The sequence below is a fragment of the Delftia sp. PX-1 genome, from assembly GCF_055797465.1.
The window spans coordinates 2867933-2981858 of record NZ_CP184763.1; the positions used below are offsets into that span (position 1 = coordinate 2867933).

The window sequence follows — 113926 nt, forward strand, 5'->3', positions numbered from 1 at the left end:
GCGCCAGCAGCGGCTGCCTGCCGGCGGCAGTTGCTGATGCGCGTGCAACGGGTCTGCCACATGTCCATTCCTTTTCCTTCTCGCAGGCAACGCGGCGCAGGCCTTATCGAGGTACTCGTCGCCGTGCTGCTGGTGGCTGTGGGGCTGCTGGGCGCCGTGCGCATCCATGTGCGTGCCATTGAATACACCGTGGATACCGAGCGTCGCCAGATGGCATCCATGCTGGCTTCCGAGCTGCTGGAGACCCTGCGGGGGGACACGGCCACGGTCCTGGACGCGAAGGGCGCGCCCGTGGCGGAACTGGGCGGCTACCAGAAGCTGGAGGGTGCCGCGATGCCCGCGGCACCCGTGGCCTGCCAGCCTTTGCCGCAGCCGCGGGCGCAGCGCCTGGCCTGCTGGGGCGAGCGGGCCCGCAAGCTGGTGCCCGATCTCACCGCGGACCGCATCGACACCTCCTTCGCCGTGAGCGCCGATGCCGACGGCCTGGTGTCCGTGACGGTGGCCTGGCCGGTCAAGAAAGGCCAATGTCTGGATGGAAGCGACAATGAATTTTGCACATTCACGCTGCGGTCGCGGCTTTGAGCGCGGGCCGGGCGCACGGGCGTGCCGCATGCGCATGCCGTCCCAGGCGGGCCTGTCCCTGGTGGAGATTCTGGTGGCGCTGGCCATCGGCCTGTTCCTCGTGCTGATTGCCACCACCATCTACATGCAGGGGCTGTCGAGCTTCGGTTTTCGCGTGGGGCAGAGCGAGAACCTCGGCAACAGCCGGCTGGCGCTGGCCGTGCTGGACTCCGAGTTCTCCAAGGCAGGCTACAGGAGAGACCCTTCGCAGGCGATGTTCGACGCATTTCCTGCCGATTCCTCGCCCCATCCCAACGGCTGCCAGTTCGCCCAGGGACAGGCGCTCTACGCGGCTGACGCGCAGACCATCTGCCTTCGCTTCCAGCCCCGGGACGCTGCGGAAACCGACTGTGCGGGCACGCCGGCGAACCTGGGGGCCGCCGGCCCCTATGACGCTCCGGCGCCGGCGACCGGCATGTTCGCGGAGAAATACACCGTCGAAAGTGGTGTGCTGGTCTGCCGGGCCGCGCAGGAGGTTGTGCCGCTCGCCGATGGCGTGCGGGCGGTGCATTTCGAGTTCGGCATCGATCGGCAGACAGCGCCCGGCGCGATACGCAGGGTCGATGCCTTCACGGCCACGTTGCCCGGGCAGCAGGAAGCCATCCGTTCCCTGCGCCTTGCCCTCTTGCTGGAAAGCTCCGGCAAGGTGACGCAGGGCATGACCTCCACCGTCTGCGAGCGTTGGGCGCAACTGGGCGGCGCCCGGGCCCGATGCGATGCGAATGCCGGCTCCCTGCTGCAACTGGCCACGGGCACGCTCACCCTGAGGAATCTGATGCCATGACCGCGCTGATCGGAGCCCGGAGCCGCCGCTGCATGTCCTGTGTCCTGCACGGGCGCCAGCGCGGCAATGCCTTGCTGGTGTCCATGATCATGCTGCTGCTGGTGTTGCTGCTGGCGGTGGTCGGCATGCGCGTGGCCACGCTGGAGGCACGCATCGCCGCCAACATGGTGGATAGCCAGCGGCTGTATGAAACCGCGGATGGCACGCTGCGAGAAGGTGAGCGCAAGCTGCTGGAGCATGCCGTCGCACTCAAGCCTTGCAATGGCGCCAGCACTCCGGTGGCCGAGGGCAGCGGCATTCCCTGCTCGGTGTCCGATGTGCGTACGGACTCCATCGGGCTCGGTACGGATTTTCGGACGACCAAGGCCAAGGCGGCCGGGTTTCAGCAGCCCGATGGGTACTGGTATCCCCGATACATCACGACCGCCTGTCCCAAGTCGGGTAGTGCGACGTCCGCGCTGGATGCACCCGCCACCGGCTGCACGGACTTCTATGAGGTCAATGCCCAGGCCACGGAAAAGTCGCAGGCCCAGGCCTGCGGAGCGCATGCGCTGTGCCTGCGGTCCAGCGTCAACATGTTCATAAAGTAAGCAGGGGGAGGGAGCTTCAATGGCTCGCATTGCAAGTTGGAAGACCAGGCATGGCCCGAGGGGGCGCCAGGGCCGGGCACGCGCGTGGCCGGCCCTGGCGCTGTGGACGTGCGCATTGGCACTGGCCAGTACGCCGGCGCATGCCCAGGGGCGCGCGGACACCGTGCTGTCCCAGATGCCGCTGTTCGTGAACCAGGCGCTGGCGCCCTTGAACATGCTGGTGATGGGGCGTGACCACAAGCTGTACTACGAGGCCTACAACGATGCCTCCGACCTCAACGGCGACGGTGTGATCGATGTCGGGTACAAGCCGGACCAGATCGACTACTACGGCTACTTCAACAACAACGTCTGCTACAGCTATTCCAAGGGTGTTTTCGTGCCCTCGCAGGCAGCGACCGGAAGCAACAGGAAAAAGTGCTCGAACCACTGGAGCGGCGACTTCCTGAACTATCTGGGCACATCGCGCATGGACGCCATACGCCGCGTGCTCTATGGCGGCATGCGTGCGGAGGACACGGCTTCGCGCACCGTTTTGCAGACCGCCTACATTCCCAGGGATGCGCACAGCTGGGGCAAGGCCTATGACCCTGCGCGGGATGCCAAGGTCTACAGCATTTCGGACTATGCGCCGCTGCGCCCGCCGGCGGTCGGCACGCGCCATCTGTTTGCCGTCACCACGTTGGGGGAGGCCGCTGGCGTCATCACCCAGTTGCGCGTGCTCAATGACTCCTCGTTCCAGATCTGGGACTGGGTGTCCCAGGAGGGCTTTGCAGGGCAGAGCAACTGTGCAGGCGGCAATTCGTGCGCGCGGGCCAGCAGCAGGATCACCGACTACAACCTGCTTGTGGAGGCCTGCTCCAGCAGCAATGTCCAGTTGCTCGAGGCCAGCTGCAAGGCCTATCCCAACGGTGGCAAGACCATCTACAAGCCCACGGGGCTGCTGCACGACTTCGGGGAGAACGGGAAGATGTACTTCGGCCTGCTCACAGGCTCGTACGAGAAAAACATCGCCGGCGGCGTGCTGCGTCGCAATATCGGCAATTTCGCAGAGGAAGTCGACCCTCAGACGGGCCAGTTCAAGACGGGTGTCAATGGCGTGGTCGCCAACATAGACCGCCAGCGGCTGATCGGCTACACCGGCGGCAAATACGTGGAATGCGGCTGGATCACGTCCGGCCCCATCAGTTCGCTGGACAAGCCTTCGAAGTGCGCCATGTGGGGCAACCCCATCAGCGAAATGATGTTCGAGACCATGCGCTATTTCGGCGGCGCGTCCCAGGCCCTCGGCATCTATGACTACGCAGGCGGCTCCTCCAAGGATGCGTCCCTGGGCCTGTCCAAGCCCGCCTGGGAAACGCCCTACAGGGCCAAGGCCGAAGGCGGGGGCGGCTACCAGTACTGCTCCCGTCCCGTCATGACGGTGCTCAGCGACATCAATCCCTCCTACGACGGCAAGCTGCCCGGCAGCCGCTACGCGAGCGTCGGCGCCAGCGCCCTCAATGGCTTCAATGTCTCAGACGAGGTGGCGGCCATCGGCTCGGCCGAGCGCATAGACGGGAAGAACTTCTTCATCGGCCAGTCAACATCGGCCAATGCCGACCAGGCTCCTTCGGTCAAGACCATTGCAGACCTGTCCTGGGCGCGCGGCCTGTCTCCCGAGGAGCCCAGCAAGGAAGGCACCTACTATGCCGCAGGCGTGGCCCGTTTCGGCGCCAGGAATGCCATCTTCGGCAACAGCCAGGGCAAGAATGCGCTGAGGACCTACTCCGTGGCCATTGCGTCACCGCTGCCGGAAATACGCTTTCCGATCGGCGGCAAGCGCTTTGTGACCATTGCGCCGTTTGCCAAGACCGTCTCCGGCAGTGCCGGTGGCAGCACCGTGAACAATGCGGTCTTCACGCCGACCAACCAGATCGTCGACTACTACGTGGTCAACATTGCCAACACGGGCAAGGCGGACATCGATGCCTCGGTCAATGGCGGGCGGCCCTATGCGGAGTTCCGCATCAACTACGAGGACGTGGAGCAGGGCGCCGACCATGACATGGACGCCATCGCGCGCTACACGATCGCGCTGCAGGCCGATGGCACGGTGAAGATCGACATGGTGTCCGAATACGCCGCTGGCGGCCTGGGGCAGCACATGGGCTATGTGATCTCGGGCACCACCAAGGACGGCATGTACCTGGAGGTGCGTGACAAGGACACCGCCTCGGCCTACTACGCCTACAACACGCCCCCCAATCGCGATCCGGGCTACTGCCGGGGCAGCATCTCGGCCCAACAGCGCACGGAATGCTCGAACCTGGGGCTCACGGCCACCCGCAGCTTCACTCCCGGCAATGCGACCGACGCGGGCAGCTTCCTGAAGGGCCCGCTGTGGTATGCCGCCAAGTACGGCGTGCCGGACCGCGACCCCTCCAAGATCATGGGAGATCCGGACAACTATTTTCTGGTGACCAATGCCGGCACGCTCAAGGACCAATTGACCAAGGCGTTCAACGACATCCTGCAGAACATCAGTTCCGTGACGGCGGTCAGCGTGGACATGCCCACGGCGACACTGGGCGAAGGCGCCGACCTGTACCGGACCACGTTCGAGGTCCAGTACTGGAGCGGCGATGTCATCCGCGAGAAGCTCACCACCAGCGACAGAACGCTGGTGTGGAGCGCGGCGGAACTACTGTCGGAGCGGTCCGCCGATGACCGCAAGATCTACTACCCCAGCAGGACCGGCAGTGCCGTGTCGCTGAGCCCTTTCACGTACTCCAGTCTCAGCGGGCAGCGTTCCGATGCGTCCTGGCTGGCCGTGCTCAACACGGACCCGGCCACGAACTCCGCCGATGGCCAGGCCAAAAAGCGCATCGAGTTCCTGCGTGGCGAGGTGCGCGATGACTTGCGCGTGCGCAAGCCCCTGGCCAGCGGAAAGCCCAATGTGCTGGGCGACATCGTCAATTCCTCGCTGGTGCGGGTCAAGGGCGGCCTGTACCGCGCCTCCGCTGCGGACAAGCTGGAGGGCAGCACCACCTATGCCGCCTTTGCCGCGAAACAGGCTGCCAAGGAGATGCTGTATGTGGGCGCCAACGACGGCATGCTGCACGCCTTCGACGCGGCATCTGGCAAGGAGGAGTTCGCCTTCATTCCATCGGGGGTGAAGAATTCGCTCAATGTCCTGACGTCCCGGTATGGCGCGGGCGGCGCTCCCCACCGCTACTTCGTGGACGGGACGCCCGTGGTCTCCGATGTCTACTTCGGCAACGCCTGGCACAGGGTGCTGGTCGGCAGCCTGGGCGCGGGCGGGCGGCAGGTCTTTGCGCTGGACGTCACGGACCCCACCTCCCCCCGGTTGCTGTGGGAGTTCGGGGTTGAACAGGACGAACGCATGGGTTACTCGATGCCCACGCCCGTCGTGGCGCGGCTCAACGACGCCGGCCGGTCCAAGGGCAGGTGGGTGGTATTCCTGTCCAATGGCTACCAGGCGTCGAACAGCGCCTCCGGCGAGTCCAGCCTGTTTGTGCTGGATGTCTCCAGTGGCGAGGTCATCCGGCGCTTTGATTTCGCGGCAGGCATGACGGCCGCAGAGCTGAGCGCGCTGCCTGCGCCGAAGAACGGCCTGTCGCGCGCCGCCGTGGTGGACAACAACGGCGATGGCAAGGTGGACGTGGCCTATGCCGGTGATCTTGCGGGCAATGTATGGCGCGTGGACCTGGCCAGCGGTGCCAGCGGCTCATGGAATGCGCAACTGTTCTTTGTGGCACGCGAGTCCGAACGCAGCGGCGGCAAGCGGCTGTCCATCACCACCGCCCCCTACGTGGTGCGGCACTCCAGCGGCAAGGGCGATGTGGTGGCCTTCGGCACGGGCCGCTTCATGACGGATGACGACAAGCTGGACATGCGCCGGCAATCGGTGTTCGGTGTCTGGGATCGCTACGGCACACCCGCCACGACTGCGCCGCAGCCGCTGCCTACCGCCGGCAAGGGGCGCGGGGATCTGCAGGCCCAGCAGTTCACCCAGGTGAGCGGCTTTCCGGGCAAGTTCGCCCTGTCGGCCAACCCGGTCACCTGGTACAAGGACGCCACCAGCACCGCCGACTCCAATGTGCACAGCTGGGGCTGGTACGTCGATCTGCCGCGCGACGGCGAAAGACTGGTCTACGACATGAGCCTGTACGGTCGGGGGCTGGTGTTCACTTCCATCCGGCCGCCGCTGGGCGACCCCTGCTCCGCGGGCCTGGCCAGCACGATCTACGCCATCGATCCCGACACCGGGGGCAAGACCGACTATGTCGCCTTCGATGTGAACGGCGACGGCATCTTCAACGCCTCCGACAACCTGGCAGGCCAGCAGGTCAACGGCCGCGAGGTGGGGCCGGGCAGGCCCACCATCAGCGGCGCGAAGATCTTCGACTCCAGCGGAAAGCCAAGCGGGGCGGGAGACCCAGTCAAGACCGGGGGCGACGATATCAACAGCGGAGTGGACCGGGGGCGACAGAGCTGGCGCCGCCAGCCCGCGAACCCGTGACCGCCATGCCATCCACTACACACAGGGGCCTGCCGGCCCCGGCCGTCTGGCTGGCCCTGCGGGCCCCCGAGGAGAAATGCGTGCGCAGCAAGCTACATGGATTCACGCTGATCGAGCTGATGATCACGGTGGCGGTGGTCGCCATTCTTTCGGCGATCGCCTACCCCTCCTACCAGGAATACGTGCTGCGATCGCGGCGCGTGGAAGCGCAAAGCCTGCTGGGCGAGGCCGCCGCCCGGCAGGAGCGCTGGCGGGCGCAGAACGGCGGCTACACAAGCTCCGTCGCCAACCTCAGGCTGCCCTGGGGGGACAAGTCCGAGAACGGCCACTACACCCTGACGATGGCCACGGCCGCCAATGACGGCGGCTACACGCTCAAGGCCACGCGCACAGGCCGCCAGGCATCGGACAGGCGCTGCGGCGACTACACCCTGAACGCCCTGGGCGTGAAAGGCATCTCGCCCCTGGGAACGGTGGAGGACTGCTGGCGCTGAGCGCCACCGGGGCCGGGGTCTCAGTCCTGCGCCTCATCCACGAATTCCACCATGGCCGCCGATACCTTGGGCAAGCGGCCTCGTACCCGTGCCGTGCTACCGCAGTCAGGTGCGTTGCGAATCCAACTGCTCACCGTTCCTGGCCACTTCCTGCGCCTTGGAGTAGCTTTCGATCAGCAACTGGTACGGCGGGAAGACTGCGCTGTAGGCCTGCGCCCACTGCAACGCGTCCTCGCGGTTCCAGGTCTTTTGCACCTCCGAGCACACCGCCGCCGTGTCCATCGGCACGACACCAGCCTGCACGATGCGCGCCAGCGTGATTTCCTGCGCCATTTTCGAGTAGGTCCCCGAGGCGTCGATCACCGCGAAGACCTGGTAGCCCTCGTGCACCGCGGCGATGCTGGGAAAGGCCATGCAGACGCTGGTGATCGTCCCCGCGATGATGAGCTGCCTGCGCCCGGTGGCCTTGACGGCAGCGACGAACTCCGGGTTGTCCCAGGCGTTGATCTCGCCCTTGCGCGCAACGTACCGGGCATGCGGGGCGTACTGGTGGATCTCGGGGATCAAGGGGCCGTTCGGACCCTGCGGCACCGATGCGGTGGTGATGACCGGGATCTTCGCCAGTGTCGCTACCTTGGCGAGTGTGGTGGCATTGGCACGCACCTCGGTGAAGGGCATGTCCTTGATGGTCTGGAACAGGCCGCTTTGATGGTCGATCAGCAGCATCGCCACATTGTCGGGATCGATGACCGGGCGGGCGCCGTTGAAGTTGGCGATGGTTTGGGGTGTGCTCACGGTCTTCTCCTCAATTGCCCTGGCTGAACGTGGTGTGGCTCGTGATCAGGTTGCGGTAGTCGGGGATGTGGTTGGAAAACAGAGTTCCCAGCCCCTGCACGTCGTTGCGCCAGTCGCGGTGCAGTTCGCAGGCAGCGCCGAACCAGCTCATCAGTTGCACGCCGGCCTGCGACATGCGATTCCACGCCGCATCGCGGGTGATGGAGTTGAAGGTGCCGGAGGCGTCAGTGATCACGAAGACGTCGAAGCCTTCCTCGATGGCCGACAGTGCGGGGAAGGCCACGCACACCTCGGTCACCACGCCGGCGATGATCAGTTGCTTCTTGCCCGTGGCCTTCACGGCCTTGACGAAGTCCTCGTTGTCCCAGGCGTTGATGTTGCCGGGCCGGGCGATGTAGGGCGCCTGGGGAAACTGGCTCTTGAGCTCCGGCACCAGCGGTCCGTTGGGGCCGTTCTCGAAGCTGGTCGTCAGGATGGTGGGCAGCTTGAAATAGCTGGCGATGTCGGCCAGCGCCAGCACGTTGTTCTTGAACTTGTCCGGGTCGATGTCGCGTACAAGGGAGAGCAGGCCGGTCTGGTGGTCTACCAGCAGCACGGCGGCGTTGTCCTTGTCCAGGCGGACGTAGGGCTTGGTCATGGTGAATCTCCTTGGGGTTGCAAAGTGCCCGGGATGGGCGGTTCAGGCGCAGCCTTGCACGACCGGGGCAGCAGGCCCCGGCTGAACAAAGCCGCGTCGGGGGAAACATGCAGGGCTCCCGGCGGGAGCCCTGCGGCGCTCAGTGCGCCATCTGGCCGAAGCGTCCGCTGTTGAAGTCGGTCATGGCCTGACGGATCTCGGCCTCGCTGTTCATCACGAACGGGCCATAGCCCACCACCGGCTCATCGATGGGCTCGCCGGACAGCCACAGCACGGTGGCGTCGCTGCTGCCCTCGATCTCCACGCCGCTGCCGGCGCGCTCCAGGTGCACCAGTTGTCCTTCCCGCGCGATGGCGCCGTTGACCAGCACCGAGCCGTGGAGCACCACCAGGGCCAGCGTGTGGCCGTCCTTCGCGTCGAACCGGCCCACGCCGCCATGGCGGATGCGGATGTCCCACACGTCCATCGCCGTGAAGGTCTGCGCCGGGCCGCGGTGGCCGCCGAACTCGCCGGCAATCACCCGCACACGGCCCGCGCCTTCCGCCAGGTCCGCCCAGGGAATCTGCGCATCCAGCAGCGTCTGGTAGCCCGGCGCGGTCATTTTGTCCTTGGCGGGCAAGTTGACCCAGAGCTGCACCATCTCGATGGTTCCGCCGCGTTCGGTGAAGGCGCGCGAGTGGAATTCCTCGTGCAGGATGCCGCCGCCAGCGGTCATCCACTGCACGTCGCCGGGGCCGATCAGGCCGCCGGCGCCGGTGGAGTCGCGGTGCTCCAGCTCGCCCTGGTAGACGATGGTCACGGTCTCGAAACCACGGTGCGGGTGCTGGCCGACGCCGCGCGGCCGGTCGGTCGGCCCAAAGGGCGTCGGCGCCGCGTGGTCAAGCAGCAGGAACGGGCTCAGGTGCTTGCCCAGCCCGTCGTAGCCGAACAGCGAGCGCACCGGAAAACCGTCGCCTACCCAGTGCATGCGGGGGGCGCTGTAGACACCGAGGATTTTCTTCATGCTGATCTCCTTGTGTCGCCGAGACAAAGGTCTTGGCTGACGGATAGAGAATAGGATTTGAACGATGAACGCGGTAGTCGTTAATATTTGCCATCAGAGTCCTATCTGAGGAACGATGAAGGCGGTGTGCAATGAAAGACCTGAACGACCTCTACTACTACGTGCAGGTGGTGGACCACGGCGGCTTTGCGCCCGCGGGCCGCGCGCTGGGGATGCCCAAATCCAAGCTGAGCCGGCGCATCGCGCAGCTTGAGGAGCGTCTCGGCACGCGCCTGATCCAGCGCTCCACGCGGCGATTTGCCGTCACCGAGACCGGCCAGACCTACTACGGCCACTGCAAGGCGATGCTGGTGGAGGCCGACGCCGCCGACGAGGCCATCGCGCTGACCCACGCCGAGCCGCGCGGCATCGTGCGCATGACCTGCCCGGTGGCGCTGCTCGATGCGCGCATCGCCGACATGCTGGCGGCCTTCATGGCCGCGTATCCGCGCGTGGAGATCCACCTCGAGGAAACCAACCGCCGCGTCGACGTGGTGGGCGAGGGAATCGACGTTGCCATCCGCGTGCGCCCGCCGCCGCTGGAGGACAGCGACCTGGTGATGCGCATGCTCGCCGAGCGCGGGCAATGCCTGGTGGCCTGCCCGCAGCTGCTGACAGGCGGCATCCCCCAGGTGCCCGCCGATCTGGCAGGCCTGCCGAGCATGGACCTGGGCCTGCCGCAGCACGAGCATGTGTGGCACCTGATCGGCCCGGACGGCATGCAGGCGGCCATCCGCCACCGGCCGCGTCTGGTCACGCGCGGCATGCTGGCGCTGCGCGCGGCGGCCTTGGCGGGGGTGGGCGTCGTGCAACTGCCCTCGATGATGGTGCGCGAGCAGATCGCGCGCGGTGAACTGGTCCACGTCATCCCGGGCTGGGCGCCACGGCGCGAGATCATCCATGCGGTGTTCGCCTCTCGGCGCGGGCTGCTGCCGGCCGTGCGGGCGCTGCTGGATTTCCTGGCAGAGCGGTTTGAGGCGCTGGACGAAGACTGAGCTGCCGGCAAGCCCCATGGTGGCGGTTGCAGCAGCTCATGGCTGCATCTCGCCTTGTGGGGCACGGCTCTTGCCGCATGTCCGTTCAATGCGGGTGTTGGTGTCTGGATGGCATGCGCTTGGGTTGCTGCACCCAGACCTTGACCTTGTATTCGCCAGCCTTTTCGAACTGCAGCGTCAGATCGAAGCGATCACCCTCGCGCAAGGGCTGCTTGAGATCGATCAGCATGAGGTGGTGTGACTGGCCATGGCGCAACTGCACCTCCTGGCCTGCGGGCAGTTCGATGAAGGGCACTTCGCGCATGCGCATGATGTCGCCCTCCATCTTCATCTCATGCAGTTCCACGCGTGCGGCCGCTGGCGTGCTGGCCCCGATGAGCCGGTCGGCGTTCTTTCCCTTGTTCCTGATCCCCCGCAAATACGCCGCCCCGTTGCTGGAGCCGGCGATGGAGGGCGTGGCGTAGGGGTGGTCTATGACCAGGTCTCCCGCCCGGAAGTCATGGGCCCGTGCCGTCAGCGGCAGTGCCAGGGCACAGCCCATGCCCAGCAGCATTCCAAGCGCCTGGCGGCGAAGCATCGTGGTCATTTCCAGTTCCTTTCCAACAGGGCATCGGGGGTCCAGATCAGCCGCAGGCCTGCCACCGTATGGCCTTTGCCGGCAATGTGCTCGCGCCCGGCTTCAAGCGCGATCAGAACGCTTTTGACGGGGCGCCAGCCGGCCATGGCCGTGAAGCGGCGCGATGGGTTGTTGGGCAGCAGGTTGGCGTCCGTGGCCACCAGCAGGGCGCCCGGCCCGCTGACGCGATTGGTGCTTCTGAGCCATTCCTGGCGGGCACCGAATTCCCAGTGCGCGTGCGGCTGCCAGAGCACCTCCAGCCAGCCGCCCAGGGTGCGGCCCTGGTAGCTGGTGTCGCCGTTCTGGGAATAGAGGCTTCCGCTTTCGCGCCGCCAGATGCCTGCTGCGGTGAGCTTGACGCCCTGCAGCGGCGTGGTCCAGGTGGCGCTGGCCCCGGCCAGGTCCACGGTGCCGTCGAAGCAGGTGATGTCGCGCAGGCTGGCGTTGCACTGTGGCGCCGTGTGGATGTGGCCGCTGTTGGAGCGCTGTACATAGGCGCCGCGGCCCTTGGGCTGCATCCGGCTGTAGAAGGCGTCAGCCTGCACCGATGTCCAGGCGGCGCTGGCATGCAGGACGGGCGCCCAGGCGGCGTTGTCGCTGCCGGGAAAGCGCCGGGCGCGCCAAAGCCCCAGGTCAATGCCCTGCAGCCAGGACATGGCGCCTTGCAGGTGGGGACGCCAGGCGGCGTTGATGCCATCCTCGATCCAGTCGCCGTTGAAGGCCGCCCGCTTGGCCAGCGGCATCTGGCCGTAGCGGTCGAAGTGCCCGGCACGCGTGAGCACCTGCCCCATGGGCACGCGGTTGCGGCCTGCGCCCAGGGTCAGCTCGGCGTCTGAGCCGCTGCGCGCTTCCATCCAGGCGGCCTCCACGTGGGCCGGGTCGCTGCCGTGCCAGCCCATCGCGATGTTGGCCCCCAGTTGGGGAGATAGGCGCAGGCCGGCGCCCAGGGTGCCATGCTCCAGCCGCCAGCCGCGCTGGTCGTCAGGCGTGTCGCCCAGGCCCAGCGTGCCGGCCAGCTTGGGCGCCGGCAAGGTGGAGTCGCCATGGAGATAGGCGGCCACCGCCGCCATGTCGATGCGCAGGCCGTTGGTCTGCGGTATGCCGTCATCCAGGGTGTGCGCGGCGGCGCTGCCTGCCGCCAAGGCGATGGCGATGACGACGGCGATGGCCGCTGCCAGCGGTGTGCGTTGCGCGAGGAAGCTGCGTTGCATGCTATTGGCCTGCCTGCTGTGCAAAGGGATCGGCGAGCCTGGGGTTGGTGAGCAGCTCATGGTCCGTGAGGGTTTTGAGAAAGGCCAGCAGGTCGGCGCGGTCGTCGGCCGTCAGGGCGATCTGGTTGATGAAGTCGTTCTTGTTGGGGTTGGCGCGCCCGTCGCCGGCATGCGGGCCGGAGGTGATGTTGCGGCCACCGGCCGCATAGAACTGCAGCACTTCCTCCAGCGTCGCGATGCTGCCGTCATGCATGTAGGGGCCGGTGACTTCCACATTGCGCAGGCTGGGCGCGCGGAACTTGCCCATGTCCTTGAAGAGCTGGGTCAGTTCGTAGACGCCCCGGTTGGGCTCGGGGAAGGCGCCGGTGCCGCCGATGTTGTAGAGGCCCGTGTTGTGGAACGGGGTCTCGACGATGCGGCTGCCCGCGTGCACGATCTGGTCGTTGAAGTTGAAGCTGCTGTGGCAGTGGAAGCATTCGGCCTTTTCGCCGAAGAACAGGTGCATGCCGCGCTGCTCGGCCGGGTTCAGTGCCGTGCTGCCCTTGAGGTACTGGTCGTATTTGCTGTTGCCCGAAAGAATGGTGCGCTGGAATGCCGAGATGGCGTGGATCACATTGCCCCAGGTGATGGGCGCTGCCTGGCCCGGGTAGGCCCTGGCGAAGCGCGGGCCGTAGCCGGTGTCGGCAGCCAGCCGCGCGAGGATTTCCTCCTTGTTGTTGTCGTTGACGCCCATCTCCACCGGGTCCGTGCCGAACAGCGGCGTCTCCATCTGCTTTTCAAGCGTGACCAGCGAGGGGTTGGCCCAGGTCAGCGTGGCGTTGTAGACCACGTTGGCCAGGCTCTGGGCGTTGCGCGGATGTGCGTGCCCCGTGGAGCCCAGTGAGGTCGTCAGGCCATCGGTGAAGGCCTTGGACTGTATGTGGCAGCTCGCGCAGGCCTGCGTGCCGTTGCCCGACAGGCGCCTGTCATAGAACAGAAAGCGGCCGAGCTCGGCCTTCTCCGCCGTCATGGGATTGGAGTCGGGCACCTTGGGCGTGGGGAAAAAGGAGGGCAGCACCCAGGACCAGCCCGTGCTGCTGCCGGAGTCATCGTGGACGGCGGTGTCGCCGCCCCCGCAGCCCGCCAGGGCGATGGCCCCGGCAAGGCCGCACAGGGCGGCGGTCCATGCCGCCACCCGCCGAAGCGAATGAGGCTTGTGCATTACTTGGCCTCGGTACGGAACACGGTCTGGCCGCTGCCTTCATTGATGGAGCGGCCCGTGGTCAGATCGATCTTGAGCGCGCTGAAGATGGGCACGCATTCCGGATCGGTGGCCCCGGACATGCAGCCGGCGGCGCCGCCCAGGTCTTCCTTGACGTTCGAGCCCTGCAGCAGCTGCGCAATGTCCAGCACCACCTTCTGGGTGCCGGCATTGAAATCGCCGAACCCGAAATCCATGCGGTCCGGACGCGCGCAGCTGACCGTCTCGCCGGTCACGGGGTTGCCCGTGCAGCCGGTGGAGCCCAGGTGCACGTAGAAGGTCTTGCCGGGGGCGGCCGGCGCGGGGCGGGCCACGCCGCCCACGGGGTTGACCTCGATCTGGGCGAACTTGCGGCCGGCCTGCCACGACCAGGCCAGGGCCTGCACATCGAGCGGCTTGGGCGCGACGGCATAGTCGGTGTGGTTGACCGAGGAGGGCACGCCCACGGTCATCCTGATGCCCTTGTACGTGCCTGCGGGCACCGTGCCCCGGACCTGCGTGTTCTGCGCCTGCGTGCCTGCGTCGGCGCATGCGCCGGTGCCATCCTCCAGGTCGATCAGCGTCACCTCCTTGGTCTGCCAGTCGTTGACGTCCAGGGTGACGGCCACGGCCTCGCCCTTGTCATTGATCAGCGAGACGCCGCTGACGTAAAAGCGCAGGTCATGCAGGTCCACCGTGGCCTGGCTGGTTCCCATGCCGGGGATGGGCGTGCCGCATTTGGCGGGCAGGTTGCCGGCCTTGGCGGCGAACTCGATGGCCACGGGCTGGGGGCCCGTGGGCGTGGTGGGCGTGGTGGGCTGGCCGTTGTCACCGCCTCCGCCGCCACCGCAGGCGGCCAGCAGCAGCGGCAGCGCGGTGGCGATCAGGGCGAGGGGAAAGCGGGAGTTGTCAAAGTAAGTGGTACGCATGGGTAAACGGTTTCTTGGTGCCTGCGCTGGGGCCATGGCTGCGCGCAGGCGTGGGTAACCCTGCAGGCTGCGACACGGGTCGCGGCTTGGCATGGGAAAGGAATTCGGGAATGGGCGACGGCATGCCGCCCGTGCGGCCCTTTCGGGCTTCAGGGAAGGGGAGGCGCCCTGGGGGGAGTGCTCAGCACCACGCGCAGCACGGTGTCCCGCGGGCGCAGGGCCTGGGGCGGCAGCGGGGTGGGAGGCGGCGGCGCGGCAAAGCGCAGGTCCGCGCGGGACACATCAGGAGGGGCATCGCCCACGACCCGGCACAGCGGGCAATGCGCCTGGCCGGCTGCCGTGGTCTGCTCCTTGGCTTCAGGCTCCCCCGCAGCAGATGCCGGTTGTGCCTGCTGCAGGCCCAGGGGCGTGCAGACTTCCATGGCCAACCGCGCCAGCGGGTCGCCACTGCCCTGGCCCGATGCCAGCACCATCGCCAGGGCAGGGTGCACAAAGGCGAACAGCAGCGCCGCAGCCATCCAGGCGGCAAAGCGCCGTCCCTGGTCGCGCCGCTGTCGTGCGCCCGGCAACGCCCACGGCCAGGCGGGTGGCCCGAAGGCCACCCAGCGCTTGATGGGGAGGCTGCTGCAGCGCATGGGCCCTGTGTCAGTGCTTGTGATCGTGGCCCGAGGGCGCCGCCTTGGTGGCCAGCGGGCGTACGGGCGCCTGCACCTGCACGGATTCACGCTTGCCGTCCTTGCCTTCGATGATGAGGGTCAGGGGCACGGTCTGGCCTTCCTGCACCTGCTGCTTGAGGTCCAGCAGCATCACGTGGTAGCCGCCGGGCTTGAGCTCCACGGTCTTGCCTGCCGGCAGGGCGATGGACGGCACCTGGCGCATCTTCATCACGTTGTCCTGCATGGCCATCTCATGGACTTCGACGACCGGCGTCAGGGGCGAAGTCGCTGCGACGAGCTTGCTGTCCTGGGCGGCCTGCAGTTTCAGGAAGGCGCCGGTGGCCTTTTGCTGCGGCACGGTGGCGCGCACCCAGGCATCACTGACGCTGACCTGGGCATTGGCGAATCCGCTGATCATGGCGGCGGCGAGGGCAAGCAAACGGACGTGGCGTTTCATGGGTTTCTCCTTCGTTGGCAAAAATGTCGTGTGTGTCGGGTGCGTGCCTGGTGCGCGACTGGTACGCGACTGGTGCGGTGGACGGCTGGAAGGTGTCCATCAGAAGCGCAGGTTCATGCTGGCATAGACGCCGCGCCCGTCGGCGGGCGAGTAGCCCGAGGAGCCGCTGTCATACCAGGCGTAGACGTACTTGCGGTTGGTGACGTTCTTGACCTGCAGGCCCAGGTCCATGGTGTCCGAGAGCCGGTAGCTGGCACCCAGGTTCAGCACGGCGAACTTGCCTGCGCGGCCCTGGGTATTGGTGCGCTCCAGGTAGTAGTCGCCCTGGGCATTGCCCCAGGCCGACAGCTTCAGCCGGTCCGTGGCCTGCCAGTCCACGCCGGCCGAGACCAGGTAGTGCGGCACGTTCTCGATTTCCTTGCCCAGGGTGGCGGGTGCGCTGGGGTCGGGCGCGGTGATGCGCGCCAACTGGTGGGAGTAGGCGATCCAGGCGGTGGTACGGGCATGGGGCTTCATGTTGAGCTGTATGTCGTAGCCCTTGCGCAGCGTCTTGCCCACGTTGCCCAGGCCGCCCGGGTCGGGCAGGCCGTCCACGCCCAGCACCCGGGCCACCTCGCCCGAGGCGCGCTGCTCCCAGTAGGCCACGCGGCCGTTGAGCCAGGGCAGGGGAGAGAACTTGACGCCCGCTTCCCAGCCATCATTGATGGAGGGCCTGAGGTTGCGATCCTGCGTGCGGTAGGCGTCGATGCCCGAGCCGATCTGGAAGGTCCGGCCCCAGTTCGCGTAGACGCTGGCCTGCTGGCTCAGGGTGTAGGCGATGCTGATCTTGGGCTGCTTGATCAGGCCGTAGTCATGCACGGGCGCGCGCGTGCCGGCCAGGCGGTCGATGAAGTGGCCATCCACGTCGTCAATGCGCAGCGCCGGGATGATCCGCAGGGCTTCGATGGGGCGGATCACGGCCTGCACGTAGGCGCCCTGCGTATGGAGGTCGAAGTCCCAGTCGCGGAACTGCGAGGTCCGCACGCGCTCCGTGGTGCGGTAGCGCTGGCCCAGGTTGCTTTGCCGCTGGGCGTCCAGACCGCCTTCGAGCGTGAATTCATGCGCCCAGGCCACCTTGGGGCGCCAGGTCAGGGTGGTGATGGCGCCTTGCTGCTGCTCGTCGTTGTAGCGCTCCTGCTGCGATCCCGCTGCCGAGAAGCGCACCCAGCGCTGGTTCTCGTACTGGTTGGCGTAGACCTTGGCAGACAGCGACAGCTCGGGCGTCAGTTCGCCATCCAGGTGGGCGCTGAGCTGGCCGGTTTCCCGCTCGCCACGGTCGGCCGCCGCGTAGGCCGGGGAGCTGCGCGGCGCCTTGATGGCTTCTTCGTAGCTGAGGTAGCCCGACTCCAGCGCCTTGTTGCGGTAGTAGCGCGCGATCACGCCGGTGCGCCAGCGGCCATCGTCCGAGGTGTAGAACCATTTGCCGGACAGGGACAGCTTGCGGGCATCGGCATGGTCCCGGTAGCCGTCCGAATCGCGCCAGGCCAGGAAATAGTTCTGGCTCCAGTTGCCGCTCTCGATGCCCTTGGACACCTGCAACTCCTTGGTCCCGAAGCTGCCCACGGTCACGCTGGCACGGCCCTCGTTGCCGCCCGTGCGGGTGATCACGTTGGCATTGCCGGCGATGTTGTTGAGGCCGTAGCGCGCGTCATTGGTGCCGCGCACGATCTCGATGGCCTCGATGTCCAGCGGGAAGACAGCGTCCAGAAAGGGCATGCCCCCGGCGTTGTCATTGCTGGGGATGCCATCGATCAGCAGCTTGACCGCATTGATGCGGCCTTCGCCGTTGAAGCCCCGGAAGGAGAAGCGCCCGGCATCCGTGCCCTGCTTGAACTGCGTGACCTGCACGCCGGGCGCCTTGGACAGCAGCTCCCAGCTGTAGTCCACATGCTCGTTCTCGAGGATGTCCGCGCCCACGATGTCCACGGAGCTGAACACGCTGCGTGTGGACAGCGGGCCGGAGGCCTTGGAGGTGATGCTGATGGTGCCCAGCGTCAGGGCGGAGTCGTCCTGGCTCAACGGTTGGGGGGCGGCCAGGCCCTGGGCATGGGCCGCCGAGGCCAGTGCCAGGGCGATGGACAGGGCCAGGGGGCTGCGCGAGAAGGAGAGGGAGACAGACATCACGTGAGGCAGACGGTGGATGGTGTGGAGGATGCGATCGGCTCAATGGGCCGGATGTGCGGATGGGGGATGCTGGCCCTGAGCGTCCATATGGACCATGCCGTCGAACAGGGACAGCAGGGCGCGGCGCGGGGCGGGCATGGCGGACTCGGCCTGCACGACCTTGCTGGCCAGACTGCGCGCGGCCGATGCAGACAGGCCAGCCATTGCCAGCATCTTGGGGTCCTTGAGTCCATCGCCGCCACAGACGGCCACCAGCCATTGGCCCTGCGCGTCGCGCCGCAGCAGGGCCCGGCCACCGCGATCGCCTTGTATCCATCCGGCGACCGCATGGCCGCCTTCGATGGAAATGGGCGCTACCTCCAGCCTGGCCTCGGGCTTGTCCCAGGTGGCCATCATGGCGCTGCGGATGGCCGCCGCATCAGCCGATCCGGCCGTGGCGGGGGGCGTCGCGCCCGAGGCCGCCGCCATGGCGGGCAGGCCCAGGACCAGGGCCATCGACAGGGCGATGCTGCTCAAAGAAAGATGTCTCATGCGTGCTCCTTGTGCGGGCTGTGCGGGCGGGGGATCAGAAGCTGGCCGCCACGCCGATCTGTGCCGAGCGGCCGGGCATGGGGTAGCCGGGGCGATAGGCGTAGTTGCGGTCGAACAGGTTCTCCACGGCCAGGAAAACCTCTCCCTTGCTGCCCAGGGCAGGCACCGGATAGGCCACTCGCAGGTTGGCCACGGCAAAGCCGGCCACGCGCTCGGTGTTGGCGGCATCGGCGCCCCGCGCGCGGCTCAGCGCCCAGACTGCCGACTGGTACTGCGCATCGAAGGCGACCCGCACCGGGCCGGCCTTGCCATTGACGCCCAGCGTCAGCGCGCGGCGCGGGCTGTAGGGCAGGTTGTCCATGCTGGGGTCCAGCAGCGTCAGGCCGGCAAAGCCCGACCAGCCGCCGCCCAGCGCCTGGCGCAGCGACAGCTCCATGCCGCGCATGGTGTAGCCGCCCAGGTTGATGAACTGCGGCGGGGGCGGGACATTGGGCGGAAAGCCGAAGACATAGCGGTTCTTGACCTTGTCGTGGAAGATGCTGGCGTCAAGCTGCGTGGCCTGCGACAGCGTCCACTTGAAGCCCAGTTCGGCGTGGTCCATCTCCTCGGCGGACAGCTGCTGCCACGTGGAGCCCAGGGCCGGAATCAGCGATGCCAGCAGCGGCGTCTCCAGTCCGGGGTAGTTGATGCCGCGCGACAGGTTGGCGTAGACGGTGAACTGCTCCGAGGCCAGCGACAGGCCCGCATGGGGGGCCGCCTTGGAGCTGAACTGGCTGTGGTCGTACATGCGCAGGCCGGCAGAGGGCACCAGGCTCCATGTCGCCGACAGCGGGATCTCCTGGCTGAGTCCCGCATAGGGGGAGGTGATCCTGAAGGTGGGCGCCTGGAAAAATCCCTGCGGCGCTGGTGCGACGCGGTTGAAAGCGGCATCGCCCGAAATGCGGTCGTGGTCCAGGCCGGCAGTGACGGTGGCCCCCTTCCAGGGCGAGAACTGTTCCTTCCAGCGCAGGCCGCTCATGCGGAATTTGTTGATGCTGTCGCCGTCCGGCGCGGGCTGGTCCAGCCAGTCGCCACGGCCATGGTTGCTGTACAGCTTGAGCTCGCCCCGCCAGTCACCATGCACGTGGGACACGGAGCTGCTGAACATGCTGGCCTTGGTGTTGTACTGGGGGGCTTGCGCCGCAGCGGCAAGCCGTGCGTCGCCAGGGTCCCTGGCCTTGTTGTCCACCTGCAGGAAGCTGGCCGCCACCGACCAGTTCGCATCCAGCCTGTAGCCAATGCGCCCCATGAGGTTGCTGAGCCGGCCATCCGCATTGGCGCGGTGGCCGTCCGAGCGCGCAAAGCCCTGGGCCAGGCTCCAATCCAGGTTGCCGCTTCTGCCCAGCAGACTGGCCTGTTCGGTGAGGGTGCCGTAGGAGCCCGCCGAGATCCTGGCATCCCCGTGCACGCCGTCCTCGGTGGCGCGGCGCGTGAGCAAGTCGATGGAGGCGAAGTTGTTGCCATTGACCTGGGGCTGCGGGCTCTTGTAGACCGTGATGGACTGCATGCCGTTGACGGGCAGCAGGTCCAGCAGGGGATGGCTCCACAGTCCCATGTAGAACGGCAAGCCGTCCACATAGGTCTTGATCTCGCTGCCGGGCCGGCTCACACCCATGCCGCGGATATAGACGGCGCCGCCCTGATCGCCGCCAAAGGCACCCACGGGGTTGTAGCGCGAGATCTGCACACCGGGCGTGCGGCGCAGGGCCGAGGCCAGGTCCACCGCGTTCTGGTCGCGCAATTGGTCCTGGGCGATCACGGCCGAGTTGGAGGAAAACGCATCCAGCTCCATCTCTTCCACCACGGGGCGGGCATTGACGGTGACGGGGGCCATCTGAGGCTCCTGGGCATGCGCGCCGGCAGCCAGTGTGAGAAGGGCCGAGGCGATGGAGGACCTGTGGAAAACGGCCGGAATGCAGGTGAAGCGTTGGGCAAGCATGGGTGTGCACGCAGTCCGTCTGAACTGCGCAAATCATTGTTGGACGATCTAGGGCAGGCCATTGCCCGTGCGCCGCACCGCCGGCCTGGTCACAGGCGGGCGCAATGGGGGCTTGGGGCAGGCCAGGAAATGACCTCGCAACTGGCGTGGCGCAAGGCCTTGCCATGGTGTCGCGGCCAAGGCAGCCGCGCTATCGATGCGAGGGAATCAGGCCTGTGCGGGAGGCCCGCGGGGCGGAAGCGGCGCGCCGACCAGGGCTGCGATATGGGCCGCTGCAAACGGATGCAGGGCTGCCGCCAGAGGATGGGGTTGTGCCACCGTCAGGCTGACGGGAGGCAGAGGCAATGCAGGGGCCAGGCACATCGAGCAATCGAGCGTGTGCTGACCTGGCGCCTGGGCCTGGCCCTCGTCGTCAAGAACCACCATGGTGATGGCTCCGCCGCTGGAGCAGATGAACTCCATGGTCTTGGGGTTGACGAAGGGCGAAGCCCCTGCAACACCCAGCGTCAGCAGGAACCACGCCAGGGCGAGGCGCTTCCAGAATGACGATGTGCGAAGGGTGTGCATAGCCCGCGATTATGGCGGCGATATCGGACCGACAGCAACCATCTTGCGCAATGCAGGAGCAGGACGGGTGGCAAGACAGTTTTGCAGGGAACTCACAACAGCTTGCCAGGCAGTTGCCTCGCTCAACAGGCGATGGCCCCGCAAACCTTGCGCAATTGCCTGATGCTGCCCTGCCTTGCATGCCGCGCAGTACTTCAGGAGCCGGCCGTTTGCGGCGCTTCCAGCACCATCAACGCATCTCCCGCAGCTACAGCCTTTCCAGCTTTGCAATGCACGGCAGTAATCTTGCCGGCTTGGCTGGCTACCACTTGGAACTCCATCTTCATCGCTTCCAAGACCAAAAGTGGTTGCCCGGCTTCGACCTCTTGGCCTACTTCGACGAGAAACTTCCAAACATTGCCGGACATGTCGGCAGTGACTGTGTTGGCATCCATAGGGCCGGCGACAGACTCAGCCGCGCTTTCGCTCGAATCGGCTTTTACGTCGCTTTCCCAGAGTGCCACCTCGTTTGCGTAGGCCTTATGCTGCTTCTCCCTGAAGGTGTTGATCTCCTGCGCGTTCTGCGCAAGTTCTCTTTCGTACTCAGCCAAGTCAAACACTGCATCTTCTACGCGTGTCTGTGCCCGCCCCGCGCGGAAGTCCACACGGAACTTGTCCAGCTCAGTCTCGCTGACCGGGTAGAAGCGCACCCGGTCGAAGAAGCGCAGAAGCCAGGGGTCAGCGCCGAACTGGCCATTGCTGAGAAATCTGTTCCAGATCGGCACGGTCCGGCCGACGAGCTGGTAGCCGCCGGGCGAGTCCATGCCGTAGATGCACATGTACACGCCACCGATGCCCACCGTGCCCTCGGCCGTGTAGGTGCGCGCGGGGTTGTACTTGGAGGTCAGCAGCCGGTGACGCGGGTCCAGTGGCACCGCGCAGGGGGCGCCCAGGTACACATCCCCCAGTCCCATGACCATGTAGCTGGCGTCGAACACCGTCTTGCGCACATCTTCGCGACTGCCAAGTCCGTTGATGCGTTGAATGAAGTCCACGTTGTTGGGCAGCCAGGGTGCTTCGGATTTCACCGTTTCACGATAGCGTTGCACTGCGCCCAGGGTGGCCGAGTCCTCGAAGGCCATGGGCAGGTGCACGATGCGGCTGGGCACCTTGATGCCTTCCACGTCTGGAAGCTGTTTTTCCAGCGCGATCAGCTTGCCGATCAGTTCGGACTGCGCGATCACCCGGCTGTCGTAGTGGATCTGCACCGAACGCACGCCCGGCGAGAGTTCCTGCACGCCGTCGACCCTGGCGGCCTTGAGCGCCTCCATCAACAGGTGGATACGCAGCCGCAGACGCAAGTCCAGCACGTTCGGGCCGTATTCCAACAGGATGTACTTGTCGCCAGCCTGGCGATAGGCCACGGCGGGGCGGCTGCCCTCGGCGGGCAATTCGGCCAAGACGCATTGCGAAGCCGTGGCCAGTGCAGTGGACAGGCTCTGAGCGGGTCGCTCGGTCTGCGGGCGCAGCAGGCGAATGGCCTCGTCCTGCGCCTTCTCCAGCGCCAGTGCCTCCTCGAAGCCTATGCGCCGGAAGCGAATCGTGTCGCCCGGCTTCACCTGTCCCACTTTCCACAGTTCCGCTTTGACGATGGTCGCTGCGCAGACGAAGCCACCCAGGCTCGGACCGTCGCAGGTCAGGATCACCGGCGTGTCGCCCGTGAAGTTGATGCTGCCGATGGCGTACACGCAGTCATGCACGTTCGACGGGTGCAGTCCCGCCTCACCGCCGTCGCTGCGTGTCCATTCAGGTTTCGGCCCGATCAGGCGCACACCCAGCCGGTTGGAGTTGTAGTGAACCTGATAGTCGGTGGCGAAGAAGGCCGCCATGCTGTCTTCTGTGAAGAAGTCCGGCGCGCCATGCGGGCCGTAGAGCACAGCGATGTCCCAGTGCTTGCCATAGGCTGGCACCAGTTCATGGGGAGGCGTCGCCGGCACATAGGCGGGGGCTGGCGTGCTGCAGGCGGCCAGGTCGGGCCGGCTGACGGGCAGCACGTCGCCCACGCGCAGCGTTCGTCCTGCGTGGCCGCCGAACTGGCCGAGCACGAAGGTGGATTTGCTGCCCAGGTAGTCGGGCACGTCGATGCCGCGCCGGATGGCCACGTAGCTGCGGCACCCGCTGGTGGCCTTGCCGATGCGAAGCACTTGGTTTGCGCGGACGGCGATGGGCTTCCACCAGGGCAGCGGGTCGCCGTTGTCGAGCGTCGCGAGGGCTGGCGCACCGGTGAGTGCAATCACCGCGTTGCCGTGGAACTTGAGCGTCGGACCCTGGAGCGTGCATTCCAGTCCGGCCGCGCTTTCGTGGTTGCCGACGATGCGGTTGGCCAGGCGGAAGGCATAGTCGTCCATCGGCCCGGACGGCGGCACGCCGATGTCCCAGTAGCCGGTGCGTCCCGGGTAGTCCTGGACCGTGGTGTAGGTGCCAGATTCCAGCACCTCGACCACGGGCGAGACGTATTCGTAGCGGTCCAGCAATCGCGTGGACACAGTGCCGGTGACGAACTCCTGGCTCTGCAAAATGCTGCGCAGGTAGTCCAGGTTGGTGGCGCTGCCGTGCAGGCGCGTCAACTCAAGGGCCATCAGCAGCTTGTGGCGCGCTTCCTCTCGGTCAGCGCCGTAGGCGATGACCTTGGCGATCATCGGGTCGTAGTTCGCCGACACCTCGGTGCCGGTCTGCACCCAGGTGTCCACACGCACGCCTTCGGGAAACTGCACGTCGGTCAGCACACCGGGCGCGGGCTGAAAGCCACGCACGGGATTCTCGGCATAGACGCGCACTTCCATGGCGGCACCCTTGGGTTCAGGCAGGTCGTCGAAGGATGGAGGCTCACCAGCGGCGATGCGAACCATCCACTCCACCAGGTCCAGCCCCGTCACCTCCTCGGTGATCGGATGCTCGACCTGCAGCCGGGTGTTCACCTCCAGGAAGTAGAAGGCATCGCGCGCGCCGTCGTAGATGAATTCCACCGTGCCGGCCGAGACGTAGCACACGGCCTCGCCCAGCTTCACGGCAGCGGCCAGCAGCGCCTTGCGCGTGGCTGGCGGCAGGTGCGGTGCCGGGGTTTCCTCGACCACCTTCTGGTTGCGCCGCTGCAGCGAGCAATCGCGCTCTCCCAACGCCACGACGCGGCCTTGGCCGTTGCCGAAAATCTGTACTTCGACATGGCGCGCATCGGCGATGAAGCGCTCGATGAACACACCGCTGTCCTTGAAGAAGTTCTGGCCGAGGCGCTGCACCGAATCGTAGGCCGCGATCAGCTCGGCCTCGTTGTCGCAGCGCGAGAGGCCGATGCCGCCGCCGCCCGCCGTGCTCTTGAGCATCACCGGATAGCCGATGTGCTGTGCAGCTGACTTGGCGTCCTCCAGACTTTGCAGCAGGCCGGTGCCTGGTGTGAGCGGCACGCCCGCCGCCTCGGCGATCTCGCGCGAGGTGTGCTTCAGGCCGAAGCGCCGCACCTGGTCCGGTGTCGGGCCAACGAAGACGATGCCCGCTGCCGCACACTGCTCGGCGAACTCGGTGTTCTCGGACAGGAAGCCATAGCCGGGGATCACCGCCTCGGCCCCCGTTTCTCTGGCGATCTCCAGGATGCGGTCGCCGCGCAGGTAGGTTTCCGCCGGGCTGCTGCCGCCATCGCTGTTCAAGGGCACGGCCACGTCGGCCGCTGCCACGTGCAGGCTGTCGCGGTCGGCGTCCGAATAGATGGCCACCGAGCGCACGCCCATCTTCTTGAGGGTGCGGGCGATGCGTACCGCGATTTCTCCACGGTTGGCAATGAGTACGGTCTTGAACATGGGCGGACTCCAGGCAATGCAGCGGCCTGGCCTGTCGCGCAGGCCGCTCGAAAAGTAGATGGTCAAAGGGGAGGGCGGGGTTACTTGCGAGCCATGTAGGCGCGCCAGCCTCCGAGCGACGTAATGTCTTCGGCCCCTTGTGTGGCCCACGCTTCGCAGACGAAGCCCTGCACTGTGCGGCCGTCGATCAGTTCCAGCGTGCCGATGCCCAATGGCGAAGGGATCAATGCCACGAAGGAGCCGTAGCGCTCCACCGGTATCGCCCACAGTTCCACGGCGATGGGTGCGCCATCGCCCGTGCGCACCAGGCCGGGCTTGGGAGGCACGGTGCCGGGCAGCGCGTAGAAGCGGTACGCGGCCGAGGTGTGGGTGCTTTCCAGTAGCGTGGCGCCGCGCTCGATGAGCTGGCCGTTGAGCGGCATGCCTGACAAATGGGCACCCACCACAGCGACGACGACCTGTCCGTCCAGATTGGTTGATGCAGGTGCGTCGATGGGCGGCAGGTCCTGCTGCGAGGCGCCACGTTTCCAGGGGGCGGCCGCCTGCCAGCGTCGGCCGAACTCGACCAACCGTGCCTCATGCCAGCCGGGCGCGATCAGAGTGATTCCGGCGGGCAGCCCGTCGGCGCGCATGCCAGCGGGCAGTGCGATGGCGCTCCAGTCGAGCAGGTTGACGAAGTTCGTGTAGATGCCCATGCGCGAGTTCAGCGTGACTGGATCGGCCTGCAACTGCTCAATGGTGTAGATACTGGGTGCCGTGGGCACGAGCAGGCCGTCCAGCCCCTGCATCAGCGCCTCTGCCTTGCGTGCCAGCGCCATCCGGCGGTACTCGGCCTTGTAGGTGTCCACGGCGCTGAAGTTCTTCGCCTTGTCCACAATGCTGCGCACGACGGGGTGCACGACCTCGGGCCTGGTGTTCATGAGGTCCTCGATGGCCGCGTAGCGCTCACCGACCCATGGGCCTTCGTACAGCAGCGCCGCGACCTCGAAAAGCGGGGCGAAGTCGATGGGCCGCAGTTCCACGCCGATGGCTTCCAGCCGGCGCAGCGCATCGCTGTACACGCGCTCGGCATTCGCATCGCCGAACCAGTCGGGCGATGCCGGAATGCCCAGCACCGGCTTGGCAGGCCATGCAGCGGGACGAGCAGGGGCGCTGCGCGAGTACGCATCGGTGGCGTCGAAGCCGCCCATGGTGCGCAGCGCCGCATCGGCATCGCCGACGCTCAGTGCCATCACCGTGATGCAGTCCAGCGTGCGGCAGGCCGGCACGAGACCGGTGTTGCTCACCAGGCCACGTGTCGGTTTCAAGCCCACGAGGTTGTTGTGACCAGCAGGCACGCGGCCGGAGCCGGCCGTGTCGGTGCCCAATGCGAATGGCACCAGGCCGCGCGCCACTACCGAAGCAGAGCCCGAGCTGGAGCCCCCGCTGATGAATTCGGGCTTGAATGCGTTGGGCACGGGGCCATAAGGGGAGCGCGTGCCCACCAGGCCGGTAGCGAACTGGTCGAGGTTGGTTTTTCCGATGGCCACGGCGCCTGCCGCCTCCAACCGGTCGACGACCGTTGCATTGTGGGCTGGCAGGAATGCGAACTCGGGGCAGGCGCAGGTCGTTGCCAGCCCTGCCACATTGATGTTGTCCTTGACGGCAAACGGTATGCCGTAAAGCGGGAGTTTGGACAAGTCTCCACCGACCGCTTCCCGTTGCTGTCCAAGTTGTACCAGCCGTGTGTGCAGGCCTTCCGTGGACAAACGGGAAATCCAGGCGGTATCACTGTCCTTCAGACTGGCTAGCAGAGGCACCAGAAGATCTGAGGGCGCTGTGCCACGTTGGTAGGCGGATTGCCAGTCGGCGAGGGTCCAGAACGCTGTGTTGGTCATATTTGATCGGTAGGTTGAGCGATGTGGAAGCCACCAGCTTGATCACAAGCGGAGAAGATTTCCGAAGCTTGTCCGCATTTTTGGCTTCTTATTGCAGCCAGTATTACGAAATAAAAAAACTTCATACATACGTCAAATAACGTATGGGTCGGTGAGCAGGTGTGCCGGTTGCGCTCTAGGCTCACTCTCCCCAGACAGGTAGTCCATGCAGCGATTGAGTATTTCCATCGATAATGAACTGGCCGCAGACTTCGAATCATTGATTGAGTCGCGGCGTTACAGTAATCGCTCCGAGGCATTTCGGGACTTCGTGCGCCGTGAATTGGGGCAGGAAAGATTGGCGGCGAAGCCAGATGCACCTTGTGTGGCGTCACTGAGCTATCTGTACGATCACCACGACCGAACGACCGCTTTACGATTTTTGGACATACAACATAACCACCAGGTGCTGACGCTGGCATCTACCCACGTACACCTCGAGCACGCCCAATGCATGGAGACTGTGATTCTGCGCGGGCCAGCGAACGCTGTTAGTGAATTTGTAAATTCCATCCTGGCGGAGCGAGACGTAAAAATGGGCAAGTTCACTTGATGGCGTAGCGCCTTACTTGCTACTTCGGTCTGTGTTGGCGTATTTCGGTGTGTTCCAATATGGCCGTTGAATTGATATCATTTATTAGTTGGATGGGTCTTTCTTTTTATAGTTGATAAGAGTGGTTGAATTTCTTGGATGGGTGTTAAGACTGAATATTTTGTGTAAATGGAATTATTTTTTTGTTAATGATTTTAGCTTTCGGTGGCTCGGCCTGAATTTCCTGAAGGCTCTCTCGTGCAGCACCCCAAGGGGGATGTCGTGTTTTACTAAATAAGTGAGAACATATGCTTTTAAATGATCTCTTTTTTGTTCGTCTGCGCGATTAATCATTCCTATAGCATCTTTTTTGTATCGGCTTCTGTTTGCATTGCAATTCCAATATATTCCTCTCCCTTGTGTAATATCCTCAGACCAGGATTTGCCCAATTTCTGAGCTATGCTAACATCTTGCTGATGTTTGTGTCCGTTTAAAAGAAGTAGTATGTGAGCGTGGTATCCTTTGGATATGCCATATTCTATTTTCAGAATGTAGGCCAGTCTGCTGTTGACGTATGTCTTGTTCATGACGCCTAAGAAAATACTCAGATGTGTTAAAAATTCTTCTAAATTGATTGGGGTTTCATTTTGATGGTTGCTCCTGCTTTTTATCAAAAATGAAGAAATTCCCTTTGCATATCCTAGATCAATTCGGATGGCCAGCACCTTGGAAGAAGCAGCGAAGGCTTCGTTAACTAGGTTGCAGGCAGTTGTAAAGTTGGCATTGCGAAGTCGGTCGCGGGCAGAATTCTGTTTGGCGAGAATACTCTGAATTTCTACAAGTTCACGCACCAGATCGAAATACGGGGAATATTTTTGCCAGTCTTGGTGGTAGTCGACAGTCTCGATGTCAGGCCAGATCCAGTGATTATCATTCTTTCCACTCCAGAGATGATATGTCGACAGAATCAAGAACAGTAGTTCCAAAAACTTCGCCAATGCCGGTGGAGGTTGGAGGCGTTGCTGAATTACTGCATGGCGCAAATTTTCGTTTTCGACGAATAACTGCTGGATGCGCATTGCCATATCTAGAGCATGACGGACCCAGTCCAAGGCTGTTTGCGATGGTCTAGTAGTGACCCTAGTGTCCGGATCAACAGCTTTCAGTAAATCAAGTGAGTTAACTGATGAACGCATGAACTGCTCCGCTTGTACCAATGCTTTTATCAGCTCAGAAGCCTGGGGGACGAGCAGAGTTTTGTGTATATGATTTTCTTGGTTGTTCTGTATGCTGTTTGCTAAGGGTAGATCCAGAATACAACGTTGCTCCATGAACTCTTGGATAAAGTCTTCATCATCCTTGAAATAGTTTGAGCTGTTTTGCAAGGTGGGGGAATATATTTCCCCTTTTTTTGCCGTAATTTTGATTAAGTAGTCGAATAATAAGTGCGCACATGATGCTTTTGTTTATTTAAACTGGTGCGAAATATTTTGTTGCGTATGTATTAGGTGCTAAATTATTTTCAGCGGATCATGAGCTTTTGCGTTATTGAAACAGTGTCAATGCATGTGTCAGCAATTAGCCGAGTGTGGAAGTGGTAAATTGCAGCCTGCAATAGTTGCTGATCAAGGCTGTCAAACATATGCTGATCACGTGAAATGAAGCGATATTCTCCTTCGAAGAACTGCAGATTAGACTCCAAGCTTTTGCCGTTTACGCATGCGACAGATTCCCAGATTTTTTTAATTTCCATGGTGGCTTCTGCGCGGCTTCTGTCAGAACCTGGAATGAGCGCTGTCAGTGGCAGCTGCCACTGTCGGGACAGGTCCGAATAAGGCGTCAACAGAACCTTCGCATCACGGAATGTCGGATTGCAGCGCATGGCTTCTTGAAAAGCCGCAACGTTTTCCCGGACGATGTTATGAGTTGGAGTACCGAAACCTCTGGCCAACTGGTTAGGTGAACTGTAGATTAGGTCCGCTCTCAGTAAAAAACACTTGTGTTTTTTTGCGTAAGAGGTCCACGATTCTAGAAAATTTTCCGCGCAGGAGAGGTGCCCGTTATTCCATTTTTTTATGGAATTCTTATTGAATGGTAGAGAGTGCCATTCGTTCATTTTTTGCGCTATGAGGTTGCGTTGACTCTGCTCTGTACTCAATACTTGATGTTCCTCCCAACTCTGGTGCTTAGGAAGGAGGTTATTTTTATATATTGCAATCCCTAATTTAATTAGTTCAAGAGTGGCGGGATGTAATACATTGGCGCGTTTCAGCAGGGAGTCGCATGAATGGCTTTCTCTTATGAATAAGCGCAAGGCATCGAAGTGAAATTCGAAATCAATTCGAGGGGTATAGAGGTTGGCGCAACTATAGCTGGACCGAGCTGGCTCGCGCCGGACGCGGTAAGGCATTGTCTTGCGTTTGCAAAGATGGATTGCTAAATAAGTGATTGCAACCAACTGGACTGCAAGGTCGGGATAAAAGTTGTCGGGAATGGAGGCCGAAACCTCGAATTCTGTCGCCCGGTGCTTTGTCAAAGTTGACTTATGACGTCCATAAATTTCAATTTCATTAGGAAAGTATTTATTTTGCTGAGCGTTATATTTTTCTTCGAAGGCTCGCATTGCTGCATCAAAGATGTATTTTGTCATTGTGATTCTTAATAATCGCACTCATATCCACTTATGTTGTTTTATCGATGTAAGTGGGTCGTTGATCGCTCAATCATTGAGATTGCCAATGATTTCTAACGCGAGGGCTGATTGGTGGGTGTGCGCTGACGAGAGTCGAGCCAAGTTAAAACTTCGTCAAGATGCCAGCCAATTGCGCTGCGTGGCGTATTCCCAAGACGTACGGGCCGAGGAAAATCCGAGACATGACGGGGCGAACGAGGGTTCAGAATGTCGTAGACGCTCGAGCGGCTGCGGCCGATGAGGCTAATGAGTTCAGGGAGGCGGATGATGCGGCGCGTGACGGCCATATTTTGGTCCAATGCAAGATAAATCTTCCCGCCTTAGCTCGCGCTAGCAGCGGGGTCTCTTGCAAGGACCGGCGCAACCCTAGATAAAACCGCAATCTCCTGGCTTAGCTTCCGTAAGAGGCCAAGCGAGGCTGTATGCGTGCGCCGAATAGGATGAAGCACCTTGAACGGTGCAGAATTCATCCTCGCGGCCAGTACCGTAGCACAAGTTGGGCAGCGTGTGAAGTGGGTTGACTAGGCACTTGCGAGTCGAAAGACTTCGTCGAAGTCGTAACACTGTGACCGACAAACCAGGTCATGGCCTTTGCCTAGGTGTCGCACTCCTGCCAAACTTGGTGGAGCTTGCTACGGAGCCTCTCATCCTCGGTGCCGGTCAAGACTTTCTTGCCCGCCAAAGGGCTTGCCACTGGAGTCGCCGCGCAACCGGGTCAACCCCGGTGGAGAGTGAGAGGCTGTGACAGTGCTCTTACCGCGATGGTGAGGACTCTCTCTGCTGCCGGAGCTGGTCAAGATAACCTGCCCATGTCTCCATGAGTGAGCGCCTTTGCTCCATGTACTCTGCACGGTCGTACGCTGCACCAAGGGGCCCTGCCTTTCCATGAGCTAGTTGCGCCTCCACTACGTCGGATGCTATCCCTGGAAGACGCTCTGCAAGCAGGGTGCGGGCCATTGCTCTGAATCCATGAGCTGTCATCTCGTCCCCGCTGTAGCCGAGGCGGCGAAGTGCGGTATTGACGGTGTTTTCGCTCATCGGTCGCTCACCGCTGAGCAAGCTGGGGAAGACATACTTCCCATGGCCTGTGAGTGGGCGAATCTCCTCCAGGATTTCGAGGGCTTGGCCAGCTAGGGGTACCAGGTGAGGCCGTCCGTTGAGCTTCTGGGATCTGGTCCTCTTCATGCTCATTGACGGGATAGTAAGCATCGCTTGCTCAGCATCAATCCACGCCCATTCCATGGAGCGGATGTTGCCTGGGCGTTGAAATAGAAGAGCTGACAGCTGCAGAGCTGCCTTGGTAGTGGGCTGCCCCCTGTACTCGTCTATTGAACGTAGAAGCTCTCCAGCTTTGCTTGGCTCGAGGACTGCTGCCATGTGCTTCACCACGATTGGCTCAAGAGCACCTTGCAGGTCATAGACCGGGTTGCGCTCACATCGTCCCGTCTGGATGCCGTAGCGAAACACCTGCCCTGCTGTCTGGCGAAGCGTGTGGGCAGTTTCGCGTGCGCCTCGTTTTTCGACCTTTCGGAGCACGCTTAGGAGCAGGGGAGGGGTAATCTCAGGAAGCAACATGCGGCCCACATGCGGGAACAGATCCTTGGACATGTTGCGCAGCCACTTCTCCGCGTAGGTGTCGCTCCATGCGCCGCACTTGATGCCATGGAATTCACGCGCGACAGCCTCAAAAGTGCTCTCCTGGGCATGGGCGAGGGCGAGCTTCTGGACTTGCTTTGCAAGGCTGGGGTCGATGCTGGATGCGAGCTGTTCTCTGGCTTCATCGCGGCGACGGCGGGCCTGGGCGAGTCCTACAGTGGGATACACCCCTAGTGCAAGCGTCTTCTGCTTGCCTGCAAAGCGGTACGCCATGCGCCAGTACTTGCCAGACTCCTTCACGTGCAGGTACAAGCCGTGCCCATCGGAGTGCTTCGATCCAGCGCTCTTGCTGGGGTCGTGTCTTAGGGCTTTGATGAAGGTGTCTGTCAGGGGCATTCAGGTCGTGTTGGTATCTTGCGTGTCAAGTACACGGGATACCAACAACGATACCAACAAACATCCTGGATGTCACCGGATGCCGTTGGACGGCTTTGAACGCTGGATGTCCTTGAAGCCCAAGGCCAGCGCCTATTCTTGGACTTCTTTGAACTTCTTGGGATGCCAGGATGGCCTGCCCGGAGGGACTCGAACCCCCGACCTATTGCTTAGAAGGCAATTGCTCTATCCGGTTGAGCTACGGGCAGGTATGGCCGCTGACGGGCCAGCGCGGATCATACCCGCAATGGGCGGGCGCTCAGGGCTTGGCGGCGTGCCCTGGCGCCCTTGCCGTCATTCGGCGTCTTCTTCTTCCTCGAACACCACCGAAGGGGGGGCCATCACGCGCGCCATGTCGCTCAGCGTGGGCACCAGGCCGCGTGCGAGGTAGCTGTAGGGCGTGTCGGGCTCCAGCGCCGCAGCGGCAATATTGGCCATGGGCTGGTTCATCGACAGGTAGTAGCTGCCCACGGGTGCTTCGACGGCGCCGCGCGTGAGCGCATAGGCGCCGCTGGCGGGCGTGGCCGAGCGGGCCTCGTTGTACGAGTCGGCCAGCAGCTGGCCGGGCTCGGCCACCTTGAGCACTTGCAGGCCCAGCAGGCGCAGCCTGTCCACGGCGGTCTGGGCGCTGGCGGACAGCCAGTAGCCGCAGGAGCGCGGGCGCGACAGCGTGGTGCGGGCCTGCAGGGAGGCGTTCCAGTCCACGCGCACCTGCTGGTCGGCACCCGTGTCGGGCTGGATCATGGTGAGCGTGCGCTGCTCGGGCGTCTGCTCGGCCTGGACGGCGAGTTGCTGGTGGCAGGCGAGAGAGGCGGTCTCACGCGCCACGAAGGCCTGCACCTGGGTGAGGTCCTTGGCGCGCTCGGCGCTCGAATGCAGCATGCGTGTGGCGGCGGTGACCAGGGTGTGCACGCGCCGCTGGATGTGGGCGCGGCCCAGGTCCGAGCCACGGCTGCTGACCAGATAGCCCACCGAGTTCTTGAGTCCGCTGATGTTGCGCAGCGAATCGGGCGCCAGGCTGCCCATGGAGATGGACTTGTCCTGCAGGTCCTGGCTGGTGGTGTAGTACCAGTCGCTGCTCAGGCCGGCTTGCGACAGCGCGGTGCGCAGCGGTGCCGTGTACCACTCGCGCGCAGCCTTGGTCACGAATTCATTCTGGTTGGCCGTGGCCGAATACTGCAGCAGGGCGTCGTAGCGCTGTATGGCCTGGTACTTCTGCAGGAAGATGCTGGCGGCCGGGAATTCCTGCAGGTCCACCACGGCGACGGGGCGGTAGTCGCGTGCCAGCGTGGCCAGGGCCTTGGCCTCCGGCGTGTTCAGGAGCAGGTGGTCATGGGCGATGTCGGTGCCATCGGCTGCATTGCGCGTGCCGGCTTCCACGGCATCGGGGTTGGCGCGCGGCACGAGGATCACGTTGATCTGCTGCAGCAGCGGCTCCAGCAGGCCGCCGGGAGCGAGTTCGCGGGCAATGATGAGCAATGCCTCGGTCCCTGCAGGCTCGTCGCCATGCTGGCCGGCCACGAGCATGACCGTGGGGCGGCGGCTGTCATACAGCGCCGACGGCTGGATGCCAGGAGCGCGCGTGGCCACCAGGGCCTGGATGGGGCTGCCGCGCTGCGAGCTGCCGGGCTGCACGATTCCCAGGCGCGTGTCGCGGCCCAGGGATTTGCTGGCCTGGCTGTTCAGCCAGGAAGACAGTTCGCTGGCCGTGGTGAACTGGTTGCGCTGCGGCGCCAGGCCGGGCGTGTCATAGCGCGTGGCCGGGTCGGGGAAGCGCGCCGCCACGGCCGCGTTGTAGGGCAGGGGGACGAGGTTGTTGGCCGGTGCGATCGGCTGCGTTGTCGCCTGGGGCACCACGGGTATTTCCGGGGCCGGGCGGGTGGGCGTGGCCACCTGGGGCTTGGAGGACGTGGGCCAGGGCGGCAGCGGCGTGCTGGAGCAGGCGGCCAGCAGTGCGGTGCATGCCAGGGCCGACCACCGCAGCCGGCCCTGTGGCAGCTCCGGATCGGGGCGCTGGCTGGAGGGTATGGCGGGTGGAGTCAGCAGTGTCATGGCGTGGCCTTGAGGAACCAGTCGTGGGGAATCTTGGGGAATCCGGGAAAAGGGGTGCGGCCTTCAGTCGCCGCAGGCCGCAATGCTATCGGGATGATAGCCATGCAGGCTTGCGGCGCGCTGTCGGCTGAAGGCGCAATCTGTGCAATGCAAAAGGGCTGCAGCCCCGGGGAGATGCAGCCCTTTGGGCTGGTGCAATGCCCGGCATGCCGCCTGGCACGCCGGGTATTCAGTGCAGGTCAGCGACCGTAGCCGCCGCGCGAGGAGCCGCCACGGCCACCGCCGCCGAAGCCACCACCGCCGCCGCCGCCACCGCGGTTGAAGCCACCGCCGCCGCGGCGGCCGCGTTCGGCCATGGTGTCCACGCTGGTGCGCATCGGGTCGGGTTGACCGCCACCGGCGCCGCCGCGCGGTCCGCTGCTGCGTGCATGGCCGAGCTGCGTGCCCAGGTGGGCATCAGCGCGCGGGGGCTGGTCGTCGAAGCGACGGCCACCGCCGCCTTCGCCGTCAGGACGCGGGCCGCGACGGGGGGCGTTCTGGGGACCTGCCTTGGGGCGGTGAGCCGCGCCGGAGCCGTTGCCCGGACCGTCGAAGCGGTCACGGCGCGGCTTGTTGTTGGCGCCTGCGCCGGCGTGGTTGCGGCCACGGCCCTGGCCGCCTGCGCTGCCTTCGGAGCGGCCTTCGTCCGAGCCTGCCTTGGGTGCTGCCTGGCCACGGCCGCCTGCACGACCGCCGCGGTCGGGCTGGGCAGCCTTGTTGGTGCGGATGCGGTCCATCATTTCCTGGCGCGCAGCCTTGGCGGCGGCCTGCATGACGTCACGGCTGGGCGGCTTGCCCGCGCCGCCCCAGATGGTCTGGCGGCCCATGGCGATGGGTTCGGCCACTTCGCCTTCTTCCGGGCCGAAGCCTTCGAGCACCTGCACGGGGATTTCCTGCTTGGTGAAGCGCTCGATGTCCATCATGAAGCCTTCTTCGTCCATGCACACGAGGCTGACGGCATGGCCTTCGCGCCCGGCACGGCCCGTGCGGCCGATGCGGTGCACGTAGTCTTCGGAGACGTTGGGGATTTCGTAGTTCACGACGTGCGGCAGCTCATCGATGTCGATGCCGCGTGCAGCGATGTCGGTGGCCACCAGTGCGCGCAGCTCGCCGGTCTTGAAGCCGGCCAGTGCCTGGGTGCGTGCGCTCTGGCTCTTGTTGCCGTGCAGCGCCATGGCGCTGATGTTGTTCTTGGTCAGGAATTCGGCAACGTTGTTGGCGCCGAACTTTGTGCGCGTGAACACCAGAACCTGGCTCCAGTTGTTCTCGTTGATGATGTGCAGCAGCACCTGCTTTTTCTTGCCGCGGCCCACGGGGTGGATCACCTGGGTGATGCGCTGCACGGTGGTGTTGCTGGGCGTGACCTGGATGGACTGCGGATTGCGCAGCAGGCCGTTGGCCAGGTCGCGGATCTCGTCGCTGAAGGTGGCCGAGAACAGCAGGCTTTGCTTTTCCTTGGGCACCAGGGCCAGCACCTTCTTGACGTCGTGGATGAAGCCCATGTCCAGCATGCGGTCGGCTTCGTCGAGCACCAGGACTTCGACGGTGGACAGGTCCATGAAGCCTTGCTGCTGCAGATCCAGCAGGCGGCCCGGCGTGGCGACCAGGATGTCCACGCCCTTCTTGATGCGGTCGATCTGGGGCTTCATGCCCACGCCGCCGAAGATGACGGTGGAGTTGATGTCCAGGTACTTCGCGTAGCTGCGCACCGATTCCTCGACCTGCGCTGCGAGTTCACGCGTGGGCGTCAGCACCAGGGCGCGGATGCCCTTGCCGCCGAACTTGTTGCGCGGCACCTGGCCTTGCGAGAGGCGGTGCAGCATGGGCAGGGTGAAGGCCGCGGTCTTGCCGGTGCCGGTCTGGGCGCCTGCCAGCAGGTCGTGGCCGGCGAGCACCGCCGGAATGGCCTGTGCCTGGATGGGAGTCGGGTTCTCGTAACCCTCCTCAAGCACGGCCTTCAGAATGGCGGGAGCCAGATTCAGTTCTTCAAATGTCATGTGATCAAAGATGCGCCCGTCCGGGGCGCTGGGTATCAGCCTGCCGAGGCAACCAGGGCGGTTGCCGGACCAGTCGTAGGCGGATGAGGTTCAATGTCGGGAGCCTGGAAAACAGCGTCCATCGTCCCCAGCTGGAATGCTGATGTCACGGGCAACTGGAACCCGCAACGCAGGGTATTGTCGCATGCGCCGATAATCACGGCTGGCGTGCAACCGATTTGTTGCCCGGTTTTTGCAGAAATCAACGATTCAAGTACTCGGACCAGAATGGCTCAATACGTTTTTTCGATGAACCACCTCACCAAGACCGTGCCGCCCAAGCGGCAGATCTTGAAGGATATCTCTCTCAGCTTTTTCCCGGGCGCCAAGATCGGCGTGCTGGGTCTGAACGGCTCTGGCAAGTCCTCGCTGCTCAAGATCATGGCCGGGGTGGACAAGGAATTCGAAGGCGAGGCGCTGCCCATGCAGGGCCTGTCCATCGGCTATCTGCCGCAGGAGCCTCAGCTCAATCCAGAGCACACGGTGCGCCAGGCTGTGGAAGAGGCCATGGCCGAAGTCAACGCGGCCCGCGCGCGCCTCGATGAAATCTACGCCGCCTACGCCGAGCCCGACGCCGACTTCGACGCGCTGGCTGCCGAGCAAGGCGAGCTGGAAGCCAAGATCGCCGCTGCCGGCACCGACTCCGAGCACCAGCTGGAGATCGCCGCCGACGCCCTGCGCCTGCCGGCCTGGGACGCCGTGATCGGCAAGCTGTCCGGCGGCGAGAAGCGCCGCGTGGCGCTGTGCAAGCTGCTGCTGTCCAAGCCCGACATGCTGCTGCTGGACGAGCCCACCAACCACTTGGACGCCGAGTCCGTGGAATGGCTGGAGCAGTTCCTGCACCGCTTCACCGGCACCGTGGTGGCCATCACCCACGATCGCTACTTCCTGGACAACGCTGCCGAGTGGATCCTGGAACTGGACCGTGGCCACGGCATTCCCTACAAGGGCAACTACTCCGAGTGGCTGATCCAGAAGCAAAACCGCCTGGAGTCCGAGCAAAAGGGCGAGGAAGCCCGTGCCAAGGCCCTGAAGAAGGAACTGGAGTGGGTTCGCCAGAACGCCAAGGGCCGCCAGGCCAAGTCCAAGGCCCGTATCGCGCGCTTCGAGGAACTGAGCGATTTCGAATACCAAAAGCGCAATGAAACCCAGGAAATCTTCATTCCTGTGGCCGAGCGCCTGGGCACCCAGGTCATCGAGTTCAACAACGTCACCAAGAGCTTTGGCGACCGCGTGCTCATCGACAACCTGACCATGAACATCCCCGCTGGCGCCATCGTCGGCATCATCGGCCCCAACGGCGCCGGCAAGTCCACGCTGTTCAAGCTGATCGCGGGGCGCGAGCAGGCCGATTCCGGCGAAGTCATCGTGGGCCAGACGGTCAAGATGGCCTATGTGGAGCAGACGCGTGACGCGCTGGCCAATGACAAGACGGTGTGGGAAGACATCTCGGGCGGGCTGGACATCATCAACGTCGGCAAGTTCCAGATGGCCTCGCGCGCCTACGCAGGCCGCTTCAACTTCAACGGACAGGACCAGCAAAAGAAGGTCGGCAACCTCTCCGGCGGCGAGCGCGGCCGCCTGCACCTGGCCAAGACGCTGATCCAGGGCGGCAACGTGCTGCTGCTGGACGAGCCCTCCAACGACCTGGACGTGGAAACCCTGCGCGCGCTGGAAGATGCGCTGCTGGAGTACGCGGGCACGGTGCTGGTGATCTCCCACGATCGCTGGTTCCTCGACCGCATCGCCACGCACATCCTGGCCGCCGAAGGCGATTCGCAGTGGGTGTATTTCGACGGCAACTACCAGGAGTACGAAGCCGATAAGAAAAAGCGTCTGGGCGAAGAAGGCGCCAAGCCCAAGCGCATGCGCTACAAGGCACTGAAGTAAGCATCAAAGGCAAGCCTCAAAGCGCCTCCGGCACGGGCTGGAGCCTGTATTCTTCGGGCCATGAATCCTCCACCCGTTTCTGTTGCCGCGTTGCAGGCCTGCCTGGTGCAGGCTGTCCGCGGCTCGGAGGCGCTGATCCTGCGGCTGCTTCAGCGCACGGCTCATGCCATGGAGCAGGCCGAGCTGCCTGGCTCCGGCCTGCCGCGCCGCGCTGAAATCCCCGAGGCGCTGGAATTGCTGGCCCGCCACCGGGCCGCCATGCTCAAGGGTTATGGGCTGGCGCTGCTGGAATGCTTTGGCCAATCCGGTGGCGCTGCCGCCTGGCCGCCGGTGCCGGGCATCTCCGGTGCGTCCGGTGTGCCCGGCACCACCGATTTCGCCTCCCTCTCCCTGCTGGATGACTCCGTGCTGCAGTCGCAGCTGGCCCACCAGCGCCTGCTGCAGCATGTGGCGCCGCAGGTGGAGATCGCACTGGCCGAGCTCGATGCCCTGGTCAGCGCCATCCAGGGCCTGGACCGTGTCCAGCCCGAACGCAACCCGCTCAGGCCCCACAACTATGTGCAGGCGCTGCAGCGCGTGATCGACGACACCGGGGTCGAGCCCGAATGCGCCGCCTGCTGGCTGGGCTTCATGCGCGAGCATCTGGGCGCATTGCTGGTATCCGAGTACGGCCATGTGGCCCAGTCCCTGCGCGACCAGGGCGTGCAGCCTGCCGCCTATGGCGTGGCACCGCCGCCCGAGCCGGGCCGGCGCCAGACCGACATGCCGGGGCCGAACCGCTGGCGTGCGCCTTCACACTATGGCGATGCCGTGGCACAGAGCCGCGCCTACGGCGCCTTCGGCCAGCAGGCGCAGGAAGATGAGTTGACGCGGCGCCTGGTGGCCGCCCTGCTGTCCGACCCCCGCTGGATGGATTCACACCGCGAGGCGCCCGCTGCGGCGCCTTCTTCCATGCTGGCGCTGGCCCAACCATCCGCCTATTCCGTGCCCGGGCAGTTTGCGCCGGCCATGGACGGCGCAAGCCGGCTGCAGACCACCGCCTGGCAGGGCAGCGAGACGGCACCCACCGTGCTGGCGGCGCTGCCCGAAGGCTGGACCTCGCTGAGCTGCATGGCGCTGGAGTCCGTGCAGCACCACTCGGCCCAGCTGGAGCAGCTGATGCAGGCCCTGCAGCCGCAGGAGCCGCAGGAGCCGCAGGAGCCTCCCCCGGGCGCGCGCGCCGACGACGGCGCGGCGCTGCATACGCTGCAGCGCATGATGCGCTTCATGGCCGCCGACACGCGCCTGCTGCCTTCCGTGCAGCGCACGGTGGGCCGGCTGGAGCCGCTGCTGCAGCAGCTGGTGGTCCAGGACACGCGCTTTTTCGAGGACCGCAATCACCCTGCGCGCCAGTTGCTCGACGAGCTGACGGCGCGCAGCCTGTGGTTCGACAGTGAATCCGCACCGGGCTATGGCCAGTTCCTGCAGGTGGCCGATTCCGCTGCCATGCGGCTGGCGGCCCTGCAGCGCGCCGATGCATCGGCCTTTGCCACGGTGCTGCAGCAGCTGCGTGACGGTTGGGGCGGCAGCGGCATGCAGCCCGTGGGCCCGAGCGAAGCACCTGAAGATGGCACGGTGACCGGCCCCGTCTCGGCCGCGCTCCGGCGCGTGGAAGGGCGGCGTGCGGACCCGCGCTGGCCGGAAACCGCCATGCCCCGGGCCGAGCAGATCGCAGCCGCCATCCGGCGCCTGCCCAGTGCCCAGGGCGTACCCGATGACATCCTGGAATTCGCCACGGGGCCGTGGGCCCAGGTGATTGCCAGCGTCCAGGAGCCTGTGGACGGCAGCGAGGCCCGCGACCCCGGCGGCTACCTCGCCCTGGTGCCCAGCCTACTGTGGAGCGTGTCCGCACACGCCGGCCGCGATACCGACCGGCTGGTGGCGCTGGCGCCGCGCCTGCAGGCCCGGCTGCGCGCCGGCCTGCGCAGCGTGGGGCGCACGGAGGAGGAGATCCAGGCCTTTGCCGCGCGCCTGGCCGGCCTGCACCAGGATGCGCTGGATGCCGGTGTGGTCCGCCAGCCCATAGAGAGCGTGGATATTTATCTGGACTCCGTGCCGCCCACCGTCTATGGGTCGGACTCGGTGCTGGCGTCCCTGCCTTCCCGGTTCGATGCTGCCGGGCCAGGCCAGGCCAGGCCCGTCCAGGCAAGGCCCGGCTCCTCGGCAGCGCGCCTGCCACAGTCGTTGTTCGGCGTGGCGGCCTCCATGCCGGTGCCGCTGGATGTGCCGCAGCCCATGGCGAACGATATGGCGCACGAGATGGCCACCCTTACCGAGCAGGATCTGGAGCTGCCCGAGGCGCTGCAGGACGAGCTGCCTGCCCCCCCGGCCGTTGCGGCGTCGCCGACCAGGATGCCTGGCGAGCCTGCCGGGCCCCAGGTGACGCCGCATGCGACATCCGTGGCACCTGCACCTGAACCTGTGGCACCCGTGGCGCCCGTGGTGTCCGAGGACTGGGCGCTGGGCACCTGGGTGGAGCTGTCCAATGCCCGGCAGAGCATCCGCACCCAGCTGACCTGGGTCAGCCCGCAGCAGACGCTGTTCCTGTTCACGGCCACCGATGGCAGCACCCAGTCCATGACGCGCCGCATGCGCGACAAGCTGCTGGCGCAAGGGCAGCTGCGGCGCGTGGACTGAGGCGCCTGCCGGACATGCGCCGGTGCCGATGGGGACGAATCGTGCCCAATTCGGGCGTTGCGGAGGTTGAGGCTTGAGGCGCGTCAAAAAGACAATGTCCTGCATCGATGCGCCCCGGATCATGGGGCGCATCACCACCGAATAGACCCCACCAGCAGGAGACAGGAACCATGGCGCGTTTGAGGATAGGCATCGTCGGAGCAGGCATTGGCGGATTGGCGGCAGCCAATGCGCTGCACCAGGCAGGGCATGAAGTATTGGTGTTCGAGCAAAGCCGGCAGTTCCTGCGCGTGGGCGCGGACATCAACCTCACGCCCAATGCCGTGCGCGCCCTCGATGGCCTGGGCGCCGACATCGCCGCCGCCGTGCGTGCCAGCGCCGCACGGCCCACGCACCGCATCAGCCGCAACTGGGACACGGGCGAGGAAACCTCACGCCTGACCATGGGTGACGAGGCCGAGCGCAAATACGGCGCGCCCCAGCTCACCATCCACCGCGCGGACCTGCTGGCGGCCCTGGCCGATGCCTTTCCGCTGGACCAGGTGCAGTTGGGCAAGCGCGCCAGCCAGATCACGCAGACGGGGCAAGGCGTGGACATCGCCTTCACCGATGGCAGCGAAGTGGCCGAGCTGGACGTACTCATTGGCGCGGACGGCATCCACTCCGTGGTGCGCGCGGCCCTGTTCGGCGCCGAGAGCCCGCGCTTCACGGGCGTGGTGGCCTTCCGCGCGGTGGTGCCTACCGAGCGCGTGCGCCATGTGCCCGACATCCAGGCCTTCACCAAATGGTGGGGCGCCACGCCGCAAAGCCAGATCGTGACCTTTCCGCTGAACCAGGGGCGCGATACCTTCATCTTTGCCACCACGGCCCAGGAATCGTGGCATGAGGAATCCTGGACCACGCCGGGCAGCGTCGAGGAGTTGCGCGGCTTCTATGCCGATTTCCATCCCGACGCGCGGGCGCTGCTCGACGCCTGCGACACGGTGCTCAAGACCGCGCTGTACGAGCGCGATCCCCTGCCGGCCTGGTCGCAGGACCGCATCACGCTGCTGGGCGATGCCTGCCACCCGATGATGCCCTTCATGGCCCAGGGTGCGGGCATGGCCATCGAGGATGCCGTGGTGCTGGCGCGCAACCTGGACGCTGCCCAGGGATCGCAGCAGGTGCCCGCTGCCCTGGCGCGCTACCAGGCCATGCGCATGCAGCGCACCAGCGAGATCCAGATCGGCTCGCGCGGCAACAACTGGCTGCGCGCCGGTGGCAATGCCGATGGCGTCTACGGCTACGACGCCTGGGCGGTGGCACTGCAGGCCTGAACCCGGTCAGGGCCGGCAGGCGGCCAGCTCCCTGGCACAGGGCAGCTCCAGCCCTTCGGCCGTGGTCAGCGACTGCGCGGCCAGCACGGCGCGCACCGTGGCCAGGGCCACGGCCTCGGCGGCCATGGCGGACAGGGTCAGCATGCCCAGCGAGTGCTCGGCCAGGCCCGTGCCCAGGGCGAACAGCGTGTCGCCATCGCTCATGGTGTGCACGGGTCGTATGGCGCGTGCCAGGCCGTCATGGGCCACCACGGCCAGGCGCTGGGCCTGGGCCTTGGTGATGCGTGCATCGGTGGCAACCACGCCGATGGTGGTGTTGGTGCCTGCCAGCAGCGGCCGGGGCTCTTCGCCGCGCAGCAAGGCACGGCAGGTGTCGTGCAGCTGGCGGCCATCGGGGCTGCGCGCGCCGGCCAGCAGCACGCCGCTGTGGGGATCGACCACATCGCCCACGGCATTGCAGGCAATCAGCGCGCCCACGGTGACGCCGTGCACGGTGAGCGAGGCCGTGCCGATGCCACCCTTCATGGCGCGATCCATGCCGAAGACCTTGCCCACGCAGGCGCCCATGCCGGCGCCCACATTGCCCTCGGCAGGCCGCGCGGCGCTGGCGGCCTGGCAGGCCGCATGGCCGGCATCGGCACCCGGGCGGATGCGGCTGTCGCCCACCGCCAGGTCGAACAGCACGGCGGCCGGCACGATGGGCACGCGGCCCACGCCCACATCCAGCCCTATGCCCTGCTCGTCCAGCCAGCGCATGGCGCCGCTGGCCGCGTCCAGCCCCCATGCGCTGCCGCCCGAGAGCATGACGGCATGCACCTGCTGCACCAGGTTGGAGGGATGCAGCAGGTCGGTCTCGCGCGTGCCGGGGGCGGCGCCACGCACATCGCAGCCCCCCACGGCGCCGCCGCGCGCCAGCACGACGGTGCAGCCCGTGGGGCGGCGGGCATCGGTGTGGTGGCCTACCTCGATGCCCTGTACGCGGGTGATGGAGCCGGGGTCTGAGTCGGTGCTTGGCATGCGCTGCTCTGCTCTGTGATGGACAGGCCTTCACCTTAGCCGAAACGGCAGCCCTGCACCCGGTCTTCAGCGCAGCACTTCCAGCTGCGTGACCACGAAGGCGCCCTGGTCCTGCTCGGCGCGAAAGCGCACCTTGTCGCCAGCCTTGAGGGCGGGCTCGGGTGCTGCCACGCGCAGCTGGAAGACCATGGTCATGGGCGGCATGCCCAGGTTCTTGAGTTCGCCGTGGCGCAGCGTGACCTTGCTGGTGCGTGCATCCCAGCGCGTGACCTCGCCTTCGCTGAGGTCCTGGCTGGCGGCGGCGGGTGCGGTTTCGGCAGATTGCGCGCCATGCGCCGCATGGTCGTGGGCCGTGGCCTGGGCACAGGCCCAGGCCGGGATCAGCGCGGCGGCAAGTGCCAGGCGCACGGCAAGGGCGGTACGGGACGTACGGGACGTACGGGAAACAAGGAGGACTGTGTTGTGCATGGTGTGCTCCGGGGGTCAGCGGTAGCTGGTGAAGGTGCGGGTGGAAACGTCGCTGTTCATGAGGTTCTTGGTGATGAGCAGCACCTCGTAGGGGTCCTTGCGGCCGCCGTACTCGGGGCCGTCCATGCCGGGGCTGCCCACGGGCATGCCGGGCACTGCAATGCCCACCGCCTTGGGCTTTTGCCTGAGCAGCTTGTGCACGTCGGCCGCAGGCACATGGCCTTCGAGCGCATAGCCTTCGACCAGGGCCGTGTGGCAGGACCCCAGGCGCGCCGGAATGCCCAGCCTGGCGCGCACTGCGCTGTTGCCGGTGTCGTGCACGGTGACGGCAAAGCCGTTGTGCTCCATGTGCACCACCCAGTCCTGGCAGCAGCCGCAGTTGGGGTCCTTCCAGACCTCCACCGGGATGCGGGCCGTGGGTGCGGCCGCCCACAGCGAAGGGGCGGCGAATGCCGTGCAGGCCAGGGCCATGCGGCGCAGCGCACTGCGGCGCGGGTGGGCGGATGCCATGCGTTCATGTTTCATGGGGTACTCCTGAAGGGGGGAAGAAGTGGCGCGCTCATTGCGTCACCGTGATGGTTCCGCGCATGCCGGCCTGGTAGTGGCCGGGGATGAGGCAGGCAAAGTCGAAGCTGCCTTCGCGGTTGAAATTCCAGACCAGGTCGCCGGATTGGCCGGGCGAGACATGGGCCATGTAGGGCTCGCCGTGCTCCATGGTGGGGAACTTGAGCATCATCTGCGCGTGCTCGTCCAGCGAGGCCGGCGTGCCCAGCACGATCTCGTGCATGACCTGGCCCTTGTTGGCCACGCGCAGGCGCACCGTCTCGCCGCGCCTGACGCTGATGCGCTCTGGTGTGAAGCGCATGTTGTCGCTCATGTCCAGGGTGATGGTGCGCCGGGCGGCCGAGGCATCGCCGGCAATGCCCCAGGGCTTTTGCTCCTTGACCGCGGCGGCCTTGGGAGCGTCATCGTGGGTTTCGCTGCCATGGGCGAAGACGGCAGCGGGGCCGGCGAGCAGTGCCGTGGCGAGGAGGAGGGCAAAGGTGTTCATGAGGTGCTCCTTGGATGGCATCAGTGGTGCTCATGGCCCGCACCGGGCTTGCGCACGCTGGGTGCGCCGGGGGACTGGCCGGGCGTGGTCTGGCGCGGTGCGGAGGCCTCGGCCGCCGGCCCCTTCCATTCATAGGCCACGCGGCCCTTGGGGTGGTTGAACCAGCCCGGGTCGCCGTAGTCGTTGGCGCCCAGCTGCTCGCGCACCTTGAGGGTGGTGAACATGCCGCCCATCTCGAGGGGGCCGAAGGGGCCCGTGCCCGTCATCATCGGGAAGGTGTTGTCGGGCAGCGGCATCTCCATGGCGGCCATGTCGCCCATGCCGCGCTCGCCCATGACCATGTAGTCGGGCACGATCTTCTGGATCTTGCCGACCAGGCCCCGGTGGTCCACGCCGATCATGGTCGGCGTGTCGTGGCCCATGGCGCCCATGGTGTGGTGGCTCTTGTGGCAGTGCAGGGCCCAGTCGCCCAGCTCGTCGGCGATGAACTCCACCTGCCGCATCTGGCCCACGGCCACGTCCGTGGTCACCTCGGGCCAGCGTGCGGACCGGGGCACGGGGCCGCCGTCGGTGCCCGTGACCTCGAATTCGTGGCCATGCACGTGGATGGGGTGGTTGGTCATGGTCAGGTTGCCCACGCGCAGGCGCACGCGGTCGCCGCGCCGGGCGACGACGGGGCTGATGGCGGGGAACACCCGGCTGTTGAAGGTCCAGATGTTGAAGTCCGTCATCTCGGCCACGCGTGGGGTCATGGAGCCGGGCTCCACGTCGTAGGCCGACAGCAGGAAGGCGTAGTCGCGCTGGACCTCGGCGATCTGCGGGTGCGCCGCCTTCGGGTGCGTGATCCACAGGCCCATCATTCCCATGGCCATCTGCACCATCTCGTCGGCATGCGGGTGGTACATGAAGGTGCCGGGACGGCGCGCCGTGAACTCGTAGACAAAGGTCTTGCCGGGCGGGATGTGCGGCTGGGTCAGGCCGCCCACGCCGTCCATGCCGTTGGGCAGGCGCTGGCCGTGCCAGTGCACGGTGGTGTGCTCGGGCAGGCGGTTGGTCACGAAGATGCGGACCTGGTCGCCTTCCACCACCTCGATGGTCGGTCCCGGGCTCTGGCCGTTGTAGCCCCACATGTTGACGAAGAAGCCCGGTGCCACCTCGCGCACCACGGGCTCGGCCACCAGGTGGAATTCCTTGACGCCTGCGTTCATGCGCCAGGGGGTGGTCCAGCCGTTGAGCGTGACCACGGGGCGGTAGGGGCGGCCGTTGGGCGGGGCCAGCGGGGCGGCGGTTTCGGCCGAGGACTGGGTCGCTGCCTCGGGCAGGGCGGCCAGGGCCACGCGGCTGACGGCGGCACTGGAGACGGCGGCCACGGCGGCGCCGGTGAAGAAATTGCGGCGGTTCATGTCAGTGGCTCGCTTCGTTGGTGGGGGTGGGCGCGGCAGCGCTGGCGGCAGCCTGGATGGCTCCCGGCGACGTGCCGGTCAGTGCCAGCTGCAGGTCGGTCTCTGCCAGCCAGAAGTCGCGCTGCGCATCGGTGGCGGTGGCCACGGCCTGGGCGCTGCTGCGGGCCTCGGCCAGCAATTGCCAGACGCTGACGAACATGCCGTTGTAGCGAAGCATGGTTTCATCCTGGATGAAGCGGCGCAGCGGCAGCACCTCAGCCTGCTGCTGGTGGGCCAGGTCCCAGGCCGTGCGGTAGCGCATCCAGCTGCTGCGCGCCTCGGCGCGCGCCTGGATGGCGCCTTGCTGCAGCTGGGCCGCGCTGCGCTGCAGCTCGGCGCGCGCGCGGCCGCTGGCGGCGCCACCCCAGTCGAACAGCGGCAGGGGCAGGTCGATCTCCCAGCCGCGTGTCACATCGCTGTGGCCGGTGGCCCGGTCCGTGGCGGTGTTGCGGTTGTAGCCCAGGCCGATGTCGCCGAACATGGCTCCCAGGCGTGCCCAGCCACGGCGCTCGGCCAACTGGTCCAGGTCGCGACGCAGGGCGCGCAGGTCCAGGCGCTCGCGCAGCGCGGTGGCTTCGGCGTCGTCCCCGGAGCGCAACTGCGTGGCGGCCTGCGGGATGGCGGGCAGCTGGTCGGGCAGCTTGAAATCGATGCGCCGTCCCCACAGGCCCATCAGACGGGCCAGTTGCTCATGCTCGGCCGTGGCGGCCAGGCGCGCACGCGCCAGCTGGGCTGCGGTGTCCTGCTGGATGCTGAGCTCGCGCGCCTGCTGCAGCCGGCTGAAGTTGCCCACGCGGGCCATGCGCCGCGCCAGCTCGGCCCCGGCCTCGGCCGCCTCGTGCATGCGCTCGCTGGCCGCCAGCTGCTGGCGTGCGGCCACGGCGCGCAGCCAGGCGCGGCGCGTGTCGGCGGCCAGCCGCAGCACGTCCTGCGCGGCGGTCAGCGTGGCCTGTTCCATCTGCATGCCCTGCCAGCGACTGCGCCAGGGCAGGGTGATCAGGCTGACCAGGCCAAAGCTCAGCTGGCGCTCGATCTCGCGCTCGTCGCTGTTGACCATGCGGCCCAGGGTCAGCGTGGGGTTGGGCAGCGTCAGGGCCTGCACGCGGTCTGCATCCTGCACGCCCAGTTGCGCCAGGCGCGCCTGCAGGCCGGGGTTGTTGAGCAGTGCGATGCGCACGGACTGGTCCATGTCCAGCGGCTGGCGCAGCCACTCGTCGATGCGCTGCTGCGCCGTGTCGCGGGCCTGCAGATCGGTTGGCGGCAGTTGGGCGCCGTCCGGCAGGCGGCTGGCGGTATGGGATTGGACCGCGCCGCGCAGGCCGTCGGGCGAGATGCTGGCGCAGCCGGCCAGGACCAGCACGGCAGCCATGGCGCCGACCAGCCGGGTGGGGGCGAAGAGGGTGCGCTTCATGGCCGGCCTCCGTGCTGCATGTGAGAGCCGTGCGGGGACGGCGCGGGCGTGGATCGGCCGCCCTGGGCGGCTTCCCAGCGCAGGATGTCCATATGGCCGTTGGGAAACTCGGCCACGGCCGCATTGGCCTGGCGCCAGTCGGTCAGCTCGGTTTCCACGGCGCCACTGGCCGGCAGCGCGGCATGGCGCAGCGGCAGGCTGGCCGCAGCCGGATCGATGGCGCCGGTCAAGCCTGCGGAGGAAGAGGCCGGGGGGAGGCTGCCGTCATGGGCTTGGGCCCAGGCAGCGGGGCTGGAGACGGCAAGGGCTGCCAGCCCGAAATGGATGAGGGGGATGAGGGGGGCGAGAAAATGCGCACGGCGCATGGTGATCTCCTGAATGCGTAACGGGTGACGCATCCGCAGCCAAGCGCCCTGCCATGCCCGAGAACGGGCTGCCCATGGGCAGGCGGCAGGGTGGGCGCGGACGCACTTCGGGCGTCAGGCTTCAGGAAATGGGTGGCTTGATGGCCTGCAGCTTGGCCGCGCTGGCAAAGCGCGTGCTGCCTTGGGGGCGCAGTGCGGCGGACGGCGCAGCGCCGTCCGAGCCGATCTGGCCAGGGGTGAAAAGGGCCGAATGGCAGATGCCGCACAGGGTGCAGCTGGGGCCGTGTTCATGCTCGCCGCAGCCGCCGCCCGCAGGGCTGCCGGCCTGGGGGGAGCAGTCTGCACTGTGCTCGGCGTGCGACGTATGCGAGGGGTGAGAGGGCTGTTCCGTGGCGTGTGCCGGATGCCGTTCATGGCTGTCCGGCGACTGCGCTATCTCCGGCGCATGGTGGTGGAGTGCGGAGTCCGACGCCAATGCGACGGCCGGAGCCGGGACGCCCATCACCGGAGCCGCCCCCATGGCCATGGCATCGCCCAGCAGGCCACGCAGGACCAGCAGCAAGACCAGGACAATGGACAAGGGGCGACGCATAGGCATGGATGATACCGGACGGTGCCACGAAGTTCCTCAGGTGCGGGCCCTCTGCCCGGGCGGGCGGCGCGTGGTGCGCAGTGCCTCGGCGATCAGCGCCGATACGGCGGGCGGCATGTCCATGGGCAGGGTGGCCGGCACCGTGGCGCGGCCGGTGTTGCCGCGCGGCAGCCGGTCCAGCAGATGGCCTGCGGGCACCAGGGCCAGGCGCAGCAGCTGGCCGGCGACCTCCCAGCCGTCGCGCAACTGCAGCGCGTGGCGCAGCATCCAGCAGTGGGATCGCCAGTGCAGGCCCAGCAGCTGCTGGCCCAGCACATGGCTGGCCTCCAGCAGCAGCCAGCGCTGTGCGGGCGCCTGGTCCTGGCTTGAACGGAAGCTGTGCAGCAGGTGGGTGAAGGCGGCACGGCGCTGGGCGTCGGTCATGCCGTCTCCCGGTCGCTGCCCCAGCGGCGCAGCCGCAGGCCGTTGCCGACCACCAGCAGGCTCACGCCCATGTCGGCGAGCACAGCCAGCCACATGCTGGCGTTGCCGGCCAGGGCCAGCGCGAAGAACACCAGCTTGACGCCCAACGACAGGGCGATGTTCTGCCAGAGCACGGCGTGGGCGCTGCGCGACAGTTCCACCACCTCGGGCAGGCGGCGCAGGTCGTCGTTCATCAGCACCACGTCGGCGGTTTCCATGGCCATGCCCGTGCTGTGCATGCCGCCCATGGCAAAGCCGATGTCGGCCTGGGCCAGGGCCGGCGCGTCGTTGATGCCGTCGCCCGTCATGGCGGTGGGGCCTCGTGTGCGTTGCAGCTCGGCCAGTGCGTCGAGCTTGTCCTGGGGCAGCAGGCCGCCGCGCGCATCCTGGATGCCGGCTTCGGCAGCGATGGAGCGCACGGTGGCCGTGTTGTCGCCGCTGAGCACCACGGGCTGCACGCCCAGGGCCTGCAGGCGTGCCACGGCCTCGCGGGCCTGGGGCCGCAGCGGGTCGGCCACGGCGAACAGGGCCCGCACGCCGCTGCTGTCGGCCAGCAGGGTCACGGTGCGGCCCTGGGCTTCGTGCATGGCCAAGCCGGCGCGCAGCGCGGCGCTGTCCCAGCCTTGCTCCTGCACCCAGCGCAGGTTGGCCAGGGTCCAGAGCTGGCCGTCGATCTCGGCCTGCACGCCACGGCCGGGCAGGGCCAGCAGCTTGCTGACCGAGGCCCGCGCGGCCACGGCGGCCACGGCGGCATCAGCCTGGAGGCCGGAAGCAATGGCGCGCGAGACCGGGTGGTCCGAGCGGCCGGCCAGGGCCAGGGCGCGCGCGGCGGGCAGGGCGGGGCCAGGGGCGGTGTCCCGGGCTGCATCCTCTTCGCTCCAGGACTTCCATTCGACCAGCTTCGGGCTGCCCGTGGTCAGCGTGCCGGTCTTGTCCAGGGCAATGGCGCGCAGCTTGCGCGCCGATTCCAGCGCCTGGCCTCCCTTGATCAGCAGGCCGCGGCGTGCAGCCGCCGTGAGCGCGCTGACCACGGTGACGGGGGTGGACAGCACGAGGGCGCAGGGGCAGGAGATGACCAGCAGGGCCAGGGCCTGGTAGGCCGCGTCATGCCAGCTCCAGTCCATGACCAGCGGCGCCAGCACCGCCAGCGCAATGGCCAGCACCAGCACGATGGGCGTGTAGACGGCGGCAAAGCGATCGACAAAGCGCTGGGTGGGTGCCTTGGAGGCCTGGGCCTGCTCCACGGCATGGACGATGCGCGCAATCAGGCTGTCATTGGCCGCCGAGGTGACGCGCATCTGCAGCTCGCCATCCTGGTTGATGCTGCCGGCATAGAGCTCGTCGCCCGGGGTCTTGTCGGCCAAGGCGCTTTCTCCGGTGATGGGCGCCTGGTTGACCGAGCTTTGGCCGCGCAGGACCACGCCGTCCAGCGGCACGCGCGCGCCAGGGGCCACGCGCACGGTGGCGTCCAGCGCCACGTCGGCGGCCGCCACGCGCTGCACGCTGCCGTCGGGCTGGAGCACGTCGGCCGTCTCGGGCGCCATCTGCAGCAGGCTGCGGATGGCATTGCGCGCGCGGTCCATGGCCTGGTCCTCGATGCGCTCTGCCGCGGCGTACAGGGCCATGACCATGGCGGCCTCGGGCCACTGGCCGATGGCGAAGGCACCCGTGACGGCAATGGCCATCAGCGCATGGATGCCCAGCTTCAGGCGCAGCACGTCGCGGATGCCGGCCTTGTAGACGCCCAGGCCCGACAGGGCAATGGCCAGCACGGCCACGGCCATGCCGCCGTATTGCAGGGCCGGCACGCCGTCCTGGGAACCGCTGAACCAGTGGGCGGCTTCGGCCAGCACGGCTGCAATCAGCGCGGCCGTGATGCGCGGCCAGCCGGGCAGCACGCTGTGGTCGTGGCCGGCATGGGGATCGCTCTCGTCGTGACCGTGGTCATGGTCATGGTCGTGGTCACGGGCGTGGGCGTGATCGTGGCCCTCGCCGTGCGCATGCGAGTGGCCATGGGCCTTCTTGCGGGCCGGCGTGGGCTGGGTGATGGTGAAGGGCGCGCAGCAATCGGTGCCGCAGGCGGAAGACGGCGAAGTCGAGGCGGGCGTGGAATGGGCTGGGAAGGCTTTCAGGGCCTCGTTGCCCTGAGGGCTTGGCAGGCGATTGGAGTTCATGCGAGCATTGGAAACGGTGAAGTCACTTCAAGGTCAAGCATGTCACAGCATGAATCTGCGCGCTGGCGCATCGGCGAGGCGGCCAAGCGTTCCGGCGTGGCCGCCGCCAACATCCGCTACTACGAGAAGGAAAGGCTGCTGAGCGCGGGCGTGCGCGAGGACAACCAGTACCGGCTGTACAGCGACAGCGATGTGCACCGGCTGCGCTTCATCCGCCTGTGCCGCGCCATGGACATGTCGCTGGACGAGGTGCGCACCCTGCTGGCGCTGGACGGCGCCAGCAAGGCCGACTGCGTGGCCGCCAACGAAACCCTGGATGCGCACCTGGGCCATGTGCGCGAGCGCCTGGCCGAGCTGCGCGCGCTGGAGCATGAGCTGATGCAGCTGCGCAGCCAGTGCGACGGGTCGGACAGCTACTGCCATCTGATCGAGGCCCTGCACGCCCAGGCCGACGAACCGCTGGCACCCGCCCTGGGCAGCTCCGGCGCCAAGCGCCATGTGTAGCGCCGTCCGCAGCTGCCTGTCTTGCGCCGGCGTCCGACGGACCGTCCCGGTACGGCTCGCTATCATCGTCCGATGAGCCTCAGCCACGCAGCCCTGTCCCTTCCCGACCGCATCTGGGCGGCGCTGCGCGACCATGCGCTGGCCTGGTGGCGCAGCGTCTACCTGGGCGCCGTGCTGCTGGTGCTGGCCATGTCCCCTTCCAGCTACCGGCGCGGCGCGCGGCGTGCCATGGCGCACCAGATCTATGTGCAGACCGGCCCCATCCTGCTGGGTTTCACGGCGCTTGCGGCCCTGCTGTGCGCGGTCATCACGCGCATCGTCATCGTCACGGCGCTGAGCTATGGGCTGTCGCGCTATGCGCTGGAGATGGTGGTGCGCGTGCTGGTGATCGAGCTGATCCCGCTGACGGCCGCGCTGTTCGTGGCCATGCGCTGCACCATTCCCAACGGCACGCTGATTGCGCAGCTGCGCGCACGGGGCCAGCTCCAGGCCTGGCAGGAGCGCGGCTCCGACCCGCTGCGCATGGCCCTGGTGCCGCGCGCCGCCGGTGGCGTGTTTGCCTCGGTCACGCTGGCCGTGCTCAGCTGCGTAGTGGCCCTGGTCACCGTCTACCTGAGCGTCTATGGCTTCACGCTGGCGGGCCTGCCCGGCTATACGCGCATCTTCGGCCAGATCTTCACGCCGGCCGTGACCCTGGTCTTCGTGCTCAAGACCTGGTTCTTCAGCCTCACCGTGGCCATCATGCCCATGGCCTCGGGCCTGTATGCGCCGCTGCGGCGCCACCGGCTCGGCGGGGCGGCGCTGGGCGGCTTTGCGCGCATGTTTGCCGTGCTGCTGGTGATCGAGGTGATCTCGCTCATGGGCAACTACTACTGAGCACGCCTGCTGAACTCCACGAACCCCACATGCACGGCAAGGCCCGTGCCAGAACAAGGAATGCCATGACCGATACGCGGCGCACGCCGCCAGACCCCTGGGACGGCGAGGAAATCGAGGCCCTCAAGCCCGTGGCGCACCTGCGCGCCAAGGCGGCGGGCCTGCTGCTGTTCACGCTGGTGCTGATTCTTGGATCGGCCCTGTACCTGCTGTACTCGCGCGGCGTGTTCGACGCCACGCAGCGCCTGGTGCTCACGGCCGACGACTCCGAGGGCGTGAGCGTGGGCATGGACATGACCTTCTCGGGCTTTCCGATCGGGCGCGTGCGCCGCATCGAGCTGGCCGAGGACGGCAATGTGCGCATCCTCATCGACGTGCCGCGCAAGGACGCGCACTGGCTGCGCGAGTCCAGCGTCTTCACCCTGGTCAAGGGGCTGGTGGGCGGCACCACCATCAAGGCCTACAGCGGCATCCTCAGCGATCCGCCGCTGCCCGACGAGGCCGTGCGCCCCGTGCTGCGCGGCGATGCCACGGCCGAGCTGCCGCAGATCATGTCCACGGCCAAGGAAGTGCTGGGCAACATCGCCCAACTCACCGCGCCGGATTCGGCCCTGGGCGGGTCGCTGACAGAGCTGCGCGGCCTGGCCGGCCGGGCCCAGGGGCCGGGCGGCGTGCTGGGCGTGGTCATGGGCAGCGAGCAGGAGGCGCGCAAGGTCACGGCCCTGCTGGACCGCGCCAATGCCACGCTGGCCCGCATGGAGCGCATGGTGGCGCGGGCCGACAGCCAGGTGTTCGACGCCGGCGGCGTCATGCCCGAGGTGCGTTCCACCGTGGTGCAGCTCAACGGCCTGCTGGCCGACACGCGCCGCACGCTGGGCAAGGTGGACGCCGTGCTGGCCGAGGCCCAGGCCGTGGGCTCCAATGCGCGCGAGGCCACGGCCGACCTGGGCGCACTGCGCGCCGAGGTGGAGGGCAACCTGCGCCGCCTCGAAGGCGTGCTGGCCGACCTGCAGCGCAAGTGGCCGTTTGCCCATCAACCGGAGTTGAAGCTGCCATGAGTGCTGCCGCCAAGAAACTTTCTGCCGCAACCCTCCTGGCGCGCCATGCCGCCGCCGGCGCCGTGCTGACCCTGGTGCTGGCCGGCTGCAGCAGCCGCCCGCCCGCGCCGGACTGGGCGCTGAATGCCGAATCGGCTTCGCAACGCGCATCCACCGCCTACCTGGAAGGCCGCCAGCGCGTGCAGGCCCTGGAATGGGACAAGGCCCGCGCCGAGGTGGCCGCCACGGGCCGCACCGACCTGGCCGCGCGTCTGGAGCTGATGCGCTGCGCGGCCCAGGTGGCCAGTCTCGAATGGGACGACTGCCCCGGCTACCAGGCGCTGGCGCTTGACGCGGCGCCGGCGGAGGCCGCCTATGCGCGCTATTTGCAAGGCAGGCCCCGGCCCGAAGACATTGCGCTATTGCCGGAACTACAGCGCCCCGTGGCCCAGGCGCTGCTGGGTGCGCCTGCCTCGGCGCTGGCTGCCGTGGGCGCCATCAAGGAACCGCTGCCCCGGCTGGTGGCGGCCGGCGCGGCCTTGCGGGCGGGGGCGGCACAGCCGCAGTTGCTGGAGCTGGGTGCCGAGACCGCCTCCGCCCAGGGCTGGCGCCGGGCGGTGATGGCCTGGCTGCTGCTGCAGGCCAGGGCCCATGATCAGGCGGGCGAGGTGGACAAGGCCCAGGCCGTCAGGCGCAGGCTGGCGCTGCTGGAGAAGACGGCCAGCGGTGGGGGCGCATCGGCAGGTACATCAACCGGCGCATCGGCCGGCAAATGAAAACAGCGCCAGTCCGCAAGGGATGGCGCTGGGCAGGCATTTGCAGGCGCTTGCAGGGCCTACATCGACGACAGCAGGGCGCCCGGGTCTTTTTGCAGCAAGGTGTCTGCGGCCGGGGCGGCGCTGTCCAGCCACAAGGTGGCAACGCTGGCGGCGACGGCAAGCAATACCGTGGCGGTGAAGGCAATGAAGGGATGACGTCCGAAGGGGCTGGGTCTGCGCATGGTGCACCTCCTGTCTGGCAGCGCAGGCAGAGCATGGGGCTGGGCCTGGACTCCATTGCACACCGGATTGCGCAGCGTGGCTGTCGGACAATCGCTTTCTCTCTTGACGTTCGTGAAAAAAGCGGTGGGAGAAATTCCCTATCGATCTTCAGAAGGCCGAAAAAAAGCGAGGCAGGGCCTCGCTGAAAGTTCGGGACGTAAGTCCCCGGCCCGTGCTGGCAGGCCAGGCGTCGCCTTAGAAACGGTGGCGGATACCCGCGATCAGGCTGGTGCCCGACTTCAGGTCCGTGATGCGGTCGTGCATCAGCACGGTGTACACATCGGTGCGCTTGGACAGGTAGTGGTCGTAGCCCAGGCTGGCCGTGGTGCGCGTGGAGTCCACGGCGCCGATCTCGGCCTTGGTGCGGGCCAGGGCTGCCTTGATGGTGCCGGCGCTGCTCACGGGCACGTCCAGGCCCAGCGAGTAGGTGCTGTTCTTGCGGTCCAGGTCCTTGACCTTGGCCTGGCCGTAGGTCGCGTACAGCTTGGCCACTTCGAAGTTGTAGGTGCCGCCCAGCATCCAGTCGGTCTTGGTGGGCATGACGGCCAGGCTCACGGGGTTGCTGATCTGGGCGCGTTCGTAGAAGGCCACCAGGCTCAGCGGGCCGCCGAAGTACATGGCGTTCACGCCTATGTTCTTCTTGCCGGAGTCGCCGCCCTTTTCACCGAACTGGTAGTGGACGTTGGCCTGCAGGCCGCCGAACTTGGGCGTGCTGTAGACGATCTGGTTGCTCCAGCCGGTGTCCGACGGCGTGGTCAGGTTGGCCGAGCCCCAGGCTGCCGTGCCCACGTTGGCGTGCAGCACCAGCGGGGAGATGGTGAAGGAGTCGCCGAAGGGGTTGGTCAGGATGGTGGGCAGGAAGTTGGGCGCCATGCCGCGGCCCAGGCGCACCGTGCCGAAGCCGCCGGACAGGCCGACGTTGGCATCGCGCGAGAAGTACGGGTCGCCGTCGAAGCGGCCGGGGCTGCCGGTGTCCACGCGCATGAAGGCCGTCAGCTGGAAATCGACCTTCAGGCCGCCGCCCAGGTCTTCCTGGCCCTTCATGCCCCACCAGGAGGTAGTCATGCCGCCCGAACCCACGACGCCCTTGCCGCTGGCGTCGCCAGCCATGCGCATGGAGCCGGCATAGGCGTCCACCAGGCCCGTCAGCTGGACCGAGCTTTGGGCGTGTGCTGCGCCGGCGCAGGCCAGTGCAGCGGCCAGTGCGATGAAGGAACGTTTCATGTTGAGGAGTCTTTCATTGTTGGATAGTGGAAACGGTTGGCCAGTGCTGTGACCGGGGCAGACGATGAGGCAAACGCCCTGGGCGGGCTATGTGGCAAACCTGGGACAGTGGCGTTTTCGCATCAGGGTCCGGCCGGTGTCGGCGTGCCTTTGCGGCGCGCGCGCGAGGCAGTCCAGACTGGCTAAGCCGCGTATTACAACGCATCCCAGCCATTGCACCGGCCAGAAAGTGGTGTCTTTGACACAGTTATGACGAAACTTAATTTGTGTTTTGCACTCTCGCGGCTTGAACGCTGCCGTGCACTGGGTTGGGGCCGGGGCACCAGGCCTGTGCAGCAGGTCCTTGCAAGAGGGCTCAAAGGTCAATTCAGGGCTCCTTGTTCGTCGGTTGGAGGAAGATTTCCGCCTGTTGCCAGGCCTGTGGCTGCAACTGATTGCAAACGGCGTGCCAGCCTGCAACCCGGCCACCGGCCTCCACGGGGGGCCATGAGCCGGGCATGTGTTTGCAGACGTGTCAGACTCGCGCCCATGTCCGAATCCACCTTGCTCGTTGCCGATGACCACCCGCTGTTCCGCGCTGCGGTGATCCATGTGCTGCGCGAGGCCCTGCCGCAGTTCGCCGTGCTGGAGGCCGCAAGCGCTGCGACCCTGGGGGCGGCGCTGCAGCAGCACCCCGAGATCGAACTGGTGCTGCTGGACCTGGCCATGCCGGGCGCGCGCGGCTTCTCCGCGCTGCTGCATGTGCGCGGCGAGTACCCCGACATTCCGGTGGTGGTGATCTCATCCAACGACCATCCGCGCGTGATCCGCCGTGCCCAGCAGTTCGGTGCTGCAGGCTTCATTCCGAAGTCGGCGCCGGCCGAGGCCATAGGCACGGCCCTGCAGGAAGTGCTGGACGGCGGCAGCTGGTTCCCGCCCATGGCCGCCGAGCGCTCCGAGGCCGACGCCGCGCTGGCCGCGCGGCTGGCCCAGCTCACGCCCCAGCAGTTCCGCGTGCTGCTGTGCCTGGCCGACGGCCTGCTCAACAAACAGATCGCCCATGAACTGGGGCTGGCCGAGAACACCGTCAAGGTGCATGTGACGGCCATTCTCAAGAAGCTGGAGTGCTACAGCCGCACGCAGGCTGCCGTGCTGGTCAAGAGCCTGGAGAACGACGGCACGGCCTGAACTCCATGCCGCGGCGTGCCGTGCCCCTACCGGTGGCGCAGCAGCATCTGGCTCATGAGCGCGCGCAGCGCGGGCGGGCGCACGGGCTTGGCCAGAAAGCCCCAGCCGCGCTCGGCCGCCTGGCGGCGCAGCATGCCGTCGCGCTCGGCCGTGACCAGGATCACGGGCGGCGACTGGCCCCAGCGCTGGCACAGCTGCGCGTAGACATCGGGGCCGTGCAACTGGCCCAGGCGCACATCGAGCAGCACCAGTTGCGGTGCCTCGCCGGGCGCGGCCAGCGCCAGCGCCTCGGCCGGGCCGCCGGCCAGCGGCACGCTGCAGCCCCAGCGCTGCAGCAGGGCGCGCATGGCGGTGCAGGACTGGGGATCGTCCTCCACATACCAGGCGTTCATGCCCTGCAGCGGTGCATCCTGGTCCGGGTCGCCGGTCTGCGCGCTTGCGGCGATCTGCGGCACGGCGCCCGGGTCGCCCAGCGGCACGCAGACCCAGAACACGCTGCCCCGGCCCAGTTGCGAGCGCAGGCCGATCTCATGGCCCAGCAGCCGGCCCAGGCGCTCGACGATGGCCAGGCCCAGCCCGGCACCACGGTCGTCGCCATGGCCCTCGTCCAGGCGGCGGAATTCCTCGAAGATCTCGTGCTGCAGACTCTCGGGAATGCCCGGTCCCTGGTCGTGCACCTCGATGCGCAACTGCTGGCCCTGGCGCCGGCAGCCGATGACGATGCGGCCCTGGCGCGTGTAGCGTATGGCGTTGGACAGGAAGTTCTGCAGGATTCGGCGCAGCAGCGCCTCGTCGCTGCGCACGACGCAGCGCGTGTCCACCGCGCTCAGGCGCAGGCCCCGGCTTTCGGCCAGGATGCCGAAGTTGTGGCGCATGACCTGCAGCAGCGGGCCCAGCGCGAAGTCGCGCACGCGCACCTCCAGCTGGCCCGATTCCATGCGCGAGATGTCCAGCAGGCTGCCCAGGATGGCGTCCTGCGCGGCCAGGGCGCCGTCGATGCTGTCGGCCACGTGGCGGCCCGCCTCGTCATGCAGATGGCTGCGCAGCAGGGAGCTGAACATGCGCGCGGCGTTCAGAGGCTGCAGCAGGTCGTGCACCGCAGCGGCCACGAAACGGGTCTTGTAGCGGTTGGCCTGCTCGGCCTCGCGCTTGGCCTCGGCCAGGTCGCGCGTGCGCTCGGCAATGCGCTGCTCCAGCGCATCGGCCAGCGAGCGCAGCTCGCGCGCGGCGTTCTTGTAGCTGGTGATGTCGGCATAGCTGGTGACGAAGCCGCCGTCGGGCAGCGGGTTGCCGCGGATCTCCAGCACCGTGCCGTCGTCCTTGGTACTTTCGCGCAGGTGCGGGCTGCCGCTGCGCAGATGCTGCAGCCGCCGGTGGATGGCCTCCTCGATGGGGCCGGGCCCCAGCAGGCCGCGCCGGGCGTTGTACCGAAACAGGTTCTCTATGGGCTGACCCGTGCGCAGCAGTTCGGAGGGAAAGCGGAACAGCTCCACGTAGCGCGAGTTCCAGGCCACCAGGTTGAGGTCGGCATCGATCACCACCACGCCCTGGGGCAGGTGCTCCAGGCTGCGGCTCAGGCCCGTGTCGGCCTGGCGCGCGGCCTGGACGATGCCGTCCTGGGCCGTGCGCAGCTCCTGGGCATGCTGGCGCAGCACGGTCTCCAGCTCCAGGCGGCTGCGCAGGCGCAGCGCGGCCAGCCGCCTGCGCTGGCGCACGAACAGCACCAGCATGCCCAGGGCCAGCCAGCCGCCCGCAGCGGCCGCCGCCGCCCAGCGGCTGGCCACGGTGCTGGCCTGCGTGTCATGCAGCAGGTGCAACTGCCAGTCGCTGCCGGGCAGGGGCAGGGTCTGCCACAGCGTGGTGCCGGGCAGGGCGGGTTCCTGCATCTGCACCAGGCGGCTGCCTTGCTCCAGGCCCTGGCGCACCCGGTAGCGCATGGGGTGCAGTTCCTGGTCGATGTACTGGCGCGTGGCGGCCAGGTCCGCCTCGTCGGCGGGGCTCAGGGGTGACAGCAGGCGGTAGCGCCAGTCGGGCTGGCTGGCCAGGAAGACCACGCCGTGCTCGTCCGAGGCCATGACCACGTCAGGCGTCTGCAGCCATTCGCGCTCCAGCTCCAGCAGCGCGATCTTGATCACCACCAGGCCCGCGACGGCGTTGTGCTCGTCCAGGATGGCCTGCGAGAGGAAGTAGCCCGGCAGGCCCGTGGTCAGGCCGATGCCGTAGAAGCGCCCGCTGCCGCGCGACAGCGCCTGCTGCACATAGGGCCTGAAGCTGTAGTCCACGCCCACGTTGCTGCGCGTCTCGCGCCAGTTGCTGGCGGCCAGGGCCGTGCCGTGGCGGTCGATCAGGGTCAGCGTGGACGACTGGCTGGCGCCGTTGGCCTGCTCCAGCTTGCGGTTCAGGGCATCGACCTCGGCGGGAGACAGCGGGTGGGTGAGGGCGGCACGCAGCTGCGCATCCAGCGCCAGCACCTCGGGCAGGGTTCGGTAGCGGTCTATGCGCTGGCCCAGGGCCTGGGCGTAGAGGCTGAGCTGGCGCTGCACGCTTTCGGCCTCGCCGCGCAGGGCGCGGTGATAGACCAGCTCCCCGGCCAGCAGCATGCAGGCGAGCATGCCGCCGAACAGCAGCAGCAGGGTCCAGAAGGAGCGGCGTGAAGGGCGTCGAACGGGTTGGGGCATGGTGGTCTGGGCCCGATTGGGCGCCAGCTTGGTGCCTTCCAGGGACGGGAAGGGGTTGGGGATTACCCTGATTCTGCGTCCATTCTCCCTGGGAGAGCGCCTGCGCCTAATACCAATAGGTTATCGGCGCCGGAGGATGCCAGCGGTACAACCTGCACCTTCCCGCAACTTGCCGCACCTCGGTGGTGCGTCAACCCCACAGAAATCCTGCCGGAGCCGCACCATGCATGCCGTCCCCACCCACGCCGCCAGCCCCGAGCGGCTGCCCTTCTACCGCCAGCTGTATTTCCAGGTGGTGGTCGCCATCGTGGCGGGCGTGCTGCTCGGCCACTTCGAGCCCCAGTACGCCGAGCAGTTCAAGCCGCTGGGCGACGCCTTCATCAAGCTGGTGAAGATGATCATCGCGCCGGTGATCTTCCTGACCATCGTCACCGGCATTGCGGGCATGACGCACCTGCGCACGGTGGGCCGGGTGTTCCTCAAGGCCATGGCCTACTTCCTGTTCTTCTCCACGCTGGCCCTGGTGGTCGGCATGGTGGTGGCGCACGTGGTGCAGCCTGGCGCCGGCATGAACATCAACCCGGCCGACCTGGACCAGGCCGCCGTCAAGGGCTATGTGGCCAAGTCGCATGAGCTGACGCTCACCGGCTTTGCCATGGACATCATCCCCAAGACGCTGGTCAGCCCCTTCGTGGGCGACAACATCCTGCAGGTGCTGTTCGTGGCCGTGCTGTTCGGCATCTCGCTGGCCATGGTCGGCGACGCCGGCAAGCCCGTGCTCAACTTCCTTGAGGCGCTGACGGCCCCCGTGTTCAAGCTGGTCGGCATCCTGATGAAGGCTGCGCCGCTGGGCGCCTTCGGCGCCATCGCCTTCACCATCGGCAAGTTCGGCCTGGGTTCGCTGGTCAACCTGGCCTGGCTGGTGGGCTCGTTCTACATCACCTCGCTGCTCTTCGTGGTCGTGGTGCTGGGCTTCGTGGCGCGGCTGTGCGGCTTCTCGGTGCTCAAGCTGGCACGCTACCTGAAGGCCGAGCTGCTGCTGGTGCTGGGCACCTCGTCCTCGGAATCGGCCCTGCCTTCGCTGATGCAGAAGATGGAGCGCGCCGGCTGCGGCAAGTCCGTCGTGGGCCTGGTCGTGCCCACGGGCTATTCGTTCAACCTGGACGGCACCAACATCTACATGACGCTGGCCGCGCTGTTCATCGCCCAGGCCACCAACACCCACCTGACCCTGGGCCACGAGATCGCGCTGCTGCTGGTGGCCATGCTCAGCTCCAAGGGAGCTGCCGGCGTGACCGGCGCGGGCTTCATCACGCTGGCCGCCACGCTGGCCGTGGTGCCCGAGGTGCCCGTGGCCGGCATGGCCCTGATCCTGGGCGTGGACCGCTTCATGAGCGAGTGCCGCTCGCTGACGAACTTCATGGGCAACGCCGTGGCCACCGTGGTGGTCTCGCGCTGGGAAAACGAGCTGGACTACAGCAAGCTCAACGCCGCCCTGGACGGAGAGCCTGTGCAGGCCCTGCCTGCTGAGGCCGCCGTGGCCAAGGCCTGAGAACGCCCTGGCCAGGGCAAGGGCCGGCAACGGCCCCTGCCTGCCCCATCGCCGCGCCACCCCAGGGTGGCGCTTTGCTTTGTCTACTCGCCTGCCAAGCTGCCGGGCGCGGCTGACGAGCGCAGCGACAGCTCCAGCCGGTAGGCCAGGGCCACGAAAAGGCTTTGCGCCAGCCCCATGGCCGCCGTCAGCGCGCGAAAGCCGAAGGTGGCGCTGTCCTGTACGATCAGGGCCGCCTCGGCCTCGCGCGCAATGGGGCTCATGCGGCTGTCGGTCATGGCGATCAGGTGGGCGCTGCGCTGCCTGGCCCACTGCGCCACCTGCACGGTTTCGTCCGCATAGGGCATGAAGGAAATGGCGATCATCACGTCGCCGCTGCGCACCGACCGGATCTGCCCCTGCTGCATGCTGCCCAGCGCGCTGAACAGGCCTATGCGCTTGTCGGTGTGTTGCAGCGCATATTCCAGATACACGGCCACGGGAAACGAGCGGCGCGAGCCGGCGATCCAGATCGCCTGCGTGCCGGCCAGCAGCTCCACCGCCCGGTCGAATGCCTGACCGTCCAGGTTCTGGCGCAGCTGCTGCATGCCGGCCATGCCGCCTTTGAGGAATTCGTCGGCAATCTGCACGGGCTCCAGGGCGGCGGGGCCGGCCTCGACCATGTCGCGCACGCGCAGCTCATAGGCGCGGCCCGGCGCGATCTGCTCGGCAAGGCCTTCGCGGAACAGGCGCTGCATCTCGGAAAAACCCGAGAGCCCGAAATGCTTGGCAAACCGTACGACGGCTGAGGGCTGCACACCACATTGCGCGGCAAGGGACTGTATGCCTTGCAGGCCGAGCTGGTCGCGGTGGACCTCGATGTGGCGGGCAATGGCCTTGAGCTGCCGGCTCAGGCCATCGTATTCCTGGGCAATCTGCTGCAGGAGTCGGTCCACGGATGCGGGGGGCGGCGGGGAAGGGCTCATCGCAGGCGGGCCGGTGGGCGATCCCGGGGCAAGGGATCGACTGATTTCTGGATGGGCCATGATGCCATGGCGATCCCCGGGTCCCGGGCCGCTGGCAGCCCAGGCGGGGCATGGCATTCCCTAGCAGTAGTCCACCCAGATCCCGCCGGCATCGGCCGAGCGCACGCAGTTCTCCACCCAGCGCACGCCCTCGATGCCAGCGTGGATGTCCGGATGGTGGATGGTTTGCAGCGCCTCGCGATCGCGCCTGTCCGTGGCCTCCATGGCCAGCGCGAAGCGGTGGTAGAGGTTGGACCATGCCTCGAACAGGCCTTCCGCATGGCCTGCGCTGATGCGGTCTTCCTGCAGCGCGGCGGGGTGCAGATAGCCCATGCCGCGATCGAGCACCTGCGCCGGCTGGCCCTGGACTTCGTGGCGCAGCTGGTTGGGGTGTTCGTCCCACCATTCGAGGCTGGCCCTGGCGCCGATGACGCGCAGCTTGTGCCCATGCATGGAGCCGCTGTTGACCGCGCAGGCCCACAGGTAGCCCATGGCGCCGCCCTGGTACTGCATGAGGGTGAAGGCGTTGTCCTCCAGCGGGGCGCGGCTGCTGACGAAGCTCTGCCGGCTGCACATCAGCCGCTCGATCTTCAGCCCCGGCAGCATCACCTGGGAAAGGTACAGCGGATGCGTGCCAATGTCGCCCAGCACATAGCTGGGGCCGGCAAAGGCCGGGTCCATGCGCCAGCGCGCGGCGGGGCTGGACTGCTCCACCGCCTCGCTGTGAAAGCCGTGCGAGAACTGCATCTGCACGATGCGGATGTCGCCCAGCTCGCCCCGCGCGATCATCTCGCGCGCCTGGGCGATGAGCGGGTGGCCGGCATAGCCGTAGGCCACGCCGACCATGCGGTTCCTGGCAAGGGACAGCTCCAGCAGCTCCTTGGCCTCGGCCGTGGTGAAGCACAGCGGTTTCTCGCAGACCACGTGCAGGCCTGAGAGCAGGGCGGCCTTGCAGATCTCGAAATGGGTGTTGTTGGGCGTGGCGATGGATACCGCGCGAATGCCGTCCGGGCGGCCGGCCTCGGCCTCGAACATCGCCCGGTAGTCGGCGTAGCAGCGCTGCACGTCCACGCCCAGTTGTTCGCCGAACCGGCGCCCGCGCGCGGCATCGATGTCGAACGCCCCGGCCACGAGCCGGAAATTGTGGTCGCGCAGCGCCGCCGACCGGTGCACATGGCCGATCTGGCTGTTGTGTCCGCCGCCGACCATGCCCCAGGCAATCGGGCGGCCGGGCAGAAGGGTTCCGTCGATCATGGTGTCCACCTTTGTGTTGCGTCTTCAGCAAAAGCGTCTTCAGCAAAACCTGTGCGGGCCAGGAAGGCGCGGCTGGCGGCCACGTCGGGCAGGCTGGCACCCGCATTGCGCGGGTCGCGCTCCTGCTCCACCGTGATGCAGCCTGCATAGCCGATCTCCCGTAGCGTGGCGCCTATGGCCGGATAGTCGAGCACGCCTTGGCCGATGGGGCACATCACGCCCCGGGCGCAGGCGTCGAAGAACGCAATGCGCTCGCCCATCACCTGCCCGTACACCTGGGCGTCTATGTCCTTGAAATGCACGTATTCCAGCCGTGCCGCATGCCGGCGCAGCCAGCTTGCCGGGTCCATGCCGCTGTAGTGCAGGTGGCCGGTATCCAGGCACAGTCCGGCGGCCTGCGCCGGCACGTCGGCGGCGATGCGGTCGATCTCGTCGGCAAATTCGATGTAGCCGCCCGCATGCGGATGGATCACCGCGCGCACGCCGAAGCCGCTCCAGGCAAGGTGCGCTATCTGGCGGATGTGATCGACCATGGCGGCCCAGCGTGCATCGGACAGGCGCGGGGCGCGGTCCGGGTGGCCGGCCTCGAAGTCGCGCTCGGGGTGGCCCCAGTCCATCACCACGAGATAGGGCGCCGGGTAGCGTTGCCCGGCTGCAGCGGCCGGCCTGGGAAGCTGGCTGATGAGTCCGCAGATCTCGCGAGTCTGGCGCAGCAGCTGCGGCAGCCGGGCCGGCGAGACGAGATCGTCGAAGATCGTGCCGGCGGTGATGCACAGGCGCCGCTGCGTGAATTCCGTGCGTACCAGGGCCGCGTCGAGCGGGATGTAGCCGCAGGGGCCGAGTTCCATGCCCCGAAAGCCCGCCTCGCAGGCCTCGTCCAGCACCTGGCGCCAGGGCGGCAGGTGCGGGTTGTCCACGTTGTCCACGCCCCAGCAGCAGGGCGCGCAGCCAATGGTCAGGGACGCTGTCATGGTCGCAGTCATGGCGTCAGGGGCTCAGGGCTGGTAGAACGCCGGGCGCGCTGCGCTCGCCATGCGCTCTATCGCGCCGGAGGACTGCGCCAGCAGGCAGGCATCGGCGGCCACTGCGGCGGCGTAGCCGTCCCAGGCCGAGGGACCTGTCAGTTGCCGGTCGCGCACGCCGTCGATGAAGGCCTGCAGCTCCGCGTCGTAGGCGGCGATGAAGCGCTGCTTCCAGTCGGTCAGCAGGGGCGTGCAGCTGCTGGCCGCGCGCTTCATGGGCACGGCCGCAGGCTCCGGCAGGCGCGCGATGCCCGTCTCGCCCACCACTTCGCACTGGATGTCGTAGCCGTACCGGCAGTTGACGAATACCTCCACGTCGATGCGCACACCGCCCACGGTCTCCAGCAGGATGATCTGCGGATCGTTCAGATGCGGCAGTGCGTGGCGCGTCTTCCTGGGGAACACCACCTGGGCGCTGGCGTAGTCGTCGTCCAGCAGCCAGCGCAGGACATCGAGCTCGTGGATCAGCGTGTCGGTGATGGCCATGCTGGTGGTGTAGCCCCCGTCCACCGTGGGATTGCGGTGCGCGCAGTGCACCATCAGGGGCGCGCCAATCTCGCCGGCGGCGATGACATGGCGCAGCGCACGGTAGCCCGCGTCGTACGGGCGCATGAAGCCGACCTGCACCAGGCGCCGGCCCTGCGCCACCTCCGCTTGCACGATGCGCATGCAGCCTGCGGCGGTCACCGCCAGCGGCTTTTCACAGAACACGGGCTTGCCGTGGGCGATGGCCTCCAGCACCAGTTCCTCGTGCGAGGGACCCCAGGAGGTGACCAGCACCGCCTGCACCTGTGGCGCGGCGATCAGCGCCCGGCCGCTGTCCATGATCTCGATGGCCGGATCATGTCCGGCCACCACGTCCCGCGCCTGCTGCGCATCGATGTCTGTCACCGCCACCACCCGGGCGCCCGACAGCACCCGGGAGATCCTGCGGATGTGGTCTTGTCCGATGGCTCCGCAGCCTATTGCTCCGATCTGCAGCGTCATATGGTTCCCTTCTTTCAAAGCAATGAATGGCGGATGAAGTCCATGCTCTGGCGCAGCAGGGCTTCGTTGCTGTCCGCGTCCGTGATCCGGGCCGCGAACGGCTCGAACGAGACCGGGCCGCCATAGCCGCGATCGAGCAGTTCTCGCAACTGGGCGATGTTGCCCAGGCGGTCTCCTTCGCCGACCAGCACGCGGTGGCCGTCGCGCATCTGGCCGTCTTGGAGCCGGTGGTCCTCGACGCCCGAGACATGCACCAGCCCGGTCAGGTCGGGAAAGAAGATGTCTTCGCCGGCCAGGTAGTGGTGGAAGCTGTCGTGCACCAGCCTGAAGTGGCGTTCGCCGGCTGCGCCGTAGATCGCCTCGACGGCATCGGACTTGCGGCGCAGCGCGCACTCGGCAAAGCCCAGGGGCTCGACCAGTCCCTGCACGCCATGGCCATCGAGGAGGGGGCGCAGCTGCCTGAGGGCATGCACCAGGTCGCGCCGCCGCTGGCCGGGCGTGCGCGGGTCGGCCCTGTCGTTCAACGGGCACATGACCAGGGCCCGGGCGCCGCAGTCACGCGCATACGCCGCCAGCGCGCGCCTTGCGCTCCAGGCCGGCGTCGAAAACGTCGAAGGGATACAGCGCGTTGATGGACACGATGGTGATGCCGGCCTGCCGCGCCGCGGCCTGGATGGCGGCGGGCGCCGTGCCGTCGCAGGTCTCGGCATGGGACAGGTCGTTGCGGATCTCGATGGCCGACACGCCCAGGCGCCGGCACATGGCCAGGTAGCCGGCAAACGGCATGCGAGAGGCGCTGATGCGGTTGATGGCGAAATGGATGGGATTCGTCATGGGCCGGGACTCGGGTGGGAAGCGGTGGTCAGGGGCGCAAAGCGGTCCGGGAAATGCCTTTCCAGCTGTTGCTGTATCTGCTGGCGCATGAAGCGGCTGGATTCGGCCGCACGCTCTTCCCAGGCGAACACGCAGGACGACAGAACGCCGTCGAAGCCGGCGCTGCCCAGCGTGCCGAAGAACAGGTCCCAGTCGATCTCGCCCTGGCCCATGTCCAGGTGCTGGTGCACGCGGATGTGGTGCGAGCCCGGCGGGTTGACGATGTAGCGCAGCTGGCTGCTCTTCCTGTGGTCGAAGGTGTCGGCCACGCGCACATGGGCCAGCAGCGGCGCGGCTTCGCGCAGCATGGCGGCCATGTCGCCGCCGTAGTGGAAGGTGTGCGGGGCGATATAGGACAGCCGCAGCGCCTTCGAGCCCATGTTCCTCACGATGTCCATGGCCGGCTGCAGCTGCTCTATCCAGTCCTCCGGATGCGGCTCCACGGACAGCGTGATGCCTTCGCGCTCCAGGATGGGCAGCAGCTCGTCCATGGAGCGGAACCAGGCGGCCTCGCACATCTCCTTCGGATTCGCGCCGGCAGGACCGTTCACCGAGCGCTCGGGCGAGGCTCCACGGCCGAACTCCGAGACCATCAGCGCGCACTCCATCTCGATGGCCACCTCGATGGCCTTCTTCCAGCAGCGCATCGCCCATTGCCGTTCGTCCTCGAACGGGCTGGCCCAGCGGTACATGGGCTGCAGCGATGCCAGTGCCACGCCGCTGGCGCGCATGGCCTGGCGGAATGCGGCCATGCGCTCCTTGGTGGCGCGCGGCATCACCCACCAGTCCAGGAAATCGCTGCGCGGCGACAGCTCGATGTGCGCATAGCCCAGTTCGGCCACGGCCTGCGGCAGCCGGTCCAGCGGCTCGTGCCGGATCATGTAGGGATCGAGGGCGATTTTCATGGTGTCTGCCTGCAGGGCGCGCCGTCAGCGCCGCGCCTTCTTGTTGCGGTACTGGTCGGCGACCACGGCCGCGACGATGATGGCGCCCTTGACCATCTCCTGGTAGTAGGCGTCGATGCGGATGAAGGTGAAGCCCGAGGTCATGACGCCCAGGATCAGCACGCCGATCACCGTGCCGGTGATGCGGCCCATGCCGCCGGCCAGCGAGGTGCCGCCGATCACCACGGCGGCAATTGCATCGAGCTCGTACATGACACCCATGCCCGACTGGCCCGAGATGGCCCGCGCCGCCGTCACCGTGCCGGCGATGCCGCCGAGCAGGCCGGCAATCATGTAGACCCAGACCAGATGCCGCTGCACGTTGATGCCCGAAACCACGGCTGCCTGGCGGTTGGAGCCGATGGCATAGGTGAATTTGCCGAAGCGCGTATGGCGCAGCACCACGTGGAAGACGGCGGCGAGCACCAGAAAGATGATCACCGGATGGGCGCCGGAGCCGATCGCTGCGAAGTCGTCGGTCAGCATGGAGACGGGCGTGCCGTTGGTGAACCACTTGGCAAAGCCGCGTGCGGCCACCATGGTGCCCAGCGTGGCGATGAAGGGCGGAATGCCCGTGAAGGCGATCAGCGAGCCGTTGAGCAGGCCGACCATCAGGCCCACGCACATGCCGGCCGCCACCGGCCAGACCACGGGCAGGTCGGTCAGCTGCGGGAACACGGCACGCGGAAAGTCGGACACCTGTGCCAGGCTGGCGGACACCACGGCGGTGGCGGCCACCACCGAGCCCGACGACAGGTCGATGCCGCCGGTGATGATGACGAGGTTGACGCCCACGGCGATGATGCCGATCACCGCCATCTGCAGCACGATGATCTGCAGCCGCTCGGCGTTGAGCAAAAAGCTCTGGCCCACGGTGAGCCAGCCGGCCGCCTCGAAGAACAGTGCAATGCCCAGCAGCACCAGAAAGATGCTCAGTTCCGGCGGCCGCCTGGCCCGGTGCAGCGGGCCGGTGCCCGGGCCGGGCGGGGAGGGGGCCTGCGAAATCGATGGGGTATTGCTCATCTTGCCTGTCTCCGCTTGGGGTCCCCGGCTCAGCGGGAAGCCAGTTCCATGATCCGTACCTGGTCTGCGTCCCTGCGCTCGACGATGCCCGTCATGCGTCCCTCATGCATGACCAGGATGCGGTCGCTCATGCCCAGCACTTCGGGCATCTCCGAGGAAATCATCAGCACGGCCGCGCCCTCGGCGGCCAGCGTGCCGACAAGGCGGTGGATCTCGGCCTTGGCGCCGACATCGATGCCGCGCGTGGGCTCGTCGAGGATGAGGATGCGGGGCCGCGTCAGCAGCCAGCGGCCGATCAGCAGCTTTTGCTGGTTGCCGCCCGACAGGTTCTGTATCTGTTCATGCAGGCCGGGCGACTTGATGCGCAGCGTGCGCGCCATGTGCTCGCAGTCGCGGCGCAGCGCAGCCCGCTCGACGAAGCCGCACTTCACATGGCGGCTGCTCAGCACCGCCATCTCCATGTTGGCCTGCAGGTCCAGGCCCGTGAAGCAGCCGGTGTCCTTGCGGTCCTCGGTGAGAAAGGCCATGCCGTGCCGCATGGCCTGCGCGGGCGAGTCGATCTTCACCGGCCGGCCGTCGATGCGGATCTCGCCGCTGGTGGCGGGCACCACGCCGAACAGCGCTTCGGCCAGATTGGAGCGCCCGGAGCCCACGAGGCCGGCCACGCCCAGGATTTCCCCGGCGCGCAGCTCGAAGCACAGACCGCTGAACACGCCCTGCACGCCCAGCCCGTCCACGGACAGCACCACGTCGCCCAGGGCCACGTCCTGCTTGGGGAACATCTGTGTGATCTCGCGCCCCACCATCATGCGGATGAGGTCGTCGCGCGTGACGTCGGCGGCCGCATGCGTGCCTATGTAGCGGCCATCACGGAACACCGAGAACTCGTCGGCGATCTCGAACAGCTCGTTCATCTTGTGCGTGATGTAGACGATGCCTTTGCCCTGGCTGCGCAGGTGGCCGATGATGCGAAACAGGTGCTCCACCTCCCTGTCGGTGAGCGCGGAGGTGGGCTCGTCCATGATCAGCACCTCGGAGTCGAAGGACACGGCCTTGGCGATCTCCACCATCTGGCGGCTGGCCACGGTCAGCGTGCGCACCTCGGCCCCGGGATCGATGCCGATGGCCAGCCGGTCGAACAGCGCCTGCGTGCGCTGGCGCAGCTGGCGGTGGTCGACCAGGCCGAGGCGGTTGAGCGGCTCGCGGCCAATCCAGATGTTCTCGGCCACGCTCATGCCGGGCATGAGGTTCAGCTCCTGGTGGATCATGGCAATGCCCTGCTGCAGCGCATCCAGCGGGCCGTGCAGCGTGACGGGCCTGCCCCTGAGGCGGATCTCGCCCTGGTCGGGCGCATGCATGCCGGCAATGATCTTCATCAGCGTGGATTTGCCGGCGCCGTTCTCGCCCATCAGCGCATGCACGCTGGCGCTGCGCACGCGCAGCTGCACATCGGCCAGTGCCACGACGCCGGGAAACGACTTGCCCACGCCACGCACTTCCAGAAGCCAGTCGCCAGCAGGGGATGGGGAAGCTGCAGGCCAGGGGGCGGCCTGCGGCCTGCCCGGCGAGACGGTGGGCATGGGCACTCCTTGGAGGACAGGTTGTGAAGAGGTGGCGGGGGTGACGGGGCGACGCGGACCAGGCGAGGCCGGCTCAAGGCCTGGCGTACTGGTCCATGTTCTCGGGCGTGACCAGTTCGAAGGGCACGTTCACGAAGCGCTCCACGGCCTGCTTGCCGGCCAGGCGCAGGGCGGCATCGACGGCATTGGCGCCCTGGCCCGCCAGGTTCTGGAAGACGGAGACCTTGAGGTCGCCGTTCTTCATGGACGCCAGCCCGTCCGGCGTGGCGTCTATGCCGGCCACGATCATGTCGGGCGTCCATTTCCTGGCCGACTTCAACGCGTTGATGGCGCCTATCGCCATCTCGTCGTTGTTGGCGAGGATGGCGTCGAACTTCATGCCCGAACTCAGCCAGTTCATGGTGATGTCCTGGCCCTGCGTGCGGCTCCATTTGCCTTCGCGCTTGTCCAGGATCTTCATGCCTGCGCACTCGCGGGTCGCCAGCACTTCCTCGATGTCGCGGGTGCGCACGCGCGCCGAGTCGTTGGACAGTTCGCCCATCAGCACCAGCAGGTCGCCCCGGCCGCCCAGCAGCTTGCAGACCTGGCGGGCCTGCAGCGTGCCCGACAGCTTTTCATCGGACGCGACCACGGCAGTGCCTGCGGGCAGCTTGTCGAAATCCACGGGCTGGCGGTTCACGTAGACCAGCGGAATCCGGGCGGCGCTCACCATGCGGGTGATCTTGGGCGTGGCGTCGGTATCGACCGGGTTGACGATGATGGCGTCGGCCCGCTGGGCAATCATGTTCTGGATCTGGCTCAGCTGCTTGCCCACGTCGTTGCCGGCGTCCTCGATCTGCACGCCGGCTCCGTGCTTTTTCGCTGCATCGACGATGCCGTTGCGCAGGATGGTCAGGCCCGTGTCGTCAAACAGCGCCATCGCCACGCCGATCCTGAGGGGCTGCACCGGGGCCTGGGCCTGCGCTGCCCGTGGCTGTGCCTGAGCCTGGCCATGCAACGGCAGGGCGGCCAGAAGGGCTGCGGCAATGGCAGCCAGCAGGTGTCTTTTACTCATCCCTCGTCTCCTTGTTCCTGAGCGGCAGCGGGCGCATGCAGGCCCCGCATGGACTCGCCACACACCGGATTGCACCGGACCGTGAGGGGAACTGTAGTTCCGCGTCGTGAAATTTTGGAAATTAATTTCTAAGTGATTACACCTAAGGAAAATAATTTCCAATAGTTTTAATCTTTCGGCCATGTTCTGAACGGCGGACATCGGAGACAAGGCAAGCCATGACAAGCACTGTGAGATTGACCGTCAGCCAGGCGCTGGTCCGCTACCTGGCGGCCTTGCGGGCCGAGGTCGTGCAGCCGGACGGCAGCACCTCCATCCAGCCCTATTGCGGCGGCGTGTTCGCCATCTTTGGGCATGGCAACGTGGCCGGGCTGGGCGAGGCCCTGCATGCCGAAAGGCACAGGCTGCCCACCTTTCGCGCCCACAGCGAACAGGGCATGGCCCATGCGGCCGTGGCCTTTGCCAAGACCCATTTCCGCCAGCGCATGATGGCCGTGACCTCCAGCATCGGCCCCGGCGCCACCAACCTGGTGACCTCCGCCGCGCTGGCGCATGTGGCGCGCCTGCCGCTGCTGCTGCTGCCCGGGGACATCTTTGCCTCGCGCCTGCCCGATCCCGTCCTGCAGCAGGTGGAGAGCTTCGAGCAGGGTGATCTGAGCGCCAACGACTGCCTGCGCCCGGTCACGCGCTACTTCGACCGCATCATGCAGCCCGGGCAATTGCTGGCGGCCTTGCCGCGCGCCATCCAGGTCATGACCGACCCGGCGCAGTGCGGCCCCGCCTGCCTTGCGCTGCCGCAGGATGTGCAGACCCAGGCCTTCGACTGGCCCATGGATTTCTTCCACCCGCCGCTGATCCTCCAGCGTCGCCCGCCGGCCGATGCCGCCGAGCTGGAGCAGGCCGTGGCCTTGCTGGCCTGCGCCAAAAGGCCGCTGATCGTGGCGGGCGGCGGCGTGCTGTACAGCCAGGCCTGGGAGGCCTTGCGCGTGTTTGCCGAAACGCATGGCGTGCCGGTGGCCGAGTCGCAGGCCGGCAAGGGCAGCCTGGCCTGGGACCATGCCCTCAACCTGGGCGCCATCGGCGTGACCGGCTCGCCGGCTGCCAACCACGCGGCCCGGCACTGCGATGTGCTGCTGGCCATCGGCACGCGGCAGCAGGATTTCACCAGCGGCTCGCAGGCGCTGTACAGCCAGGCCACGGTGCTGGGCCTGAACGTGCAGCCCTTCGATGCCGCCAGAAAGCGTGGCCGCCAGCTGGTGGCCGATGCCCGTACTGGCCTGGCCCAGCTGGGTGCAGGATTGGCCGGCTGGCGGGCCGATCCACGGTGGACCGAAGAGCTGCGCGCCCGGGCTTCAGCCTGGGCACAGCGCGTGGCGGAGCTGACATTGCACGCGCCCCAGGGCGAGCTGCCCTGTGACGCCGAGGTGATCGGGGCCTTGCGCGAGTCTGCCGCCGACGCAGGGCTGGACAGCGCCCGCAATGACGTCGTGGTCTGCGCGGCCGGCACGCTGCCGGCCGAGCTGCACAAGCTGTGGCGCAGCGGCCTGCCGGGCAACTACCACGTGGACTATGCCTATTCCTGCATGGGCTACGAGATCGCGGGCGGCCTGGGCGTGAAGCTGGCGCGGCCCGAGCGCGAGGTCATCGTGCTCGTGGGTGATGGCTCCTACATGATGCTCAACGCCGAGCTGGCCACCTCGGTGCTGCTGGGCCGAAAGATCATCGTCGTGGTGCTGGACAACCGTGGCTACGGCTGCATAGAGCGGCTGCAGATCCGCTGCGGCGGCGCCAGCTTCAACAACATGCTCGACGACTGCGTGCCCGAGGGCGGCGAGCGCTCGTCCATAGATTTCGCCCGCCACGCCGCTGCCATGGGGGCCGAGGCCGTCCACGTGGGCGGTGTGCAGGAACTGCGCCGCGAAATGCTGCGTGCGCGGGCGTCCCGCCGCAGCCAGGTGCTGGTGATAGATACCACCCACCACCGCACCACGGCCGACGGCGGCGCCTGGTGGGAGGTTGCCGTGCCCGAGGTCTCGGACCGCCCCGAGGTCCAGGGCGCGCGGCGCGAGTACCTGCACCACAAGGCAGGCCAGCGGCGCTGACGCCGCGCCACCGTCGCCCCGCCCGATTTCTGCCCATCTGCCCATCTGCCTAACTGTCTAGGCGCCTATCTGCCCCAAGGAGGACTCGCATGAACTGGAAGGTTCGCATCGGTATCAATCCCCTGTCCTGGATGAACGACGACCTCCCTTCGCTGGGGGGCGATACGCCGCTGGACACGGCACTGAAGGAAGGCGCCGAGATCGGCTACGCGGGTTTCGAGCTGGGCAACAAGTTTCCGAAAACCGGCCCCACGCTCAAGGCCAGGCTCGACGCGTACGGGCTGGCCTGCGTCTCCGGCTGGTACTCGGGCTTTCTGGCGCAGGCCGATGCGGGCAGCGACGACCAGGCCCTTGCCGCCGAGGCCGAGCGCTGCAAGCCCCACATGGACAGGCTGCGCCACAACGGCGTCGACGTGGTGGTCTATGGCGAATGCGCGGGCACGGTCCAGGGGCAGATCGGCACGCCTGTGTCCCGGCGCCCGCGCTTTGCCGACGATGCGGCCTGGCAGCGCTATGCGTGGCGGCTGGATGCCTTTGGCGCGCACCTGCTGGAGTGTTACGGCATCCGGCTGGCCTATCACCACCACATGGGCGCCCAGGTGGAATCCCCGCAGGATGTGGACCGCCTGATGGCGCTGACCGATCCGCGCAAGGTCTTTCTGCTGTTCGATACCGGCCATGCCTACTACGGCGGCGCGGCCGATCCGGCGGCGCTGCTGAAAAAACATGTGGCGCGCGTGGCGCATGTGCATTGCAAGGATGTGCGTCCCCAGGTGATTGCCCAGGCGCGCCAGGGCGACTGGAGCTTTCTGCAGGGCGTGGTCAACGGCATCTTCACGGTGCCGGGTGACGGCGCGCTCGACTTCGAGGCGGTGCTGCGCACGCTCAGGGATGCCGGCTACCAGGGCTGGCTCGTGGTCGAGGCCGAGCAGGACCCCGCCATCGCGCCCGGCTACGCATACGCGAAAAAGGGCTACGAGACGCTGCGCGCGCTCGTGGACCGGCTGGGCGCCTGAGGCCATCCGGCATCGAGGCATGAAAACCAAGGGAGGACAACGTCATGACATCTGCAATCCACCACGCCCTGCGGGGCCCTGCGGCCCGGGCCACCGTACCTTGCCTGTGCGCTGCGGCGCTGGCCGGCGCAGCCAGTCTGGCCGCGGCGCAAGGCAGCGTCACGCTGTATGGGCGCATCGTCAGCGGTGTCGACTATATGAGCCGCATTGCCGAGGGGCCGGGCCGGTCTTCCGATCAACTCCGGCACGCCGGGCAATGGGGCGCGACCTGGTGGGGGCTGCGCGGGGCCGAGGACCTGGGTGGCGGCCTGAGCGCCGTCTTCCATCTCGAAAGCCAGTTCTCGGCCGACGACGGCACGGTGGGCGACAGCTTCTTCAGCCGCTATGCGGTGGTCGGCCTGCGAAGCCAGACGTACGGCACGCTGCTGCTGGGCCGGGCCATGGGCATTCCGGACGGCGAGGTCTGGGCGCTGGACCCCATGGGCCTGCAGGCCATGGGCGCGGGCACGCTGCAGGGCAACCGGACCTGGGGGTCGCGCCCCAATGCCATCAGCTACCAGTCGCCGGCCTGGGGCGGGCTCTCGTTTCGCACCCAGCTGGGGCTGAACGGGGAGGCGGGCCGTTCCCGGGCCGGGCGCCAGGCCGCCGCCAGCGTGGGCTATGAGCAGGGGCCGCTGGTGCTCAAGGCCTTCTACGAAGAAATCCGTGACGGCAACGGCGCGTTCAGTTCGCTCTACACGGCATCGCGCCTGTACACGGTGGGCGCAACCTACCGCGTGGGCGGCCTCAAGCTGTTCACGGGCTACAGCCAGATCCGGTCAGGCCTCCTGACGGTGGCCGACGCCGACAACCCGGCAGGCGCCCGCAGGCAGCAGACCTACTGGATGGGCGCCAACTACCAGGCCACGCCGGCGCTGGTGCTGGTGGGCGGCGCCTACCGCGCCAACCGCAGTGGCGGCGGCGCCAGCCTGCTGAGCCTGGGTGCCAACTACCATCTTTCCCGGCACACCATGCTGTATGGCACGGTGGGCACCCTCTCCAACGGGGGCACAGCCTCGTTCTCGGTGGAGGCCAACAGCGGCAAGCCGCTGCCCGGCTCCGGCCAGCAGGGGCTTTACGCGGGCGTCGTGCACTCGTTCTGAAGCCGCCTTTGCCGCGCATCAACCCTCAGCCCGGCCGGGTCAACGCCCGCTGGGCCGGCCCCCTTGGGGCGGGGCGGTGCCGCTTGGCTGTATTCTTGGCGCTTGCCTTCACGCAGCCTTGCGGCCGTCCCCAACATGCATTTGTCCAGACGCGAATTCCTCGGCGCCGGCGTGGCCGCCGCCTGTGCCTCGCTGGTCGGTTGCGCGGCCTCGGCGCCCGTGTCGGGCAGTTTCCTGCAGCCGTGGCGCAGCCATCTGGAGATGCCGCGCGACCAATGGCGCCAGCGCCTGGCCGCCACCCAGGCGCTGGGCTGCCGCGAGCTGTTCGTGCAATGGAGCGGCCTGCTGGGCGATACCGAGGCGGACAGCTGGATGCTGGCCGACGCGCAGATCGCCGACCTGCTGGACATCTGCACCGAACTGGGCATGGGCGTGCACCTGGGCCTGCCCTATGACGAGCGCTGGTGGAAGCAGATCAGCCTTGACAACGCCGCAGGCCCTGCGCCCTACCTGGCGCATATCGCCGAGCTGGGCGCCAGCCACATGTACGCCAGCACCTGGCCGCGCCATGCGGCCTTTCGCGGCTGGTACCTCCCCTACGAGCTTGAGCAGTACCACTGGGCCGCGCCCGAGCGCATCGAGCTGCTGGTGAGCGCGCTGCAACCGCTGGCCCAGGCGGCAGCGGCCACATCCGGCCAGGTGCCCGGCATCTCCACCTATTTCAGCCAGCTGCAGACCCTGGGCAGCCTGCCCACGCTGTGGAGCATCCTGCTGGACCGCGTGTCCCTGCGCCCCATGGTGCAGGACGGCGTGGGCGTGGCGGGCCTGGGCAATTACGAGGCGCTGGCGCCGCTGCAGCAGATGCTGCTCGAGCGCAGGGCGCCGTTCGATCTCATCGTGGAGCTGTTCGAGCAACTGCCGCCCGCGCGGCCCGATGGCTCGGACTTCCAGGCGCGCACGGCCAGCTTCGAGCGCGTGCGTCGCCAATGGGACGTGGCCCGCGACTACGGCGCCCAGCGCGTCGTTGCCTTCGCCATCGATCCCTGGGTGCTGAACGACACGCCCGAAGCCCGGCAACTGCTGCGCGGGTGGAAATCCGCCGCGCGCTGAGCGGCAGGCGGCCGGGTCAGAAGCGCTTGGCGATGATCTCTCGCAGGATCTCGCTGCTTCCGCCGAAGATGCGCAGTGCCCTTGCATCGGCCCAGGCACGGCCGATGCCGTATTCGGCCATGTAGCCGTAGCCGCCGTGCAGCTGCAGCAGCTCGTCCAGCACCTGGCCCTGCAGCTCGGTGGCGTTGAGCTTGGCCATGGCGGCGGTGACGGAGTCCAGCGAGCCTTCCATGTGCTGGGCCAGGCAGTCGTCCAGGAAGACGCGCAGCATGGTGGTCCTGGCCAGGGCGTCGGCGAACTTGAAGCGGGTGTTCTGGTAGTCGAGCACGCGGCGCCCGAAGACCTTGCGGTTGCGCACGAACTCGGCAGCCTCGTCCAGCATGCCTTCGGTGGAGGCCGCCGCACGCAGCGCGATCGCCAGCCGCTCCTGCGCCAGCTCCTGGGTCACATGCTCGAAGGCTGCGTTCTCGCGCCCCAGCAGGTGGTCGGCCGGCAGGTGCAGCTCGTCGAAGAACAGCTCGCAGGTGTCCTGGCTGTGCTGGCCTATCTTGCGCAGCGCCGGGCCCTTGCCCAGGCCCTTCATGCCTTCTTCCACCACGAACAGCGACAGGCCGCGCGCGCCCAGGTCGGGCTCGGTGCTGGCCAGCACCACCATCAGGCCGGCGTTGACGCCGTTGGTGATGAAGGTCTTCTGGCCGTTGAGCACGTAGCCGCCGCCTTCACTCTCGCTCTTGCGGCGGGCGCGCGTGCGCACGGCCTTGAGGTCGCTGCCCGCGCCGGGCTCGGTCAGCGCGATGGCGCCGATCAGCTCGCCCGTGGCCATGCGCGGCAGCCAGCGGTCCTTCTGCACCTGCGTGCCGAAGTTCCAGAGATAGGGCGCCACCATGTCGGAGTGGATGGAAAAGCCGATGCCCAGGCAGTTGGCACGCGCCAGCGCCTCGATGACCACGGCCGCGTGGCCGAAGTCCCCGCCCTGGCCGTACGGCGGGGGCAGGTCGCAATTGAGCAGGCCGCTGTCGCCAGCCTTGCGCCACAGGGCGCGCGGCGTGATGCCCTCTGCCTCCCAGTCATTGATGTGGGGCAGGATCTCGGTGGCCACGAATCGGTCCACCTGTTCCTTGAACAGCAGGTGGTCTTCACGCAATACGGAGCGGGTGCGCATGTCTGTGTCGGTCTCCTTGGGCAGGGTCAGGGGCGATAGGTGTCGGTGGCGCTGGCCTGGCCGCGCAGCACGGGGGAGGCGGCCGTACCCGTCATGAACAGGCTGTAGTGGTCGCCGGGCTGCAGCTGGGGCAGTGCCAGCGGCGCGCTGACGGCCTTGGCGCAGCTGGCACTGAGCTGGGCGCTGACCGGGTTGATGGAGCGGCTGGCCGATGCAGCCGGCGCCACGCCCGTGAACAGGGGCGTGCCCGCGGGCGCGACCTGCAGGCTGCCCTGGGGGCAGTCCGTGGTGAGGTTGTAGAAACGCAGCTCGGCCTTGAGCGCGTCCTGGCTGCCGCCGGAGTCGTCGATGGCCGTGAAGCGCGTGGCCGCGTTCTTGCCCTGGCGCTGCGGCACCAGGGTGGTGAAGCTGCCCGGCGCCACCTTCATGCTGCCGGCGCTCTTGCCGTCCAGCTGGATGGCAAAGGGCGTGTCGCCCTTGACGATGGCGTAGCTGCTGGCCGGCTTGCTGCCGGACAGCGTCTGCTCGGGGCCGTCGGCGATCTTCACGCGCAGGCTGCCCGCGTCGGGGTGGACCACGCGCACGAAGGACGAGCCTGCGGGGGGGCGCGCGGCGTACAGCTGGGCCAGCGTGCCTTCGGCATGCGCTGCAGGCAGGCAGGACAGGGCCGCCAGCCCGGCCAGGGTGAACAGTGCTTGGCGCCTCACAGCGGAAAAAACGGAAGTCATGCCTGCAGATCCTTGTTTCATTGGGCGGGGCGCATGCGCGAGTCGAGGTACATGCGCTCCAGTTGCTTGCGGTCGGCCTTGTCGGTCTGGGTCAGCGGAAAGCCATGGCAGGCCAGCAGTTCCGACGGAATCATGTAGGGCGGCACGCGCTGGGCCAGCAGTTCGCGCCATCCGGCCAGGTCTTCGGGCAGGGGGTGCATGCCGGGCGGGCCGCTGCGGTCCAGGTCCACGAAGCCGATCATGCGCACGATGAAGCCATCGGGCCGCTTGAGCGCCACCGCCGCGCCTGCGCGCACGCCGGGCAGGGTGGCCAGCACGGCATCGACCTCGGCCAGCTCGATGCGGTAGCCGTGCATCTTGATCTGGTCGTCGCGCCGGCCGTGGAAGGTGACCAGGCCCTCGCCGTCGATCTCGCCCAGGTCGCCCGTGCGGTAGCCGCGCTTGCCGTTGCGCATGAACATGCGTGTGGCGTGCAGGTCGGGGCGGTTGAGGTAGCCGCGCATCACATGGTCGCCGGCTACGCAGATCTCGCCTTCGTCCAGGAAGACGTCGGCATAGGGCTTGGCCCGGCCGATGGGAAATGGCAGCGGCGCGCGCTGGCGCAGCGCGGGGTCGATCTCCACCCAGGAGGTGGAGCAGGTGGCCTCGGTGGGACCGTAGGAGTTGATGATGCGCGCCTGGGGAAAGCGGCTCCACAGCGCCTCGGCCACGGTGGGCGTGAGCGATTCGGCGCCGAAGACGAAGACGCGCAGGTCGGGCAGGTGCTGCTGGTCGAAGTCAGCATCCAGCAGCTGCTGGCGCACGAAGGAGGGCGTGGATGCCCAGACGTTCACATGGGTGCGCGCCAGGTAGGCGGCAAATGCCTGGCGGTCGGCAATGGTCTCGCGCGCGCACAGCACGCAGGCACCGCCCGTGACCAGGGCGCCCATCCAGTTGAACAGCGAAAAGTCGAAGCTGAACAGCATCTGGTCCATGAACACCGGCGCCTCGCCCAGGGCCAGGCAGTCGCGTATCCAGCCGGCGAACAGGCCCATGCTCTCGCGCCCGATCTGCACGCCCTTGGGATCGCCCGTGCTGCCCGAGGTGAACATGATGTAGGCCAGCGATTTTTCCTGCAGCGGCTGCGCGGCGATGCCGGTGTCCACAAAGCTGCGGGCCTGCGCGTCGTAGCGCAGGCCGGCCTGCACCAGCGTGGCGATGCGCGCCATGCGCTCGGCCGGGTTGATCACGTCCACCGGCACGAAGGGCACGCCCAGGCGCAGGCAGCCGAGGATGGCCACGAGAAAGGCCGTCTCCTTGTGCCCCGTGATCAGCAGCGGCTCGTCGCGGCGAGCGCCGCGTGCCAGCGCCTGCTGCTCCCATTGCTCCACGGCCTGGGCCAGTTGCTGCCAGCCCAGCGTGCCGGCGGCATCGATGACGGCCGGCCGCTGCGTGCCGGCGTCGGGCTCGATGAAGTCGAAGCGGTCAAAACTGAATCGCATGCGGGCTCCTTGCGGCGGTGGATGGATGGGGATGGCTGCGCAGGCCGGGCCGACAGTGCCGGCGTCTCATCACGCCTTGCGCTGCTCGGCCACGTACTGCGCCAGCGTTTGCACGGACTCCAGGTGCAGGTCGATCTCCGATGGCGGTATCTTGACGCCGAATTCCTTCTCGATGGCCAGGGCCACGTCCACGGCGGACAGCGAGTCCACCAGGCCCGATTCGAGCAGCAGCGTATCGGGCTCGACCGAGGTCAGGATGATGGCTCCGATGATCTGGGCAATCTTGGTTTCGATGTCATTGTGGGACATGCTTTTTTCTCCAACAGGCGTTTCAGAACTGGAAATACAGGAAGCGGGTTTCCTTGTGCAGGTTGACCAGGCACAGGAAGAGCAGGACCAGGGTCACGGCCGTCCAGCCCGCGCTGGGGCGCCAGCGCATCCAGGCCTGGGGCGCCTCCTGCACCTTGAACATGGCGGGCGAGAAGCGGCCCAGGATCTGGTGGGCATTGGGCGTGAACCAGGCAATGGCCAGCAGCAGCAGCACCAGGGCCAGCTGCATATGGTGGCCTATGGCCAGGCGGATGGCATCGCCCAGTGCCAGGCCCTGGACGTGGGACAGCGACTCCAGCGCCTCCACGCCGCGCAGGCCGGCCATGCCCTTGAGCAGCAGCATGGCGTCGCCCACGCCGTGGGCGCGGAAGAAGGTCTGGGCGATGAGCACGGCGATGAAGGTGATGACAACGCACAGCGCCTGCACGCCCCAGCCCGATTTGCGGGCGGCGGCCGGCTTGCGGCTGACCACGAAGATGCGCCAGGCATGGTTGACTGACAGGTAGAAGGCATGCAGCAGGCCGAAGATCACGTACTGCAGGCCGGCGCCGTGCCAGATGCCCGCCAGCCCCATGGTGAACAGCGTGGGCACGACGATGGTGGCCGCAAAGCCGCCCGGCGTGCGCGCGGCGCTCGATCCCACGGACAGCCCGCGCTTTTCGCGTGCGCGCGAGATGGCCATGGCCACGGGGTAGTACAGGTAGGCCGTGAGGTAACGCGTCAGCGTCATGTGCCAGCGCGCCCAGAAGTCGATGATGCTGCCGGCCTTGTAGGGCGAGTTGAAGTTCAGCGGGAAACGGATGCCGAACATGCGCGCCAGGCCCAGGGCCATGTCCGAATAACCCGAGAAGTCGAAGTACAGCTGCAGCGCGTAGCTGAGGCTGGCGCCCCAGGCGGCCCAGAACTGCAGCTCGCCGGGCGCGGCGAAGCCGGCGTCCGCATAGGGTGCGATCTCGTCGGCCAGCAGCACCTTCTTGGCCAGGCCGATCACGAACAGCGTGCCCCCGATGGACAGGTTGTCCGCGCGGAACCGGTAGTTATCCGGCTGCGCGAACTGCGGCATCATTTCCTTGTGGTGCAGGATGGGCCCGGCAATCAGGTGCGGGAAGAAGGTGACGAACAGCACGTAGCTGAGCAGGCTGCGTTCCTTGACGATGCCCGAGCGGCAGTCCAGCAGGTAGCCGATCTGGGTAAAGGTGAAGAACGAGATGCCCAGGGGCAGGATCAGCTCGTGCATGCCGCCCTGCGTCAGCCCCCATTCGCCCAGGAAGTTGAACAGCGTGGCGAAGTACTTGTAGTGGAACAGTGCCGCCAGGTCCGCGCCCACGCCCAGCGCAGTCACCAGCCCCTGCAGCCGCGCATGGCCGGCAAAGCGCAGGATCAGCCGGCTCACCACGTAGTTGAAGGCAATGGACAGGGCCAGCAGGGCGACGAACTGCGGGTTCCACCAGCCATAGAAGACGAAGGACGTCAGGCACAGCCAGAACGCGGCCAGCCGCAGGCTGATGGTGCCGGCCAGGTAGTGGCCCGCCAGCGCGATGGGCAGGAACAGCAGCAGGAAAAGATAGGAGTTGAACAGCATGTAGCGGGCGGTTTCACGCAGGCGGGGAGGCGGCGTCCAGCTCCTTGAGCGCCGCTTTTTCATCGTCCGTCAGGGGCAGGGACAAGGTGTTTTCCGAGAACTCCCAGATCACCAGCCGCAGGCTGGCCGGCCAGGAGGCGCGGCGCTTGAGGGCGGACACCATGGCGCCGCTGAACTGGCCGCCATCCATGCTGAGGTTCCAGACTTCATGGCCCAGCGCGCGGCCCAGCTGTGGCGCGAAATTGCTGCGCAGGCCGTTGGAGCTGCCGGCCAGCAGCACCTGCACGGGCGGCGTCTCGTCCAGCAGGCCGCCGCCGCGCACGGGGGTGATGGCCTGGGGGCGTATTTCGTCGCGCTGCGGGCGCCAGCCTGCCGGTGCGTCGGCCAGGCCGGCCAGGGCCAGCAGGTCGCCGGGCAAGGGCTGCAGCGGCCCGGGTGCAGACTCCTCGAAGGCTTGGCTGCCGCGCTGCCCGCCCAGCAGCGGCAGCGCGGCCCGGGCCACGGCCAGGGCGGCGGCGCGTGCGCCCTCGGCGTTCATGTGCACGTCGGTGCGAAAGAACACGGGCTGCGTCTGCTCCTGGGCCTGCAGGGCGGGGCGCAGGTCGGCAAAGGCAATGCCGTCGGCCTGCAGGCGCTGCTGCCACAGGTCCAGGCGCTGGAGCATCACGGGTGCCACGGGCAGGCCGCACAGGTGGTCGGCCTCGATGCGCGACTTGTCGGGCACGGCCACCACCAGGGTGGCAATGCCCTTGTCCTGCAACTGCCGTGTCCAGTGGCGCAGCAGGCGTTGGCGCGCCTCGAAGGGCGCGGCGCCTACCCCGGGCTGGGGCCGCAGGCCGTCGCGGTAGAACATCCACTGCGGGCAGCCCAGGGCCACCTGCGCGCCCGTATCGCCCAGCAGGCGATAGCGCAGCGCGGCCTGGCCCGTCTCCAGCGAAGACTGGGCGGGCAGGCGCAGGCCCTTGTTCAGCGCCGTGCCCGCGCGGCCATCGAGCCAGGCCGACAGCTGCAGCTCGCCGGCCTTGGGGCCGTGGCGGGCCAGCGACCAGCCACCCCAGGCCAGGCCCGACAGCAGCAGGGCGCCCCAGATCCAGGCATTGCGCCGGTGGCCCTTGTCGGTTTGCAGGTCTTGCGCGGCTTGGTCCACGGGTCAGCCCTTGAGTGCGGCGCGCAGCCGCTCCAGCCAGGTGGCGCTGGGCATGAGGGAGGCGTTGTCCCACTGGCCGGCCGCGTTGGGGCCGTAGCTGTAGGTGGGCTCGAACATCTGCCACACCAGCACCTGGGGCTTGTGGGCCTTGAAGGCAGGTGACTCCAGATATTCCAGCAGCATGGTCCACTGGCCCACGTTGCCGGGTTTCCAGTTCAGCGAGACCGGGCGGTCCAGCAGGTTGGAGAGCTTTTGCGGAAAGCCGAAGTAGGGCTGGACCATGCTGTGGCCGGTGACATGGACGGGGGCGGGCTCATCGTCGAGCAGGCCCTTGGCCGGAGCCTGGCGGCGCACGGTATAGACCTCGCGGCCGATCTGCTTGCGCTCCTCGGCGGTCAGAAACAGCTCGGCCAGGTCGCCATAGCGGCGCTCGGTGACGGTGTCGCCCAGGGCCAGGCCGCTGCCGGCGCTGCCGGCCAGCTGGGGCACCTCGCCCTGGACCATGCGGGCGGTGGCCTCGGCCGTGGCGTCGGCTGCCGCCTGGGTCCAGTGCTGGTCGGTGCGGTAGAACACGTCCTTGCCGCTGTCGCGCACGGTGCGCAGCACGGCCTCGTCGTCGAAGCTGGGAATGCCTGCGCCCTGCAGCGCCTGCAGCACCTGCTTGTAGCGGCCCTGGACATCGGCGCTCATGGCCTTGCCATCGGGCATTTTGTCAGCGTAGAAGCGCACCTTGTCGGGCAGCAGCAGCACCTGCAGCTTCACGCCGCGCGCGGCCAGCAGGTTGCGCGCCTCGGTGATCAGCCGCGTGGATTCCGTGATGCCGGCGCGGTCCACCTGGGTCAGGCTGCCCCAGCCCGGAAACAGCCACCCGTCCTTGCCCCTGAGAACGATGGAGGAGCTGTCCTGTGCCTGGGCCTGAGCCGTACCCTGCGCTGCCAGCGCGCCCAGCACCAGGGCGCAGCCGGCCAGCCCGCGTGCGGCGCGCGCCATGCCCGAGCGCAGTCCGTGCAGGGCGGGGCGGGGTGCTTGCTTGGTCGAATCCATGGGAGCTTTCTCCTTTTCTCTTGTCTGTGTGGTGGTGGCGGCGGGGCGGGGCTTTCAATAGGACAGCGTCAGCGTCATGAACAGGCCCTTGGCGCGGTCGGCCTGGCCGCCGCCGATGTTGAAGCGGTACTGCATGGACCAGTCCAGATAGGACTGGGCCGTGCTGTAGTGGCTTTCGCGGAACCATTGGCGCAGGCTGATGCCCACGCCGGCGCTGGCCGACCAGCTGCTGCCGTTGCCTTGCAGGGCCAGGGTCTGTCCCTGCTGGGCGGCCAATTGGGCTGCGGTGGGCGTGGCGCCAGGGGCGGCCTGCAGGGAACGCACTTGCACGCGGTTCCTCTGTTTGATCCAGTCGGCCGCGACCACGCCGAACGGGAAGATCACCAGGCCCTGGTTGATGCCGTCGGCGCGGAAGCTGCGCCCGATGCGGGCCTCGGTGGAGAAGAACCATTGCTCGCGCTTGTAGCGCCCCGAGCCGTCGCCCACCACGGCGCCATTGGTCTGGTCTGTCAGCGTGAAGCGCGAGGCCATGCTCTGGTTGGCATAGCCGGCCTGGCTGTAGCCTTCCATGGTGAACCAGCTGGAGCGGTCCGTGCGCCGGCCCGTGCCTTCGTAGAAGCCGTGGGTGACATAGGCCAGCCAGCCGCCCTGGCCCGCGCCCGCGCTGTACTTGGCCGAGATGGGATTGCCCAGTGCCGGGCCCGTGGGGTTGAGCGGATCGCGCCCGCTCATCAGGCAGCGCAGCTGGGGCGATTCAGGCGTGATGAAGCCCGAGCGCGTGGCGGAGCCGATGTTGAACTGGCGCTCTATGCCAAAGGTCAGCGCGTACTTGGTGGACGGCGTGAAGCGCATGCCCAGCGAGCCCGTGGTGGTGGGCAGGCCCGAGATGCCGCGGTTGTCGCCTGCCTGCACATTGATGGGCAGGCCCGTGCAGGGGTCGATGGCGCTTTGGCCCAGCGTGGTGCCGCCCCCGTCATGCAAGGTGCTGCCCAGCCGTCCGTAGACATCGAAGATGCGCGTCGATGAGTTGAGGAAGTTGGACGGGCGCCAGTAGGCCTCGGCCGTGCCGAAGACGGCGTCGCCGGCCTGGGTGAGGATGCCGTCCGAGAATGCACGCCCCGCCGGCCGCGCGCCCCGGTAGCCCAGGGAGACGATGGCGCCCCATTCGCGCGAGTAACCGGAGACGGCGCTGCGCGCGTTCTCGCGCTGGCCCGGCGTCAGCTTGGCGGTGCCGGCATCGTCCAGGTCGATGGCTTGCTTGAAGGTGCGCACGGCGCCCCGGCTGTCGCCGGTGCCGGCCAGGGCATAGCCCTCGTCCAGCATGGCGCCCGCAGGCGCCTCGCCCGTGGCGCGGGCGGCACGAAAATCCTGCAGCGCCTTGGCCGGCTCTTCCTGGCGCGAGTACAGGTAGCCGCGCTGCATCAGCAGCTGGGCGTCGTTGGGGGTGAGGGATAGGGACTTGTCCAGCCGCAGCAGGGCCTGGCCCTGCTGGTCGCGGTTGCCTGCGGCCAGCGTGGTGGTCAGCAGCTTTTGCAGCTGCTCGTTGTCGGGGTCCTGCTCCACGGCCGTTTGCGCATGTTCGATGGCGGCCTTGTAGTCCTGGCGCGCGTAGGCCGCATAGGCCTGGGCGCTGGGGCCGCCTGCGCCCTGGGCATCGGAGGGCTGCAGCTCGCAGACCGTTCCGTAGGGCGTGTCGCGGCAGTCCTGCAGCGGCGGCGGGTAGTCGGCCATGGCCAGGGTCTGCGAGGCACCGCGCGTATCGGCCACCATGGGCGTGTCGCGGCCCGGGCGCAGTCCATCGGCTTGCTTGAGGCGGCGGGCCACGGATTCATCCTGCGCCGGCATGGGCGCCAGCAGCGCGCGGGCGCGTGCCGCGTCGCCCGCAGCCAGGGCTGCGTCGGCCGCGATCAGGCGCAGGTTGGCCGATTGCTTTTCGTCCAGCCAGTCCTGCTTGAGCACGTCGTCGAAGTCCTCGTTGGCCAGCGTGGTCTTGCCCTGGCGCTGGCGTATGTAGCCGCGCATGCCCAGGGCGGCCGTGTCCTCGTTGTCCTGCGCCAGTGCCTCGTCGGCAGCCTTTTCCGCGTCGGGCAGCTGCTCGGCCAGCATGAGCGAGGTGATCAGCAGCAAGCGGTGCGATGCCGTTCCCGGCGCCAGCGCCACGGCCTCGCGTGCAAAGGGCACGGCCTGCGCCGGGTTGTTGGCGATCAGCGCCTGGTAGGCCTTTTGCGCGGGCAGCACGGCCTGGCTGCGGCGCAGGGTCTGGCGCTTGGCCACCAGGTCGCTTTTGTTGGGTGGGTCCAGGGACAGGGCGGCATCTGCGGCCTCGATGGCGGCGCCCAGCTGGTCCTGGGCTTCCAGCGCACCAATCCACAGCAATGCCCATTGGCCTTGCGTGGGGTCCAGGCGAAAGGCCTGCTCGGCCTTGCGCGCGCTGTCTGCGTAGTTCCTGGCGTTGTAGTCGGCGTAGGCCTCGGTGGCGATGGGAAAGGCCTTGTTGTAGGCCTCGGAGGCCGTGGCCGCGCCGCCACCTGCGGCGGCCCCGCCTGCCGCAGCGGCGCGCACATTCGTCTCGGCCTGCTGCAGCGTGGCCTCGTCCAGCCCGGCGGCGCGGGCCGAGGCGATGGCCTTGAGCGCTTCCTCGTTCTTGCCCTGCCTTTGCAGCGAGTAGATCAGCAGCATGCGCAGGCGCAACAGGTCGGGACGCAGCTGTATGGCCGATGCGGCGGCGCTGGCGGCCCGCGCAAAGCGGCCGGCCTGGTAGTGGGCATAGGCCTGGTTGGCCAGCTGCCATGCGCGGCCCCTGAGCGGCGCCTCGGCCTTGACGGCTGCTGCGGCCTGCGGCCAGGCCGGCGGCGCGTTCCAGCCGGCGCCCAGCAGGGCGGCCAGGGTGAGTGGGCGAACGAGGGGTGCGAGACGCTTCATATGCCGGCCCTTGGTGTGCTTGGATTGCCTGTTGCGGCCAAGCCGGGATGTGCCGGGGGATCGGTGGGCTCCCCCTGCTGGAAGCTGATGGCCTCGCGCAGCGTGGCCTCGTCGAGCCAGCCTTGCTCCATGAGGATGGCGCCCAGCGGGCGGCGTTCGCGCCGCTGGATCTCCAGCGCGCTGGCCAGCCGGGTTTCGTCGATGGCCTGCCAGGACAGCAGCAGCTCGCCCAGGCGCTGGCGCTGGTGCACCAACTGGTCTGTGGAGGGGAAGTCGTGCATGGTCTTGTCCCAGGCCAGGCGCTTGCCCGTGACCAGGTGGACGATGAACAGCTTCCAGGCGCGCGCCGCTGCCATGGCATTGATGAAGTTGCCGATCACCATGCGCGGGACGGACAGCAAGGCGTGCTCCCAGCCGTACAGGCGCGAGACGAACCATGCGCGTTGCACCACGCGCAGCAGCAGGGCGACGACGTTGACGCTCATCAGCGTCACCAGCCAGCCATTGGGGGCGAACAGGGAGGGGTAGTAGACCGTCCACCAGCCCATGTGGTCGGCCAGCAGGAAGACCAGGAAGTTCAGCAGCAGCAGATAGGCCAGGATGGCCACGAAGGAGGTCACCAGCCCCTTGCGGTCGCGGAACAGCAGGTACTTGGTGGACAGCGGCCCGGCCCAGCCGACCTGGCTCCAGCCCTGCAGGCCGATGCCCAGCGTCCAGCGCGCCTTTTGCCGGTAGGCGGTCTTGAAGGTGTTGGGAAAGAACTCGCGTATGCCCAGCGGCATGGTGAGGGTGGACACCTTTTCCTTGCCCAGGCCGAACAGCGGCTTGCGCCGTATCACGTAGTCCACGGGGAATTTGCCGAAGATTTGCTTCATGCCCCGGCGCGCCAGCCGCGCGCCGATGTCGTAGTCCTCGGTCAGCGTGTCGGTGTTGAAGGGCTGGTTATGGGTCTCGGCGGCCAGTTCCTCCATCGCCTTGCGCGAAAAGCAGGTGCCCACGCCGGCCGAGGGCACCATGTGCGACATGCTCTCGCGCACCACCAGGTCCTTGGTGTGCCATTCGGCGAATTCGTCCATGTAGGTGCCGGCCACCAGTTCGTACCACTCGCGCTCCAGCGAGGTCACGGGCAGCTGGATGAAGTCCATGCGCGGCAGCAGGTAGTTGTAGTACTTGAGTTCCAGCGGGTGCAGCACGTCTTCGCTGTCGTGCAGGATCAGGCCGGCAAAGGGCTCGGGCTGCAGCGTGTTCTGCTGGAAGATGGCCTGCACGATCCAGTTGAGGCAGTCGGCCTTGCAGGTGGGGCCGTCATGCGGCACCTCCACGCGGACCAGCTGGCGGTAGCGCCGGCGCATGCGCTCCACCTCGTTCTTGGTGCGCTCGTCGTTGCGGTAGGTGCCCACGAAGATCATGTAGTTCTTGTAGTCCAGCGTGCCCACCATGCTCTCGAGCATGGGCGCGATCACGTCGTACTCCAGCCAGGCCGGCACCATGATGGCCAGCGGCTTTTCCTCGACCTCCTGCAACTGCTGTGCCTTGAGCGGCTGGTAGCGGCGCTTGACGGTCAGCGCGCGCCAGGCCTCGCGCACCCAGTACCAGGCATCGATGAACAGGTCATCGATGCTGGACAGCAGGATGATGACGGCCACCACGGCGCTGGTGATCTCCAGCGCGTGGTAGTAGTCGGCCACCAGGTAGGGCCAGTAGAGGGAAGAGATCATGGTGATCGCCTCATGCCGTCGTCATCGTGGCTCGGGCCCGGCTCAGTGCCTGGGCTGCTTGCTGCGCGCCACCGCCCAGGCCAGCAGCACCAGCAGCACCACCACGACCAGCGCAATGGCGATGCCGGGCACGCTCCAGGACAGGAAGTTGCGCCATTCGTGGAAGGCGCCTTCGCGCGGACCGGACGGAATGCCGGCATCGGGGTTGCTGCTGTCGACCCAGGCCAGAGGGCCGTCACCGCCGATCACGGCGATGTTGCCGCGATTGAGCAGGAAGGGCTCGCCCAGGCCGCCAGTCCACTCGCCGATGGCACGCCACAGCACGCCCTGCTGGCCGCCGGCAGTGACCACTTCGGCCGAGGACAGCTGTTTCAGCCCCTTGATGTCCAGCCAGTCCAGCGACTTGCCGCGAATGCGCAGCTGCTGACCGTCCGTGACCGTCACCAGGGGCTTGGCGCCGTCCACCGGCACCTCCATGGCCACGAAGGGCATGGAAGGCTTGGCGGGCGCATCGGCCTGGGCCACGACCAGCTCGGCCTGCGAGGCCGACAGGCCGCTGGCTGCTGCCAGGTTGGCCATGCGCTCCAGCGCGGCCGGCGCGGCCGACAGGTAGCTGGCAGGCACCAGCAGCTGCGACCTGGCGCCCAGCAGGGGCAGCAGGCCGATGAAGCTGCCGTTGGGCTCGGCCTTGCCGGGCGTCACATAGCTGATGGCCGGCAGCACGCTGGCGGGATAGGGCTGGGGAATCTCGTTGCAGTCGGCCGAGTAGGGCTGGCGCTGCACCGACACGCGCAAGGTGTTGTTGATGCCCAGCGCGTAGCCGGGCACGCGGGCGCGCAGGCGCTCGGGCTGGCCGTTGGCGTCCAGCTGGCGGGCCGACAGCAGCATGCCGTTCCAGAACAGCGTGGCCACGGGGCGCGTGGCCGAGGCGCCGGGGGCTGCGGCCACGTACAGCGTGATCTCGCCCGGCATCCGGCCCTGCGAGGCGACGGCGCTCAGCGGGAAGTTCATCGTCCACTCGCCGCGCGACAGCACGTCGAAGCTGTCGGGACTGCCGCCCAGGCTGGACAGGCGGATGCCCTTGGCCTCGTCCCATTGCGGGGGCTGGGCCGCAGCCACCGTCACGTTGTCGCTGACCAGCAGGCGCTGCAGGGCGGCCTCCTGCAGGCCGGCCACGCGCGCACCCGCATCGGAGGCCACGGCCAGCACCATCTGGCGGCCCATGGGCAAGGCACGCAGTTGCTGCGAGGCCAGCGCCTCGCTGGCCAGCGGCGCGCGGCGGGCACGCCATTGCTGCAGCGCCTGGCCCGCATCGGGGTCGGTCGCCAGCTGGGCCTGCAGGGCTGCGAAGGCGGCGGTCAGGCGCTGCTGCAGTGCCTTGTCGGCCACCACGATGTCGCCGCTGACCTGGGCGGCCCCCAGCATGAGCAGCGCGCCCAGTTCGGCGTCACTGGCCAGCTTGTGCTGGGGCTCGGCGCCCCGCAGCGCGGCAAAGGCGGGCACGCCGGCCAGGGCGGCGGGAACCTCCAGGCCGCGCAGGTCGATCACCTCGCCCACGGCAGGAAGGGCCCGTACCTGCATGCGCCTGTTGTTGCGCTGCAGGCTGGCGCCGATGCGCCAGGCGCTGTCGAACGAGGCCTGCTCCAGCTGCCTGCCTGACACCAGCACGGTGGTGCGCACGGGCAGGGTGTTCCAGACATCCTCGATGGTGCGCACATCGCGCGGGTCCACGCGGTAGCTCAGGCGTGTCTGCGGCGAGATGGTCAGCGAGTTGGCGAGGGAGTGGTTTTCGTCGCAGCGCTGCTGGCTGTTGTTGCGGTTGCGCCAGTTCACGCCCAGGCGCACGAAGTCGCTGGCGCGCGCAGGCTGGGCCACGGGCAGGTTGCGCTGCAGCGTGCCTTCGCCGTCCGGCACGGTCTGGGATACGGCCGGCGTACCGTTGAGCGAGATCACCACGGTCGAGGTCCCCGGCTCTCCCTTCAGGTAGCGGCCATCGAAGGCGATGCTGGCATCGCCCAGAGGCAGGCCGCGCGGCACGGGCAGGTAGAAGTCCTGGGTGGCCGTGCCGGCCAGCACGACCGGGTCGACAATGCCCAGCTCCTTGAGCGTGACGCTGCGCTGCAGCCCGTCGCTGGCGCCCAGCTGCCGTATGGCGTCACCCAGCGCCGAGGCGGACGCCGTCTGGGCGAACAGGGCGCCCAGGCCCAGCAGCGAACCCAGCGCCCAGCGGGCCCCGGTGCGGGAAAACGAATGGCGGTGGATGGTCGGTTGCATGGGGGGCCTCTTTTTCACTTCGGTGCTCGGTTCGTGACGCGATTCGTGACACGTTCAGTTGCTGCAGGGCGGCTGCCGTTGCGTTGGGACTGGCGGCCTTCAGGCCGGCGCCAGGCCCTTGCCCATGGTGGCGAGGATGCCTGCCGGTCCGGCGGCAAACTCCTCGAAGGGCTGTCCCAGCAAGGCCCGTACGATGCGCTGCGAGGCCCGTCCGTCGCCATAGGGATTGATGCGGCGCGCGAACGAGGCGCGGTGACCTTCATCGGTCAGCAGGCGGTTCACCTCGGCCACGATGCGCGCGCGCTGCGTGCCCACCAGCAGCACGGTGCCGGCCGATACGGCCTCGGGCCGCTCGGTCACATCGCGCATCACCAGCACGGGCTTGCCCAGGTAGGGTGCTTCCTCCTGCACGCCGCCGGAATCGGTCAGGATGATGCGGGCCCGCTGCATGAACCAGACGAAGTCCACATAGTCCAGCGGATCGATGAGGCGGATGTTGTCCATGCCGCCCAGCGTACGCATGACCACCTCGCGCACGGCAGGATTGAAGTGCACCGGGTAGACGATGAGCAGGTCCGGATGGCGCCGCGCCAGCTCGGCCAGCGCGGCGCAGATGTTCTGGAAGCCTTCGCCGAAGTTCTCGCGCCGGTGGCCCGTGACCAGCAGCAGCGGGCGCTGCGCGTCCACCCAGGGATGGCGCCCGGCAATGTCGCGGGCGAGCTCGGGCCGGGCATCGAGCCGGTCGCACAGCGTGGCCAGCGCATCGATGACGGTATTGCCGGTCACGGCGATGCGGCCCTGCAGGTTCTCGCGCAGCAGGTTGGCACGCGACGTGGGCGTGGGCGCGAACATCCACTGGCTGACCACATCGACCACGCGGCGGTTCATTTCCTCGGGAAAGGGCTGGGCCAGATCCCCCGTGCGCAGGCCGGCTTCCACATGGCCCACGGGAATGCGCCGGTGAAATGCTGCCAGCGCACAGGCCGTGGCCGTGCTGGTGTCGCCGTGCACGAGCACGTAGTCGGGCTTTTCCTGCTCCAGCACGCCGTCGGCGCCCGCCACCACGCGGGAGAACAGGCCGTTGAGTGTCTGGCTGGGTTGCATGACGGCCAGGTCGTGCCGGGCCTGCAGGCCGAACAGCTCCATCACCTGGTCCAGCATCTGGCGATGCTGACCCGTCACGCACACCACGCTTTCGATGCCGCGCGTCTGCGACAGGGCCGTCACCAGCGGCGCCATCTTGATGGCCTCGGGACGGGTCCCGAAAAACGAAAGAATTTTCATGCCAACCCCTTTGCGTCTTCTTGTGCTCTTCGCTCCTGCTTTGTTCTGGTGCTCCGCGCCCGGAGAGCGGGGGCCGTCTCAGCCCGAGGGCGGGCCGGGCAGGCTGCAAGGCGGTGTGGAATATACGTCGGGTTTTTGGCTTTTTCGATCGGCTTGGCGTCTCTGATTGAAAACTATCGTCAATTGAGTGAAATTGACGGAAATTAAGAGGACTTGAAGGGATTTTGTGACATTGCTTTCCATTTGGAACCTCCGTCGGATCTCTCACCCTGCAAGCCTCTTGCGGCTGGGCCTGAATGCTTGTTCGCGCCGCGCTGCGGTTGCACAAAGCTGCGCGCCTGGGTGCTTTGTTGCAGCTAGTACATCACTGAAACAAGGCTGTGCCTGTCGGACACCTGCGTATTGCATGCCCAGGCAGGGGTCTGCGCAAGGCTTGAGGGGCAGGTGCAGCCTGTGACTTTCCCTGATGCGCTGACGGCCTGTCGGGTGGATGCGGCGCGAGGCAGGGCCCGGGCCGAATGCAGGCCCGGAAACGAAAACGGGCCCCGTGTAGGGGCCCGTTTTGCTGGGTGTATGGCGGAGAGGGCGGGATTCGAACCCGCGGTGGGGATTAGCCCACACACGCTTTCCAGGCGTGCGACTTAAACCGCTCATCCACCTCTCCGAAGCCCTCGATTGTAGCAGTGATTTCGGGCGTCCACGGTAAGAAACTGGTGCCGGCTGCGCTGGCCCGTGCGGCGATGGTTGCCCCACTCAGGGCCTGCAGTGCAACCGTGGCAATGCCGGGTGTTGCCTGTCCGGGCGCGGACAGGCGGGTAGTGACGGCAGGCAATACCGTGACATGGGACGGATTTGCGATGGGTTCAATGCATGCGCCTGGTGTCATCCACTGATTTTCAGGGTGGAAAATGTAATGGAGTTCGTGTAAATGGAAGGTGCCGGAATGCGGTGTGAATCTCCGGTGCGGCCCGTCCATCTGTGGCGACATTTTTCATGTGTACAAGATGGTATTTTCATTGCCCATCTGTGTTGGTGCAAGCTATTGATATTGTTGATGTTTCTTGAAAAAACACCGCCAATGAATCGGTATTTGCACGGGGTCCGGGAGGCATTGCGGGGGACGAATTTCCTTCATGCGGCGTTGGATGCATTTTGCAACAGACATCGAATGGGAGCTTGTGGAAAATGCCTGCGCCGATGAAATGCAGCAGTAACGGATTTCCGTCTGGCAAATCATAGGAACTCGCTATCACCATGGCTTTCCACTCAATGCGCGCCGATTCTTCATTTCGCCAGACGCCGGTATTGCCCGCACTGGCCTTCGGGCTTGTGGCGCTGCTGGGTACGACGGCGTTCGCTGCCGGGCTGCAGCGGCAGGTGCTGGAAAGCCTGCCGTCCGGCACGGCCAAGGGGGCGCCTGCCTATGAGTTGTCCCTGCCTGCCTGCACGGCGTCGGCCTGTCCCTTTGAACTGAGGCTGGTGCGTGCCGGTATGGAGCAAGGCAAGCCAGCGGCGCTGGCCTGGCCTGCTTCAAGAGGGCAGGCCCAGCTGGCGCCATCCGATCCGCTGTACGGCGTGGGAGATCCCTTGTCCGAGGCCGCGCAGCGCACGCGCGTCTGGACGACCGGCGAGGAAGAAGGCACGGTCACCGCTGCGGCGCGGACCTTGCGCCTGCCCGGCGTGCAAGGAGGGGCGCGCGCCTTGCTGGTCACGCAGATGGGCGGCTTCGACCATCCCAAGCGCCGCCATGCGCTCTATGTCGCCACGGCCCAGGGACCGCATCTGGCCTGGCAGTACGAAGAGCCTCCAGGCAGCTACCAAAGCTGGGTGCTGGTGCCCACGGGCCGGATCCCGGTACTGCTGGTGCGCTATGACTCACCGCAGGACGACGCCCCCGACCAGATCGAGACCCGCAGCCTGCGCTGGAACGCAGGCCGGCAGGCGTTTGCCGAACAGGCATCGGCGCCGCCGGCTGCTGTGCAGGCCGTGGTGGCTGCGCGCTATGCCGGCGTGGCCGCCGCGCGTGCGGCGCGCGCGCAGCAGGCCGACTGCCTGGGAGGCTATGCCGTGGTGCTCACACGCCCCGCAGGAGCTGCGCCGCATCACGCCCTGGTGCAGGTGGCCGCGGATATGGCACAGGCGCATGCCGAATCGCTGCGGCTGCGTGCCTGCTCGGCCAGGCTGCAGCCGCGCACGGTGCCTTTGGCGCATCTGCTGCCGAAGGCGGAACAGGCGCCCGGCCGGAAACCTGACCGCAAGACCGATCCCGCCCGCTGAGCCCGAGCAGCGCGTGACACCGACAACCGCAAAGAGGGAAGACACATGCCAGACATCAAGGACAGCGTAGGCGAGGGCGGCAGCAACCAGGTCCATGACGTGGCCCTGCTGCAGGCCATGCTGCGCGTGGTGAAGGACGCCAAGAATGCACCCTATCTGGGCGTGGACTACGACGGCAGCTACGGCGCGCAGACGCGCGCCGCGCTGGAGCGTTTCCAGAACGACCACAAGCTGGCGGCGGCCAAGGCCGCGCCCGGCCAGCCGCAGGCCGGTGGCGCGAAGGAGGCACTGGGCCTGGCGGCAGCCGGTGGCGCCACGGTGGCCAAGCTCAGCGCCATGCTGCCCGCATCGCACCAGAACATGCGCTCCGCGAACAACTCCAAGACGGTGTATATCGAGGCCAAGGCCCAGGATGCGGCCACCAGCAAGGCCGCCATTGCCAACGATGCGGAGTACGAGCCCACCTTTCGCGCCAAGCTGGCCAGCCTGGTGCAGCAGATGTACGACACGCACAAGATCGCGCTGTGGATCACGCCCACCGGCCGCCGCCGCACCTTTGCCCGGCAGGCGGCAGAGACCCAGACCAAGGCCGGCCCCGGCGAGAGCAACCACAACTTCGGCCGGGCGGCCGACATCGGCTTCAAGCGCTTCCAGTGGGTCAAGGGCGACGGCAGCATCGTCACCGATGCCGACTGGCTCAACCAGCTGCATACCGCCAAAGCGGCCGATGCCGCGCGCTGGTGGGATGAGCGCGACCGCCTGGCCGCCAAGCAGGGCCTGCTGCCGCTGAAGTTCGAGCGCGTGCACCTGCAGGCCTTCGCCCAGGAAGGCGTGAGCAACCAGCGCTCGCTGGCCAAGCTGCTCAATGCCGTTTCGCAGAACAACATGCGCTGGAAATCCGCCTACCAGGCCGACCTGCAGTCCCAGGGCAAGCACTGGGTCACCGTGGGTTCGGCCAAGTCCATCTGGGCCGGAACGGCCTCCGTGACCAAGGCCGATCTGGCCAAGGCCCGCACCCTGGCCACGGGCAAGCAGGTGAAGGAAACGCAGATCACCCAGGACGAGGTGGCCGCCATGCGCCGCATGCTCAAGGCCGATTTCGAGCAGGCCGACCTGAACTGGTCCAAGTGGGCACACGTGCCCTGAGCCCGGCCGGACGTCTGCCGCCCGCCGCGCGGGCAGGCGCCACTGCCGTGCATCTCCCGGAGAAAGCATCTTGAGAACCGACTATTCGAAGGGCGAGGCCGCGCTGCGCGTGCCCTTGCCCATGCCCGTTTCCCTGTCCCTTTCCGCCTCTGCCGGTGCGCCCACCGGGCCGCCCGCTGCGGTCCGTGCGCCGCAGGACGTGCTGTCCGGTGTGCGCGTCGCCTCGCAACTGCTGCAGGACTTTCGGCCCATCACCGAAAGCATCGAGTGGGAGCTGGGCCATCTGCATTGGGCGCAGGCGGGCCTGTTGACCTTTGCCGAGAACGAGGTGCCCTACGTGGTCAACAACAGCGGCCGTCTCTCCGAAGATGCGGCGGCCCTGCTGTTCCATCACTGCGCGGACACGGCGCCGCAGGGCACGATTGCCGTGCTGGAGCTGGGCGCGGGCTGCGGCCTGTTCGCGCGCATGTTCCTGCAGGCCTTCCGGCACCTGTGCCAGCAGGAAGGGCGTGATTTCGACCAGCGGCTGGTCTGCTACGTGACAGACGGCTCGCCGCGCACCGTTGCGCAGTGGCACGAGCGCGGCCTGTTTGCCGAGTTTGGCGGCCAGGTCGTGGCAGGCTGCTGCGACGCCATGCACCCCGAGGCCGTTCGGCTGCACGACGGCAGCACGGTGCCGCTGCCGCCGCTGCATGCCGTGTTCTGCAACTACGTGCTGGATGTGCTGCCCGCCACCGTCGTGCGGCGCCAGAATGGCGGGCCGGTGCAGGAGCTGCGCATACGCACCCGCCTGACGGACGATGCCCAGCTCGTGCGCCACTACACCGCGCTGTCGCCGCATGAGATCCGCGCCCTGGTGGATCACGCGGATGCGGCCGAGCGCGCGCGCCTGCTGCCCCTGGTGGGCCTGTTCGAGCAGGAGACGGGATTTTTCGACTGCGGCGACGCGGCACTGTCGCCCTGGGTGGATGCCGCCCTGTCCGTCAGCCAGGACGCGACACGCCTGCTGGTCAACCACGGCGCCTTCGGCGCGCTGCAGACGCTGCAGCAGCGGCTGGCGCCCAAGGGCCTGGTGCTCATCAACGACTACGGCGCCTGCACGCCCGAGGCGGCGGCCCAGTCGGGTGCCTCCCAGCGCTTTGGCCGCACCAGCGCCATCGGCCTGAACTTCCCGCTGCTGGCGCAATTGTTTGGGCGCGAGGGCTGGCAGGTGCTGGCGCCTCCGGGCGATGCGCAAAGGGCCATCCATGCGCGGCTGCTGATCGGCGAGGGATGCGAGCGCACGGCGGCCGCCTTTCTCAACCGCTTCAGCGCCGACGCGCAGCAGTTCTTCGAGGCCCCGGCCCATGAGGCCCGCACGCACCTGGAGTCGGGCCGGCAGGACGCCGCGCTGGAAAGCTACCGCCAGGCCATCACCCGCAGCCCGCGCGACTGGCGCCTGCTGGGCGAGGTGGCGGAGTTCGTGGGCCTGCAGCTGCGGGACTTTGCGGCAGGCGTCGAGCTGGCGCGCAGCGCGCTGGAGCTCAACCCCTGGCTCAGCACCTGGCTGTGGAACGTGCTGGGCGACTGCCTGTTCTGCCAGGAGCAGTTTGCTGCCGCGCATGACGCCTACCTGCAGGCCGAGCGCATAGACCCGCGCGATGCCCGCACCCAGCTCAACCTGGCCTACACCTGGCAGCAGTGCGGCGACCCGGGGCGCGCGCTGGCCTGCATCGCCCAGGGCCTGGCGGGAGATGCCCATGGCGTGCACACGCAGCGCCTGATGGAAAAGCAGCAGCAGATCCTGGCGCAGATCGCAGCCCTGCGTGCCTCGCAGCAGCAGCGGCTGGCGCAGCGCGCGGCGCGTCTGCAGGCCGGGGCATAGGCCGGGGCATAGGCTGGCAGGCCCGCCAACGGCCCGGCCTGCCAGCTTCAGTGCTGGCGGCCGGCCAGCCGCACGCCCAGCGCTGCCGCCGATGCCGCGCAGGCCAGGGCTACCACGCCGCCCCAGCCCCATTGCGACAGGGCCAGCGCGCCCAGCGCGGAGCCCGAGGCCATGCCGATGAACACGCCCGTGAACAGCAGCGCATTGAGCCGGCTTCGCGCGGCAGGCTCCAGGCCGTACACCAGGGTCTGGTGCGCCACCAGCGTGGCCTGGATGCCGAAGTCGAAACCGATGGCGCTGGCCACCAGCAGCGGCAGCTGTGCGCCGGCCGGCAGCCAGGGCGACAGTGCCAGCACGGCGAACGATGCCAGGGCCAGGCCCGCACCCAGGCAGGTCACGCGCTGCGGGCCGCTGCGGTCGGCCAGCCGGCCTGCCAGCGGGGCGGCCAGCGCACCGGCCGCACCCGCCAGGCCCAGGGCGCCGGCAGCGGCGCTGCCCATGTGGAACTGCTGATGCAGCATCACGGCCAGCGTGGACCAGAACGCGCTGAAGGCCACCGACAGCAGGCCCTGTGCCAGTGCCGCGCGGCGCAGCGCAGGCTGGCTGCGCCACAGCTGCACCATGGAGCCCAGCAGCGCGCCATAGCCCAGTTGCGTGGTGGGTTTGAAACTGGGCAGCCCGCGCCACAGGGCCATCCCCAGCAGTGCCATGGCAGCGGCGGCCAGCAGGTAGACGCTGCGCCAGCCCCCATGCTCGGCCAGCAGGCCGCTGACCACGCGCGACAGCAAGATGCCCAGCAGCAGCCCCGTCATCACCGTGCCTACCACCTTGCCGCGCTGGTGCTCGGGCGCCAGCGTGGCGGCGGCCGGCACCACGTCCTGCGCCAGGGTGGCGGCCAGGCCCACGGCCAGGCTGGCAGCCAGCAGCGGCGCCAGGCCCGGAGCCAGCCCGCTGGCCAGCAGGGCCAGCATCAGCGCGGCGGTCTTGGCCAGGATGATGCGCCGGCGGTCCATGCGGTCGCCCAGCGGTGCCAGCAGCAAAATGCCCAGCGCATAGCCCAGCTGGGTCAGCGTGGGCACAAAGCCCACGGCGCGTTCGCCTGCGCCCAGGTCGGGGCCGAGCACCCCCAGCATGGGCTGGCTGTAGTAGAGCGAGGCCACGCCCACGCCCGCCGTGGTCGCCATCAGCAGCACCAGCGATGCCGGCACGCCGGCAGCCTGCGCGCCCGCAGCGCTTTGCATATGCGTAGATTGAATAGAAGACATGTTGAGGCGCCTGTCAGGCGCAGTTGAAAAGCGATGGCCGTAGTGTGGTGCGGCGCAGCACACCACGGTAGTGGCTGCGCCTGCAGAATCGATATACGCTTGGCGTATGACCCTTGCCGACCTTCCCCTGCCTTCTGGCGCTGACCGCATCGAACTGCTGCAGACCTTTGTGCGCATCGTCGAAAGCGGCAGTCTTTCGGCCGCTGCGCAGCAGATGTCCACCACCCAGCCCACGGTCAGCCGGCGCCTGCAGACGCTGGAGCGCGCGCTGGGCCTGCGCCTGCTGCGGCGCTCCACCCACGCCATGGCGCTGACCGACGACGGCCAGCGCTGCCTGGAGCATGCGCGCGAGCTGCTGGAGGCATGGCACGCGCTGGAGTCCGACCTGCGCGGCGCCCAGGACACGCCGCGCGGCCTGCTGCGCGTGGTCGCGCCCCACGCCTTTGGCCAAGACCAGCTCATGGCGCCGCTGCTGGCGTTTCTGGACCGCCATCCGGCCGTCAAGGTCGAATGGCTGCTGCATGACCGCCAGCCGAACTTCATTGCCGAAGGCATCGACTGCGCCGTGCAGGTCGGCACCGTGGTCGACCCTTCGGTGATTGCGCTGCGCGTGGCCGAGGTGCCGCGCATTGCCGTGGCCGCGCCTGCCTTGCTGGGGCAGGGCAGCGTGCCCCAGCACCCGCGCGAACTGCAGGGCCTGCCCTGGATTGCGCTGCGCACCTTCTACCAGCGCGAGCTGGAGCTGCACCGCGTGGGCGATGAGCGGGTCTGCAAATCCTGGCGCCTGCAGTTCGAGCCCCGGCTCAGCACCGACAGCCTTTATGCGCTGCGCAACGCCGCCCTGGGCGGACTGGGCGCGGCCCTGGCCTCGGCCTGGATCGTGCGCGAGGATCTGGAGGCCGGGCGCCTGGTGCATCTGGCGCCCGACTGGCAGGCGGCGCCGCTGCCCGTGCATCTGGTCTACCCACCCGCGCGCCACCAGCCGGCGCGGCTGCGCGCCTTCATTGCGGCCATGCGGGAAGTCATGCCGGGCCTGACGGGAATGCGCGCGCCGCTGCCCTGAGTTGCTTGCTTGCTGCATCGTGTCCGCCCACGGCACCAGCCCCGACCTGAACCTGCCCGGTGCGCCGCGCAGTGTGATGTTGGCGCTGCGGCACAGCTTCTGAGGCTGCGCCCGGCATGGCCGGGCTTCTCCAAAAGACAAAGGCCCACGCGAGTGGGCCTTGGTCTATCCGGGCGTTGCCGTCTACTCGGTCGCCTTCTTCAGCGATTCCTTGGCGTTCTCTGCCGACTGCTTGGAGCGCTTGTTGTGGTAGTCCGACTTGACGTTGTTCACGGCCTTGCCGACCGGCCCGCTGTCCTTGGCCTTGGCGTCGGCCTGCTTTTCCTTCACCTTGTGGTCTGCAGCGTCGGCGGCTTCGGAGGCGGCCTTGCCCACCTGGGCATGGACGGGTGACAGGGCAGCGGCAGCTGCGAAGGAAATGGCGGTGGCAAGCAGCAGTTTCTTCATGGAATGAAATGTCCTGTGATGAGATGGCTGCATGGTGCGCCGGACCGCCGAGGCAACCGTGTAGGAGCAGGGCTTTGCACGGCGCGGGCGCTGCGGCCCACTCGCAGAAGGGCCGCCGACGGCAGCTTGCTTCAGTGTCCGACATGGTGCCGCCTGCCGAGCTTCTAGCCTTGAGCCAACCCCGTCACAACAAGGACCCCCCATGATCACAGCCGAACCCACCATGACCAATCTTTTCGACCAGCTGGGTCTGGACTCCAGCCCGGAGGGCATCAAGCAGTTCATCCTCTCGCACCGGCTGGAAAAGGATACGCTGTTGGTGGATGCACCGTTCTGGACCGACGCGCAACGTGCCCTGTTCTCGCAGCAGTGGCATGCCGATGCGACCTGGGCACTGGTGGTGGATCAGCTCAGCGAGGCCTTGCATGCCGAGCCGGACCTCCAGGCTGCGCCTTCGCCCGCAATTGCCGGGCACGAGCAGGAGGCTCGTCCCTGATCCTGTGATGCAACCGCTTGCGATGAACCCGTGGTGCTTACAATTTTTCCGGCTCGTTCAACCCATTTGCCTACGGAGTCGTTCACATGCTGACCTCGACTGGTCTGGCGCCGGCCCCTGCAGGCTCCGACGCACAACTCCCCCTTGATCCGGGCCTTGCTGCTTTGGAGGCCTTTCCGGACGCAGTCTTCGTCGTCGGACTCGATGGGCGACTGGCGCGCTGCAACCGCCATGCGTTGAGCCTGCTGGAGCATTCCGGCGATGCCCTGGAGGGCAGTGTTTTCGAGGACCGCTTCGTCGCCAGCAGCGGGCGCGCAGGCTGGTTCAACAGCCAGTGCGAGCCCGCCGGCGCCGCACGGCAGGCCAGACGCTGGCCCTTGCTGACCTGCACGGGACGCGAGCGGCCCGTGGCCTCATGCAGCTCGCGCGTACGGCTCGGCGATGGCAGCCTGGCCCTGCTGCTGAGTGTGCGCGAGGCGGATGCACCCCCGTCCGGGACATCGCAGGCTTTGGCCGTGCCTTCCCGGTCCAGCCCTCTTTCCAGCGCCGAGCGCAGCTTTGCCTTGCTGGTGCAGAGCGTGACCGACTGTGCGATCTACATGCTGGATCCCGAGGGCCGCATCGTCAGCTGGAACCTGGGTGCCAAGCGCATCAAGGGCTATGAAGAGGACGAGGTCCTCCATACCCATTTCTCGCGCTTTTACACACCAGAGGACCAGCAGGCGGGGCTGCCACAGGCGGGACTGCGCACGGCCGTCAGCACCGGCCGCATGGAGGCCGAAGGCCTGCGCGTGCGCAAGGACGGCTCGCGTTTTTGGGCATCGGTCGTGATCGATGCCATCTACGACGAGGGCCAACTGATCGGTTTTGCCAAGGTCACGCGTGATGTGACGGAGCGCAAGGCTGCCGAGGCCCAGCTGCGCCAGGCCTTGAAGATGGAGGCTATCGGCCGCTTCACGGGCGGGGTGGCCCATGATTTCAACAATCTGCTGATGGCCGTGCTCAGCAGCCTGGAATTGCTGCGCAAGCGCATGCCGCCCGACGATCGCCTGCGTTCGCTGGTGGAGATCGCCACGCGCGGCGCACAGCGCGGTGCCTCGCTGACCCAGCGCATGATGGCCTTTGCGCGGCAGCAGGAATTGAAGACGCAGGCCGTGGACGTCGCTGTGCTGCTGACCGGGATGCAAGGCCTGCTGCAGCAGACGGCTGGCCCGCATATCTTTCTGAAGATGGCCCTGGCCTCAGACCTGCCGCGCATCGCCACCGACCCCAGCCAGTTCGAGAGCAGCATCCTCAGCCTGGTTGCCAATGCGCGCGATGCCATGCCGGGCGGCGGCGTCATCAAGATCACGGCGGCCGTGGAAACCACGCTGCCGCGCCAGCTTGCGGGCCTGGCCTCGGGCTCGTATGTCTGCGTGCGCGTGGTGGACACCGGCGAGGGCATGGACGAACAGACACTCTCGCATGTGGTCGAGCCCTTCTTCACCACCAAGGGCGTGGGCAAGGGCACCGGCCTGGGCCTGGCCATGGTGGACGGGCTGGTGGCCCAGTCCGGCGGCAAGCTCGTGCTGCACAGCGCCCTGGGCAGCGGCACCACGGTGGAGATGTGGATGCCCGTCTCCAAAGACGAAAGCACGGCCTGCCATCTGGGCGGGCAAAGCGTGCAGGACGTGGGGCCCCTGGATGTGCTGCTGGTGGATGACGACCCGCTGGTGAGGGCCAATGCCTCGGCCCTGCTGGAAGACCTGGGCCACCGCGTCACGACCCTGAGCGCCGGGCAGGAGGCCATCGACCTGCTGGCGCGCCAGGCACGCTTTGACGTGGTCATCTCCGACTACGCCATGCCCGGCATGAACGGCGTCGAGCTGGCCGAACACATTGCGCAGCGGTATCCGGGCTTGAATTTCATCCTGGCCAGCGGCTTTGCAGACATCCCGGCGCTGCCGCCTGGAATGACGCGGCTGGCCAAGCCGTATTCGCAGGAGGATCTGAGCCAGTTGCTGCATCAGTTGGTGAGGGCGTGAGCACCCATCGAGATGGCCTGCGAAGCGTTTTCGCAAGCCATCACATCAAGATGGCAGGGTGGAAACAATGGCGCGATTGGCCTGCAGGTGGGCTTCAATCGACGCCAATTGCGCGTCGTAGTCACTGATGACTTGCTGCGCGGAGGTACTCCGCGGCATCCTTGTTTTTAGAAAAACAAGAACGGGTATGACGATCAAGGAAAGCATCCACGCCAACGTGAGCGCAGTGTTGAGGGCAGTCATCTTGATCTGGTTTATCGCCGTAGGACCCGCAAGAAGCAGGACGAGGAAGCTGATGCCGGCCAGCTTCAACCTTCGGCCGCGGGCGTGTGCACGCTTCTTTTGATGGGCTTCCAACGCTTGTGCACGCAGCGCAAGAATCTGCTGCTTTTCTTGCGTCAGCCTTGGAATGGCCAGTTCTGCGGCTGTGCGATCCGTGCCCCGTTGGATGGCGTGAAGGGAGTTTTCCACCTTTTTCAGTGAAATGATTCCGCCTTGACGTTCAAGAATTTGGGCGCTTCCGCAATGCGCGCAGATGAAGCGTTCCGTATCACTTCCAATCTCCAGTGGAGCGGAGCAATTGGCACAAGACAAGCTGTATATCGGCAAGCCACTCTCCCGTTTTTCTGGGGCAATCCAAAGCCAAAGCTGCCCATACATGCCAAGTCACCCGGCCGTATTCATTGCTTCGCCCATGGGCAGCGAGCCGGGCAGTGTAGCGCTGAATGCGGCGGGTTTGACGAGGCTGCATGCGCAGCCGGACCTGCTCCAGTTGTTGCAGCCGTGGGGGGAGGGCTCAGACACCTGCCTTCTCGAACAGCCGGCGCAATACCTGCATGGGCAGGAACCTGACCTTTCGCCGTTTCAGTTCCCGCCGGAACAGGCGCTCGCGTTCAATGAAGTTGATCTTGGGTTTCATCTTTTTTGGGGCTGCAATGGACGAAACGCGCCAATCTACTGGTGAACGCCGCAGCTGCTGTAACACCGTGTCAGCGATGCTTCGGGATTGCCGGTTGCCGCTCGGCCCTATGGCCCGCGCCATTGGGCATGCCGCACGCCCAGCTGCAGCTGCTGGATGCGGCGGTGGATGGTGGAGCGGCTGACGCCGAGCTGGCGCGCGGCCTCTGAGACGTTGCCCTGGCATTGGGCAAGCAGTTGCTCCAGCGCCTGTGCGGCGGGCTCGCTGGTGTTGCTGGCCAGGGCGGCGGTGCAGGGCGGGGCATTGTGCAGCGCGTCGGGCAGGTGGTCGGGCTCGATGCTGCCGTCGCCATCGTTCCCGCACAGGGCTGCGGCGTAGCGCAGCGCGTTGTGCAGCTCGCGCAGGTTGCCGGGCCATGCGTGCGCGGCCAGCAACGCGCGGGCCGCGTCGCCCAGGTGCAGATGGCTGCCCAGCGTGGCCAGCATCTGGTCGGCAATGGCCTGCAGGTCGCTGCGCTGGCGCAGGGCGGGCAGTTGCAGCTCGGCGGCATTGAGGCGGTAAAGCAGGTCTTCGCGGAAGCTGCCGCGCCGCACCAATTCGGCCAGCGGCCGGTGTGAGGCCGAGATGACGCGAACGGACACCGCCCGTGGCGCGCGGGCGCCCAGCGGGGTGATTTCGGATTCGGACAGGACACGCAGCAGCTTGGCTTGCAGGGCCAGTGGCATATCGCCGATCTCGTCGAGGAACAGCGTGCCTTCGTGCGCCGCGGCGATCAGGCCCTCGCGGCCCTTGCTGGCGCCGCCGGTCCAGGTGCCGGGCAGGTAGCCGAACAGCTCGCTTTCCAGCAGTGCCTCGGGAATGGCTGCGCAGTTACCTGCAGCAAGTTCATCACCTGCGGTAAGGCCGAATAGTCGCCATGGGGCGGCTGTGCCGCCCGCCAACCCAGCCTTGCAAAACAGAAAGTTCAATCATGAAAGCAGCACGTTTCCACGACCGGGGCGACATCCGCATCGAGGACATCCCCGAACCCGTGGTGGAGCCCGGCACCGTGGGCATCGAAGTGGCCTGGTGCGGCATCTGCGGCACGGATCTGCATGAGTTCATGGAAGGGCCGATCTTCATCCCGCCCTGCGGCCACCCGCATCCCATCTCGGGCGAGTCCGCATCCATCACCATGGGGCATGAGTTCTCGGACGTGGTGGCGGGCTGTCCGAGCGCATTGCCGTCAAGCGCCGCTGGGTGCATCCCATCTCCGATGCCATTCCACTGGACCAGGCCGCGCTGATCGAGCCGCTGTCCGTGGGCCACCATGCCTACACCCGCAGCGGAGCGAAGGCCGGCGATGTGGCACTGGTGGGCGGCGCCGGCCCCATCGGCCTGCTGCTGTCGGCCATCCTCAAGGCCAAGGGCCTGACCGTCGTCATCACCGAGCTCAGTGCCAAGCGCAAGCAAAAGGCGCGTGAATCGGGCGTGGCCGATCACATCCTGGACCCCTCCGAGGTGGACGTGGTGGCCGAGGTGATGAAGCTCACCGGCGGCAAGGGCGTGGATGTGTCGTTCGAACGTGCACAGCGTGGTCATGAAGCAGCTGGACGTGCGCGGCACCATTGCCTACTGCAACGACCACCAGGAAACCATCAAGCTGGTCGAGGAGGGCAAGATCAACCTCGAGCCCTTCATCACCCAGTGCATCCAGCTCGATGACCTGATGCCTGCCGTGTGGTCACGCTGCGCAAAGAAAAAAGCCCTTGATTGAATCAATCAAGGGCTTAGATCATTTTGGCGGAGAGGGCGGGATTCGAACCCGCGGTGGGGATTAGCCCACACACGCTTTCCAGGCGTGCGACTTAAACCGCTCATCCACCTCTCCGAAGACCGCGATTCTAGCATCGATTTTTTGGGGTGGCCGCGAAGTTTCCTGCATGCGTGATCGATATGCCCTGGACGGCTGGCGCTTCGGGCATGGCCCGTGCCTGCGCCTGCAGCCAGTTGCAGAAGATGTCGAGCCGGGTCTGCGCCGCAGTGCTGCGGCGCAGCGCCAGGTAGCGGTAGCCGGAGGCCGTGAAGCCGAAGGGCGCCAGCAGGCGGCCGGCCTGCACGTCGTCCATCACGAGGTGCCAGGGGGCGACGGCCGCGCCCAGGCCCCGCAGCGCAGCTTCCAGCGTGAAGTAGTAGTGCTCGTAGACGGGGCCGGCCGCTGCGGGCGGGGCCATGTCCATGGAGGCGGCCCACAGGTCCCAGGCGTTGCGCCGGCCGCGTGTGTGCAGCAAGGGGAGGCTGGCCAGTTCTTCAGGCTGCTGGAGGCGTCCTGCCATGGCCGGGGACATCACCGGGCCCAGGTATTCGGCGAAAAGAGGCAGGGACGTCTCGTTGTCTGCAAGGGCCTCGCCGCTGTCGTGCGTAATGGCCGTGATGAGCAGGTCGCAGCCTTCGCGTGCAGCGTCGGTGCCGGTGTCGGTGGTGCGCAGGCGCACCTCGATGCCGGGGTGGTGCGCGTGAAAGTCGAACAGCCGGGGGATCAGCCATTTGACGGTGAAGGTGCTGAAGCAGGCCACGTCCAGAGGGCCTTCGTGGGCGTCGCCCAGGCTGCGCACCGCCTCATGGATCTGCTCGAAGGCCTGGGTCAGCGCCGGCTGCAGGGTGCGCGCTGCCGCGGTGAGCGTGGGGCGGGCCTTGGTGCCTGCGAACAGCGGCAGGCCCAGGTGCTGCTCCAGCTGCCTGACCTGGCGGCTGACGGCGCCGGGCGAGACGCACAGCTCGTCCGCAGCCGCCGTCATGCGGCCCAGGCGTGCGGCGGCTTCAAAGGCGCGCAGGGCGGCCAGCGGGGGCAGGCGGCGGGTCATGGGTCGGGTCATGGGTCGGGTCACGGGGCGGGTGGAGGCTATGTGAGTTCCAGGTACATAGAACCGGCCGAATCATCGCTTTTCAGGCCATGGGCCGGTCGGTAGATTTGCCGCTTCGGCTGGCAATCCTGCGTGGATTCTGGCCGGACTTTCCCTCTCCATTCGATCCCAAAGCACATAGCACCATGCCCTTCGTCCACACCTATCTGCCCCAGTCCACCTCCACTTCCCAGCGCGATGCCGTCGTGCAGGGCATTCACCGCGCCCTGGTGGAGGGCATCGGCATGCCCGAGGACGAACTGTTCAACATGGTGCATCCGTACGCTCCCGGGCAGTTCGCGTTCAGCCGCAGTTTCAACGGGGTAGCGCGTTCGGATGCGGTGGTGGTGGTCGAGATCACCATGCGGCGCGGGCGCAGCGATGCGATGAAGAAGGCCTTGTATTCGGCCATTGCGCGCAATCTGCACGAAGGGGCGGGGGTTGCGCCGGCCGACGTGTTCATCTTCATGCATGAGAACGACTACTCGGACTGGTCCGTGGGCCACGGGCGCTTCGCCATGGGCCTGGTGCAGCAGGTGGGCGCACCCGCCTGATCCGCACAACACCGCTGCAATGAAAAACGGGCCGCGATGGCCCGTTGTTCATGGCGTGGCGGCGGCTCTCAGCTGGTGCGCTGGCCGGTCTGGATCATCTTCATGGCCGAGGTGATCAGGCTGGAGACTTCGGTCATGTTGCTGGGCACGATCAGCGTGGTGGTGGCGTCAGAGGCGACCTGGCCATAGGCCTCGACGGCCTTTTCGGCGACCTTGAGCTGCACGGCCTGCTCGCCACCGGGCTGGCGGATGGCGTTGGCCACGCGTTCGATGGCCTGGGCCGTGGCGTCTGCGACCGCCTTGATGGATTCGGCCTCGCCCTGGGCCTTGTTGATGACGGCCTGCTTCTCGCCTTCGGAGCGGGCGATAAAGGCTTCGCGCTCGCCCGTGGCGATGTTGATCTGTTCCTGGCGGCGGCCTTCGGAGGCTGCGATCAGGGCGCGCTTTTCGCGCTCGGCCGTGATCTGGGCCTGCATGGAGCGCAGGATTTCGGCCGGCGGCGTCAGGTCCTTGATTTCATAGCGCAGCACCTTCACGCCCCAGTTGAGCGCGGCCTCGTCGATGGCGGAGACCACCTGGGCGTTGATCATGTCGCGCTCCTCGAAGGTCTTGTCCAGTTCGAGCTTGCCGATCACGGAACGCAGCGAGGTCTGGGCCAGCTGGGTGACGGCCATGATGTAGTTGGACGAGCCGTAGCTGGCGCGCATGGGATCGGTGACCTGGAAGTAGAGGATGCCATCCACCTGCAGCTGGGTGTTGTCGCGCGTGATGCAGACCTGGCTGGGCACGTCCAGCGGGATTTCCTTGAGGCTGTGCTTGTAGGCCACGCGGTCCACGAAGGGCACGAGGAAGTTCAGGCCGGGCGTGAGCGTGCCGGCGTACTTGCCGAGGCGTTCCTTGACCCAGGCGTGCTGCTGGGGCACTACCTTGATGGACCGTGCGATGAAGATGGCCGCGATGACCAGAATGACGATGGCGATTTCCATGGTGTCTCCAGGCCCCGGAGGGGCGTTCGGTGAAACAAGAGGGCGGCGGGACGGCTGGCGGATGGTGCCTGCCACTATGCCCGATGCAGATGCCCGCGCCGTGAAGCGCGGGCGTGGGGATGGGCAATCAGAGTTTGTCCACCAGCAGCCGGTTGCCGACGACCTCGGCCACGCGGTGCATGCCGGCAGAGGGCAGGTTGCCCGGACGGCTGATCACGGTCCATTGGGCGCCGCGGTAGCGGACCTGGGCCGTGCCGTCGGAGTTCCATTGCTCGACCATGACGGATTCGCCGACATCGAGGTTAACGTCGCGGTTGCTGGAGGCGGGCTGGCGGCTGGGCAGGCGCCGGCGCACCAGGTAGCAGGCCAGTACGAAGGCGCTGCCGAGCACGGCGGCAATGACGAGCTGGGCAATGGGCGCCAGGCCCATGTGGGCGCACAGCGCGCCGACGATGGCGCCCAGTGCCAGCATCAGCAGATAGAAGCTGCCGGTCAGCAATTCGGCGATGACCAATGCGCCGGCGACGAGCCACCAGATGGTGGAATATTCCATTCCCAGACTCCCTGTTTGTGACGGTTGCTTGTGTTTAGTGCACCACATTCTGGGTGAAAAGCCGCACGCTTCAAAGGCGCAATAAGGATATTCCTTACACTTCGCGCCTGTTTCGTTTTTTAGGCCCGCTCAGGTTACGGAGGCTGCCCCCATGAAGTTTCGCTTTCCCATCGTCATCATCGACGAGGACTACCGTTCCGAGAACACCTCGGGCCTGGGCATCCGCGCCCTGGCACAGGCCATCGAGCAAGAAGGTTTCGAGGTGCTGGGGGTGACCAGCTACGGCGACCTGTCACAGTTCGCGCAGCAGCAAAGCCGGGCCAGTGCCTTCATCCTGTCCATCGATGACGAGGAGTTCTCGCTGGGTGGCGAAAGCGATCCCGTGATCCACAGCCTGCGCAGCTTCATCGGCGAAGTGCGCCGCAAGAACGCCGATGTGCCGATCTACATCTACGGCGAGACCAAGACCAGCCGCCACCTGCCCAACGACATCCTGCGCGAGCTGCACGGCTTCATCCACATGTTCGAGGACACGCCGGAGTTCGTGGCCAAGCACATCATCCGCGAGGCCAAGAGCTACCTGGAAGGCGTGCAGCCGCCGTTCTTCAAGGCGCTGCTGGACTATGCGGAAGACGGCTCCTACAGCTGGCACTGCCCCGGACACTCGGGCGGCGTGGCCTTCCTCAAGAGCCCCGTGGGCCAGATGTACCACCAGTTCTACGGCGAGAACATGCTGCGCGCCGACGTGTGCAACGCGGTGGAGGAACTGGGCCAATTGCTGGACCACAACGGCGCCATCGGCGAGAGCGAGCGCAATGCCGCGCGCATCTTCAATGCCGATCACTGCTACTTCGTGACCAACGGCACGTCCACGTCGAACAAGATCGTCTGGCACCACGCCGTGGCGCCCGGCGACGTGGTCGTGGTGGACCGCAACTGCCACAAGTCCATCCTGCACTCCATCATCATGACGGGTGCGATTCCGGTGTTCCTCAAGCCCACGCGCAACCACTTCGGCATCATCGGCCCGATCCCGCAAAGCGAGTTCTCGGTGGAGTCCATCCAGGCCAAGATCGCGGCCAATCCGCTGCTCAAGGGCGTGGATGCCAAGACGGTCAAGCCCCGCGTGCTGACGCTGACGCAGTCCACCTACGACGGCGTGCTCTACAACACCGAGACCATCAAGAGCATGCTGGACGGCTATGTGGCCAACCTGCACTTCGATGAGGCCTGGCTGCCGCACGCTGCCTTCCACCCGTTCTATGGCAGCTACCACGCCATGGGCAAGAAGCGCGCGCGCCCCAAGCACTCGGTGGTGTATGCCACGCAGTCCATCCACAAGCTGCTGGCCGGCATCAGCCAGGCATCGCATGTGCTGGTGCAGGACAGCCAGACCGAAAAGCTGGACCACCACCTGTTCAACGAGGCGTACCTGATGCACACCTCGACCAGCCCCCAGTACAGCATCATCGCCAGCTGCGACGTGGCCGCCGCGATGATGGAGCCGCCCGGCGGCACGGCCCTGGTGGAAGAGTCGATTCTGGAGGCGCTGGACTTCCGCCGTGCCATGCGCAAGGTCGAAGACGAGTTCGGCGACGACGACTGGTGGTTCGAGGTCTGGGGTCCCGAGAAACTGGCCGATGAAGGCGTCGGCTCGGCCCAGGACTGGATCATCCGCGGCCAGGACGCGGCGCCCAAGCGCTCCAAGGCCAAGAACGGCAAGGAGTTCGACAACTGGCACGGCTTTGGCGAACTGGCCGACGGCTTCAACATGCTGGACCCGATCAAGTCCACCATCGTGACGCCGGGCCTGGACCTGGACGGCGATTTCTCGGACACGGGCATCCCGGCCTCCATCGTGACCAAGTACCTGGCCGAGCACGGCGTGGTGGTGGAGAAGACGGGCCTGTACTCGTTCTTCATCATGTTCACCATCGGCATCACCAAGGGCCGCTGGAACACCATGCTGACTGCGCTGCAGCAGTTCAAGGACGACTACGACCGCAACCAGCCGCTGGCACGCATCCTGCCCGAGTTCTGCCAGCAGCACCGCCGCTACGAGCGCATGGGCCTGCGCGACCTGTGCCAGCACGTGCACGAGCTGTACGCCAAGTACGACATCGCCCGCCTGACGACCGAGATGTATCTGTCGGACCTCAAGCCCGCGATGAAGCCCAGCGATGCCTACGCCCACATCGCGCACCGCAAGACCGAGCGCGTGGAAATCGACCACCTGGAAGGCCGCATCACCGTGGGCCTGGTCACGCCGTACCCGCCCGGCATTCCGCTGCTGATCCCCGGCGAGGTGTTCAACCGCAAGATCGTGGATTACCTGCTGTTCGCGCGTGAGTTCGCCAAGGAGTGCCCTGGCTTCGAGACCGACATCCACGGCCTGGTGGAGCTGGAGGACGCGGACGGCGAGGTGCGCTACTACGCCGACTGCGTGGCCCAGGCCGCTCCTGCCCGCAAGGTGCCGGCTGCCGGCAAGTCTGTGGCCGGAAAATCCGCAGCGGCCAAGGCGGCGGCAAAGCCCGCTGCCAAAAAGGCCGTGAAGGCTGCTGCCGTCAAGGCGCCGGCCAAGCGCCCCGCAGCGGCCCGCAAGGCCGGGTCGGCGCCGGAAGTCGGCACGGCTGCCAAGCCGGCGCGTGGCCGCAAGATGGTGCAGGTGGGCGATGATGGCCCCTTCGGCCGCACGATCTGATCGGCTGGCCGGCTGACGACGGCCCGTCAAAAAGGCGCGGTGCCCGCAAGGGGCGCCGCGCCTTTTTTCTTGCCCGCTGTTTGCCACTCACTCCAGGCGGATCCTGGCATCGCGGATCAGCGCGGCCCAGTCCGTCTGCTCCTTGAGCAGGTACCGGGCCGCGTCCTGCATGCTGCCGCCCAGGGCCGTGCTGCCCTCGGCCTGCAGTTGCTGCTGCACGGCGGGCTGCTGCAGGGCCGCGTTCACGGCGGTATTCATCTTCTGCACGACGGCGGCCGGCGTGCCCTTGGGCGCGACGATCAGCTTCCAGTCCACGGCCTCGAAGCCTGCATAGCCCGACTCGGCCACGGTGGGTACCTCCGGCAGGATGGGCAGGCGCCTGGCCGAGGTCACTGCCAGGGCGCGCAGCTTGCCGCCCTTGAGCAGCGGATAGACGGCCTGGGGCGTGCCGAACATGTAGTGCGTCTGCTTGCCCAGCAGGTCGGTCACGGCCGGCGCTGCGCCCTTGTAGGGCACGTTGAGCACCTGGATGCCGGCCTTGAAGGCCAGCATCTCGCCGGCCAGGTGGCCCACCGTGCCCGTCGATGCCAGTCCCTGGCGGATGCCGCCCGGGTCGGCCTTGGCGGCCTTGACCAGGTCCTGCACCGATTTCCATGGCGAGTCCTGCGGCACGACCAGCACCGTGGGCTGGGCGGCGACCAGGGCCACGGGGATCAGGTCGGTGCGGGGGTTGAAGGGCATGCTGGGCAGCAGGGCGGGGTTGATGGCGAGGTTGGCGGTCTGGCCCATGCCGAAGGTATAGCCATCCGGCGCGGACTTGGCCACCGCATCCAGCCCGATGTTGCCGCCCGCGCCGGGCTTGTTGTCCACCACCACGGTCCATTGGTTCAGCGTGCCCACGCGCTCGCTGATCTGGCGCGCGACCGCGTCCGTGCCGCCGCCCGGCGTGTAGGGCACGACCATGCGCACTGCGCGCGAGGGCCAGTTGCCGGGCTGGGCCTGGGCCGCCAGCGGGAGCAGGGCGGCAGCCAATGCGGGCAGGGCGCACAGCAGCAACTGGCGGCGCGGGGCGGAACAAGGGCGGGCCTGTGTCTGTGTCCGGTTTTGGGCGGCCGGGTTGCGGTGGATGGCGGGCATGGTGTTGTCTCCGGGAATTTTTGGGAAAAGGCCTCCCCGCCGGGCGCGCGGCAAGCGTCGTCCGGTGTGGGGTGGATGGGGTGCAAGGTTGCAGGGGCGCCGCGCGTCGGGTGGACGGCGGCGGCTTCAGTGGCTCAGCCTGGCATCAATGGGAGGCCTTGGCATGGCTGTCGGTGGTCTCGCCCCGGGCCAGGGCCAGGGCCTGCTCGCTGCTGTAGCCCAGTGCGGTGAGGATCTCCAGGCTGTGCTCGCCCAGGCGCGGGGGCGACAGGCGCACATCCAGGCGCTTGCCGTCCAGCGTGAAGGGCAGCAGCACGGTCTTGGTCTCGCGGCCATCGGGCAGGGTGATGGGGGCCAGCGCGCCCGTGGCGTTCAGGTGCGGGTCTTGCAGCAGGTCCTGCGGGCGTGCGATGGGGGCGAAGGGCAGGCCGTTCTTCTCGAAGACCTCGGCAATGTGGGCGGCGCTGTGCGGGGCCATCTTCTCGCGCAGCAGCGGCATCAGCCAGCTGCGCGCCAGCACGCGGTCGTTGTTGCTGCCAAGGCGCGGATCGTCGCGCAGCTCGCCCAGGCCGAAGGCATCGCAGAACAGGCGCCAGGCGCCGTCGCTGACCACGGCCAGGAAGATCTGCTCGCCGCCCTGGACCTCGAACACGTCGTAGATGGCCCAGGCCGAGATGCGTGCCGGCATGGGCGCGGCCGGCTTGCCGGTGACGGCGAACTGCATCATGTGCTGGGCGACCAGGAAGATGTTGTTCTCGAACAGTGCGCTTTGCACTTCCTGGCCGCGCCCGGTCTTCTCGCGCTGGGCCAGGGCAGCCATCGCGCCCATGGCGCCGAACATGCCGCCCATGATGTCGTTGACGCTGGCACCGGCGCGCAGCGGGTCGCCGGGGCGGCCCGTCATGTAGGCCAGGCCGCCCATCATCTGCACCACCTCGTCCAGCGCCGTGCGGTGCTCGTAGGGGCCTGGCAGAAAGCCCTTGTGGCTCACGTAGATGAGGCGCTCGAAGCGGTCCTTGAGGCTGTCGTAGTCCAGCCCCAGCCTGCGCATGGTGCCGGGCTTGAAGTTCTCGCAGACCACGTCGGCCGTGGCGATCAGGCGCAGCGCGGCCTGCTTGCCTTCCTCGGTCTGCAGGTCCAGCGTCACGCTCTTCTTGTTGCGGTTGAACAGCGGGAAAAAGCCCGAGCCCGAACCCAGCAGCTTGCGCGTGGCATCGCCGTCGCGGCCGTGGCCCACGGGCTCGATCTTGATGACTTCGGCGCCCAGGTCGGCCAGCATCATGCCGCAGGACGGGCCCATGACCATGTGGGTGAACTCGACCACGCGGATGCCTGCGTAGGGCAGTGGCGTGGCCTGGCCTGCGGCCGTGTCGGGGGAGGTGGGTTGGCTCATGGGAAACGGTGAATGAATGAATGGGTTGTCGCCGCGGCTCAGGCCGGTGCGTAGGGGTGGGGCGCAAAGCCCTTGGGCAGTCCGGCCAGCGGCGTCATGCCGTGCAGCTCCTCGCCGGGCAGGCCAGCGGCCAGCGGCTGGCGGGCGGCGATCAGGCGATCGATGTCCACGCCGGTGCGGATGCCCATGGCCTCGAACATGAAGACCAGGTCTTCGGTGACCACGTTGCCCGAGGCGCCCGGCGCGTACGGGCAGCCACCCAGGCCGGCCAGCGAGGCATCGAAGGTGCGCGCGCCAGCCTCGTAGGCGGCCAGGCAGTTGGCCAGGCCCAGGCCGCGCGTATTGTGCATGTGGGCCGCGCCTGCCTGTTCGCCCAGCTCGGCCCGCAGCCGTGTGAACAGGCGCCGCACCTGGGCCGGGTTGGCCATGCCCGTGGTGTCGGACAGGCCCGATTCGTCGGCGCCCGCCGCCACGCAGGCCAGGGCCAGTGCAATCACTTCGTCCTCGGGCACCAGGCCCTGCAGCGTGCAGCCGAAGGCCGTGGAGATGCCCGCC

At 67.1% G+C, this 113926-nt stretch carries 94 protein-coding genes, 3 tRNA genes and 2 pseudogenes (2 of these 99 cut by a window edge); 32 read left to right on the forward strand and 67 right to left on the reverse strand.

Annotated elements, in window-relative coordinates; translation table 11 throughout:
* The 6 genes from ACN20X_RS13315 to ACN20X_RS13340 form a co-directional block, all read left to right on the forward strand.
* On the forward strand, nucleotides 1–37 hold the end of the coding sequence (locus ACN20X_RS13315) for a GspH/FimT family pseudopilin (protein ID WP_016445404.1). 476 nt of this gene lie to the left of the window's left edge; 37 of the gene's 513 nt are visible here — the last part of the coding sequence; its start codon lies off the left edge, out of view; it ends in the stop codon at nucleotides 35–37.
* 23 nt (nucleotides 38–60) lie between these two features.
* The gene (pilV, locus tag ACN20X_RS13320; protein ID WP_227469623.1) at nucleotides 61–582 is read left to right on the forward strand and encodes a type IV pilus modification protein PilV; all 522 of its coding nucleotides are present in this window, start codon (nucleotides 61–63) and stop codon (nucleotides 580–582) included.
* 28 nt (nucleotides 583–610) lie between these two features.
* Nucleotides 611–1405 carry a prepilin-type N-terminal cleavage/methylation domain-containing protein gene (locus ACN20X_RS13325; protein ID WP_046237914.1) on the forward strand — a complete coding sequence of 265 codons (795 nt, stop codon included), beginning with the start codon at nucleotides 611–613 and terminating at the stop codon, nucleotides 1403–1405.
* The gene (locus ACN20X_RS13330; protein ID WP_046237915.1) at nucleotides 1402–1995 is read left to right on the forward strand and encodes a pilus assembly PilX family protein; all 594 of its coding nucleotides are present in this window, start codon (nucleotides 1402–1404) and stop codon (nucleotides 1993–1995) included. The genes ACN20X_RS13325 and ACN20X_RS13330 overlap by 4 nt, the downstream gene beginning before the upstream one ends.
* Before the next feature lie 115 nt (nucleotides 1996–2110).
* Complete coding sequence (locus ACN20X_RS13335) at nucleotides 2111–6520, forward strand: pilus assembly protein (RefSeq protein ID WP_473210684.1); 4410 nt, start codon at nucleotides 2111–2113, stop codon at nucleotides 6518–6520.
* A gap of 5 nt (nucleotides 6521–6525) precedes the next feature.
* Nucleotides 6526–7014, forward strand: a complete 489-nt coding sequence (locus tag ACN20X_RS13340; RefSeq protein ID WP_275826200.1) for a type IV pilin protein — start codon at nucleotides 6526–6528, stop codon at nucleotides 7012–7014.
* A 105-nt stretch (nucleotides 7015–7119) separates the two neighbouring features.
* Here the strand turns inward: ACN20X_RS13340 and ACN20X_RS13345 are convergent, their stop codons facing one another.
* The 3 genes from ACN20X_RS13345 to ACN20X_RS13355 form a co-directional block, all read right to left on the reverse strand.
* Nucleotides 7120–7809, reverse strand: coding sequence for a hydrolase (locus ACN20X_RS13345; RefSeq protein WP_013803115.1), 690 nt, complete (start codon nucleotides 7807–7809; stop codon nucleotides 7120–7122).
* Nucleotides 7810–7819: 10 nt separating this feature from the next.
* On the reverse strand, nucleotides 7820–8446 hold the full coding sequence (gene ycaC / locus ACN20X_RS13350) for an isochorismate family cysteine hydrolase YcaC (RefSeq protein ID WP_016452476.1): 627 nt from the start codon (nucleotides 8444–8446) through the stop codon (nucleotides 7820–7822).
* 139 nt (nucleotides 8447–8585) lie between these two features.
* Nucleotides 8586–9449 carry a pirin family protein gene (locus tag ACN20X_RS13355; protein ID WP_017404961.1) on the reverse strand — a complete coding sequence of 288 codons (864 nt, stop codon included), beginning with the start codon at nucleotides 9447–9449 and terminating at the stop codon, nucleotides 8586–8588.
* A gap of 131 nt (nucleotides 9450–9580) precedes the next feature.
* Here ACN20X_RS13355 and ACN20X_RS13360 point away from each other — a divergent pair, with 131 nt between their 5' ends.
* Nucleotides 9581–10483, forward strand: coding sequence for a LysR family transcriptional regulator (locus tag ACN20X_RS13360; protein ID WP_473210685.1), 903 nt, complete (start codon nucleotides 9581–9583; stop codon nucleotides 10481–10483).
* Nucleotides 10484–10568: 85 nt separating this feature from the next.
* Here ACN20X_RS13360 and ACN20X_RS13365 read toward each other — a convergent pair whose 3' ends face one another.
* From ACN20X_RS13365 to atzF, 12 genes are all read right to left on the reverse strand, one after another.
* Complete coding sequence (locus tag ACN20X_RS13365; protein WP_016445414.1) at nucleotides 10569–11069, reverse strand: copper chaperone PCu(A)C; 501 nt, start codon at nucleotides 11067–11069, stop codon at nucleotides 10569–10571.
* Nucleotides 11066–12310, reverse strand: coding sequence for a hypothetical protein (locus tag ACN20X_RS13370; protein WP_473210686.1), 1245 nt, complete (start codon nucleotides 12308–12310; stop codon nucleotides 11066–11068). The genes ACN20X_RS13365 and ACN20X_RS13370 overlap by 4 nt, the downstream gene beginning before the upstream one ends.
* A gap of 1 nt (nucleotide 12311) precedes the next feature.
* Nucleotides 12312–13511 carry an MbnH family di-heme enzyme gene (locus ACN20X_RS13375; RefSeq protein ID WP_473210687.1) on the reverse strand — a complete coding sequence of 400 codons (1200 nt, stop codon included), beginning with the start codon at nucleotides 13509–13511 and terminating at the stop codon, nucleotides 12312–12314.
* Nucleotides 13511–14458: an MbnP family copper-binding protein gene (locus tag ACN20X_RS13380; RefSeq protein WP_473210688.1), complete on the reverse strand. Its 948-nt coding sequence runs from the start codon at nucleotides 14456–14458 to the stop codon at nucleotides 13511–13513. The genes ACN20X_RS13375 and ACN20X_RS13380 overlap by 1 nt, the downstream gene beginning before the upstream one ends.
* A gap of 149 nt (nucleotides 14459–14607) precedes the next feature.
* Nucleotides 14608–15093 (reverse strand): DUF2946 family protein, encoded by a 486-nt coding sequence (locus tag ACN20X_RS13385; protein WP_473210689.1) that lies wholly within the window; start codon nucleotides 15091–15093, stop codon nucleotides 14608–14610.
* Between the two features lie 10 nt (nucleotides 15094–15103).
* On the reverse strand, nucleotides 15104–15571 hold the full coding sequence (locus ACN20X_RS13390) for a copper chaperone PCu(A)C (RefSeq protein ID WP_013803107.1): 468 nt from the start codon (nucleotides 15569–15571) through the stop codon (nucleotides 15104–15106).
* A gap of 99 nt (nucleotides 15572–15670) precedes the next feature.
* On the reverse strand, nucleotides 15671–17731 hold the full coding sequence (locus ACN20X_RS13395) for a TonB-dependent receptor (protein WP_473210690.1): 2061 nt from the start codon (nucleotides 17729–17731) through the stop codon (nucleotides 15671–15673).
* 42 nt (nucleotides 17732–17773) lie between these two features.
* Entirely contained in the window at nucleotides 17774–18265 is a 492-nt protein-coding gene (locus tag ACN20X_RS13400; protein WP_209802147.1) for a copper uptake system-associated protein, read from the reverse strand.
* A 34-nt stretch (nucleotides 18266–18299) separates the two neighbouring features.
* Entirely contained in the window at nucleotides 18300–20138 is a 1839-nt protein-coding gene (locus ACN20X_RS13405; RefSeq protein WP_473210691.1) for a TonB-dependent receptor, read from the reverse strand.
* Nucleotides 20139–20450: 312 nt separating this feature from the next.
* A complete protein-coding gene (locus tag ACN20X_RS13410; RefSeq protein WP_047327173.1) occupies nucleotides 20451–20810 on the reverse strand; it encodes a hypothetical protein in 360 nt (119 codons plus the stop codon).
* Between the two features lie 194 nt (nucleotides 20811–21004).
* On the reverse strand, nucleotides 21005–24640 hold the full coding sequence (uca, locus tag ACN20X_RS13415) for an urea carboxylase (protein ID WP_473210692.1): 3636 nt from the start codon (nucleotides 24638–24640) through the stop codon (nucleotides 21005–21007).
* An 80-nt stretch (nucleotides 24641–24720) separates the two neighbouring features.
* Nucleotides 24721–26517 (reverse strand): allophanate hydrolase, encoded by a 1797-nt coding sequence (atzF, locus tag ACN20X_RS13420; protein ID WP_310038648.1) that lies wholly within the window; start codon nucleotides 26515–26517, stop codon nucleotides 24721–24723.
* A gap of 205 nt (nucleotides 26518–26722) precedes the next feature.
* On the opposite strand from atzF, the gene nikR reads away from it, so the two are divergent.
* Nucleotides 26723–27109 carry a nickel-responsive transcriptional regulator NikR gene (gene nikR, locus ACN20X_RS13425; protein WP_473210693.1) on the forward strand — a complete coding sequence of 129 codons (387 nt, stop codon included), beginning with the start codon at nucleotides 26723–26725 and terminating at the stop codon, nucleotides 27107–27109.
* A 174-nt stretch (nucleotides 27110–27283) separates the two neighbouring features.
* Here the strand turns inward: nikR and ACN20X_RS13430 are convergent, their stop codons facing one another.
* From ACN20X_RS13430 to ACN20X_RS13460, 7 genes are all read right to left on the reverse strand, one after another.
* Nucleotides 27284–28474: a YagK/YfjJ domain-containing protein gene (locus ACN20X_RS13430; RefSeq protein ID WP_473210694.1), complete on the reverse strand. Its 1191-nt coding sequence runs from the start codon at nucleotides 28472–28474 to the stop codon at nucleotides 27284–27286.
* 137 nt (nucleotides 28475–28611) lie between these two features.
* Nucleotides 28612–29739, reverse strand: coding sequence for a hypothetical protein (locus tag ACN20X_RS13435; RefSeq protein WP_473210695.1), 1128 nt, complete (start codon nucleotides 29737–29739; stop codon nucleotides 28612–28614).
* A 95-nt stretch (nucleotides 29740–29834) separates the two neighbouring features.
* Nucleotides 29835–30068 (reverse strand): helix-turn-helix transcriptional regulator, encoded by a 234-nt coding sequence (locus ACN20X_RS13440; RefSeq protein WP_473210696.1) that lies wholly within the window; start codon nucleotides 30066–30068, stop codon nucleotides 29835–29837.
* A gap of 466 nt (nucleotides 30069–30534) precedes the next feature.
* On the reverse strand, nucleotides 30535–31773 hold the full coding sequence (locus tag ACN20X_RS13445) for a tyrosine-type recombinase/integrase (protein ID WP_473210697.1): 1239 nt from the start codon (nucleotides 31771–31773) through the stop codon (nucleotides 30535–30537).
* 171 nt (nucleotides 31774–31944) lie between these two features.
* Nucleotides 31945–32021: transfer RNA gene (locus ACN20X_RS13450), tRNA-Arg, on the reverse strand.
* A gap of 85 nt (nucleotides 32022–32106) precedes the next feature.
* On the reverse strand, nucleotides 32107–33864 hold the full coding sequence (locus ACN20X_RS13455) for a M14 family metallopeptidase (RefSeq protein ID WP_016449926.1): 1758 nt from the start codon (nucleotides 33862–33864) through the stop codon (nucleotides 32107–32109).
* A 239-nt stretch (nucleotides 33865–34103) separates the two neighbouring features.
* Nucleotides 34104–35900, reverse strand: coding sequence for a DEAD/DEAH box helicase (locus tag ACN20X_RS13460; protein WP_016452439.1), 1797 nt, complete (start codon nucleotides 35898–35900; stop codon nucleotides 34104–34106).
* Nucleotides 35901–36167: 267 nt separating this feature from the next.
* Between ACN20X_RS13460 and ettA the strand changes: the two genes are divergently transcribed.
* From ettA to ACN20X_RS13475, 3 genes are all read left to right on the forward strand, one after another.
* Nucleotides 36168–37829 (forward strand): energy-dependent translational throttle protein EttA, encoded by a 1662-nt coding sequence (ettA, locus tag ACN20X_RS13465; RefSeq protein ID WP_016449924.1) that lies wholly within the window; start codon nucleotides 36168–36170, stop codon nucleotides 37827–37829.
* A gap of 60 nt (nucleotides 37830–37889) precedes the next feature.
* On the forward strand, nucleotides 37890–40505 hold the full coding sequence (locus ACN20X_RS13470) for a DUF1631 family protein (protein WP_473210698.1): 2616 nt from the start codon (nucleotides 37890–37892) through the stop codon (nucleotides 40503–40505).
* 170 nt (nucleotides 40506–40675) lie between these two features.
* Nucleotides 40676–41821, forward strand: coding sequence for an FAD-dependent monooxygenase (locus ACN20X_RS13475; protein WP_473210699.1), 1146 nt, complete (start codon nucleotides 40676–40678; stop codon nucleotides 41819–41821).
* 6 nt (nucleotides 41822–41827) lie between these two features.
* Here ACN20X_RS13475 and ACN20X_RS13480 read toward each other — a convergent pair whose 3' ends face one another.
* From ACN20X_RS13480 to ACN20X_RS13525, 10 genes are all read right to left on the reverse strand, one after another.
* Nucleotides 41828–42838: a P1 family peptidase gene (locus ACN20X_RS13480; RefSeq protein ID WP_016449921.1), complete on the reverse strand. Its 1011-nt coding sequence runs from the start codon at nucleotides 42836–42838 to the stop codon at nucleotides 41828–41830.
* Nucleotides 42839–42904: 66 nt separating this feature from the next.
* A complete protein-coding gene (locus ACN20X_RS13485) occupies nucleotides 42905–43306 on the reverse strand; it encodes a copper-binding protein (RefSeq protein WP_043791475.1) in 402 nt (133 codons plus the stop codon).
* Between the two features lie 15 nt (nucleotides 43307–43321).
* On the reverse strand, nucleotides 43322–43831 hold the full coding sequence (locus tag ACN20X_RS13490; protein WP_016452436.1) for a DUF411 domain-containing protein: 510 nt from the start codon (nucleotides 43829–43831) through the stop codon (nucleotides 43322–43324).
* A gap of 34 nt (nucleotides 43832–43865) precedes the next feature.
* Nucleotides 43866–44357 (reverse strand): cupredoxin domain-containing protein, encoded by a 492-nt coding sequence (locus ACN20X_RS13495; protein ID WP_046242186.1) that lies wholly within the window; start codon nucleotides 44355–44357, stop codon nucleotides 43866–43868.
* Nucleotides 44358–44377: 20 nt separating this feature from the next.
* Complete coding sequence (locus ACN20X_RS13500) at nucleotides 44378–45760, reverse strand: multicopper oxidase family protein (RefSeq protein ID WP_016452435.1); 1383 nt, start codon at nucleotides 45758–45760, stop codon at nucleotides 44378–44380.
* Nucleotide 45761: 1 nt separating this feature from the next.
* Nucleotides 45762–47210: a TolC family protein gene (locus ACN20X_RS13505; RefSeq protein WP_343739953.1), complete on the reverse strand. Its 1449-nt coding sequence runs from the start codon at nucleotides 47208–47210 to the stop codon at nucleotides 45762–45764.
* Nucleotides 47207–47575, reverse strand: a complete 369-nt coding sequence (locus ACN20X_RS13510; protein ID WP_473210700.1) for a hypothetical protein — start codon at nucleotides 47573–47575, stop codon at nucleotides 47207–47209. Before ACN20X_RS13510 ends, ACN20X_RS13505 begins: the two co-directional genes overlap by 4 nt.
* A gap of 121 nt (nucleotides 47576–47696) precedes the next feature.
* On the reverse strand, nucleotides 47697–48155 hold the full coding sequence (locus ACN20X_RS13515; RefSeq protein ID WP_239009424.1) for a hypothetical protein: 459 nt from the start codon (nucleotides 48153–48155) through the stop codon (nucleotides 47697–47699).
* 48 nt (nucleotides 48156–48203) lie between these two features.
* The gene (locus ACN20X_RS13520) at nucleotides 48204–48590 is read right to left on the reverse strand and encodes a DUF3703 domain-containing protein (RefSeq protein WP_279492779.1); all 387 of its coding nucleotides are present in this window, start codon (nucleotides 48588–48590) and stop codon (nucleotides 48204–48206) included.
* Nucleotides 48587–50803: a heavy metal translocating P-type ATPase gene (locus ACN20X_RS13525; protein WP_473210701.1), complete on the reverse strand. Its 2217-nt coding sequence runs from the start codon at nucleotides 50801–50803 to the stop codon at nucleotides 48587–48589. Before ACN20X_RS13525 ends, ACN20X_RS13520 begins: the two co-directional genes overlap by 4 nt.
* A gap of 39 nt (nucleotides 50804–50842) precedes the next feature.
* On the opposite strand from ACN20X_RS13525, the gene ACN20X_RS13530 reads away from it, so the two are divergent.
* From ACN20X_RS13530 to ACN20X_RS13545, 4 genes are all read left to right on the forward strand, one after another.
* Nucleotides 50843–51307 (forward strand): Cd(II)/Pb(II)-responsive transcriptional regulator, encoded by a 465-nt coding sequence (locus tag ACN20X_RS13530; RefSeq protein ID WP_013803089.1) that lies wholly within the window; start codon nucleotides 50843–50845, stop codon nucleotides 51305–51307.
* A 72-nt stretch (nucleotides 51308–51379) separates the two neighbouring features.
* Nucleotides 51380–52183, forward strand: a complete 804-nt coding sequence (locus tag ACN20X_RS13535) for an MlaE family ABC transporter permease (RefSeq protein WP_012204765.1) — start codon at nucleotides 51380–51382, stop codon at nucleotides 52181–52183.
* Between the two features lie 65 nt (nucleotides 52184–52248).
* Nucleotides 52249–53241 (forward strand): MlaD family protein, encoded by a 993-nt coding sequence (locus ACN20X_RS13540; RefSeq protein WP_013803088.1) that lies wholly within the window; start codon nucleotides 52249–52251, stop codon nucleotides 53239–53241.
* Complete coding sequence (locus ACN20X_RS13545; RefSeq protein WP_074923396.1) at nucleotides 53238–53996, forward strand: hypothetical protein; 759 nt, start codon at nucleotides 53238–53240, stop codon at nucleotides 53994–53996. Before ACN20X_RS13540 ends, ACN20X_RS13545 begins: the two co-directional genes overlap by 4 nt.
* Before the next feature lie 59 nt (nucleotides 53997–54055).
* Here ACN20X_RS13545 and ACN20X_RS13550 read toward each other — a convergent pair whose 3' ends face one another.
* Entirely contained in the window at nucleotides 54056–54220 is a 165-nt protein-coding gene (locus ACN20X_RS13550) for a hypothetical protein (RefSeq protein ID WP_016449910.1), read from the reverse strand.
* 235 nt (nucleotides 54221–54455) lie between these two features.
* Nucleotides 54456–55484, reverse strand: a complete 1029-nt coding sequence (locus ACN20X_RS13555; RefSeq protein ID WP_016449909.1) for a porin — start codon at nucleotides 55482–55484, stop codon at nucleotides 54456–54458.
* Nucleotides 55485–56012: 528 nt separating this feature from the next.
* On the opposite strand from ACN20X_RS13555, the gene ACN20X_RS13560 reads away from it, so the two are divergent.
* A complete protein-coding gene (locus tag ACN20X_RS13560; protein ID WP_016449908.1) occupies nucleotides 56013–56651 on the forward strand; it encodes a LuxR C-terminal-related transcriptional regulator in 639 nt (212 codons plus the stop codon).
* Between the two features lie 26 nt (nucleotides 56652–56677).
* Here ACN20X_RS13560 and ACN20X_RS13565 read toward each other — a convergent pair whose 3' ends face one another.
* Nucleotides 56678–59329, reverse strand: a complete 2652-nt coding sequence (locus ACN20X_RS13565; protein WP_061287759.1) for a hybrid sensor histidine kinase/response regulator — start codon at nucleotides 59327–59329, stop codon at nucleotides 56678–56680.
* Nucleotides 59330–59552: 223 nt separating this feature from the next.
* On the opposite strand from ACN20X_RS13565, the gene ACN20X_RS13570 reads away from it, so the two are divergent.
* Entirely contained in the window at nucleotides 59553–60881 is a 1329-nt protein-coding gene (locus ACN20X_RS13570) for a dicarboxylate/amino acid:cation symporter (protein ID WP_016449906.1), read from the forward strand.
* A gap of 83 nt (nucleotides 60882–60964) precedes the next feature.
* Here ACN20X_RS13570 and ACN20X_RS13575 read toward each other — a convergent pair whose 3' ends face one another.
* The 9 genes and pseudogenes from ACN20X_RS13575 to ACN20X_RS13615 form a co-directional block, all read right to left on the reverse strand.
* Nucleotides 60965–61846 (reverse strand): MurR/RpiR family transcriptional regulator, encoded by an 882-nt coding sequence (locus ACN20X_RS13575; RefSeq protein ID WP_016452430.1) that lies wholly within the window; start codon nucleotides 61844–61846, stop codon nucleotides 60965–60967.
* Nucleotides 61847–61966: 120 nt separating this feature from the next.
* Nucleotides 61967–63139 (reverse strand): Gfo/Idh/MocA family protein, encoded by a 1173-nt coding sequence (locus ACN20X_RS13580; protein ID WP_288898058.1) that lies wholly within the window; start codon nucleotides 63137–63139, stop codon nucleotides 61967–61969.
* A complete protein-coding gene (locus ACN20X_RS13585; protein WP_473210702.1) occupies nucleotides 63136–64110 on the reverse strand; it encodes a TIM barrel protein in 975 nt (324 codons plus the stop codon). Before ACN20X_RS13585 ends, ACN20X_RS13580 begins: the two co-directional genes overlap by 4 nt.
* Before the next feature lie 24 nt (nucleotides 64111–64134).
* The gene (locus ACN20X_RS13590; RefSeq protein ID WP_473210703.1) at nucleotides 64135–65148 is read right to left on the reverse strand and encodes a Gfo/Idh/MocA family oxidoreductase; all 1014 of its coding nucleotides are present in this window, start codon (nucleotides 65146–65148) and stop codon (nucleotides 64135–64137) included.
* Nucleotides 65149–65162: 14 nt separating this feature from the next.
* Nucleotides 65163–65982, reverse strand: a pseudogene (locus tag ACN20X_RS13595) (TIM barrel protein).
* Entirely contained in the window at nucleotides 65979–66926 is a 948-nt protein-coding gene (locus tag ACN20X_RS13600) for a sugar phosphate isomerase/epimerase family protein (protein ID WP_016449900.1), read from the reverse strand. Before ACN20X_RS13600 ends, ACN20X_RS13595 begins: the two are co-directional and overlap by 4 nt.
* Nucleotides 66927–66950: 24 nt before the next feature.
* Nucleotides 66951–67988: an ABC transporter permease gene (locus ACN20X_RS13605; RefSeq protein WP_016449899.1), complete on the reverse strand. Its 1038-nt coding sequence runs from the start codon at nucleotides 67986–67988 to the stop codon at nucleotides 66951–66953.
* A 29-nt stretch (nucleotides 67989–68017) separates the two neighbouring features.
* Nucleotides 68018–69568, reverse strand: coding sequence for a sugar ABC transporter ATP-binding protein (locus ACN20X_RS13610; RefSeq protein WP_016449898.1), 1551 nt, complete (start codon nucleotides 69566–69568; stop codon nucleotides 68018–68020).
* A 73-nt stretch (nucleotides 69569–69641) separates the two neighbouring features.
* Complete coding sequence (locus ACN20X_RS13615) at nucleotides 69642–70622, reverse strand: sugar ABC transporter substrate-binding protein (protein WP_034364972.1); 981 nt, start codon at nucleotides 70620–70622, stop codon at nucleotides 69642–69644.
* Between the two features lie 218 nt (nucleotides 70623–70840).
* Between ACN20X_RS13615 and iolD the strand changes: the two genes are divergently transcribed.
* The 4 genes from iolD (at nucleotide 70841) to ACN20X_RS13635 (ending at nucleotide 75992) form a co-directional block, all read left to right on the forward strand.
* A complete protein-coding gene (gene iolD, locus ACN20X_RS13620) occupies nucleotides 70841–72724 on the forward strand; it encodes a 3D-(3,5/4)-trihydroxycyclohexane-1,2-dione acylhydrolase (decyclizing) (protein ID WP_473210704.1) in 1884 nt (627 codons plus the stop codon).
* An 89-nt stretch (nucleotides 72725–72813) separates the two neighbouring features.
* Complete coding sequence (gene iolE / locus ACN20X_RS13625) at nucleotides 72814–73740, forward strand: myo-inosose-2 dehydratase (protein ID WP_473210705.1); 927 nt, start codon at nucleotides 72814–72816, stop codon at nucleotides 73738–73740.
* A gap of 44 nt (nucleotides 73741–73784) precedes the next feature.
* Complete coding sequence (locus tag ACN20X_RS13630) at nucleotides 73785–74882, forward strand: porin (RefSeq protein WP_473210706.1); 1098 nt, start codon at nucleotides 73785–73787, stop codon at nucleotides 74880–74882.
* Nucleotides 74883–75017: 135 nt separating this feature from the next.
* The gene (locus ACN20X_RS13635) at nucleotides 75018–75992 is read left to right on the forward strand and encodes a DUF4434 domain-containing protein (RefSeq protein ID WP_473210707.1); all 975 of its coding nucleotides are present in this window, start codon (nucleotides 75018–75020) and stop codon (nucleotides 75990–75992) included.
* 16 nt (nucleotides 75993–76008) lie between these two features.
* Here the strand turns inward: ACN20X_RS13635 and ACN20X_RS13640 are convergent, their stop codons facing one another.
* The 12 genes from ACN20X_RS13640 to ACN20X_RS13695 form a co-directional block, all read right to left on the reverse strand.
* A complete protein-coding gene (locus ACN20X_RS13640; protein ID WP_016452419.1) occupies nucleotides 76009–77154 on the reverse strand; it encodes an acyl-CoA dehydrogenase family protein in 1146 nt (381 codons plus the stop codon).
* A gap of 26 nt (nucleotides 77155–77180) precedes the next feature.
* Nucleotides 77181–77882: an alginate O-acetyltransferase AlgF gene (locus tag ACN20X_RS13645; RefSeq protein ID WP_016449891.1), complete on the reverse strand. Its 702-nt coding sequence runs from the start codon at nucleotides 77880–77882 to the stop codon at nucleotides 77181–77183.
* Nucleotides 77883–77899: 17 nt separating this feature from the next.
* Complete coding sequence (locus ACN20X_RS13650) at nucleotides 77900–79363, reverse strand: AMP-binding protein (protein ID WP_473210708.1); 1464 nt, start codon at nucleotides 79361–79363, stop codon at nucleotides 77900–77902.
* Nucleotides 79364–79432: 69 nt separating this feature from the next.
* A complete protein-coding gene (locus ACN20X_RS13655) occupies nucleotides 79433–79672 on the reverse strand; it encodes an acyl carrier protein (protein WP_016449889.1) in 240 nt (79 codons plus the stop codon).
* A gap of 22 nt (nucleotides 79673–79694) precedes the next feature.
* A complete protein-coding gene (locus ACN20X_RS13660; protein WP_473210709.1) occupies nucleotides 79695–81275 on the reverse strand; it encodes an MBOAT family O-acyltransferase in 1581 nt (526 codons plus the stop codon).
* 13 nt (nucleotides 81276–81288) lie between these two features.
* Complete coding sequence (locus tag ACN20X_RS13665) at nucleotides 81289–82422, reverse strand: alginate O-acetyltransferase AlgX-related protein (RefSeq protein WP_154834665.1); 1134 nt, start codon at nucleotides 82420–82422, stop codon at nucleotides 81289–81291.
* A 3-nt stretch (nucleotides 82423–82425) separates the two neighbouring features.
* Nucleotides 82426–83466, reverse strand: a complete 1041-nt coding sequence (locus tag ACN20X_RS13670) for an alginate O-acetyltransferase AlgX-related protein (protein WP_392442571.1) — start codon at nucleotides 83464–83466, stop codon at nucleotides 82426–82428.
* 54 nt (nucleotides 83467–83520) lie between these two features.
* Nucleotides 83521–86388, reverse strand: coding sequence for an NfrA family protein (locus tag ACN20X_RS13675; protein WP_473210710.1), 2868 nt, complete (start codon nucleotides 86386–86388; stop codon nucleotides 83521–83523).
* Nucleotides 86385–88106, reverse strand: a complete 1722-nt coding sequence (locus ACN20X_RS13680; protein ID WP_074924255.1) for a glycosyl transferase family protein — start codon at nucleotides 88104–88106, stop codon at nucleotides 86385–86387. The genes ACN20X_RS13675 and ACN20X_RS13680 overlap by 4 nt, the downstream gene beginning before the upstream one ends.
* Nucleotides 88107–88148: 42 nt before the next feature.
* Complete coding sequence (locus ACN20X_RS13685; RefSeq protein WP_473210711.1) at nucleotides 88149–90380, reverse strand: hypothetical protein; 2232 nt, start codon at nucleotides 90378–90380, stop codon at nucleotides 88149–88151.
* A 99-nt stretch (nucleotides 90381–90479) separates the two neighbouring features.
* A complete protein-coding gene (gene wecB / locus ACN20X_RS13690) occupies nucleotides 90480–91664 on the reverse strand; it encodes a non-hydrolyzing UDP-N-acetylglucosamine 2-epimerase (RefSeq protein WP_016452411.1) in 1185 nt (394 codons plus the stop codon).
* A 574-nt stretch (nucleotides 91665–92238) separates the two neighbouring features.
* Nucleotides 92239–92328 (reverse strand) — tRNA-Ser (locus ACN20X_RS13695).
* 590 nt (nucleotides 92329–92918) lie between these two features.
* On the opposite strand from ACN20X_RS13695, the gene ACN20X_RS13700 reads away from it, so the two are divergent.
* The 3 genes from ACN20X_RS13700 to ACN20X_RS13710 all read left to right on the forward strand — a co-directional run bounded on the left by ACN20X_RS13700 (nucleotide 92919) and on the right by ACN20X_RS13710 (nucleotide 96951).
* A complete protein-coding gene (locus ACN20X_RS13700; RefSeq protein WP_227469616.1) occupies nucleotides 92919–93941 on the forward strand; it encodes a hypothetical protein in 1023 nt (340 codons plus the stop codon).
* Between the two features lie 45 nt (nucleotides 93942–93986).
* A complete protein-coding gene (locus ACN20X_RS13705) occupies nucleotides 93987–95087 on the forward strand; it encodes a peptidoglycan-binding protein (RefSeq protein WP_473210712.1) in 1101 nt (366 codons plus the stop codon).
* A gap of 70 nt (nucleotides 95088–95157) precedes the next feature.
* Nucleotides 95158–96951, forward strand: a complete 1794-nt coding sequence (locus ACN20X_RS13710) for an SAM-dependent methyltransferase (protein WP_016452408.1) — start codon at nucleotides 95158–95160, stop codon at nucleotides 96949–96951.
* A gap of 47 nt (nucleotides 96952–96998) precedes the next feature.
* Here the strand turns inward: ACN20X_RS13710 and ACN20X_RS13715 are convergent, their stop codons facing one another.
* Nucleotides 96999–98216: an MFS transporter gene (locus tag ACN20X_RS13715; RefSeq protein ID WP_016452407.1), complete on the reverse strand. Its 1218-nt coding sequence runs from the start codon at nucleotides 98214–98216 to the stop codon at nucleotides 96999–97001.
* A 106-nt stretch (nucleotides 98217–98322) separates the two neighbouring features.
* Here ACN20X_RS13715 and ACN20X_RS13720 point away from each other — a divergent pair, with 106 nt between their 5' ends.
* Nucleotides 98323–99279, forward strand: a complete 957-nt coding sequence (locus ACN20X_RS13720) for a LysR family transcriptional regulator (protein ID WP_016452406.1) — start codon at nucleotides 98323–98325, stop codon at nucleotides 99277–99279.
* Between the two features lie 183 nt (nucleotides 99280–99462).
* Here ACN20X_RS13720 and ACN20X_RS13725 read toward each other — a convergent pair whose 3' ends face one another.
* Complete coding sequence (locus ACN20X_RS13725) at nucleotides 99463–99726, reverse strand: hypothetical protein (protein ID WP_016452405.1); 264 nt, start codon at nucleotides 99724–99726, stop codon at nucleotides 99463–99465.
* Nucleotides 99727–99928: 202 nt separating this feature from the next.
* Between ACN20X_RS13725 and ACN20X_RS13730 the strand changes: the two genes are divergently transcribed.
* The gene (locus ACN20X_RS13730) at nucleotides 99929–100222 is read left to right on the forward strand and encodes a DUF2789 domain-containing protein (RefSeq protein WP_016452404.1); all 294 of its coding nucleotides are present in this window, start codon (nucleotides 99929–99931) and stop codon (nucleotides 100220–100222) included.
* A gap of 86 nt (nucleotides 100223–100308) precedes the next feature.
* Nucleotides 100309–102246: a hybrid sensor histidine kinase/response regulator gene (locus ACN20X_RS13735; RefSeq protein WP_016452403.1), complete on the forward strand. Its 1938-nt coding sequence runs from the start codon at nucleotides 100309–100311 to the stop codon at nucleotides 102244–102246.
* A 45-nt stretch (nucleotides 102247–102291) separates the two neighbouring features.
* Here ACN20X_RS13735 and ACN20X_RS13740 read toward each other — a convergent pair whose 3' ends face one another.
* On the reverse strand, nucleotides 102292–102717 hold the full coding sequence (locus tag ACN20X_RS13740) for a hypothetical protein (RefSeq protein ID WP_227469615.1): 426 nt from the start codon (nucleotides 102715–102717) through the stop codon (nucleotides 102292–102294).
* Nucleotides 102718–102781: 64 nt separating this feature from the next.
* On the opposite strand from ACN20X_RS13740, the gene ACN20X_RS13745 reads away from it, so the two are divergent.
* Nucleotides 102782–103210, forward strand: a complete 429-nt coding sequence (locus tag ACN20X_RS13745) for a hypothetical protein (protein WP_223275261.1) — start codon at nucleotides 102782–102784, stop codon at nucleotides 103208–103210.
* A gap of 62 nt (nucleotides 103211–103272) precedes the next feature.
* On the opposite strand, the pseudogene ACN20X_RS13750 reads toward ACN20X_RS13745, so the two are convergent.
* A pseudogene (locus ACN20X_RS13750) lies at nucleotides 103273–104043 on the reverse strand (sigma 54-interacting transcriptional regulator); the annotation flags it as partial.
* A 92-nt stretch (nucleotides 104044–104135) separates the two neighbouring features.
* Here ACN20X_RS13750 and ACN20X_RS13755 point away from each other — a divergent pair.
* Both ACN20X_RS13755 and ACN20X_RS13760 read left to right on the forward strand, forming a co-directional pair.
* The gene (locus ACN20X_RS13755; RefSeq protein ID WP_473210713.1) at nucleotides 104136–104450 is read left to right on the forward strand and encodes an alcohol dehydrogenase catalytic domain-containing protein; all 315 of its coding nucleotides are present in this window, start codon (nucleotides 104136–104138) and stop codon (nucleotides 104448–104450) included.
* Nucleotides 104405–104869 carry a zinc-binding dehydrogenase gene (locus ACN20X_RS13760; RefSeq protein WP_223275263.1) on the forward strand — a complete coding sequence of 155 codons (465 nt, stop codon included), beginning with the start codon at nucleotides 104405–104407 and terminating at the stop codon, nucleotides 104867–104869. The genes ACN20X_RS13755 and ACN20X_RS13760 overlap by 46 nt, the downstream gene beginning before the upstream one ends.
* Nucleotides 104870–104945: 76 nt before the next feature.
* Here ACN20X_RS13760 and ACN20X_RS13765 read toward each other — a convergent pair.
* Both ACN20X_RS13765 and ACN20X_RS13770 read right to left on the reverse strand, forming a co-directional pair.
* A tRNA-Ser gene (locus ACN20X_RS13765) sits at nucleotides 104946–105035 on the reverse strand.
* Nucleotides 105036–105048: 13 nt separating this feature from the next.
* A complete protein-coding gene (locus ACN20X_RS13770; RefSeq protein WP_034348790.1) occupies nucleotides 105049–106008 on the reverse strand; it encodes a LysR substrate-binding domain-containing protein in 960 nt (319 codons plus the stop codon).
* 185 nt (nucleotides 106009–106193) lie between these two features.
* Here ACN20X_RS13770 and ACN20X_RS13775 point away from each other — a divergent pair, with 185 nt between their 5' ends.
* Nucleotides 106194–106601, forward strand: a complete 408-nt coding sequence (locus ACN20X_RS13775) for a tautomerase family protein (protein WP_016452398.1) — start codon at nucleotides 106194–106196, stop codon at nucleotides 106599–106601.
* 68 nt (nucleotides 106602–106669) lie between these two features.
* Here ACN20X_RS13775 and ACN20X_RS13780 read toward each other — a convergent pair whose 3' ends face one another.
* Both ACN20X_RS13780 and ACN20X_RS13785 read right to left on the reverse strand, forming a co-directional pair.
* A complete protein-coding gene (locus tag ACN20X_RS13780; RefSeq protein ID WP_016448907.1) occupies nucleotides 106670–107587 on the reverse strand; it encodes an SPFH domain-containing protein in 918 nt (305 codons plus the stop codon).
* A gap of 127 nt (nucleotides 107588–107714) precedes the next feature.
* Nucleotides 107715–108140 carry an NfeD family protein gene (locus ACN20X_RS13785; RefSeq protein WP_016448906.1) on the reverse strand — a complete coding sequence of 142 codons (426 nt, stop codon included), beginning with the start codon at nucleotides 108138–108140 and terminating at the stop codon, nucleotides 107715–107717.
* A gap of 151 nt (nucleotides 108141–108291) precedes the next feature.
* Here ACN20X_RS13785 and ACN20X_RS13790 point away from each other — a divergent pair, with 151 nt between their 5' ends.
* Nucleotides 108292–110841 (forward strand): arginine/lysine/ornithine decarboxylase, encoded by a 2550-nt coding sequence (locus ACN20X_RS13790; RefSeq protein WP_133073576.1) that lies wholly within the window; start codon nucleotides 108292–108294, stop codon nucleotides 110839–110841.
* A gap of 87 nt (nucleotides 110842–110928) precedes the next feature.
* Here ACN20X_RS13790 and ACN20X_RS13795 read toward each other — a convergent pair whose 3' ends face one another.
* From ACN20X_RS13795 to ACN20X_RS13805, 3 genes are all read right to left on the reverse strand, one after another.
* Complete coding sequence (locus tag ACN20X_RS13795; protein ID WP_016452396.1) at nucleotides 110929–111978, reverse strand: Bug family tripartite tricarboxylate transporter substrate binding protein; 1050 nt, start codon at nucleotides 111976–111978, stop codon at nucleotides 110929–110931.
* 145 nt (nucleotides 111979–112123) lie between these two features.
* The gene (locus tag ACN20X_RS13800; protein WP_016452395.1) at nucleotides 112124–113371 is read right to left on the reverse strand and encodes a CaiB/BaiF CoA transferase family protein; all 1248 of its coding nucleotides are present in this window, start codon (nucleotides 113369–113371) and stop codon (nucleotides 112124–112126) included.
* Between the two features lie 38 nt (nucleotides 113372–113409).
* Nucleotides 113410–113926, reverse strand: the 3' portion of a protein-coding gene (locus tag ACN20X_RS13805; RefSeq protein ID WP_016452394.1) for a hydroxymethylglutaryl-CoA lyase. 437 nt of this gene lie beyond the right edge of the window; the window shows 517 of its 954 coding nt (coding positions 438–954); its start codon lies off the right edge, out of view — the gene reads right to left on this strand; it ends in the stop codon at nucleotides 113410–113412.

Coding starts and splice junctions, on each gene's coding strand:
- pilV (WP_227469623.1), top strand. CDS start 61: ATGTCCATTCCTTTTCCTTCTCGCAGGCAACGCGGCGCAGGCCTTATC.
- ACN20X_RS13325 (WP_046237914.1), top strand. CDS start 611: ATGCGCATGCCGTCCCAGGCGGGCCTGTCCCTGGTGGAGATTCTGGTG.
- ACN20X_RS13330 (WP_046237915.1), top strand. CDS start 1,402: ATGACCGCGCTGATCGGAGCCCGGAGCCGCCGCTGCATGTCCTGTGTC.
- ACN20X_RS13340 (WP_275826200.1), top strand. CDS start 6,526: ATGCCATCCACTACACACAGGGGCCTGCCGGCCCCGGCCGTCTGGCTG.
- ycaC (WP_016452476.1), bottom strand. CDS start 8,446: ATGACCAAGCCCTACGTCCGCCTGGACAAGGACAACGCCGCCGTGCTG.
- ACN20X_RS13355 (WP_017404961.1), bottom strand. CDS start 9,449: ATGAAGAAAATCCTCGGTGTCTACAGCGCCCCCCGCATGCACTGGGTA.
- ACN20X_RS13360 (WP_473210685.1), top strand. CDS start 9,581: ATGAAAGACCTGAACGACCTCTACTACTACGTGCAGGTGGTGGACCAC.
- ACN20X_RS13365 (WP_016445414.1), bottom strand. CDS start 11,069: ATGACCACGATGCTTCGCCGCCAGGCGCTTGGAATGCTGCTGGGCATG.
- ACN20X_RS13370 (WP_473210686.1), bottom strand. CDS start 12,310: ATGCAACGCAGCTTCCTCGCGCAACGCACACCGCTGGCAGCGGCCATC.
- ACN20X_RS13375 (WP_473210687.1), bottom strand. CDS start 13,511: ATGCACAAGCCTCATTCGCTTCGGCGGGTGGCGGCATGGACCGCCGCC.
- ACN20X_RS13380 (WP_473210688.1), bottom strand. CDS start 14,458: ATGCGTACCACTTACTTTGACAACTCCCGCTTTCCCCTCGCCCTGATC.
- ACN20X_RS13385 (WP_473210689.1), bottom strand. CDS start 15,093: ATGCGCTGCAGCAGCCTCCCCATCAAGCGCTGGGTGGCCTTCGGGCCA.
- ACN20X_RS13390 (WP_013803107.1), bottom strand. CDS start 15,571: ATGAAACGCCACGTCCGTTTGCTTGCCCTCGCCGCCGCCATGATCAGC.
- ACN20X_RS13395 (WP_473210690.1), bottom strand. CDS start 17,731: ATGTCTGTCTCCCTCTCCTTCTCGCGCAGCCCCCTGGCCCTGTCCATC.
- ACN20X_RS13400 (WP_209802147.1), bottom strand. CDS start 18,265: ATGAGACATCTTTCTTTGAGCAGCATCGCCCTGTCGATGGCCCTGGTC.
- ACN20X_RS13405 (WP_473210691.1), bottom strand. CDS start 20,138: ATGGCCCCCGTCACCGTCAATGCCCGCCCCGTGGTGGAAGAGATGGAG.
- ACN20X_RS13410 (WP_047327173.1), bottom strand. CDS start 20,810: ATGCACACCCTTCGCACATCGTCATTCTGGAAGCGCCTCGCCCTGGCG.
- uca (WP_473210692.1), bottom strand. CDS start 24,640: ATGTTCAAGACCGTACTCATTGCCAACCGTGGAGAAATCGCGGTACGC.
- atzF (WP_310038648.1), bottom strand. CDS start 26,517: ATGACCAACACAGCGTTCTGGACCCTCGCCGACTGGCAATCCGCCTAC.
- nikR (WP_473210693.1), top strand. CDS start 26,723: ATGCAGCGATTGAGTATTTCCATCGATAATGAACTGGCCGCAGACTTC.
- ACN20X_RS13435 (WP_473210695.1), bottom strand. CDS start 29,739: ATGACAAAATACATCTTTGATGCAGCAATGCGAGCCTTCGAAGAAAAA.
- ACN20X_RS13440 (WP_473210696.1), bottom strand. CDS start 30,068: ATGGCCGTCACGCGCCGCATCATCCGCCTCCCTGAACTCATTAGCCTC.
- ACN20X_RS13445 (WP_473210697.1), bottom strand. CDS start 31,773: ATGCCCCTGACAGACACCTTCATCAAAGCCCTAAGACACGACCCCAGC.
- ACN20X_RS13455 (WP_016449926.1), bottom strand. CDS start 33,864: ATGACACTGCTGACTCCACCCGCCATACCCTCCAGCCAGCGCCCCGAT.
- ACN20X_RS13460 (WP_016452439.1), bottom strand. CDS start 35,900: ATGACATTTGAAGAACTGAATCTGGCTCCCGCCATTCTGAAGGCCGTG.
- ettA (WP_016449924.1), top strand. CDS start 36,168: ATGGCTCAATACGTTTTTTCGATGAACCACCTCACCAAGACCGTGCCG.
- ACN20X_RS13470 (WP_473210698.1), top strand. CDS start 37,890: ATGAATCCTCCACCCGTTTCTGTTGCCGCGTTGCAGGCCTGCCTGGTG.
- ACN20X_RS13475 (WP_473210699.1), top strand. CDS start 40,676: ATGGCGCGTTTGAGGATAGGCATCGTCGGAGCAGGCATTGGCGGATTG.
- ACN20X_RS13480 (WP_016449921.1), bottom strand. CDS start 42,838: ATGCCAAGCACCGACTCAGACCCCGGCTCCATCACCCGCGTACAGGGC.
- ACN20X_RS13485 (WP_043791475.1), bottom strand. CDS start 43,306: ATGCACAACACAGTCCTCCTTGTTTCCCGTACGTCCCGTACGTCCCGT.
- ACN20X_RS13490 (WP_016452436.1), bottom strand. CDS start 43,831: ATGAAACATGAACGCATGGCATCCGCCCACCCGCGCCGCAGTGCGCTG.
- ACN20X_RS13495 (WP_046242186.1), bottom strand. CDS start 44,357: ATGAACACCTTTGCCCTCCTCCTCGCCACGGCACTGCTCGCCGGCCCC.
- ACN20X_RS13500 (WP_016452435.1), bottom strand. CDS start 45,760: ATGAACCGCCGCAATTTCTTCACCGGCGCCGCCGTGGCCGCCGTCTCC.
- ACN20X_RS13505 (WP_343739953.1), bottom strand. CDS start 47,210: ATGAAGCGCACCCTCTTCGCCCCCACCCGGCTGGTCGGCGCCATGGCT.
- ACN20X_RS13510 (WP_473210700.1), bottom strand. CDS start 47,575: ATGCGCCGTGCGCATTTTCTCGCCCCCCTCATCCCCCTCATCCATTTC.
- ACN20X_RS13520 (WP_279492779.1), bottom strand. CDS start 48,590: ATGACCGACGCCCAGCGCCGTGCCGCCTTCACCCACCTGCTGCACAGC.
- ACN20X_RS13525 (WP_473210701.1), bottom strand. CDS start 50,803: ATGAACTCCAATCGCCTGCCAAGCCCTCAGGGCAACGAGGCCCTGAAA.
- ACN20X_RS13530 (WP_013803089.1), top strand. CDS start 50,843: ATGTCACAGCATGAATCTGCGCGCTGGCGCATCGGCGAGGCGGCCAAG.
- ACN20X_RS13535 (WP_012204765.1), top strand. CDS start 51,380: ATGAGCCTCAGCCACGCAGCCCTGTCCCTTCCCGACCGCATCTGGGCG.
- ACN20X_RS13540 (WP_013803088.1), top strand. CDS start 52,249: ATGACCGATACGCGGCGCACGCCGCCAGACCCCTGGGACGGCGAGGAA.
- ACN20X_RS13545 (WP_074923396.1), top strand. CDS start 53,238: ATGAGTGCTGCCGCCAAGAAACTTTCTGCCGCAACCCTCCTGGCGCGC.
- ACN20X_RS13550 (WP_016449910.1), bottom strand. CDS start 54,220: ATGCGCAGACCCAGCCCCTTCGGACGTCATCCCTTCATTGCCTTCACC.
- ACN20X_RS13555 (WP_016449909.1), bottom strand. CDS start 55,484: ATGAAACGTTCCTTCATCGCACTGGCCGCTGCACTGGCCTGCGCCGGC.
- ACN20X_RS13560 (WP_016449908.1), top strand. CDS start 56,013: ATGTCCGAATCCACCTTGCTCGTTGCCGATGACCACCCGCTGTTCCGC.
- ACN20X_RS13565 (WP_061287759.1), bottom strand. CDS start 59,329: ATGCCCCAACCCGTTCGACGCCCTTCACGCCGCTCCTTCTGGACCCTG.
- ACN20X_RS13570 (WP_016449906.1), top strand. CDS start 59,553: ATGCATGCCGTCCCCACCCACGCCGCCAGCCCCGAGCGGCTGCCCTTC.
- ACN20X_RS13575 (WP_016452430.1), bottom strand. CDS start 61,846: ATGAGCCCTTCCCCGCCGCCCCCCGCATCCGTGGACCGACTCCTGCAG.
- ACN20X_RS13580 (WP_288898058.1), bottom strand. CDS start 63,139: ATGATCGACGGAACCCTTCTGCCCGGCCGCCCGATTGCCTGGGGCATG.
- ACN20X_RS13585 (WP_473210702.1), bottom strand. CDS start 64,110: ATGACAGCGTCCCTGACCATTGGCTGCGCGCCCTGCTGCTGGGGCGTG.
- ACN20X_RS13590 (WP_473210703.1), bottom strand. CDS start 65,148: ATGACGCTGCAGATCGGAGCAATAGGCTGCGGAGCCATCGGACAAGAC.
- ACN20X_RS13600 (WP_016449900.1), bottom strand. CDS start 66,926: ATGAAAATCGCCCTCGATCCCTACATGATCCGGCACGAGCCGCTGGAC.
- ACN20X_RS13605 (WP_016449899.1), bottom strand. CDS start 67,988: ATGAGCAATACCCCATCGATTTCGCAGGCCCCCTCCCCGCCCGGCCCG.
- ACN20X_RS13610 (WP_016449898.1), bottom strand. CDS start 69,568: ATGCCCACCGTCTCGCCGGGCAGGCCGCAGGCCGCCCCCTGGCCTGCA.
- ACN20X_RS13615 (WP_034364972.1), bottom strand. CDS start 70,622: ATGAGTAAAAGACACCTGCTGGCTGCCATTGCCGCAGCCCTTCTGGCC.
- iolD (WP_473210704.1), top strand. CDS start 70,841: ATGACAAGCACTGTGAGATTGACCGTCAGCCAGGCGCTGGTCCGCTAC.
- iolE (WP_473210705.1), top strand. CDS start 72,814: ATGAACTGGAAGGTTCGCATCGGTATCAATCCCCTGTCCTGGATGAAC.
- ACN20X_RS13630 (WP_473210706.1), top strand. CDS start 73,785: ATGACATCTGCAATCCACCACGCCCTGCGGGGCCCTGCGGCCCGGGCC.
- ACN20X_RS13635 (WP_473210707.1), top strand. CDS start 75,018: ATGCATTTGTCCAGACGCGAATTCCTCGGCGCCGGCGTGGCCGCCGCC.
- ACN20X_RS13640 (WP_016452419.1), bottom strand. CDS start 77,154: ATGCGCACCCGCTCCGTATTGCGTGAAGACCACCTGCTGTTCAAGGAA.
- ACN20X_RS13645 (WP_016449891.1), bottom strand. CDS start 77,882: ATGACTTCCGTTTTTTCCGCTGTGAGGCGCCAAGCACTGTTCACCCTG.
- ACN20X_RS13650 (WP_473210708.1), bottom strand. CDS start 79,363: ATGCGATTCAGTTTTGACCGCTTCGACTTCATCGAGCCCGACGCCGGC.
- ACN20X_RS13655 (WP_016449889.1), bottom strand. CDS start 79,672: ATGTCCCACAATGACATCGAAACCAAGATTGCCCAGATCATCGGAGCC.
- ACN20X_RS13660 (WP_473210709.1), bottom strand. CDS start 81,275: ATGCTGTTCAACTCCTATCTTTTCCTGCTGCTGTTCCTGCCCATCGCG.
- ACN20X_RS13670 (WP_392442571.1), bottom strand. CDS start 83,466: ATGGATTCGACCAAGCAAGCACCCCGCCCCGCCCTGCACGGACTGCGC.
- ACN20X_RS13675 (WP_473210710.1), bottom strand. CDS start 86,388: ATGAAGCGTCTCGCACCCCTCGTTCGCCCACTCACCCTGGCCGCCCTG.
- ACN20X_RS13680 (WP_074924255.1), bottom strand. CDS start 88,106: ATGATCTCTTCCCTCTACTGGCCCTACCTGGTGGCCGACTACTACCAC.
- ACN20X_RS13685 (WP_473210711.1), bottom strand. CDS start 90,380: ATGCAACCGACCATCCACCGCCATTCGTTTTCCCGCACCGGGGCCCGC.
- wecB (WP_016452411.1), bottom strand. CDS start 91,664: ATGAAAATTCTTTCGTTTTTCGGGACCCGTCCCGAGGCCATCAAGATG.
- ACN20X_RS13700 (WP_227469616.1), top strand. CDS start 92,919: ATGGCTTTCCACTCAATGCGCGCCGATTCTTCATTTCGCCAGACGCCG.
- ACN20X_RS13705 (WP_473210712.1), top strand. CDS start 93,987: ATGCCAGACATCAAGGACAGCGTAGGCGAGGGCGGCAGCAACCAGGTC.
- ACN20X_RS13715 (WP_016452407.1), bottom strand. CDS start 98,216: ATGTCTTCTATTCAATCTACGCATATGCAAAGCGCTGCGGGCGCGCAG.
- ACN20X_RS13720 (WP_016452406.1), top strand. CDS start 98,323: ATGACCCTTGCCGACCTTCCCCTGCCTTCTGGCGCTGACCGCATCGAA.
- ACN20X_RS13725 (WP_016452405.1), bottom strand. CDS start 99,726: ATGAAGAAACTGCTGCTTGCCACCGCCATTTCCTTCGCAGCTGCCGCT.
- ACN20X_RS13730 (WP_016452404.1), top strand. CDS start 99,929: ATGATCACAGCCGAACCCACCATGACCAATCTTTTCGACCAGCTGGGT.
- ACN20X_RS13735 (WP_016452403.1), top strand. CDS start 100,309: ATGCTGACCTCGACTGGTCTGGCGCCGGCCCCTGCAGGCTCCGACGCA.
- ACN20X_RS13745 (WP_223275261.1), top strand. CDS start 102,782: ATGAAGCGTTCCGTATCACTTCCAATCTCCAGTGGAGCGGAGCAATTG.
- ACN20X_RS13755 (WP_473210713.1), top strand. CDS start 104,136: ATGAAAGCAGCACGTTTCCACGACCGGGGCGACATCCGCATCGAGGAC.
- ACN20X_RS13770 (WP_034348790.1), bottom strand. CDS start 106,008: ATGACCCGCCGCCTGCCCCCGCTGGCCGCCCTGCGCGCCTTTGAAGCC.
- ACN20X_RS13775 (WP_016452398.1), top strand. CDS start 106,194: ATGCCCTTCGTCCACACCTATCTGCCCCAGTCCACCTCCACTTCCCAG.
- ACN20X_RS13780 (WP_016448907.1), bottom strand. CDS start 107,587: ATGGAAATCGCCATCGTCATTCTGGTCATCGCGGCCATCTTCATCGCA.
- ACN20X_RS13785 (WP_016448906.1), bottom strand. CDS start 108,140: ATGGAATATTCCACCATCTGGTGGCTCGTCGCCGGCGCATTGGTCATC.
- ACN20X_RS13790 (WP_133073576.1), top strand. CDS start 108,292: ATGAAGTTTCGCTTTCCCATCGTCATCATCGACGAGGACTACCGTTCC.
- ACN20X_RS13795 (WP_016452396.1), bottom strand. CDS start 111,978: ATGCCCGCCATCCACCGCAACCCGGCCGCCCAAAACCGGACACAGACA.
- ACN20X_RS13800 (WP_016452395.1), bottom strand. CDS start 113,371: ATGAGCCAACCCACCTCCCCCGACACGGCCGCAGGCCAGGCCACGCCA.